The sequence below is a fragment of the Desulfitobacterium chlororespirans DSM 11544 genome (assembly GCF_900143285.1).
In the GTDB taxonomy this organism is placed as follows: domain Bacteria; phylum Bacillota; class Desulfitobacteriia; order Desulfitobacteriales; family Desulfitobacteriaceae; genus Desulfitobacterium; species Desulfitobacterium chlororespirans.
Map to the genome: position 1 here is coordinate 53300 of NZ_FRDN01000009.1, position 115343 is coordinate 168642.

Below are 115343 nucleotides of genomic sequence, written 5' to 3' on the forward strand. Positions count from 1 at the left end.
AACCTTCCAGGTCGTTATATTGAGCTACGATGGTTTGTGAAGCTACTGAAGAAGGTACACCCGGAGAGGTGGGGACGCCAAAGGTCAAAGCCCCGCTGCCCGCCTTGATCAGCAAGGAATCACCATGACCGTGATAGCACCCTTCAAATTTAATAATTTTGTTGCGGCCCGTCACTCCCCGCGCTAAACGCAAGGCGCTCATCGTAGCCTCGGTTCCGGAGCTGACCATGCGGACCATTTCCATGGACGGGAAGGCTTTAATCACTTCTTCAGCGCATTCCGTTTCAATCTCAGTGGGTGCTCCATAACTGGTTCCCCGCTCCGCAGCCGCTTTAATGGCCTCGACCACCACCGGGTGAGCATGACCAAGAATCAGTGGTCCCCAGGACAAAACGTAGTCCAGATAGGAATTGCCGTCAATATCCCATAGTCGTGCACCCTGTCCTTTGGCGATAAATATGGGCTCCCGCCCTACGGATTTAAAAGCCCTTACCGGAGAGTTGACTCCGCCGGGAAGGACGCCATTGGCCCGGGCAAAAGCTTCTTTACTTCGTTGATCCTGAAACCCCAAGATTAAACCCTCCTAATCGTCTTCTTCCCTATAGTATTGCATACTGCTCTTTTTTAACTCCTTGATACTGAAGAGCATGGCATAATCTTTGATTCCTGTCGCTTGGGCGATCCTGGCCATCACTTCGCCGCACTCTGCTTCGGAGCGGCCATGAATCATGGTAAAGAGATTATAGGGCCAATCTTTCAGCATAGGCCTTTGATAACAATGGCTCACCTCCCGGAAAGAGGCCATGACTTTGCCGATGGCTTCAGCTTCGGCCTCGTGGACCTGCCAAACACCCATGGCATTAGCGGTAAATCCGGCTTTTTGGTGACGGAGAACAGCTCCGAATCGCCGAATCACCTGGTTGTCAACCAAAGCCCGGGTCTGTCTGAGGACCTTCTCCTCCTGCCACATTAGCTTGGCGGCAATCTCGGCATAGGGAGCCAAGGACTCAGGGATATTCCCCTGCAGTTCCCGTATGAGCAATTTATCCACGTCGTTCACCGGGTAGGGATCCAGCTTTTGCGACCCCCGCGGATTGTCTGATGAACACTCACATTCTTCACTATGGCGCTGTTCTCCTGCCTGTTCTTCCGCATTAAAATCAAAATCCACACTGATTTTAAACAAACGGAGAGCGGGCAAAGAATACACCTCATCGGTCCCGATGAGTCCTTTGATCGTGGTCAGGATTTTTTCCACTTCCTTCTGGGAAGTGGCAATCAGGGTAAACCAAATATTATACTCATGGTTGCGCAAATAATTATGAGTCACTCCGGGAAGTTCCATCAGCAGATCGGCCAGGATCTGAATCTTATCTTCGGGCACTCTGGCCGCACACAAAGTGCTTTTATATCCCAAACGATGGGAATCGAAAACCCCCCCTAAGCGCCGGATAACACCCTCTTGGCGAAAGCGCTGTATCCTTTGCCAGGCTTCCTCCTCCGTGGTCCCGGTAAGACCTGCTAAGGTCTCATAAGGACGGGAGGTAACGGGGAAATCCGTCTGAACAATATTCAGCAGAGCCCGATCGAGAGCATCCATTATTTACCCCCCTTACGCCCGTGATAGAGGCACCAGGGCTCCTCTGCCATAAAGTCCCCTTCTTCATAATAAGCAGCCCGGGCCCGGCAGCCACCGCAGATGGTTTTATAACCGCAACTGCCGCAGCCCCCTTTATAATCCAAGGTACGCAATTCTTTAAAGACCGGGTGGGTCTTCCACAGCTCATCAAAGGGTGTCTCCCGGACATCACCTAAGGGGATATTGAGGTAGGCACAAGGCTGTACCTGTCCTTTGGGACTGATAATGCAGTAGGAGGTGCCGGCCAGGCAGCCCCGGCCAAAACGGGTCTTCATGCCCATCTGCTTGGCAATCCGCATAAACTGGGGAGCGCAGGTTGGTTTAAGCTCTATATCGACTTCTTGTTGTTTCTTCATGATGCGGGTCAAAGCATCTTCATATTCCTCAGCCCGCAGGGACTCTTCTTCAATGGATACAGCCCGCCCTGTGGGAACCAGGAAAAAGAAATGATGGGCTACCGCCCCTTCCGCTACGGCAAAATCCGTAATGGCTTCCAGCTCATCCCGGTTCCAATCCATGACGGTGGTATGAATCTGAAAAGGCAGGCCTACTTCCCGGCAATTGCGCATGCCCTGCACGGCCTCTTCCCAGGCTCGGGGATACTTGCGGAACTGATTATGCTTGTCAATATGCAGAGAATCCAAAGAAATGCCCATGCCCATAGCGCCTGCTTCTTTCAGGCGACGGGCCATCTCTACGGTAATCAAGGTCCCATTGGTTCCGAAAACCGGGCGCAGGCCCAGGGAGGTGGCATGAGCTACCAATTCCACGATATCCGGGCGCAGGAGAGGCTCCCCGCCGCTGAAGATCATAATTTTAAATCCGGCCTTAGCAATCTGCTCCAGAAGGGTTTTCGCTTCGGCAGTGTTCAGCTCTTCTTCGGCCTTGCAACCGGCATCTCGGTAACAATGATCGCAATACATATTGCAGGCATTGGTGGTATTCCAGGATACAATCATGATTGTTCCTCCTTTATCCAGCGTGCGGCATCCAAGGCATGATAAGTAATAATCAGATCAGCTCCCGCTCGTTTCATGCTGACCAGACTCTCCATGACCACACGTTTTTCATCAATCCAGCCCTTTTCAGCAGCCGCTTTGACCATGGCATACTCACCGCTGACATTATAGGCGGCGATAGGCAGCCCGAACTGCTCTTTGGTCCGATAGGTGATATCGCCATAGGCCAGGGCCGGCTTGACGATGATCATATCCGCCCCTTCCTGGATATCAAGGGCTGTCTCGATCATGGCCTCATTACCGTTGGGAGGGTCCATTTGATAGGTGCGGCGATCTCCGAATTGAGGGGCCGAACCGGCAGCCTCACGAAAGGGTCCATAGAAAGCAGAAGCGAATTTGGCCGCATAGGACATAATCGGAATATCCGTATAGCCGGCTTCGTCCAAAGCTTCCCGAATCGCCCCCACCCGGCCATCCATCATATCTGAAGGCGCTACCATATCCGCGCCGGCTTCAGCATGGGAAACCGCTGTCTGAGCCAGCAGCTTCAGGGTAGGATCATTAAGCACCCGTCCATCCTGAATCACTCCGCAATGTCCATGATCCGTGTATTCACAGAGGCAGACATCGGTAATCACATAAAGGTCCGGGTAGTGCTTCTTTGTCAAGCGAACAGCTTCCTGGATGATGCCATGGGGGTCATAAGCCCCGGTCCCTGTCTCATCCTTGGACTCGGGCAGCCCAAAAAGCAACACGGCAGGAATTCCCGCCTCCACCACATCCTTTAGAGCCACTATATACTCATCCAAAGAATAATTATATACTCCGGGCATGGAGGAAACGGGGATCTTTTTCTTCTCTCCAAACATAATGAACATCGGGTAAATCAAATCTTCAGTCCGGACATGATGTTCCCGGACCATTCTGCGTATAGCTTCACTGCTTCTTAATCTCCTGGGGCGTCTAATCATTGGCATTTGTTCATTCCTCCTCCATTTCCCTACACTATGCCGATCTCTTCATCGGTCAAGTAGCAGGCTGGATCGGATTCCCAGAAATCTCCGGTAACAGCTTCCGCACGGGTGCGGAAATTGCCGTTACAGTTATTTAAGTACTGACAGCGGGCGCAACGGCCTTTGAGAAGGGGTTTGCGATCCTTTAGCCCAGCCAGAATAGGGTGGGCCTGATCCGTCCATATCTCCCCAAATTTCCGCTCCCGCACATTGCCGAAGGTGATATGTTGGGTAAATTGATCCGGATGCACATAGCCCAGAGGATCCACTTCACCAAAAGCGATCCCGGAGCGGTTGCCTCCATTCATGCTGATCAATTCCTTGATTTTTTGAGCCTTCTCCGGATCGTCCTTTAAAGTACGCAGGTAAAGATAAACCCCGTCACAGTGATTATCCACAGTTAAAATCTCTTTGCGGAGTCCCCGTTCTTCAAAGTCAATGGTTCTCCGGATGATGGTTTCCATGGCCTGCCTGGACTGTTCGGGAGTAACATCCTCAGCAATCATTTGATTGCCCCGTCCGGAATAGACCAGATGATAGAAGCAGACCCGATCGATACTTTCCTCTTCAATAAAGTCAAAGATCTTATCCAGCTCCGCATAATTATGGCTATTAATCGTAAAGCGAAGCCCTACCCGCTGGCCTACGGCGACACAGTTCTGAATGCCCGCCATCGCCGCTTGGAAAGCCCCTTGCTTGCCGCGGAATTTATCATTAACCTCCCGCAAGCCATCCAAGGAGATTCCCACATAGCCCACGCCAATGTTTTTAATGCGTTGAGCCACTTCCCTGGTGATCAGGGTTCCGTTGGTGGATAGGGTGGGGCGAATCCCTTTGGCGGCAGCATATTCAGCCAGTTCAAAAAAATCCGGGCGAATCAAGGGTTCCCCCCCTGAGAAAAGCAGCACCGGCACTTTAAAATCGGCCAAATCATCAATAAAGCGTTTGGCCTCTTCTGTGGTCAATTCTCCTTGATATTTTTGGGCATCGGATTCCATATAACAGTGGGCGCATTGCAAATTGCAGGTCCGGGTCGAGTTCCATACCACCACCGGCCCTGACCCGGAAGTGGTTCCGTGCATAGACCCTTTTGACCCTTTGCTGTAGCGCAGAGAATCACCGAAGTACTCTGTATTAAAAAGCAATTTTGTTAAACTGATCATTCCTCGTTCCCCCTTGCAAGAGTCTCAAGCAGCCCCTTAATAGTATACTGCTCTGCTTCCCGGTAAATGCTCAACCCAAATTCCTGAGCAGTTTTGCTGGTAATGGGACCGATAGAATAGAGTTTAACCCCTTCCAAAAGGCTTTGCCTGCCATCAATTAATTGCAGGAAATTGCGTACTGTGGAGGAACTGGTAAAGGTAACGGCCGATACAGCTTTCTCCTCCAGTAACTTCATCAATTCCTCCTTGTTGGCATTCCCCAAAACTGTACGATAAGTGGGAACATCCCAGACATCCGCTCCTAAAGCTTTCAGTGATTCGGGCAGAATATCCCGGGCTTCTTCGGCCCGGGCCAGGAGCACACTTTGACCAGGCAGAACCCGGCTGGCCAGTCCTTCGATGATTTTTTCCGCCCGGTATTCTTCAGGAACAAAAGAAACCTTCAGGCAACGCTTCTCCAAAGCATCTCTGGTGGCCGGACCGATAGCTACCACATCCATACCGGCCAAATCACGAACGTCCCTGTCTTGCTCTCTGAGAACTTTAAAGAATTCTTCTACTCCGTTGACACTGGTAAAGATGAGCCATTCAAACCGCTTCAGATTTTTGATGGCCTGAATCAACGGATGGGGATCGCTGGGTGGTACGATTTCGATAGCCGGGAATTCCCATGGTTCACCTCCCAGATCTTCAATGCCTTGAGATAGGGCACTGGCTTGATGTCTGGCTCGTGTCACAATGATCCGCTGACCGAAGAGAGGTCTCTTTTCGAACCATTGCAGTTTCTCCCTTAGTTGAACAACCTCTCCCACGATGATAATCGAGGGGTTGGTAATGCCTTCTTCCTTTACTAATTGAGCAATATTTTGAAGTTCACCGACAAGCACCCTTTGTTCCGGCCGGGTCCCCCATTGGATAATTCCCACAGGAGTTGAAGGTGAACGGCCATTTTCGATAAGTTTAGTAGAGATCAAGGACAGATTTTCCATGCCCATCAAAAAGATTAAGGTCCCGTGAGCCGTGGCTAAATGTTCCCAAGCCAAAGCCGAGCTGTTTTTGGTAGGGTCTTCATGACCGGTTATGACAGCAAAAGAAGAGGTTAGATCACGATGAGTCACCGGAATGCCTGCATAAGCAGGTACGGAAATCGCCGAAGTAACACCGGGGACAATATCAAAGGGAATCCCTGCCTGAAGCAGATCCTCTGCTTCTTCCCCACCGCGCCCAAAAACAAAAGGGTCCCCCCCCTTTAAACGAGTCACTATCTTACCTTCCAGGCCTTTCTGGACCAGAAGAGCGTTGATCTCTTCCTGGCGCAGGGTGTGCCGGTCCGGGGATTTCCCTACATAAATAAGTTCACAATCGGGACGGGCTAAGGTCAGGAGACGGCGTGAAGCCAGGCGATCGTAGATCAGCACATCGGCCTTGGCAATGCACTCCGCACCCTTAACAGTAATGAGTTTCGGATCTCCTGGCCCGGCACCAACCAAATATACATATCCTTTGTCCAAATCAGAACACTCCTTGCTTGCTGTAGCGTATTATGAAGAATAAAAACTTTACTTTTCGAAGGGTGTACGAATCTCCTGCAGGATCGCCATGGCTCCTTGAGCAATCAGCAGATCGGCAGCTTGCCTGCCCAACTCTTCAGGATGCTCTCCCGACAGGGTGACCTTCAGGATGCGTTGACCATCCAAGGAAGCGACCATTCCCTTTAGAACAATCTGTTGCTGCTCTATCACAGCCCAGGCTCCGATGGGAATCTGACATCCCCCTTCCAAGCGGTAGAGAAGGGTCCGTTCTGCTTTGACGGCTCTTTCCGTATCCCCATGGTTCAGCAGGTTAAGCATCTCCCGGACATCAGCCCGCTGAGCAGCAATCTCCACAGCAATGGCTCCTTGGCCTACTGCTGAAAGCATAATCTCTTCAGAAATGTATTCTGTGATCCGGTCTTCCCAGCCCAAGCGTTTCACACCGGCCGCTGCCAGAACGATACCTGCCATATTGGACTCCTGCAGCTTCCGCCAACGGGTCTGGAGATTGCCGCGTAAATCCGCAAAAGACAGATCGGAGCGATAATTCTGCAACTGGGCTTTACGTCTTAAACTGCTGGTGCCGATGATTGAACCGGCCGGTAATGACCCTAAAGGCGTGCCGTCTTTACTTAGAAAAACATCCCGCGGCTCTTCTCTCTCGCAAAAAGCGGCAATTTCCAAACCTGGGGGCAAAACCGTAGGCAGATCTTTGAGGCTATGGACAGCACAATCAATCTCTCCATTGAGAAGACCAACTTCCAACTCTTTTGTAAAAAGACCCTTGTCGCCGATTTTAGCAAGGGGGACATCAAGAATCTTATCTCCCTTTGTTTTCATGGGGACCAGGACAAACTCTCTTTCCGGGTAATACTCTTCCAGTTTCCCTTTCACCCATTCGGCTTGCCAAAGGGCCAGCTGACTATCCCGTGTACCTATTTTAACGCTTCCCATGTGCTCCCCCTTAACTTTGGTTGGAATGATGACTGGCGGCATGATGAACACTCCACCCCGCATGAGGTGAAAGCTCATTACCATCCAAGTCAAATAAATTTTGGAGTATTTCCGTATAAAGATGACCTTGGCTGGTATTGGCTGCTTCCTTCAAATTGGCAATAGGAGCATGCAGAAGATGAGTTACGATGGAGTTGGCCATGGACCGGATAATCTTCTCCTGTTTCTCATCGATAGGACCCAGTTTATTCAAGGCGCTTTTCAGCATAATCTCCCGGACCTCCTCCCCACGACGCTGCAAAGCAACGATGGTGGGAACTACATACAGGGAATTATGCCACTTCACAAAGCGTCCCATCTCTTCTTCGAGAATCCTTCCAGCCTGCAGGGCTGCTTCCTCCCGAGCTTTTTGATGGGAGTCCACTACTCCTCGCAAATCATCGATGTCAAACAAGGTCACACCTTCTAATTCTCCCACATTGGGATGAATATCCCGGGGTACGGCGATATCGATCAGCAATAAAGCCCGTCGCTGGCGCTGTTCCATAACCCGCCTCATGCGCTCCGGCTTGATGACAAAATGAGCGGCAGCCGTTGCCGAAATAACGATATCTGCTTCGGCCAAGGCCGTATCCAATTCCTCATAAGGAATGGCTCTTCCTGAGAATTCCTCTGCCAAGGCTTGAGCACGCTGCATAGAGCGATTGGACACCAATACAGTATCCGCTCCGCTGGCCACCAGATGCTTGGCCGTCAGAGCGCTCATCTCACCTGCCCCTAAAATCAATATACTCTTGCCTTGCACATCGCCAAAGGTTTGCTTGGCCAGCTCTACCGCTGTGTAGGAAACCGAGGTGGGATGCTGGTCAATTTGTGTCTCGGAGCGGACCCTTTTTCCCACTGCCAAAGCATTTTGAAAAATGGCGTGAATAATTTTATTGCTCAGATCAAGCTGTGATGATTTTTCGTAGGCCTCCGCTACCTGGCCCAGGATTTGAGTTTCACCTATCACCATGGAGTCCAGTCCGGCGACGACACGGAAAAGATGGCGTACGGAATCATAAAGAGTATGGACATAAAGATATTGATCAATATCTTCTTCCCGAAGCTTCCCATGCCGGGCCAGAAATTTCTTAATCACACTGACTCCCAATTCCACTTCAGGAGTGGCGGCATAGATCTCCAAACGGTTACAGGTGCTTAACAGCACGACCCCATTTAAGGCGGATAGAGCATCCAATTCCAGTAGGGCTTTATTGATCTCCGAAGGATGAAAGCTGACTTTCTCACGAATCTCTACTGGAGCCGTCTTGTGGTTCAACCCAATAGTGATTGGAAACACTTCTGCATTACTCCCTTCGCGTCGTCCAGCCGACCGTTTTTTATAAGCTCAAGCATCTCTCCATCCGTAGCCCGATTCCAAAACTTTTCCTTCTGCTCCGCTGTCAGCCGGGCTTTAACGTCCTTGCGCCAGCTTCCCAGCAAAGTCAGGTAATCCTTGTAGGCCTCCCCATAGTGTTCTGCCAACTCGGCCCGAATCTGCCGGGCGACAATGGGACTGCTCCCTCCCGTAGAGACAGCAATGCTTAAATCTCCCCGTTCCAATATGGAAGGCACAATAAACGTACATTTCTCCGGATCATCCACCACATTGATCAGACGAAAGGATTTTTGGGCATCTCCTGCCGCGGCGCTGTTAACCTCCTCGATTTCTGTACAGGAAAATACCAGCACCTCATCCTGCAGATCATCGGCAGAATACTCCTTTTTCTTCCACAGACATCGTTCATCATCCACCAGTTCCACTAATTCAGGGTGAAGCTCGGGTGAGACGATACGAACGACAGCACCATGCTCCAGCAGGGTTTTCACCTTGCGCAAAGCGACTGTTCCTCCGCCCACGACTAAAACCGGCTTATTCTGCAACTCAACATAGATGGGGTAATAATGTGACACGTACAGCCCCCCGCTTCTTTTTTAGAACCCTTAAAATTTAAATCATTCTAATCACATCTTACAACGAAAATCCCAACTAAAAAACAAGCAATTTCTTATGGGATGATTAAGTGTTTTTATGAACAAGCTCTTCTTTAGGCATAAGAATGCAAGCCTGGAAGCAGGTAATTCACGCCAAAGAAAGTAAACAACACAGCTGCAAAACCAATGATGGCCATCCAAGCCGCCCGTTTTCCTTTCCAGCCATACATCAAACGGGCATGGAGATAGGCTGCGTAGATAATCCAAGTGATCAGGGACCAGGTCTCTTTGGGGTCCCAGGACCAGTAGGTGCCCCAGGCATAGTTAGCCCAAATAGCGCCCGTAACGATACATAGGGTCAACATAGGGAAGGCAAAGCCAATCATCTTATAAGCCAGTTCATCCAGAACATTTTCATGGGGAAAACGGCTGAGCCAGGTTTCTTTTTCATGCTTTTCATGAGAGCCGCCGGTTTTAAGCAAATACATTATTCCCAAACCGCAGGAAATAGCGAAGGCTCCATAAGCCAGCATAGCAGTGAACACATGGAAGGTCAACCACTGGCTTTTCAAGGCTGGTGGGATAGCTCCGGCCACTCTTTCTGAAGGGCCCATTTTCATGATGATAAACATCAGCAATATGAAGGTTACAGGCATGACAAAGCTGCCCAGAGCTTTAATCTTATAGCGGAACTCCGCAAAGATATAAATAATGACAATTCCCCAACAGAAGGTAAGAATAAATTCATAACCATTGGTTAATGGCGGCCGTTGCGTAATCACCCAGCGCAAAGCGATGGCCGCTGTATTGGCTATCAGTCCGATGATGGCAGCGAATGTACCCAGATGGGTAAAGACGTCCTTTTTAGCAGCCATTCCGATCCAATAGAAGACGGTGCTTCCTATGTAAGCTCCAACCATGATATAAAATAAAATGACTTCGAAATTTTCCATGGATCCGCCCAACGATATCGACTCCTTTACACAAAATTATGATATTCCTTCTACTTCAGCAACAATACGGTCGAACTCCTCTTTGGCTCCCATGCTCAGCTTTCCGATGTAAGCTCCCAAAGTCAGGGTTGCCTCTTGGGTCTCATGATTAGCCTCCAAAACGCCTGCAATCCGAACAGGCCGCCAATAGAAGGATAAAAGCAATCCCACCATTAAAAGGCCGCTTCCCAGCCAAACAATCCCTACTCCAGGATCTTCTTTAATTTGTAATCCTGTGAATGCTATCGCTTTATCAAAGGTTATGGTATAGGCATCCTGGATGTTCTTGGATTCTCCCGGTGTGAGCTGCCCCATATCCAACTGCCTGTGCTCATCAAAAACCTGATAAAGGATCACGGACTCTTGAGGGCTTGTTTTCATGGCCGCCAGCACAAAGTAAAAATTGGTTCCCGGTGCATTGAAATAACCATACCCATTCTGGAGTGCTACAGGAAAGGTCTTATCACCCATTTCTACAGTAAATTGGGCTCCCGGTGCATAGCTGGATTGGTAGAAGGTTACACCCTTATAGGTCAAGGGATGATTCACAGAAATGGACTGGCGGTGAACCTCTGTACCTGATTCAATGATACTAAGATCGGTATACCAGTTATCCCTCTCCCCGCTGGGCAGAATCCTATCTTCCACCGAATTGATCTTAACCATAAAGTTTTCTTTTACTTGGCCTTTATAAAGGTCAATCTCCTGAATGGGAACCACGCTTCCCTCACCGGCCATCATATACCCTTTAAAGCCGGAGAGGGACCCGATCAGGGCACCAAGGATTAAGATCACAAAAGAAAGATGAGTGATGAAGGATCCCCAACTGCCCATGCGCCGCTTCTGCGCTGTAAAACTCCATTGCCCCTCGCCCGCTGATTCGGTAAGGCGAAAACCCTTCTTCTTAAGTACTTCCTGAGTTCTTTGTTTTAAGACATCTTCAGTCTGCCCAGATAGTTTGGCGCTAATCTTCTGAGGTAGACTGGACTTATCCAGGGGAGCCTCGGGATTAAATGTCAACTTATAGATTCCCCCAAAACGCTGTACACTACACACAATGAGATTAATACAAAGTAGACCTAATAAGAATTGAAACAAAGGTGAAGAATAGATATGGGTAAATCCTAAAGTTCTCCAAATCTCTGCAACTGCATGTGCTCCTTCGGGATCGAGAGATTCCTGTGGTACCAGAGTTCCTATCCCTGAGACCAAAGCAACGATTCCGAGTAATACCAACCCTGTTTTCATTGAGCTGAAGATGTCCCAAATTTTTTCAATCAATCCGTCAGACCTATTGCTCATAATAACCTCCAGTATAAATTATGGAATTATTCAAAGGATTATTTTATGTATTATTTTACTATATATTCTCAGGTTAGCCTAGGATGAAAGTTTGTTTCACAGAAAAATCACGATTCATTTAGGGTTTCCATAGGATTCCGTAAGGGTTTGTTAAGGGTTGAAAAAGGATTTGTTAAGATTTCCCCCATTAAGTTACAAAAAGTACATAAAGTGCAAAAAAAGGAGGCAAAGCTCTTCAACCCTGATCAACGGCATTGCGAGCTTTGCCTCCCTATTCTATTCCTAATTTATAAATACTAAACTACATTAAAGTACCGTTCCAAATAGGCAGTGCCGCGAAGATGACCACGTAGCGCAGCACAAACCCGCCCAGAACAACCAGAGCATCACTGAGAAGGAGAACATTGGCCAATCCTTGTCCTTGCTCTAAGGCTACGGTATTACCGCTTCCAGCCGCCGCATGAAGAGCATGACCGGTATGAGCGGATTTGCCAAGTTTTCTGACTGCGAAAGCTGAGATCAGCAGAGGCACCACCAGTCCCAGTACCACAAGGAACAGCCAGAACCAAAGCGCCAGCCCGCCGGAAATGGCTTGAGCGGCAGAAGCGGCTTTCACCCCGCCACCGGCATTGGCCACGCTGAAGATAAAGGCGACGAGGATGATCTCAACGCTGACCAGATAGAAGTGAAGTTTGGAAATCTTGTACTCGTCAGAATGTACGCCCTTATCAATGATATTGCTGACCAGGACCGTGATGGAAAGACCTGTCGAAATAGCAGAAACAACGAATAATACCGGCATAACATAGGTATTCCAGAAAGGAATCGCTTCAACCACGGCAACGAGCAAACCTGTGTAAGCGCAGGTCGAGAAAGCCAGCAGTGCTCCGAGGTGCTCTAACGCACTGGGAATCTCTTTTTTCTTCCAGACAAAGAACGCAACCACTAATCCCACACAGATGAAGAGGGCAAGAATATACACGCCCCAGGTCATGACTGAGGTGAAGTTGCTTAAAAGGCCAATCAGCAGCCAGGGTTTCCTTAATCCCTGACCCAAGTCAAATACTAAAAGCACTGTACCAAAGGCCACGATAGGAGCAGCTATGAAATATCCGGCCCGTTTTAAAGCAGGTGAGTTCCCTAACCAACCTCTCCCGGCAGCATAAGAAGTGAGGTATGCTCCGGCACCTAAACCACCTAAAAAGAGATATATGACGATTAACCATTCCCAATGAAGATGCATGTTTTTTCCTCCTCCTTATTCCTTATACCTTCGGGATAATCACTAATGAAGGATTGGTGATGCTGGCCGGCGGCAGACCATTGATTTCCGGAGCTACAGCGCCGGGAGTTTTTCTCAGTTCAGTAATATCCCCATAGGTTAATGCACCGGTCGGACATGCGGATACACAGGCAGGTTTGCCCCCTTGGTCCTGAATCTCGGCACAGAAACTGCATTTCGTTACTGCTCCGGTACCGGACTTAACAAACTGTGGTGCATGGTAAGGGCAGGCATAGAGGCAATAGGCACAGCCCACGCATTTCTTCGTATTATGGGCTACGATACCGTCTTTATCCCGTTTCGTATAGGCTTTGACAGGACATACTGTCATACAGGCAGGATCGGCACAGTGGTTGCAACTCATAGAGAGATACACCTTGTTGCTTGCCGGCTCTGCTACATATACCTTACGCCATTCGGCACCGGGCTCCCATTTGTTCGTTTCTTTACATGCTTTGGCGCACAACTTACAATTAATGCATTTTGTTTGGTCATACATAAAACCTAATTGCTTGGATTCACTCGACTCTGTTCCTGCAGCTTTAACACTCGCTTCTTTCAAACTTCCCATCGGCACACCAACTGCCACGGCAGCTGCGGTTAAAGCCCCGATTTTTAAAGCTGTACGACGTGTTAATTTTACATCGAGCTTTGACACATGGAACAACCCCTTTCTCTAATTCCCTCTAGTACTTACCCATTTTTTCACACAAAAAGCTCCGGCATATCCTATTTATTTATTAGTTCATAACCTCTGCCTTTGCTTCTTGTCTTCGTAATAAAGAATACCATAGAAATTATTTATTGCAAAGTATTAGCTTTCGGTAATTTTTGCATTCTCATTATTATTTCACTAAAAATTCACAATTATATACCTATCGAAAAGACCGAAGTCCATCAACTCCAGGCTGATTTCTTTCGGTCTCAGTGTTCATTGGGGCAAGTTAGATGCAAGTGCAATAAATTTTACCTATCTTTAAATATACCCTAAAACTTGCGTTCCTTCACAAAATAAGCCAAATCCACGAGAGCTTTCCGGGTCGGCACATTGGGCAGCTCTTGAAGGTAAGAATTGGCTTTACTTATATATAAGTCCACATAATGCATGGAGTCAGCAATTGCTCCGGAGTCCTTGATCATTTTAATGGCCTCTCTGACGTCATCGTCATCCTTCTCCGGTTTGGCCAGCAATCCATGCAAGCGCTCCCTCTCCCCGGATTGATGCAGGGCAAGAATCAAAGGCAGGGTCATAATTCCTTGACGGATATCTCCTCCCACAGGCTTGCCCAGTTCGGAGGCTTCAGCAGTGACATCCAGGACATCATCAACGATTTGAAAAGCCATACCCAGGGCGTGTCCATAAGCACCCAGAGCCCAAACTTCTCTCCGCGGGGCAGAAGAAACCAGAGCACCCAGTTTGCAGCTGGCGGAAATAAGCATGGCCGTTTTACGCTTAATACGATAATAATACTGTTTCAAGTTCTGATTGACATCATTGGAAGCCTTAATCTGTTGGATTTCTCCCTGACTCATTTCCACACTGACTTCAGCAAGAATCTTTGACACTTCAGGATGATTAATCTGAGCAAGCAGCTCCAGCGCTTTAGCCAATAGGTAATCCCCGGTAGCAATCGAAACTACATTTCCCCATTTTGCCTTAACTGTGGGCCGCCCCCGCCGGGTCATTGACGCATCCACTACATCGTCATGAACCAGAGTGGCCATGTGAATCAATTCTAAAGCCATAGCCACCGGAAGGAGCCTGTCAATGGGATAGCCATAGAATTTTCCTGCTAAAAGGGTAAAAGCCGGGCGCAACCGCTTCCCACCGGCTTCCAATAGTTGAACAGCGGATTGATCCAGTATAGGAAAATCTGTTTTTATATAAGCATGAAGTTCTTTCTCAACCCTCTGCAGATCGGAGTTGATTTGGTTAAAAAGCCAAAGTTGTTTCAATCTTGGTTCACCTGCTTGCACCCTATTTTTCGTAGGACACCATGTCTTGTGGGAGTTCCGCAAGAGGATCCTCATCATAGGTTAATAATTCTTCGTCATCTTTATTGGGTGTTGCATTCTCATCGCTTGGCGTATCTGCAGCTTCCGGTGTAACCGCTGCAACAGTTGAAGGGGCTGCAGCTGCCGTCTTTTTTTCTTCCTGGCTGCTTTTCTTAGGCGCCGGGGTTTTCAATGTGTCATCTAAGGTCTTCTTGAGGACATTGCTGGGAGTATTCACAGCATCCTGAAATTCTTTCGTCATATCTCCGGCAATTTTCTTAACCTCAAAAACCACCTTTCCAATGGCACGAGCCACATCGGGAAGGTCTTCTGGGCCGAATAATACCAAGGCGATAACCATTAATATAATAAGTTCATTAAAACTCATCTCTTACCCCCCCTATCCTTCCAGTGCTTTCTCTCGTTTTCGTGCCACAATATAACCGAGCCAAATACTGGCCTCATACAACATATAGGTAGGCAGCACCATTAGTCCCTGAGTCATAATTTCAGGAGTAGGTGAAATGAGCATTGTCACCACTACAATCCCAAAGAAGGCATACTTCCTCTTTTTAGCCAGGCTATCCGGGGAGAGGACGCCAATACGAATCAAAAGCAGCAAGATAACAGGAAGTTGAAAAATCAAACCAAAGCTTAAAAGAAAACGTATAATAAAGGATAAATACGAAGCTTTTGTCACCAGAGTAGTTGAACTTACAACGGCTTGGCCAGTAAAAAGCAGGAATTTAAGCCCGATAGGGATGACAAAGAAAAAAGCAAAGGCTATACCGGCTAACATCAAGATAACGGAGCTGGGTACAATCATATAAAGGTATTTTTTTTCATTTTGCTTCAAAGCCGGGAGAACAAAACTCCAAATCTGCCAGATAATTATTGGCAAAGCAATGACTACCCCTACGACAATGGATACTTTCAGCTTAACCATGATGGGTTCCATGGGGGTAGTTGTGATTAATTCTATGCCCAGTTGAATCACTGGATTGGCAAGGAAGGCGTAAACCTGATCGCTGTATATCCATCCGACAACCGTACCTAAAATGATTCCGTATGCTGCAAATAAGAAAACTTTGCGTAATGCGCTAATATGCTCCATAAGCGGCATATTTTCGTCCACACGTTTCCGCCTGCGCATCCCCACACATCCTTCCCATAATCCTTCTACTTTTATTCAGCACGCATTTTTAAAATAATTGCGACTTCTAAGTTCTCTTCAATTTTAGCACGGAATTGCTTTGCTGACAAAGACAACCCTGTTTTGCTATCTATAATTCAACTCCAGAATTTTAACCTGTACATGACTTTCAATATAATCGATTAATTGATTTAAAGAATGATTTCTGTGCTCAGGGAGCTCCCGAAGAATAGTTCTGGCCTCAGTCAGCGCAAAGTCAACCACCCCGCCCGGCCTTCGTTCTTGAGATGCCGCCCAGGCAATCCCTAAATTCCAGCCTATGGTCTCACATTGCTCCTGCACCTTCAGCGGACAGCCGGCCAGCTCCGCCCCCAACCGTGCCGCAAGGCCGGTCAGAGATGCTCTTTCCATCTCAATAGTTCTTATATATTCGCCATCACTTACTTTTTTATCCCTCGACAACCAACGGATGATTGCTCCTTGATTCATATTTTCAATAACCTTAGCCAAAGGGGCCAGGAAATGAAGCATTTTCTCTTTACACAAACTCAGGAAAAACTTTCCATAAAGAAAATCTCCCACAAGAACCGGAAATTGTCGTTTACTTTCTTCCAGATCCGGATCATCCTTCATCAGGCGATGAACCTGATCGGCCATAAATATGTATTGAAGGATTGTGGCCAGGCCAATAGCTGAACGGGCGGCGCCGCCAAAGGTTTGGCTCACAGCAAGGACAATAAGCGGGCAGGCGTTATTCTCAAGTTCACCAAAATTCAATTCCACAAGTTCGTCAAATTCAGCAGCCTTGAGCTTGATTTCACGTCGAAGGGTTCTTTTTATTTCTTCAAGCTCCTCCTTGAAGTGTTCAGACAGTAGCAACAAGGCAATCTCTCCTTAATATTTGAGGCTAATCTAAGTAATATTCGAGGCTTTTCATCAAAATCCTGCCCCTATCAAGGTTCCAAGGATCAATAACATTATTTTTTACAAGTTCATATAAATCATCCCGCAATTACTTAGCAAATATTGACATTCCATCATTCAAAACAATAGACCTTGTAACTCTCCCGTCACAAGGTCTATTATGCCAGCCTTATCTCAGTCTGGAATAAAATAAATATCCCTCCTAAAGATTTACCGCTTCTTTTGGATCTTCTACAAGTCCACGTTTCATTTCCGTAGCTGTCATATGACCTGCTTTAAATTGCTCAGTCAAATAATTACAGGCATCCCAGGGATTGACCTGATCCCCGCATGTGAATACGTCGACAGCCGCATAACCAAGTTCCGGCCATGTATGGATGGCTAAATGGGATTCGGAAATGACCACTACACCACTCACACCTTGCGGGCTGAACTTATGAAATACCACTTCGCGTACTTCTGCGCCTGCTTCCAGGGCTGCGTTGACCATGATTGCTTCGACATCTTCGCGGTTATTAAGAATCTCGAAACTACAACCATAGATTTCAGCCAACACATGACGTCCCAGAGAATTGCTCATCTTGTCATCTTTGCCCCCTTTACAAAAGCAAAATGGAAGGAATCCGAGCCGAACCCAACGTCCGGTGACCCAAATTCCTATCGAAAACAATTGTAGCACAATGTGGCCGCTTGTCAATAAAAAAGTAAAGGTTAATCCCGTAAAACCCTTTATTCCGCTTCAATTCCGGAATAAGGCGAACTCTCTGCCGGTTTGCTCCGCATTTCTTAAGATTTCACTTTTATCTTGTCACTTCCAAAGACAGCCCAAGGATTTTGCTTTACAATAGTGAGCGAATTTAAGCGAGTGGAAACAAAACTTCGCGTAAAGCAAAATCCTGGAGAGTCATTTGACCGAGTAAACAATCTTCCCATCAATGATCGTCTGCAAAACTTTAGCGTTAATATTCAGCGGTTCCTGATCATAGACCACCAGATCAGCGTCATACCCTTCGGCGATTCTGCCAATACGGTCATCACATCCCAGAATCTCAGCCGGATTGACCGTCAGACATTTGAGAGCATCTTTTGGAGAGAGACCTTCGGCTACAGCCAGGATGGCTATGGTCCGCAATTGATCGATGGAGTTGTAGGGATGATCGGTGATCAGGGCCACCTTTAACCCTGAGTCCATTAGTTTAAGAGCCGAAGCATAATTCCTGTTGCGCAGCTCCATCTTAATGCGGGGAGTCAGCATGGGGCCCAAAGCTACCGCGGCTTTCTTTTCAAACAGGTAGTCGGCAATCAGATCCGCCTCTGTTCCGTGCTCGATCACTAATTTTTCGATCTTAAACTCTTCAGCAATGCGTACGGCGGTTATGATGTCATCGGCGCGATGAGCATGGGCCCGCAAGGGGATTTCACCCATTAAGAGGGGAATCACAGCTTCCAGCTTGACATTACGCTTTTTCACTTTATTCGCCTTTTTTAAGCTTATATAATCCTGAGCTTGCATGAATAATTCACGAATCAGAGAGGCCGTCCCCATCCGGGTCACCGGCGATTTTTTATCGGCACCATAGGTGGTGAGAGGATTTTCTCCCAGGGCTATCTTCAGACCTACTGGATTCTTAATCACCATCTGATCGATGATTCGCCCCGCAGTCTTGAAAGCCATGTTCAAACCCCCTACCGGGTTATCGCTTCCCGGCCCGGACATGACGGTTGTGATGCCATGGCGAACCGCATCCTTAAAGGCTATGTCCATGGGATTCACTCCATCGATTGCCCTGAGATTCGGGGTAATAGGATCGGATATTTCATTATTATCCACACCGATTTTTCCTGTCGCTTCCTCGATAATCCCCAGATGAGTATGGCAGTCAATCCATCCCGGCAAAATATACCCCTCCCGCACATCAAGAACCGGGATTCCTTTCTCTCCTTCGATTACCGGCCTCACCTCTTTGATTTTGCTGTTCTCAATGAGAATATCAGCCTTAAGGTAATCCTCTTGTTCATGAAGCCATACCAATCCGTTTTTAATAAGAAGACTCATCTCTTCACCTTCTCCATCAATTTAACCTTTCTTAGTATTACCGGAATAGTCAGGATTGAACACATTGAGAATATTAGCTTTGGGGCGGAAGCAACCGTCTTATGTATAATTTACCACTTTATGCAAAACACTGTACTCATTACAGAGTCAGGGAGGGATAATCTTGGGCGAGGATACCTATTATAGCTGGGCCCGCCGCAGAGGCATATCACGGCGTGACTTCTTAAAATTTTGTACGCTCACCGCGGCTATGCTGGGTCTTGATTCTTCAGCTGTCCCCAAAATAGTCAAAGCGCTCGAAACAAAACCCCGCGTTCCGGTGATCTACTTAAATTTACAGGAATGCACGTGTTGCAGCGAATCGTTTCTGCGCAGTGCTCATCCCCTGATTTCCGATCTCATCTTGAATATGATATCCCTGGATTATATGGAAGTTATCCAAGCTGCTGCGGGAATACAGGCTGAGTCTGCCCGGCTCAAGGCCATGCAGGATTATTATGGACACTATGTTTTGGTGGTTGAAGGCAGCGCCACTTTAGGAGACGGCGGAGTCTACTGTACCATTGGGGGAATGACCGCCAATGACCTTCTCAAGGAATGTGCCGACGGAGCGGCAGCAGTCATCGCTTATGGTTCCTGCGCCACCAATGCCTGTATTCAGGGGGCTTACCCCAATCCTACCGAAGCCGTTCCCATCCGCCGTATTGTCAAAAACAAACCGGTCATCGATGTACCGGGGTGCCCGCCCATCGCTGAAGTCATCACCGGAACTATCGTGCATTATCTAACCTTTGGCGAGATTCCTGAACTGACCAGCCAGGGCCGTCCCAAAGCTTTCTATTCCAAGCGGGTTCACGACGGGTGTACCCGGCGGGCTTTCTTTGATGCCGGTCAATTCGTAGAGCAGTTTGATGATGAAGGAGCTAAAAAGGGGTGGTGCCTCTACAAGATGGGGTGTAAAGGGCCTGTGGCTTACAATGCTTGTGCGGTCATGGAATGGAATGGGGGTATCAGTTTCCCTGTGAAATCAGGTCATCCTTGTATGGCCTGCTCCGAAAACAACTGGTACGATACCAGCACACCCTTTTATACTCATCTGGCGGACATCCCTAATAATGCCATCGGCAGAAATCCTGACGAACTGGGCATGGCTGCTCTAGGGGTGGCCGGGGTCGGTGTAGTGGCCCATGCTGCGGCGACCATCGCCACCAAAACCAGTGAGAAAAGACAAAAACAGGACTAGTAAAGAAAGGTTTGGAATCTATGGCTACAAGAATTGTCGTTGATCCCCTGACCCGGGTAGAAGGGCATTTAAGAATCGAAGCTGTGGTTGAAGGTACCCAAATTACTGAAGCCCTAAGCTCGGGAACTATCTTTCGAGGAATTGAAAAAATCGTCGAGAACCGGGACCCCAGAGACGTTTGGTCTTTTGTGCAGAGAATCTGCGGAGTATGTACCCATATTCATGCCCTGACCTCAATCCGTGCCGTCGAAGATGCTCTTGACTATCGAATTCCTAAGAATGCCAACATTATCCGCAATATCATGACCCTTACCCAAATGGTCCATGATCATGTGGTTCATTTCTATCATTTGCATGGTTTCGACTGGGTGGATGTTCTCAGTGCTCTTAAAGCCGATCCCAAAGCCACCAGCGAACTGGCCATGTCCCTCTCGGATTGGCCGAACTCCTCGGCCGGTTACTTTCGCGATGTCCAGAACAAAGTCAAGGGGCTTGTGGAAAGCGGGCAGTTGGGGATTTTCGCCAATGCCTATTGGGGGCATCCTGCTTACCGTCTGCCTCCTGAAGCCAATTTGCTGGCAGTGGCTCATTATATTGAGGCACTAAATTGGCAAAAAGAAATCGTCAAAATCCACACTATCTTTGGCGGTAAAAACCCTCATCCTAATTATTGTGTAGGAGGTCATCCCTCCACCATCAATATGAATGATGTCCATGTGATTAATATGGAACGGTTAAATCTCGTCAAGTCCAAAATTGATGAGGCCCAAACCTTCGTGGATAAAGTCCTCCTTCCCGATCTCTTTGCTATTGCCGGCTTCTACAAAGGGGATTTATGGGGCGGCGGCATCGGCAATTTCCTTTGCTACGGCGGTGTCCCGATGACCGATATTCGCGAGCCTGATTCCTTCCTCTTCCCCAATGGTGCCGTCTTAAACCGGGATCTGAGCAAGGTTTATGACGTGGACTTGAAAGACCCCGAACACATCAAGGAATTCATCAGTCATTCCTGGTACCAATACGACGATCCTCAAGCAGGGCTGCACCCCTGGCAGGGCAAGACTGCCCCGGCTTATGACGGGCCAAGACCTCCCTACCATAATCTCGATGAGAATAAAAAATACAGCTGGATCAAAACTCCCCATTGGCAAGGACATCCCATGGAAGTGGGCCCCCTCGCCCGCTTTGTGGTGGGTTATGCCCGGGGCAATAAGCCTATCAAGGGGTTGGTGGACGATGCTTTACAGCGCCTGGACCTTCCCGTTGCCGCTCTATTCTCTACTTTGGGCAGAACCTTGGCCAGGGCCCTGGAAGCCAAACTTTCTGTGGATCATTTAGCCGGATTTTACGCGGATTTACTCGCTAATATTAAAGCAGGTGACAGTCAGACCTTCAATCCGGAGAAATGGGAACCCAGCCGCTGGCCGGCCACTGCTCAAGGGGTTGGCTTTGCCGAAGCGCCCCGGGGTGCTCTGGCTCACTGGGTCAAAATCCGTGACGGTAAGGTGGAAAGCTATCAGGCAGTGGTTCCAACCACCTGGAACGCCGCTCCCCGGGATGAGAAAGGGGTCAAAGGCCCCTACGAAGCCTCCCTCCTGGATACCCCTATAGCCGTTCAGGATCAGCCTCTGGAACTGCTGCGAACCATCCACTCCTTTGATCCTTGTTTAGCCTGCGCGACTCATCTCATCTCTCCGGCAGGAGAAGAATTAGCCAAAGTAAAAGTTCTCTAGACAAAGGATGTGTGCCCCATGGCTGAAACCAATAACTATCAACCTGATGGAAGTCCCTCAAAACTCCGCTCTCCTATCTATGTGTGGCAATGGCCGGTCAGATTCTTCCACTGGATCAATGCCGTCGCCATCGTGATTCTGTTTATAACCGGATTGTATATTGGCAATCCCATCCTGAGCGCTCCCGGGGAAGCGGCGGTCAATTTCTTCATGGGCAATATGCGCTTTTGGCATGGTATAACTGCTTATATCTTTACAGCCAATCTTCTTTTCCGCCTGTATTGGTTTGTGGTCGGCAATGAGTTCTCCAAACTGCGGTTTTGGCGCAAAGAGTTCTGGCAGGATGCCGTAGCCACTCTAAAATACTATCTCTTCTTAACCCGTGAACATACAACCCATGTCGGGCATAATTCGATGGCTCAATTGATGTATCTTGTCTTCATCTGGGTAGCCAGCCTGGTCATGATCCTGACCGGTTTTGCCATGAGAGCCACTGCCACACCCAGCGGAGTTCTTGGCCTTTTTTCCTGGCTGATCCCAGCTATAGGCAGTGAAAGTCAAGTCAGAATGATCCACCACCTGTTTGCCTGGGGTTATGCCGCCTTTCTCCTCGGCCATCTCTACATGGTCTTTCGTCAGGATATTTTGGATGATGATGGTACTGTCTCATCCATGATCAGCGGCTATAAATATGAACTCCCTGAAACTGTCAAACCGGAGGATCATCCCCCTTCTCCCTGATATCAGTTAATGGCGGCTGCCTCAATAAGCAGTCCGCCATTTTGCTTTTCCGGTTAGGTTTACTGGGGCAGCCTTTTCCCGCCGGGTTAATAAAATTAAAGGACACCGAAGTGTCCCCTGCTTGTTTTTAGCTGATAGCTTTACCGGATATCGTAGCTGGGCCTGTGACGGCAATATCCCCTTGAGCGGGCTGAAGGTTAGAAACCAACACTTGGTAAACATGATGACCGACCGTTACATCGGTCAGAACCGTTTGGAAGGCCGCCAACATTTCCACCGGTTCATCATCACCGTCTGCGAGGGCTTCCTGATGAGCAGCCCCTACTTCGAGCCCATCCTGCAAAACGACCAATCTAAGGGTGGGTTGAAAATCTGCAATGGTATTCACAACTTGCCAGCCGACAGATGTCTGCAATTCTACAAAGTTAGTCGCTGTGGGCACGAAAAGACCAAATTCCAGGATTAATGTTGGTATTCCTGTGAGCGGCACAAAAGTTGCCTCTGCTTCGTTGGTTATGATGCTTCTGTTGTAACTTAATAACGCCATTTCCGTTTCTCCTCTCCAATACCTAATAGTAGGAATAATCTCTATTCCATTATCAGCATATTAACGAACCGGAAATTGGTGTGACTACGAAAAAACTTTTGGGGAATCTTGAAGATTGTCCTCAACCTTGCTATACTGAAATTATCAAGTCCAAAGGGGAGTAGCTGTACAGCAAAGTCGTCATTCACGGACTAAAGTCCCGGCTTTGTTGGCAACACAGTTGTTAGCGAGACCTTTGCCCATTCGGGTAAAGGTTTTTTTAATGTCCAGACTTGTGCATTTAGGTACTACCCAAAATAAGGAAGGAAGCGATGAACGAAATGGAGTTTCTTAGCCCGGAATTTTTCTCAGCTGTATTAGCCATCGTACTTATGGACCTGGTTCTTGGAGGTGATAACGCCATTGTTATCGGCATGGCGGCGCGAAACTTACCCCAACAATCCCAGAAGAAAGTGATTCTGATCGGTACCGGTGGGGCTATCCTTATCCGCTCGTTAGCGACTATCGTGGCTGTCTGGTTATTAAAGATCCCCGGTTTAATGTTTGTGGGCGGCGTTCTCTTGGTTTGGATGGCTTACAACCTCCTTACCGATAATAAAGAAGGGGAGCAGGTGGCAAGCGCTGCGAATTTCTGGGGAGCCGTCCGCACAATCATTATTGCTGACTTTATTATGGGGTTGGATAATATTTTAGCCGTAGCAGGCGCTTCTCACGGAAGTCCCTTTCTGGTTATTTTCGGACTGTGCATCAGTATCCCCATCGTGGTCTGGGGAAGCACTCTTGTTATCAAGGCCATCAACCGCTTTCCGATCATTATTCCCCTCGGGGCTGCAGTCATAACCCACACAGCCGTAACCATGTTGGTGGGTGAACCTTATGTAAAAAACTTTCTTGGTGAAAGCGCCCTCCTTGAATGGAGCCTTAGTGCCGTCTTTATAGCCATAGTCCTGTTTCTTGGTCACCGGAAAAATAAGAAAAAATCTCTGCAAACTACTCAGCACCATGCAGCCTAGTGTATACCCAAAGAAACGTGCCCTGCCCGGGCACGTTTCTTTATGACTTATTTGCCAACCTGGATTCGCAGAGGAATTAATCTTCCACATCGATATCCAGTGCCGATATGGCCATCCAGTACCCTTGCCAAATAGCAAGGACCTGCTTACCCACATTATTATACTCTAAGTTGATGGACATCAAATCATCGATCATGACAGCCATTTCTCTGTCAATGCGCTCTCTCATGCCTAACTGGCTCTCCTGCTTGGCCACATGGGCAAAACGCATATAAGTAAAATCTGCCTCCACAAATTTGTTAAAGTCCAGCCTCTTCAATACAATACTCATCCTTCCTTAGTCTAATCACATCATAACTATCTTACCACATCCCTTAGTCCACTTCATTCTCTGCACTAAATAAAATGCTGTCCTCTTCACCATAACCACGAACCTCTTTTAGACCCCCATTCGGACTATATTCATCGGTCTGCCAGGTAAAAAGAAACAAATCCCCGTAGTATTCAGTCTGAGCCAAAACCCTTCCATCCCTTAGGATAACCTCAACCTTCTTAATTCTGGGGTCATTGACGATTCCGTAAAGTTTAAAATCATAATGATCATCATCAAAAGAACCATCCTTCGTATAATCTATTGCCTTAGTAGGATCATTTTCAAAGCCGACGGGGTTATTGCCAAAGCCCCAAAGAAAAAAGAGCTCCTTTTTTACCGTATTACAGGATACCCATCGATCGTATTTCCCCAAAATGTACTTACCCTTGTCAAAGTCCTCCATATGCACAACCTTCGATGGTCCATAATGGATGCTGCGTTCAGAATGTTCATGGGCTGACAGCGGACTCAGGTAGAGGCCAGAACGCAGAATGAACATAGCGCCTAACCCAACCATTAAGAGCATGTTGCGCATGATTTTCTTAGACCTACTCAATGACATCACCGGCCCTCAGCGGGATTTCAACCCGATAACTTCTATTGAAGTGATCATAGCTGATGATTAAGATCTCCGCTGTTTTATCAAAATTCGTAAAGGTTCTTATTCCTTTGGTCACAATTTCTCCGTTACTGCTACCGGAGCCACTCCAATATTCATTTTCCAAATTGTCCGAGATCCTGCCGATTCCGCCTAAGCTCCATCCTCTCCCCCAGAACCGGGTATCGTAATATTTGTAGATAATGCTTAACTCCCCATTCTTTTTCAGAATAACACGGGTAAATTCAAGCACTGTATCATCCAAACATACTTTTTCATCAACCTTTAAATCATAGACTATGTCGGTGGGGAGAATATCCTTGGCCGGATCATAAGCCGTCAAAGAATCCATAATTGGTATCCCATAAAACAAAAGATTAATGGCAACTAATAACACAACCGCTTTATTGGTTAACCACCATAACCAGCCAATGAGCGGATTATGCTGTTTATTGAGCTCTATGCCAATTTCCTTTGGCTCCCCCATACCCTCCACCGCTAAATGTACGGCGGCTTCTTTCTCATAGCCTTGTTCAAGATATTCTTCGATTCTATCCCAAAGGTGGCTTTCCAGTTCAGAACGGATGGCCTTTTTGTCAAAGGAAAATTTAACATGGGATAGAACAGTTCTCAAAAAATCATCCAACTCAGGAAAAAGCATGGGCGTTACCACCTATGACTTTGTTTACTGAAACCGAGAATGTTTCCCAGGTCTGCTTCTCTTCCGCCAGCTGCTTTTGACCTTTACTCGTTATTTTATAGTATTTCCGCTCTTTGCCGGTTTCACCTTTCACCATATATGAGGTGACTAATCCGTTATTTTCAAGCTTATGAAGAACGGGATAGAGTGTCCCCTCTTTAAACAGAAAGGTACTGTCCGAACGGGATTCCAGCTCCTTGATTATTTCATAACCATACCGATCCTGCTCTTGAAGCAAAGTCAGCACTAAAAGATTCGTGCTGCCACCAATCAAGCCTTTATCAATTTTCATCGTGCCACTCTCCTTATAAATATACCTTGATCATCTATGTAAATTATACATAGATGATCAAGGTATAGCAAAAAGATGTAATTTAAACCCCTTTCTAACGCAATAAAATACTTACGATTTCACTATGGGTACCGACCCGCATTGGCATCCCCCAAGTCCCCGCACCCGACGTAACAATAACATGGGGGCTATCGGCATCTTTTTGGTAGTGCCCGTAATCCACAACAAACAGGGCATTTGTAAACAAGCTCCCTGGAAATATCTGACCCCTGTGTGTATGTCCGGCAAGCACCAAATCAATCTCCGAGCCATACTGTTCAATATTTGAGGGAGTATGATCCATGACGACAACAGGGATATTGGTTGCCAGCGAAGCTATCGTCTCCGTCATATCTTTCCTTTTCAGCTCCCCAAAACCCCTGATCGGCGACGGATCCAGCCGGCCAATCAAAACCAGCCGCTCATCAATTATGACGTATTCATCATTCAGGAGCTTTATATTGCTTTGCTCAAGGAAACTGAGCATTTCCTTAAACGTGTTGCCGCCGTCATGATTGCCCAGGCAGGCATAGACGCCGTACGTAGCCCTGATGCCTTTAAACAAATCAATGGCCGCGGCAGGATTGCCTATGGCATGATAGTCATCGTTAAAAATATCCCCGGCCAGACAGACAAGATCCGGCTCCAAATGATTGATACCCTGAATGATATGCTCCAGATTTCTTTCCGAATTGACGGCTCCCAAATGTAAATCGCTGATCAGAACGATCTTCATATCGGCAGCTGAGGTCGTTTCTTTCGTTTGTACAGCATAGGAAACGTATTTAATCTGATTGGCGTTATAGATCCCATAACTGACCAGGCCGGCGGTTAATAGAATCACCATCAGCCCCGCATAAAAACGGATGCTCTGAGGGATAGGGCTGGGAATGACCTTGAAGATACTTCCGAACACTATCATCAAGTCCGCTACCATAAAAAATAATAAAAGATAGATAAAGACCCCCATCCAATGCGCGCCCAGCCAACTCATAATTCTCTTTATAAAAGAAGAAAAGGGCAAAAAACCAATGATCAACGATAAAGCAAAAAATAGATAGATGCCTGTATAAATCCTGGCGTTGATATACGGGAAGAGCAGGCTGAGCCATTGAAATATCTCCCTCCCGACATAATAGTTCGCGCCTCCGTAAACAGATAATATCACTATCACACCAAAAATGACGCCTGCTATGTTCATGGCACCCCCGCCTCTCCCAGATATAAAAAATCCGCAAATCTTTGCCTGGAGCAAGTTTGCGGATTTTCCTAATTTCATTAATGGTCGGAGCGACACGATTTGAACGTGCGACCTCTACCACCCCAAGGTAGCGCTCTACCAAGCTGAGCCACGCCCCGATTGCATCCCGTATTTGAGGGACTTATATAAAATAACATATGTTTTAAAAAAATGCAAGACATAAGTTGGCAACACACGCTTTAATTTTATCAGCTAATTTTGTCCGATGACCTCTATTTTCCGAACCCCGTTAATCTCACCTAATGCCCATAAAAGATTTTCCGGAATATCCACCATCCCCATATTCTCCACAGATATGGTGACATTGGCGATCCCCTGGAGAGGGATTCCCTGATTAATAGTCAGCACATTAGCCTTAAAACGGGCAATGGTATTCAACACATTGGATAAGACCCCTGCTGTATTTTCTAGGGTCAGGGAAAAGGTAATGATCTTTTCCCTGCTGGCCTCATAGAACGGAAAAACCCCATCCTTATATTTATAGAAGGCGCTGCGGCTCAGCTGGACCCGGTCCACAGCCTCATTAATCGTGTTCACATCCCCTTTGACCAACAGTTCTTTAGCCTGGGCTGTTTTGAGGATGGCCTCGGGAAGTATATCTTTACTGACGATTAAGAAATCTTTATTCCGGTTCTGACCCGCCACTGGCTTTCGCTCCCTGCTCCTGAACTATGGGAATACATGTGTTATTAGTGAACATTATAAGCAAATGTCCATCCTATAGCAACCTTTGTTTTTTGAATAAGAGGGACAGGTACCATTATTTACTTTATGAATAATCGCACCTGTCCCTCTTATTCACTCCTATTCATGCCAAAAGGGCTCCCGAAGGAACCCTTTTGACTAGATGATGATGCAGATTAGACCGCCGTTACCGTCATTGACAATCCTTTGCAGAGTGTCCTGAAGCTTGTGCTGAGCATTTTCCGGCATCCGGTAAAGCTTCGTCTGCACCCCTTCCCGGACCAAGTCATGCAAGGACTTACCAAAGATATTGGATTCCCATACCTTCTTCGGATCAGATTCGAATTCGTCGAGAATATAGCGGACTAAATCCTCGGCTTGCTTCTCTGTTCCGATCAGAGGGGTAATCTCAGTGGTCACATCCGCCCGGAGAATATGGAGGGATGGGGCACTGGCTTTCAGCTTGATGCCATAATGCCCGCCGGATTTCACCAGCTCCGGCTCTTCCAGATACATTTCGTCAAGATGGGGGGTTACCACGCCATAACCATTGTTGCGCACTTCCTCAATGGCCGGAGCAAGTTTATCCCATTCCTTTTTGGCCTTGCTGTAATCCAGGACCAGCCTCATCAGGGTGTGTTCCCCTTCCACATTAACCCCGGTCATTTCCTCAAGGACAGTCTTGAAGAGTCCATCAATAGCCGTCATTTCAATTTCGGCGATGCCTGTTCCCAAATTCATCTGCTTAAGCAGAACATCCTGGGCATTGGGGCATTCTCCTAGTTTATCCAGGGCCATATCGATATCGCGGATACGGCGGATGCCCTCAATGGATTGGCGGACAGCCTCTTCGAAGCTGGCCCGGACAGGGTGGCTGGAATCCAGCTCTTCAACCCACTTGGGAATCTCAATATTGACTTCCGCTACCGGGAACTCATAAAGAACTTCTTCAAGAATTTGCGTGATATCTTCCGGTGTCATATCCAGGCAGTTGACCGGAATAACAGGCACATTATATTTTTCTTCGAGAGAGCTGCTTAACTCCATGGTCATTTCCGAATAAGGACGAGTGGTATTCATGACGACCACATAAGGCTTCCCTAAGTGCTTCAGCTCTTCAATGACCCGCTCTTCGGCATCCACATAGGCTTCCCTGGGAATGTCGGTGATGGAGCCATCTGTCGTAATGACAATACCGATGGTCGAATGATCTGTAATCACTTTGCGTGTGCCAATCTCAGCCGCTTCCTGGAACGGAATGGGCTCATCGCTCCAGGAGGTCCGAACCAGACGAGGCTCTTCGCCATCTTCCGACTCGTAGCCAATAGCCCCTTCCACAGCATAGCCGACACAATCCACTAAACGAACTTTCATTTGGATGCTGTCTTTAATCAGAATTTCTACCGCATCCGATGGAATAAATTTAGGCTCCGTCGTCGTGATCTGCCTACCTGAACCACTTTGGGGAAGTTCATCATTCGCCCGCTCCCGCTCAAATACATCCGTGATATTGGGCAGGACTTGGAGGTCCATGAAGCGTTTGATAAAGGTGGACTTCCCAGTGCGGACTGGCCCAACAATTCCGAGGTAGATATCGCCACCTGTACGCTCAGCAATATCTTTAAAAATGTCCACTTTTTCCACAAAAATTCCCTCCCTTTTGAGTGCTGTCCCAAAACCGGGGAAGGGCCCCCACCTTATCCCCCCACCTCCCTGACACAAGATGATGGATACCGGATAACTGGACTAGCACATTACGCAGTATAAGTATATTGACCGGCTTGGGCAATTATGTCAAAATTCTTTTTTGCCCTGATAAATTAATTTTCTCCTTGAATTCATCCGAATTCACCACCCAATCCTTTATCATTGCTATGTAAAAATCAAGCAATATATTCCATTTCAACGAAAAATAGGGTACAAAAAGCTATGAAAAAGACCCAAATTCGGAATCGATTACGAATTTCAGAACTGTAGGAGGCCATACCTGCAAAAAAAGAGCATCGCCAACCCTTTATTAAAAAGAGTCTGACGACACTCCCAACCTTCTCAAATATTCAATCGTTCAGGTTTTACATATCCTGACCGTCCAAACCGTTATCCTGATAAGAGCCCTGTTCCATGGCAATCAGAGCCACTTCTTCAATCTCGTGCTTTTTGCCTCTCATCATCAGAGCGGATACTGCCGCCCTGGGATCGGCACCCTGAAAAAGAACCTGGTAAGCCTGTTCTGTGATGGGCATGGAGATTGCATACTGACGGCTCAGCTCATAGGCAACGCGGGTGGTGCGAACGCCCTCTACCACCATACCCACCTCTTTGAGGACTTGCGCCAAAGGTTTACCCTCGCCTAAAGCAACCCCGGCCCGATGATTGCGGCTATGCCGGCTGGTGCAGGTCACAATAAGATCCCCCACTCCGGCCAAACCGGCAAAGGTCAGAGGATTCCCGCCCATGGCCGCGCCTAAGCGGGTAATCTCGGCAATCCCCCGGGTCATCAGGGCGGCCTTGGTATTATCTCCAAAGCCTAAGCCGTCGGCAAAGCCGGCACACAGAGCAATAATATTTTTAAAAGCTCCTCCCAATTCCACACCGATGGTATCCGGATTGGTGTAAACACGGAATTCAGGAGTCATCAGCATATCCTGGACGGCTTCCGCAGCCTGACTGTCCTGAGAAGCCACCACAACGGTGGTCGGCATACCCTTGCCTACTTCTTCGGCATGGCTGGGGCCGGACAGGACCACGATCGGGTGATGGGGAAGTTCTTCCGTCAATACCTGAGAAAGCCGCTTGTGACTTCCTTCCTCCAGCCCTTTGGCCGTGTTCACAACGATGGTTCCCGGTTTAAGATAGGCCCTGATCTTTTGGGCTGTCTCCCGTACGCTATGGGAGGGTACACTGAGCACAAACATTTCCGCTTCCTCAAGCACCCCTACGTCCCCTGTGGGGCGCACTGTTGGGGGCAGCACCACCCCCGGCAGATAAGGCCGGTTTTCACGTCTCTGCTCCATGAGAGCCATCTCACTGAGATTGCGCCCCACTAAGGCAACATCATGACTTGCTTTACCCATAGAAACGGCCAGGGCTGTTCCCCAACTGCCTGCACCATAGACAGCTATTTTAGCCAATGTAATCCCCCTTCCCACACTCTATCGCTTTAGGTTAAACTTATTTTCCGTTCCCTTAAGAACTCTTTGGATATTGGTCCGGTGACGAATCACCACTCCGCTGACAGCGATTACAGCAAACACTTTATAAGCCATCGGCTCATTAAAAAGAAAAACGAGAATTCCCACGGTTAAGGCAGCCAACACTGACCCCACGGAAACATAACGGGTAAAAAAGACAACCAAAACAAAGAGGATAATGGCAATAACCGTAATCTTGGGCATCAAAACGAGAATGATCCCAAAGCCCGCGGCCACCCCTTTGCCACTGGGCTTAAAGCCGAAAAAGGGATTCCAGCTGTGCCCGGCCATAGCCAATAATCCGGCTGCAATCCCCCCCCAGGGGCCAAAAAAACGATAGCCCAAATAGGCAGCCAGGGCTCCCTTTAAAGCATCCCCCAAGAGGACGAGAACCCCCAGTTTGGCCCCCAGCAAACGAAAAGCGTTGGTGGTTCCTATATTCCCGCTGCCATGCTTGCGCACGTCCATGCCTTTATAGCGGCCTGCCAAATAAGCAAAAGGAATGGCCCCCAACAGATAAGCGATAATAAATATCGCGTATTCCCACATCCTTATTCCCTCTCTTCATCCTTTTGTCTCACAATCATCCGAATCGGTGAACCCTCAAACCCAAAGCTGGCGCGCAGCTGATTTTCCAAATATCTGCGATAAGAAAAATGCATTAACTCATGATCATTGACAAAGAAGACAAAAGTCGGTGGTTTCACTCCCACCTGGGTGGCATAAAGAACCTTTAAACGCCGTCCCTTATCCGTCGGAGGGGGATTGAGATGGACCCACTCTCTCACTAAGGTATTCAGAGTAGCTGTCGCCACACGGGTCGAATTCTGCTCGGCCACAAAATCTACTAAATCCAAAAGCTTAGTGACCCGCTGCCCCGTTTTGGCTGAGATAAAGAGAGTCGGGGCATATTGCATAAAGCCCAATTCCTCCCGGATATCCTTTTCAAAGCGGTTCATGGTCTTATCATCTTTTTCAATCAGATCCCATTTATTGACCACTAAGACGATCCCTTTGCCCGCCTCATGGGCATATCCAGCAATCTTCTTATCCTGTTCCGTAACCCCTTCACCGGCATCGAGCAGCATCAGAATCACATCGGAACGATCCACGGCACGCAAAGAGCGGGAGACGCTGTATTGCTCCGTTAATTCTTCAATGCGGCCCTTTCTTCTCATACCGGCCGTATCGATAATGATATAATGCTTGCCATCATGCTCAAAGGCAGAATCGATGGCATCCCGGGTAGTACCGGGAATATTGCTGACAATCACCCGCTCTTCTCCCAGCAGGGTGTTCACTAAAGAAGATTTCCCCACATTGGGACGGCCGACAACAGCGATCCGGATGGTATCCGGGTCCACCTCTTCCTCAATGTTCTCAGGAAAATGGGCAACCACCTCATCCAGCAAATCGCCGATATTCATGCCATGAACTGCCGAAATCGGGACGGGTTCCCCTAAGCCCAGGTTATAAAACTCATAGAGCTCCGTTTTAGCGAAATTCTCCACTTTGTTAGCGGCTAAAATAACCGGCTTTCCTGATCGCCTTAAGGTTTGAGCAATCATATCATCATCGGGAGTCGGCGAAATCTGGGCATCGATCACAAAGACGATTACATCTGCCTCTTCGATAGCAATCTCCGCCTGACGGCGCATTTGTGCGCTTATGGGGGTGTTTTCATTAACAAATTCAATACCCCCCGTATCAATAATTGTAAATTTACGCCCTAACCACTCAGAATCCCGATAAAGCCGGTCCCGTGTCACACCGGGCCGGTTCTCCACGATGGCCACAAGCCCCCCTGCCAAGCGGTTAAACAGGGTTGACTTTCCTACATTAGGTCTTCCCACAATAGCTACAACTGGTTTACTCACAATCTTCACCCTCCAAATCCAATCCGGTCACTGCTTCCAGGAAAGCTCTCCCCTGGTTCTCAACCACCAGAGGTATCCCCTGCAGCTCTTCAGCCAGCCATTCCACGCTTCGATCATCCAGAAATACCTCTTCATCTGCTTTAAGCATCACCCGTGGAATTAAAAAAATCTCTCCTTTAATATTACCTATATGCCCGGCAATATCCTGAGCTGTCAACAAGCCTGCCACGGTCACCGTGGGGCCAAAGAAACTATTAATAATAGTATGACGTTCTATGGTCAAACCTTCAATAGGCTTTAACTTTTTTAGCAAATCCTCAAAAAAAGGAGCTGCCGACACCCCGGTAATTAAGTGTACCTTACGTTGCGGGATGGCAGGGGGAAGACTTTGCAGAGCATGATCGAATTCCTGGCGGAATTTGCTGGCCATGCCCACACCGTTTTCCAACTGGGCGAAATCATCATAGATCTCTATAGATGGATAGTCCCGTCCTGCCGAAGCATAGAATTCGTCGGAAAAATACACCAGACTGCGACCTGTTTTCCGGCGGTATTCCTTTTGCCATACTTCACCCTTGGCTAAAATGCCCCAGGCTTCCTCAGGAGTAAAAGGGCGTAAATCCGGCAGATTTGCCCGATGCTTTGTTAAACCTACAGGCACCACCGCGATGGATTGTACCGAGGGGTGAAGGTTTCCCAGCTCATGTACGGTCTGCTCAAGCACCCCTCCATCATTATAACCTGGTACCAAAACGATTTGGGAATGAATTTGGATCCCCGCCTCGGCAAGCCGCTTTAATTGAGAGGATAAATCACCTGCCCTGGGATTCTTCATCAGGCGGACCCGGGCTTCGGCATCCCAGGCGTGAACCGAAATATATAAGGGGCTAAGATGGAACTTAAGGATCCTCTCAAACTCATCCTCATCTAAGTTGGAGAGGGTGATAAAGCTCCCTTGGGTCAGGGAAAGGCGGTAATCATCATCTTTATCATAGAGGCTGGCTCTCATTCCTTGGGGCATCTGGGCTACAAAACAGAAGATACAATTGTTCCGGCATAACTTTAAACCGTGGGGGCTCACAGCCTGAACCTCTAAGCCCAATTCCTCGCCGTAGGACCGTTCAATCTCCAGTTCCCAAAGCTCTCCACCGGCCTTTTCCAGCAGCAAGGTAAATTCATCTTCAGCGGTTAAATACTGAAAGTCAATAATATCCTCAATCTCCTGTCCATCAATGGAAAGGATCTGATCACCACATTCTATCTCCATCTCTTCGGCGATACTGCCTGCATGGACAGCCGCAACGACTAAACCTTGTACCAAGTTAGTCATCCTTTCTATAAACACTGCCTTCTTCCGCTTGTGATTCCTGAGGAGCAGCCATCGGAATCATGGCTAAGGCTTTTCTGGTTTGGTAATGTTCCCGAACTTGTCTGAGAACAGCAATGATGGTGCAGGCCCCAATGCTGAAATGCCAAAGGAAGGCATTGGGAATCGTATAATAGCTCACCACTCCGTCAAACAAGAAGACGGTAAAGGCCATGCTTATGAGCATCCCTCCGCCAAGAGCGGCGATCATGCTCCACTGACTGCGGGTACTGAAAAAGGCCACCGCTACAAAGATGATGGCAAAGAGCCATTGTTCATAGGCAAAAATACCCGGCTCGTTGAGTACGAATAAATCCTGAGCCACTAAGCAAAAGCTTGCCAAAAGGATACCTGGGTATTTTCGCTCTTCGGTCTTCTTCCAGGCCACTAAAGTAAGGGTTATCAGGACAAAGATCCGCGGAAAGTGCCAATCCCAGGGCGGAGAGAAAGCGACACTATGCTCCACAATCCAGCCCAGAACCCAAGCCAAAGGGATCATCCTTAAGCTTTTTTCAATATGGAAATGGGGCCACTCCATCCAGGCCAAAAACCCCAGGCTAAGGAGCAGCCACTCTCCTAAAGGAAAAACCAAGCTCATCCCTCCTCTGCTTGACTTTCCCTATTATTCCCGCAAAACCTGTCCTTCAATCGGGGTCATAGATGAAGAGCGCCCATGAGGCCTGGATACCTTACTGTATCGGGAAATATTCAACAGGATGCCAATCTCTACCAAAGTAATCACCAAGGAGCTCCCTCCGTAAGAGACTAAAGGCAGGGTAATTCCGGTTACAGGCAATACTCCTGTGACGACACCAAGATTGATCCCGGTTTGAACAGCCAGGGAAAAGGTAATCCCAAAGGCCAGCAAACGTCCGAAGCGGTCCGGACATCGTCTGGCAATATAGAATCCCCTTCCATAGCAGAGGATAAACAAGCTGATCAATAATAAGGCACCCATTAATCCCAGCTCTTCGCCAATTAAGGCAAAGATCATATCCGTATAGGTCTCCGGCAGGTAGCCGAATTTCTGCATGCTTCGTCCTAGGCCCACACCGAAAATCCCCCCCGACCCGAAGGCAATTTCCGCATTGGTAATCTGATACCCCTCGTTCATGGCATATTTCCAGGGATCCAGCCAAACGATAATGCGCTGCCACTGGTAGGAAGTGTTATAAATCAGGTAGAGAAGAGGGCCACCCAAACAAGGAACCGCCAGGATAAACCACAGCGCCGACAGCTCTGTCTGCCAGAAAAGGGCGGCGGTCGTAAACACCAGAACCATGGTCGTTCCTAAATCAGGCTGTTTATAGACCAAAGCAAAAAGAGGAATCAGGATGAGGGCCGGCAAGGTAAGATCTTTGAGGTTTTTCACGGGATAACGATCAATAAAGTTGACCAAAAAAAGCACCATGGCGATTTTGGCAATTTCCGAAGGCTGGACATTGACAGGGCCGATTTGCAGCCAGCGGGAAGCTCCGTTGACTTCCTCAACACTGTCTGAGCTAAGGACCAGGGTCAGAAGAATCAAGGTAATACCCATCCCAATACCGGCAAATTTTTTAAGCAAGGGATAGGGGATCCTGGTCATGATCAGTGCCGCAAAACCACCCAGTAATGCCCACTTTCCCTGTTTCACTACATAGAAAAAGGTATTGTCGTTATCATTGTAGCCTCGCACCGAACCGGCTGTAAGCACCATGACCATCCCAAAAGCGAGGATAGCAAGCACCGATATCAATAAGTAAAAATCCACCTCATGCAAGGGTTTGGGCATTTTTCCAAGAAGAGAGCGTTTTCGTTTTTTCGGCACTGCTGATCCCCTCACTTTAACTTCCATCAGAGTATATAGGAAACTTGATTCATATGGGGTTTTAAACTCCATATGAAGCCTAGTTGACTTATCCACTGTGTGGATTATTTCTACGGACAGCAAATGACTTCCTGCAACCTTGCAAGAAGTCATACATGCCAAATGATCAAGTTTTATCTTTTAGGATTCTGATTCAGATTGAACCACATCACCGATCGTAACCTGAGGTGCTTCAGGCTGACCGGCCAAGAGTTCTGCATCTTCCGTAGCCTGTGCTTCGGCAGCAGCTTCACGGATACTTAAACTAATCCGCTTTTCTTCCGGCTTGCATTCAATGACCTTAGCCTGAACCATGTCACCGACTTTCACTACATCTTCAACTTTATTGACCCGCTTTTCGGAAAGCTGGGAAATGTGAATCAGAGCATCGATGCCATCTTCCAGTTGGACAAAAGCTCCAAAGGGGGCGATGCGCACTACTTTTCCAGTAACCAAAGAGCCTAAAGCATATTTTTCAGGAGCACTTTCCCAGGGGCTGGGTTTTAATTGTTTCAGACCAAGAGAAATTTTGCCCTGCTCTTTATCCACTTTGAGGATTTGGACTTCTACTTCATCCCCCACATTGACATATTCAGAAGGATGCTTAATCCGGGTATAGGCTATATCGGAGACATGAAGCAATCCATCCACTCCGCCGATATCCACAAAAGCACCGAACTGAGCCAGCCTTTTCACCACACCGCTGACCACATCCCCTTCCTGAAGGGTCCCCAGGAGATGCTCTTTCTTAGCTGCCTGCTCTTCTTGGAGGATTTCTTTCTGGGAAAGAACAACGCGCCGCTTAGCCGGATCAAACTCAATCACTCTGAGACGGAGGGTTTGGCCTTTAAATTGGTTCAAATCCTCCACATAACCCGGTTGAATTTGGGAGGCAGGAACAAAGCCGCGCATACCTACATCAACAATCAGCCCGCCTTTGACCACATCGGCCACTTTTCCCTGAATTTCCTCTTTGCTCTCCGCTAATTCTTTCAGCTTGTCCACGGCAGCCATTTCATCAGCCCGGCGTTTCGAGAGCACCGGATTTCCTTCTTCATTCTCCACACGGAGAACAACGGCGCTGATTTTATCGCCGATGGCTACAATATCGCTGGTTTGAAAATCGGAAGCTACGGTAAGCTCTTTCAAAGCAATAACGCCCTCCGATTTCCAACCTAAATCGACAAATACTTCGTCGTGATTGATTTTCACCACAGTTCCTGTGACCAGAGCTCCCCGGTGCAGATTTTGCATCCCTTCGGCCCAATCTTCCATATTCATCATTTCCTGAGTTTCGTTGTTTTCCATTGTTGACATCTTCCTATAAACCTCCTCAATAATCCAATCTGGTGTTGAGGCTCCCGCCGTTAATCCTACGGTGACCACCCCTGTGAACCAGTTATTTTCCAATTCGTCGGCGGTCTCAATGAGATAGGTCTGAGTTCGTTCAGAGCAAATCCCCGCCAACTTTCTGGTGTTGGCACTGTTTTTGCCTCCAACCACAATCATCACATCAACTTTGCCGGCCAATTCACGGGCCACGGTCTGCCGCTCTTCAGTGGCATTACAAATCGTATTATGTACCTTGAGCGCGTGAGTATGGGTTTTTAACTCATCCACAATCCCATGGAAATTAGCAGCCGGTTGGGTTGTTTGAGCAAGCACGGAAAGCATCTCATAAAAGGGGAGTTCCCTGGCTTCCTCAAGTGTCTCAATGGCAATGGCATTGCCGCCGGCCCAGCCTAAAATCCCCTGGACTTCCGGGTGCTGCCGATCTCCCACCACCACGACTTGACCGGACTGGGAAGATTCCGCAGCCAGCCGCTGAGCCTTTTGTACAAAGGGACAAGTAGCATCCACCACCTTGACTTGACAGCGCTGGGCCTCCTCATAGATATCCGGAGGCACTCCGTGGGAGCGAATAATCAAGGTGTCCCCGGCTTGAGTCTCTTTCACTTCCCCGACGACACGAACCCCTTGCCTTTCCATCTTTTCCACAACCTGCTGGTTATGAATTAAGGGTCCTAAAGAAGCGGTACTTGAAGATTGAACCGTTCGCTCCGCCATATCCAAAGCCCGTTTAACACCAAAGCAAAATCCGGCTTTTTCTGCCCGGATGATTTTCAAGTTTGCCCCTCCTTAACTCGCATTACGCTTAAAATTCGCTATAATTCCCAAAATTCCTTCATTAGAATTAAATTGCCCTCTCTGGGAAAAAAAATTCATTGTCCGTTTACGGACAAATAATCTAGGCCTTTAATTCTACAATGGCCTTCATAATTTGGTCGGCAGCCCACTCCCTGCGGTTCTCAACCCCTTCAGGCGCTTTGAGCTGTTCAGGAAAGATCGGTTTTCCCACAATGACTTCCAGGTGTCCCCATCCCCGCACAAAAAGATTTTGAGTTCCATTGACCCGCACAGGCACGATGGGAGCCTGGCTTTTTTCCATCAACAAAATCATCCCGGGAAATCCCTTTTGCATTTCACCGGTTTTAGAGCGGGTTCCTTCGGGAAAAAGCCCCAGAACTTTCCCCTCCTTAAGAACCTTCAACGAATTGCGAATCGCGCTGGTATCTCCTTGTCCCCGCTTGACGGGGAATGCTCCCAACCTACGAAAAATCCCCCCCAAAAGGGGGTTGGCGAATAATTCTTCCTTAGCCATAAAGGAAACATCCCGGGGAACACTGCAGGCTGCCACCACCGGATCCCAGATGCTGACATGGTTGCTGACTATGATCACCGGCCCCCCCTTGGGGAGATTCTCGACACCATGGATTTTCCAGCCCATCACTCGAAACTGGAGGCGGAACATCCTTTTAAGAAACTGATATAGGCTCATTGGTCCCAGCTCCTCACTTTATCCTTCTCCAGTTTATTATTGAATAAGCTGAGGATACGGTCAACAATCTCCTCGATCCGTAAACTGGTCGTATCCAGCAAAATCGCATCAGATGCCGGAACTAAAGGAAAGACAGCCCTCTGCTGATCATGGTGATCCCGGGCATCCATGTCCCTGTGCACCTCAGCCAGGGACAGCTCTTTTCCGGCCTGCTGAAGTTCCAGCCAACGCCGCCTGGCCCTTTCTTCTGAAGAAGCGGTCAGAAATACTTTGAGGTCGGCATCGGGCAGGACATAGGTTCCGATATCCCTGCCGTCCATGACCACCCCGCCCTGCCCGGCTTCCTGCCGCTGGAGTTCTACCAGTCGTTCTCTGACTTCAGGGTAGGCGGCAATGATAGAAACTGAACGGGATACTTCAGGGCTGCGTATGGCTTCCGTAACATCCAAACCATCACAAAACACCCTTCTTGCCGCTGAGTGTTCCAGAGCGATCTCCGTTTGCCGGGCCATGACCGCAATCTCCTCTTCCTGTTCCAACGGTATATTCAGGCGCAAAGCTTTGTAAGCTATGGCTCTGTACATTGCTCCTGTATCGACATAAAAAAATCCCAACTGCCTGGCGATTGCCTTGGCAATTGTACTTTTTCCCGCACCGGCAGGGCCGTCAATTGCTATCTGAAGATTTTTTTTCACAGTAACACCCTCAATTTTGGCCAACTTCAAAAAGACAGTTTATTATACCATAATGGCCCCTGACCAACAATCCGTTCTTCATCCTTCCCTCACACCAGCCCCTCGGAAAGAGCAACTAAAAGCAAGGCCACAATATTATTGACGGCATGTAAAGCTACGGCAGGTTTAATGGACTTATGCTTCATTACAAGATAAGCCAGGACCATTCCCAGAACAAAACGGGGCAGAAAGCCGTAAGATTGTAAATGCAGTCCGGAAAAAACCGCCGCACTTACAGCCGCTGCAGTCCACTTACCCATGTAGGTTTGCAAACTGCCGAAGATAATTCCGCGAAACATGGTCTCTTCAATAATCGGGGCCAGCATGCCGGCCAGGATAAGATTAAGACAGAAGGTTACCACCGTGGCATTGCCCATTAATTGTGTATAAACATCTGTATCCGGAGGGGTAAATCCTTTCTGCAACAAATACGCTGCATAAAAAATATTAATAATCCAGGTCAGTATATAAAAGGCGATTACGCTTCCCACATACCTGCCCTTAACATCCTTCCATCCTAAATCACTCCAGGTCCATTGGCGGACTCTCATGATGGCTAAAATAACAACCAGAAACAACCCTTGGGTCACAAAGCCATTGACATAAAGCAGAATACGCTCATATTCCCACCAACTGGCGAACCAAGCCATGACATAGCCTACACCAAGATAAAGAAAGATGATGCCCAGAAGGGCATAAAATAAGTCAACCCAAGTTAATTTTCTGGGCAGAATCTCAGGTCCATCTTCTTGCTTTATATGGGATTCCTGTTCCAGTTCATGCTCTTGATTTTCGATTCCCCTCACCTCACCATTACCATTTGCTAATTAATTTGATTTACGGCAATACTATTCTTATTGTAAAACAAAGTGTCCGGGAGGTCAAAGCATGAGTAGCATCGATTCAATTGTTGTGGATACTGCCCCTGTTACTACACTGCAGGTTTTTCATAAGCGGTTGAAAATTCCTCTTCCTGTTTATCTCGACGGGGTGGCGGAATTCACCGATCCCTGGGATGAACAGGCCTATCAGCTTTTTGTTCAGCATTACTTAGATGAGATGAAGGATCCCGGCATCCTCGGCATGGTACGGCAGGAGCATGATGACCACTATGTTTATCTTGATGCAGCCATCCGTTATCCTACGGAGTTCCCTTTGAATTCCCAATAGGCTCAACTCACATAAGCAAAGGAGCTGTTGCATACGAATTCTCGTATGCAACAGCCCCTCACTTTTAGAAGCGCACTGCTCCTCTATGAATCATGAACGGATTACATATGAACCTGCATCCATGGGAAGATATAAGCCTGAGCCCAGACCAGTCCGCTGAGCAGAACGGCCAGTGCAATACTATGCCAGATAACTGCACGGAAGATAGGTCCAACGGCTGCCATACCTTCTTGATGGTTCTCATAACAAGCAACAGTGGCGACAACGATACTTTGAGCATCGATCATTTTACCCATAACACCACCGGTGCTGTTAGCGGTAACAATGAGGACAGGGTTCAAGCCAAGCTGTTCAGCAGTAATCTTTTGCAGTCCGCCGAACATAGCGTTGGAGGATGTATCACTACCGGTCAGGAACACCCCTAACCAACCGAGCATAGCAGCAAAGAAGGGATAGGCCGATCCTGTTCTGGTGAAGGCCAAACCGAGGATAGCATCGGTTCCGGCGTAACGTGTCAAGTATCCTAATCCTAAAACGGAGCAGATAACGGTGATGGGAACAACCATCCGTTTAGCTGTCATACTGAAGGCTTGAACCCATTGAGCTGCCGAAAGTCTCAGAATAAAGATATTGGAAAGAATTGCAGCCAGCATAATTCCTGTACCGGCCATGGTTAGAATATTCCAGCTGTAGATTGCAGACATCGTTGCATCGGCGCTACCGACCGGTGGCGTATGGTGAATAAATCCATGAACATAAGGCACTGGGAATGAGGGGTTAAAGAGTCCATTCAAGAATTTCTTAACATCACCCAGTCCCCAGAGGAATACTGCAATCGCGAGGAATACCCAAGGCATCCAGGCGGTGATAAGTTCCTTCATGCTATGCTTGGGAACTTCAATCTTCTTCTTGTTCAGCTGGGTCGCAGCACCTTGATTTTCATGTGCATCATCATGGCCCATAATATTCTTGGGAGCCCATACTTTTAAGAAGAGTGCGGTTACAACCATACTGACGATACCGGAACCGATATCAACCAGCATGACGTTTCCGGCTTGGGACATCGCAAACTGAGTAATAGCGAAAGAAAGACCGGAAACTAAAGTGGCGGGCCACACTTCCCAAACATCTTTCCAGGATCCTTTATCCATGAAGACGAGGGTGGCAACAAGCCAGAAAGGAACGATAACGGAGAAGAATGGAAGCTGACGTCCGGCTTGCATACTGATCAATTCTGCAGGAATACCGGTAACTTGACCCAAGGTAAGGATTGGTGTACCAATAGCACCCCAAGCAACAGGAGCCGTATTAGCGATCAAGCAGATTACCGCAGCGGTCATAGGACGGAAGCCTAAGCCCACCATGATCGCACCGGACACAGCAACCGGAGTACCGAATCCGGAAGCACCTTCAATGAAAGCACCAAAGCTGAAAGCAATCAGCAGGGCTTGCAGACGACGGTCAGGTGATAGAGATGCTACAGAGTTTTTGAGAATTTCAAATTTACCCGTGATTAAAGTAGTATTGTAAAGAAAAATTGCGCCGAAGATAATCCATCCGATGGGGAACAGTCCACTTAATGCGCCATAACCAAAGGCTGCTAAAGTGGCGGGAACAGGCATCTTCATCATAAAGATGGCTACTAAAATAGCTACGATAGCTGCTGTAACAGCTGCATAGGGGGCAAAGATACCAAGATGCTTATTCCCTTGTTTGTCCTTGTGCGGATGTAATGCGAGTAAATAGAGTAACACAATAATCGGTAGCGCTGCTAAGAACGTCGATAGCCACACATTACCTGTGGGGTTATAATTTTGAAAATAATCCATTGTTGGTTGACGCCTCCTTTTGTTAATCCCCTCTTTGATTCTGTCCATCTTGTTGTATAAAGGGACATGCGGTAACTAATTAGGATTGGATTGGATTGGATTGGATTGGGTCGGATTAGGATAAGATTGGAAAACATTAGACTATTAAGGTCTCGGATTAGGATAAATATAAAAGTGCATATTCTTTAAGCTCTTTCTATGGCATTCCCCCCTTCAAGTTCCGAAGTATCCAACTACTTCCAATAATCAGAAAATTACCTTTGTTTAGTTTCTTTAATTCGACGGACTAAAGCGTATCCCTTCTTCGTGAAATAAATAATTTCTAAAAATTTTAATAATTAATTCTATTCTGGGAGTTATGCTTGTAATAATAATACGCATATCATCAGCCGAACTGACCACTAGACCAAAAATAATTTTAAAACACTGAGCGAAAGAATTCGACGTTATTTTGTCAAATCCTTCTCATTTGCGCAAGTTTTTTAAATTATTAATTATTTTACCTATAGTCAAAATATTCGGTTTCCTAAGTAAATAGTCTCCCCAGATGCAAAAAAGAACCGTTTAATTAGCTAAACGGTTCTTTTTGCTTTATTGGAAGTATTCCATTCATCAGTTAAACATCTTACGATTTGCTTATCTCATGGATCAACTCCAGAAAATTAGGAAAGGAAACCGCTGCTGCTTCGATGCCTTCCAGACTTATTCCTTCCTCGGCAAGCAGACCTGCCACCACCCAAGCCATCGCCAGCCGATGATCGCCGTGACTATGAGCAGCTCCCCCGCGTAAGCTTTTAGCCCCTTGAATCCGCAAGCCGTCGGGAAGCTCTTGAGCGTTCCCACCCAGAGCCTGCAGACCCTGGACGACCGTCTCTATCCGATCTGTCTCTTTGACCCGCAGCTCGGCGGCATCACGAATCGTGGTCTCACCTTGGGCAAAGCTGGCCGCCACTGCCAAAACAGGGACTTCATCGATGAGCTTAGGAATCATTTCTCCCTGAATCTCAATGCCATGGAGCTGGGCCGGCCGTACGCGCAGATTGGCCCGCGGCTCACCGCATTCTTCCCGTTCTTCTTCTACCTGAATATCCGCTCCCATTTGCCAGAGAGCGTCCAGAATCCCTGTCCGGGTGGGATTCATCCCCACATTCTTAATCAGGAGCTCTCCCTGGGGAATGAGGGTTCCCAGGACCAGGAAAAAGGCAGCAGAGGAAATATCCCCCGGCACCGATACCTCTTGTCCGGATAAGGTGGCTCCTCCCCTTACCTTGGCGGTACAGCCTTCACTTTTCAGATCCACGCCAAAGCCCCTCAGCATTCGCTCCGTATGATCCCGGGAAAGGAATGGTTCTGTGACCATCGTCTCCCCTTCTGCTCTTAACCCGGCCAGCAGAATGGCAGATTTGACCTGGGCGGAAGCCACAGGTGAACGGAATTGAATCCCCTGCAAGAGACCGCCTTGAATGGTCAAGGGGGCATATTTTCCTTCCTGCCGGCCGAGGATGCGCGCCCCCATCTCCTGCAAAGGAAGGGTTACCCGGGCCATGGGCCGGGACCTGATGGAAGAATCCCCGGTCAAAGTCGCGCTGAAGGGACAGCCTGCTAAAACGCCTAGCATGAGCCTCATCGTGGTTCCTGAATTCCCCACATCCAAAATATCCTGGGGTTCATGCCAATTCTCAAAGCCCCGGCCTCTGATCCAGACTTCCGCATCCCGCCGTTCCCATTCTACCCCCAGTGTCTTCAGGCATTCCAGCGTACTTAAACAATCCTGTCCCAGCAAAAAATTCGTAATATGGGTTTCACCCTGAGCCATCCCGCCGAACAAAGCAGCCCGATGGGATATGGACTTATCTCCAGGGACCTCTATTTCACCTTGAATTCGCCGCATAGGATTAATCCGTATTCCTTTAGGCTCATTATTTGTTTGCATCTGATTCCCTCCGGTTCAGCATTTGACTCCTGGCCCCTTGAGCCCTCTCAAACACTTTAAGCAGCTCTTCGCCATCAGCGCCTGCGATGATCTCCCGAATCTCCTTAACCTTTTCTTCCCAGATATCCAGAGAGCGGAGAATTGCCGGGGCGTTGGAAAACAATATATCCCTCCACATTTCCGGCGAACTATCCACCAGCCGCGTAATTTCTCGGAAGCTCCGACCGGCTATTTCAAGGGGTTTCCCCCTTAGATTCCCTTCTGATGCAGTTAAGGCCAGCGCCAGGGACAGCACATGAGGCAGGTGACTGATCAAGGCCACTTCATCATCGTGATCCTCAGCTTCCCGCAAGACGATTCTAGCACCAAGCCCCTGGACCAATTGGGAAAACTTTTCCACCATCTCCTGGGGACAAGATGGGGGAGGGGTAATCACATAAGGGTAACTCTGGAATAAATCCGGTTTAGCCGCTTGAAATCCCTGCTGCTCTGATCCTGTCATCGGGTGACCCCCAATAAAGTAGACCGAATTCATCTGATTGGCTGCCCGGCATATGTCTATTTTTACACTTCCTACATCCGTGATCAGGCTGCCGGCAGGCACACAACCGACGACCTGAGCAAAACTTTCAGCCAGCAGGGAAATTGGTGTGGCCAGGATAACCAGATCCACATCAAGGCTCTCCGGTATATCCTGCCAGCCCTCTTTGATCCATTCCCGGGCCTTTGCTTCTTTCAGACTTTCTTCATTGTGTTCTACAGCGCAGACAGACCAGCCCTGCCCTGCTAAGGCACCTGCCCAGGACCCGCCAATCAGGCCGAGGCCGATGACGCAAGCACGGGGCTGCCTTTGCCCTGTCCATCCTCCGGACAAAACAGTTTCCCGACCTTTTTCCATTACCGGCGAGCCCCTTTCAGCGGTCTGCCCAGTGCTTGCGACAGAACAGCCAATTCCTCCATCATGGCGGCGAAATTAGCCAGGGTTAAAGATTGCTTGCCGTCGGATACGGCCTTTTCCGGCTGAGGATGCACCTCAACAATGATACCATCCGCCCCGGCCGCTACTGCGGCTTTCGTCATGGCAGGCACCAGATTCCAACGTCCGGTTCCGTGACTGGGGTCAACAATAACCGGCAGATGGGAAAGGGACTGAAGAGCGGGAACCATACTTAAATCCAAGGTATTCCGGGTATACGTCTCAAAGGTACGAATCCCCCGCTCACAGAACATGACCTGGTAGTTGCCCCCATCCATAATGTACTCTGCGGCCATCATCCATTCTTCAAGGGTCGCCGAGGGTCCTCGTTTCAAGAGAATGGGTTTATTGGTTTTGGCCACTTCTTTAAGGAGGAAGAAGTTCTGCATATTGCGGGCCCCGATTTGCAGGATATCTGCGTAATGGGCTACAAGTTCCACATCCCGCACATCCACTACTTCGGTGATCACCAGCAATCCCGTCTCTTCCCTGGCCTCGGCGAGAAGTTTTAAGCCTTCCTCTTCCAAACCCTGAAAAGCATAAGGGGAAGTACGGGGTTTAAAGGCTCCCCCCCTTAAAAAGGTGGCCCCTGCTTCTTTAACAGCATGGGCAGTCTCGATAATCTGGGCCCGGCTTTCCACACTGCAGGGTCCTGCCATCACGTGAATTTCTTCGCCGCCGATCTCGTGATCGCCGATCTTGATAATGGTATTCCCGCTCTGGAATTCACGGCTGACAAGCTTGTAGGGTGCCAGAATCGGAACCACTTTTTCTACCCAAGGCAGGGCTTCCAGATCCAGAGCTTTCAACCGGGAGCGATCCCCTACGGCACCGATGATGATCTTCTCCACCCCTTGAGACAGGTGAATTTTGAATCCCTCCTGGCTTAAACGCTCATTGATTTCCTGAACTTCCGCCTCACCGGCTCCACGCTTTAATACAATAATCATAATGTTCCACTCCTTAACTACCATCCTACATTTTTTATACTACTCACCGGCAAGGCGAGCAAAATCTGCCCTAATACAACTCTACTCAACAAGATCTCTGCGTAAATTAACGGCATCCCTTAGATAAACCGGATGAATTTCTTCCTGGGTCAAAGCAGACTCCACATGAAGCAGCACGCGGATACACATAGGCAGCGAACCCGGAACAGGAATTTCATTCAGGCAGATCATAGGGACCCGGTCCCAGCCCAGCTGGCGGGCGAAAGTCGCAGGGAATGCTGCATCAATATCCTTGGTCAGGGTGAAGATGGCACTGATAATATCCGTTGTTGCTAAAGAATTGCGCTTGATTATCTCCTGCAAAAGTTCTTGTGTCCCTGCACGGATGTGCTCAGCACTATTTTCTTGAATCGTAATAGCACCACGTATACCACGAACCCTTGTCACATTGGTTCACCTCCCTTTTAACCCTTGATTTCTTTCGGCGCCGCCCTATGTCCCAGGCCTACCGCCACCTCATCCAAGTGCAATAAGCCTACGCCGAAGAAGACCGCTACCGATAAATGTTCATCTCTTCTGGCAATGCCTATTTTTCCACCGATATTTAATCCCATGGCCTTTGGCATAATCTGGCTCAAAGCTTCCCGGGTAGCACCGGCAACGGCTCCTTCATCACCATGGGTTTCTTGAATGACCCCTTCCCGTTTCGCGGCAACAATGGCTCTTTCCACGATTTTTTTAATAGCTGTAAGATATTCGCCCCCATAATCCACCGCCACAGTACGAATGCCGTGGCGTCCAAAACCGTCCTTCAAGTGAACTTCCTCTTCACGGCTTTCCGCCATAGCCATCCGCATCGCCGCCATAGCAATTTTCTTACTTTCAGCAACCATTTTATTCCTTCCTTTCCCCAAAGGGATTCCTTGGCTTAGATTAACCCATCCTTAATAGTACTACACTATGTGCTTTAAGCACATTAGGACATTTTGCCTAAAAAAGAAAACAAAAAAGACACCTACGGTGTCTAATTCTCTAAATCACCGTCCTACCATCCTTCCTTTATTCAATTTAGGTGTAAAAAATAGAAAACCACAACCGTCCTACACTATGCCCTACACCAGCTGTCGGATTAGATATTAAATTGTATTATATAATGCATCGGGATCATTTTCAACCTATTTATCAATAACTCTATTTGGTAATCGACCGAGGCAAGAAAAAGCAGGCCCATCTTCCCAGAGGACCTGCGTCAACCATTCCTTAAGCCTGATTGTCTTTGACTTTCTTGATTCTAAGCACTTTACCCGCGGCAAAAGCAATGACTGCCGCAACTGCACTGAACAGTGCTCCCATCTTTGCTGCTCCCTGCAGGCCCGGCTCCATAAAGGCTACACCTGAGACGAATAAGGCGACGGTAAGTCCCATAGCCGCTACCACACCTGCCACAAAGAGCTCTTTATACCCCATGCCTTTGGGGAAAGGAAAACCGATGACTGTAGCCCAAGACCCCATGAGGAATATTCCTATGGTCTTTCCGCCGATGAGGGCGGTGAAAACGAGCCAAGTGAGGGTGTTGATTTCTGAGAATTCCACCCCGGCATTGGTTAAGCCAAATAAAAGCAGGCCAAAGTCCACGAAGATTTTCCACTCATGCTCAAATGTTTTCAGGGTGGAATGATCCTGGGGATCATCTTCAAATAAGCCGAATTCCTCCCGGGGAGGATGGGGCAGAAAAGGAACAATAAACACCAGAGCCAAAGCCGGGTGAATATGCGCCAGATAAAGACCGGCCCAGCTCAGCATTCCCCCCAAGACGATATAAGGCCAGTAGCTCTGAACATTTTTGCGTCTAAGCAGATAAGCAACCAGCATCCCCGCCGCAGTGAGCAATAACCAGATCGGCGCCACCGGGTTGGCGGGATCAGGGTAGAAGCAGGCAATAATCATCAGACCGATGCCATCATCGACAATAGCCAGGAGCAGCAAGAAAGAGACCGCAGCATGCTGAGCTCCAAACACTACCCTGGCCACCAGCCAGGCTAAGGCGATATCGGTGGCTGTAGGGATACCCCAGCCTCTGGCAAACTCAGGACTCCCGATCAGGGCATTTAAACCAATAAATACAACGGCTGGGCCCAAAACTCCGCCAAGGGTGGCCATTAGAGGATTGATCGCCCTTTTAAGGGGATTTAAACTTCCTCCGGGCAGCAGGCTTTGGGTAATTTCTATCGCAGCCATGGCAAAAAAGAACACCATAAAGATATCATTAACAAAGAAATGGAGGGATATATGGCCCACAATTTCATTGTGAACAAAATGATGGTAGTTCTCCGGTGCTGAATTAGCCCACACAAGGGCGATAAGGACACCTAGGATTAAGGGTATTGAAAACTCCTGTAAAAAATTGAGCGTCTTTTTCTGGGTACTCACTGGCCTTCCTCCTCAAGTAAAATAATGGGTACATGTTAGTTTATATTTTCACGCCTTACAAAAGGCGCAATTACCAAAGTCTCGTCCAGCCTCCCCCATAGGGCAAAAAAGCACACAAAAAAAAGAGTAGTCCAAAAAGGAACTACTCTCCCCTAAGAAGTTCTAACTACTTGCAGCCTGGCGATCCTAGCCGGTCTTGTGCAACGACCTTAGACCCATAGCTTTAGCGTCCTCTGCTTTCGCAAAGTTTGCCCCAACCATTAATGATATATAATCTTTAGATACTTTAATATAGCATAGCTAAACCGCCCCAGGCAATAAAACGGGGTAAATTTCTACAAATCTCTTATTCGGCAGATATTATAATTGCGTACTGAACAAGACCACATCTCTCTATTATTTACCTATACTTCAGCGCCCGACTCTTAAGGTTTGACTATTATGCTCGATGATTAGGGTCTGATTAAGCCGCGGCTCTGTCAGGGCTGAATCTTTCTTAATCACCTGGATGCGAACAATAGCGGAGACATTGGTTCCATCCAACTGAATTACTCCTGTTTGAACAGGAATCTCCAACTCTCCCCGGGCCAACGTTCCCAGAGTTTTGCCATTTTGGATCACGCGAACCGGAGCAGCGGGGACCGCCTTGAGGGTGATCAGAGCTGTTTGGGGAGTCGTTTCCTGAATCAGGTTCGGGGTAACCGTACTTGACACCGGTGTACTGTCCAAGGAAGGGGCTTCTATGTTCTGAGCCACGGAAATATAGTAACCTACAGGATCTTTGGCCAGCCCTAAGGCCATCTGAGCTAAAACCAAGAAGACAGCAGAGAGAACCACTGCCCGAATAATAACCTTCTCGAATCTAAGCAAGCCCGCCGAAGCACTGGGCCGATAGCTTTTGACACGGGGTGCGCTTCTTACGGAACGAGGAATAAACCCACTCCGTTTTTTATACTTACCAAAAAATTGCCAGCGACGCATAAACTTCACCTCATCACCAGTTTATGCAACCTTAGCGGAACTAAGACATGATTCTTATCTTAGAATGTGCAGATTCTAGGTGTTACAGAGTACTACTCATCGACTAAAGCGTGTTCCCCTGCTCCCCGGCCGGCCCGGTACCCCATAGCAAAAGCTGCCTGCAAGTTATATCCACCCGTCACTCCGTCCACATCCACTACTTCTCCGGCCCAATAAAGACCCTTGATCTTTTTGGAAGCCATGGTCTTGGGATCGATTTCTTTGACATCCACTCCTCCAGCGGTCACGATAGCCGCAGCTAAAGGCAGAGTCTCCTTGATGGTTAAAGGAAGCTCCTGCAGCAAATGGACCAGGTGCTTTCTCTCTTCTTTACTGATACTATTGACCACTTTCTCGGGGGGAATCCGGGACCATTGGATCATTAGGGGAATTAAGCTTTTGGGAAGGAGCTCATCCAGTGAGTTCTTAAATTGCTTATTTAAATATTTCTTAAAATCTCTCTGCACTCTCTGATCCAATTGCTCGGCCGTTAAGGCCGGCTTAAGGTTAAGGGTCAAGCGGACCTTTTCCCCGCGGGCCAATGCTTCTCCTGCCCAGCGGCTTAAAGTAAGAATAATAGGTCCTGAGACGCCGAAGTGAGTAAAAAGCATCTCCCCAAATTCTGTCCGCTGCTTTTTCCCGCCATACCACAACGTAGCTTCCACATTCCTTAAGGAAAGCCCTTGCACCTGTGCCACCCAATCTTCATAAGTTCTCAACGGAACAAGAGATGGCCGCAGCGGAATAACGCTAAGCCCCAATTTGTCCGCCATCTTATAGCCGTCTCCGGTGGATCCTGTGGCTGGGTAGGAACCTCCCCCTGTGCAGATGATCACAGCTTTTCCTTCAAGGACTTTCCCATTGCCTAAGCGCACCCCCCGGACCTTTCCTTCACCCAGGAGTATCTCTTCCACCGTTTGTCCGGTGGCCAGTTCCACCCCCGCATCCATAATATACTTGAGCAAGGCCTCAACAATTTGCTCGGCATCATCCGAGACAGGAAATACTCGTCCTCCACGCTCAATCTTAGTCTCAACACCATATTGGGCGAAGAAATCGCAAAGTTTTACATTATCAAATTCTCTTAATATGCCATGGAGAAAACGCCCATTGCCTGGGTAATTCTGAATAAAATCTCCCACATTCTCTGCATTGGTTAGATTGCAGCGCCCTTTACCGGAAATGGCAATTTTACGCCCGGGGCGTTCTTTCTTTTCCAGGAGCAGCACTTCAGCCCCCTTAAGGGCTGCCTGGCCCGCAGCCATAAGTCCGGCTGCTCCTGCTCCGACCACAATAACGCGTTCTTTCTTCATCATTTATCCTTTCCTGGCCCTGATGTCCTTCTTGATAAAGTTTGGAGATTATCCCATTCTTATGCTATATTAGGTTTAAATTCGATTACGGGAGGAATCACTATGGAATTGGATCAAAAAACCACTTTATTGATACAGATATCTGCTGCCGCAGCTACCAATGCCCTGGCCAGCCTTCGTTCAGCCGTTACGGATGCCAAGGCTTTAGGAGTGCCCAGTGAAACACTGCGTCAAACCATTGAGCTGGCTCTGGAAATTCAACAGCAGCCGCTTTCTCATACCAGGCATCTAACGGATCAACTCTTAAGAGAGCCCGCTAAGAAAAAGTCCTCCGGACAAAACGGTGCCGCCCCTGCTCTGCATGTGCACGGCCCTGGCTGCGGCTGCGGTCATCATCATAATTAATCCCGATTAATCCCAGCAAGCTTTCTTATAGCTTCGCTTATTCTTATCCATCACGGATAGGCAGAGAAAACACGGCTTAGCCGTGTTTTGTTTCTTTAGGGGATGAAAGTAGGGCTGAGTCCTGAAATTAAGAATTAAAGATGCTGTCACTGGAAGAAGAGGCGCAAGCGACGCACATTGGGGGCTCAGAATTATCGAATACTTGTTTGCCACAGCGGGTGCAATGCTTAGGACTTCCCTTATGGAGAAGAATTTTGCCTGTGTAGTGACGATGGGATAGCTGCTTTGGCACAAATTCCAAGGTCTTCGGGTTGCAGATAGTGACACAACGCTGACAACGGACACATTTATAAGGCTCATAGATCAGGGTTAATTCATCCCCATTTTCCCTCTTGGTAAGAGCTGCCTGGGGACAGATAGCTGCACATACTCCGCAACTGGTGCATTTATTCCCCACTTGCAAAGCAGGTATGGGCATCTTATCCTGGGGATTTGCTTCCATCCGCTTTACTAATAATTGGCGTGTACGGGGGATTGGGTAGGCTTCATCAGCAGTCAACCCAGGCAATATGGTCTCGAGCTTCTCCCAGCCTTTCTTCCTCCACCCGCTTTTTTCCCCCAGCTCCTTTTTGGGCAGGGCAGCTCTGCTTTGGGGACCAGTTCCCGGTGTTTCCGCCTCCCCTGATTGATCAGGGCTTACTTGAATGACTAGCGGGGGATGATCGGGCCAGCCCTCATGAATGGCTTTGAAGGTTTTCACGCTTGAAGCACAGGCTTTTTTATCGGGGCACTCTGCGCATTTGCCTGTATGAATCACTACTTTCTTTTCTTTGGCGGCATGCATCAGGGCCAGCCATAAATCGCCATCGATGATTCCCAGACAAGGTATCTCAAAACCCAGAGGGGCTGCCTGAGGACAATTGAGAGTAATCTCCCCATGCTCCTCAAGATAGGTGTGCAGGAGATCCGTCGAACGATCCACAAAACCATCACTGGGGCAAACGGCCATACATGCCCCACATTCGGTACACTTTTTGGCATCAATTTCACGATATTCAGAGATAGCCTGATGAGGGCAGGCCTCTATGCATAGCCGGCAAGGCTTGGCATAGGGTTTTTTAGTATTTAAACAATTCTTATGGTGATAGACCATTTGACATGTGTTGAGCATCTGCTTCACCTCTTAGGGCCACTTAATTTATTCTTTAGGTTTAGTATAAACGTTTTAACTGAGAAAAGAAAGAACAGAGCCTTTTGCGCCCTGTCCCAATACTTTCCTGTCCTATTTCAACCTTTCAATTAAGTGTCTTTACCCCATTTTCTTCATCAAAACCTTTTAAGATCTCTTCCTCGACTCCGGTAAGATGGGCAAGCATATAGTTCCTGGCCTTTTCCACATCCTTTTCCACAATCGCTTCATAAATCTTTTTATGCTCCTGAAAAAGCAGCGCCGGAGTGTATTTGCCTTCATAAAGCTTCGAACGGCTTGCCTTAAGGCTATATTTCATAAGATCCGATATGGTATCCATAAGCCGAATCATAATCTTATTCTTCGTTGCCCGTGTAATAGCATAATGGAAGCGATGATCTGAAGAGCCATCGGAAGTGGGACTGTTTAAATCGTCTTGCAAGAGCTCCAATGCCGCAGATAATTCTCGTATATCTTCTGCTTCGGCACGTTCAGCCGCCATCCCTACAGCCTGGACCTCAAGAATTTTACGAATCTCCAGCAATTCGAGTACTGTACCCTTCTCCATAGTAAGCATCCACGCTAAAGGTGCCACAACCGACTCGGAACGCAGTCTACGAACGAAGGTCCCCTCGCCGCTGCGCACTTCAAGCAAGCCCATCAATTCCAAGGCACTGAGAGCTTCTCGAATCGAAGCGCGGCTCACCTTCAGGCGCTCCACCAGATCCCGTTCTGAAGGCAGTCGATCGCCGGGTTTGAGTTCCCCGCGAGCTACCAGTTCACGAATTTGCTCGACGATTTCTTCATAAATTTTTCGTGTCTTAATCGGTTTAAGCTCCAACTTTTACTCTCTCCTTAAGCCCAGCCCTCAATTCCCACTTAAGTTTATCATGAACAACTCCGCATTGACAGCAATATTTTCTGTCAATTAAAACAAATTTCTCAATTCTGAACCTATTATTTAAACTAAAATAAAAACTGCTGGTTTATGCTCCCTACACATTATTACTGGAGTAATAATTCAGGAGCCGTCTCTCAACTCCCGCCAAATGCTCCACCATATACTGACGGGCTTGTTCATCATTTTTCATCTGAATAGCATCCAGGATGAGAACATGTTCCTTATATAAAATTTCCGGTGTAGCATGCTCTTCATAAAGGCGCACCCGACTGGCTTTTAAGGACTGGTGCATTGTATCGGATATAGCATTCATAAGCCTGAGCAAAATCTTATTTTTGCTGGCTCTGGCTACGGCATAATGAAAGCGCAGATCCGCTTCTTCCCCTAGTTGACCGGTTTGTACATCGTCATGCATCGCTTTCAGCGCCCCTTCCAACTCACGCAGATCGTCGGAAGTCGCCCTTTTGGCAGCTAAAGTTACAGTTTGGCCCTCCAGCATTTTGCGAACTTCAAGCAGTTCCAGAATGGTGTCTTTCTCCATGCTCAACACCCATGTTAAAGGTGTCACAACCGAATCTAAATTAATTTTCTTAATATAGGTTCCCTCTCCGCTGCGAATCTCCAAAAGCCCCATCATTTCCAGAGCACTAAGGGCTTCGCGAACAGAAGCACGGCTGACATTAAGGCGCACCGCCAAATCCCGCTCAGATGGCAGGCGATCCCCCGGTTTCAGATCCCCTTTAACCACCAATACCCGTATCTGCTCGATAATTTCCTCATATATTTTCTTCGTTTTGATAGGTTTTAAATCCATGATACCCTCCACTATAGAAAGAGATGGGAAGTAGTTTAACTACTTCCCATTATTGATTCATAATATTTTTAATATAACTTATTTGAAATAAGTTGTCTACTCTATAAATGCTTCAATCTTAATGGAGGAAGGCGGCGGCATCAGCAATAACAGGGATCATGCCGGGCACCACATAAGCTTGCAGACAAATAATAACAATGACAGCTGCCAACATGGCCAGTGAGTGCTTCACTGTAAATTTGAAAAGCTCGGACTCGCGGCCGACTAATGTGGTAGCCGCTGCTGCCACGGCGATGGATTGAGGCGAGATCATTTTGCCTACGACACCACCGGAACTGTTAGCTGCCACAGTGAGTACAGGATTCATGCCCAACTGCTCTGCGGTAACTTGTTGCAGTTTACCAAAGAGGGCATTAGCCGAGGTATCAGAACCGGTAAGGAATACACCTAACCAACCCAATACTGGAGAAAGAACAGGGAAGAAAGCACCGGTGGAAGCAAAGAATAATCCTAAGGTATAGGAAAGGCCGGAGTAGTTAGCCAGGTACGCAAAGCCAAGTACTGCAGAAATATTGATAACAGGATACATCAATTGCTTCAGGGTATCACCGAAGACTTTGACCGCTGTAGACGGTTTGATTCCTAAAATGAAGGTGCTGATAATGGCAGCGATGAGAATGGCCGTACCTCCGGCAGACAGGAAATCCCATTTGAAGATGGCCTCATAGACGGCAGGTTTAGCCACGATGGGAGCTGCTTTATAGATCATGCCGTCAAGACCGGGCCAGCTGAATTTCAGGACAAGGTGCAATTTATCAAGGATGAAAGTTTTAAATGAGGGGGTTCCCCAGATGGTCACCATGACAGTAAGAATAACGAAGGGAGACCATGCTTTGGCAATTTGACCTCCGGTGTATTTCTTAACTTCGGGTTCCTTGGTACCTCTCTCATGAGGGAAACGCCATATGGTTTTAGGCTTCCAGAATTTCAGGAAGACCGTAGTGCACACCAAGGAGAACAAAGAAGAGATGATATCGGGAAGATAGGCACCCAGATAGTTGGCAGACCACCATTGAGCCACGGCGAAAGAAAAGCCAGTAACAAGAATAGCGGGCATTACTTCTTTAGCAGATTTCCAACCAGCCATCAAAACAACAAGGTAGAGAGGAATGATGACGGAGAGGAAAGGAAGCTGGCGACCTACGGCTTGGGAGATAACAAAGTCACCCATGCCGGTGACTGCACCTGCAGTGATGATGGGTGCACCGATGGCACCGAAGGCCACAGGAGCGGTATTGGCAATCAGGCAAAGTCCGGCTGCCTTGATGGGGTCAAAGCCAAGACCGATGAGCAGAGCACCGGTAATAGCTACAGGAGCTCCGAAGCCGGCGGCACCCTCCAGGAAGGCTCCAAAACAGAAAGCGACAATAAGAGCCTGCAGACGACGGTCATCGGAAATGGAAGCGATAGAACTTTTAATAATGTCAAACTGACCGGACACGACCGTCAAATTGTATAAGTAAACTGCGGTAATAACGATCCAGGCAATGGGCCAGAGTCCATAAAGCATACCATATGCCGTAGCAGAAAGGGCCAGAGTCACCGGCATTTTATAAACAAGAATAACGTCCACAATGCTTATAGCAAGGGTAATCAGTCCTGCGACATACCCTTTCATACCTTTTACGGCTAAAGCCCAAAATAAAAATACGATGGGAATTGAAACAGCAAGTGCAGTTAAGCCAAGGCTGCCGCCAAGTGCTGCGTAATCCTGTGTCCATGGCATGAGTTAAATCCACCTTTCAGAATAATTTATGTGCGTTTGTTAATTTGATTTAAATATTCTTATTTTTTATAATGTTCTGTTTAATTCCTCCTATCATAGTATGGTCAGGCCAAGTAGGCCAATTTTAATGGTCGGACCAAGAGTTTTACTTTACTCTGGCCTGACCTCCAGGGGTAATTGTATGTTAAATTCGCATCATTTGCAATAGAAAAGCAACTAAAAGAATAAATTCACTTACTATGTCGAATAGAATTTCAATTTGGAATCTTTTATAAGTTTCCAACTAAAAAGGAAGGAGATGGCTCCCCTTCCTTTCCGACGCTCTTGATTTTAATTATATATAATATTTCCCTTTACGGCCCAGCCGTGATCACCGGGATCATTCCCGGAACCACATAGGCCTGCAGAGTAATCATAATACATATGACGAGCAATAGAATCAGGGAATGCTTGAGGGTAAACCGCAGCAGCTCTGACTCCCTCCCCACCAGGGATGTGGCCGCCGCCGCCACCGCAATGGACTGGGGAGAAATCATCTTGCCCACAACCCCGCCGGAGCTGTTGGCCGCTACAGTCAGGACCGGATTGACTCCGATCTGCTCGGCGGTGACCTGCTGCAATTTACCAAACAAGGCATTGGCCGAGGTGTCCGAACCGGTGAGGAACACTGCCAGCCATCCCAATACAGGAGACAGGAAGGGGAACAGGGAACCTGTCGAAGCAAAGAGCAGACCCAAGGTATAGGACAGCCCTGAATAGTTGGCTAAGTAGGCGAACCCTAGAACAGAAGCAATGTTGATAATCGCAAAGGTTAATTGTTTAAGTGTCTTGACAAAGACCTTCCAGGCTCTTCCCGGGCTAACCCCGAGAATGAACATGGAGATGATGGCAGAGATTAAAATGGCTGTCCCGGCGGCAGAAAACCAATCCCATTTATAGGCTGCCGCATAGACGGTCGGCTTGGCGACAATGGGAGCCGCCTTATAGACCAGCCCATCCAATCCCGGCCAATGAGCTATATTGACGTAAAGCCCTGCATTGGTAGCCCAAGTCTTGAACCCGGGGGTTCCCCAAATTCCCACCAGGACAGTGAGTATGGCAAAAGGCGACCAGGCTTTGATAATCTGCCCTGCCGTAAATCTTTGCGCAACCACATTTTCCTCTTTACCTTCTTCATGAGGGAAGCGCCAGTTATTTTTAGGCTTCCATACACGCAGGAACAAGGTCAGGACAATCAAGGAGAACAAAGAAGAGATAATATCCGGCAAATAGGCACCCAGATGGTTAGAGGACCACCACTGGGCAACGGCAAAGGATATCCCTGCCACAAGAGCTGCCGGAAGAACCTCCTTTGCTCCTTTCCAACCGGACATAAGCACAACCAGATAGATAGGGATGATCACCGATAGGAAAGGCAGTTGACGTCCTATCGCCTGGGAAATGACAAAATCCCCCATGCCGGTGACTGCACCGGCTGCGATAATTGGTGCGCCAATGGCGCCAAAGGCGACGGGCGCCGTGTTGGCAATTAAGCAAAGCCCTGCTGCATAGAGTGGGTTAAAGCCTAAGCCGATCAGAATCGAGGCTGAGATAGCCACAGGTGCACCGAACCCGGCAGCTCCTTCTAAAAAAGCCCCAAAACAGAACGCCACCAATAAGGCTTGGATCCGCCGGTCATTGGAAATTGAGGAGATAGAGCCTTTAATGACATCGAATTGGCCGGCCTCAACGGTTAAATTATATAAGAACACTGCGGTAACCACGATCCAGGAAATCGGCCATAGCCCATAAAGAATTCCATAAAGGCTTGCTGAAAGAGCGATGGAGATCGGCATCTTGTAGACAAGGACAACAATGACAAGGGTAATGAGCAGGGTCGACATACCCGCAATATGTCCTTTCATACGTTTAATGGCCAGTGCCCATAAGAGGAAGAAAATAGGGATCGAAACAACTAAAGCTGTCAGTGCTATACTTCCTCCTAAAGCAGAATAGTTGTGAGTCCAAGGCATGTATGAATTCCACCTTTCTTTTTTGAGATACTTGTTGAATAGTGATGTTCAAAGGTTATTATTAGCAATTCTTGAGAAAATATCATACACAGTCCCCAAAATAAGCAAAAAAATAAACCCAGTCCTCAACTGGGTTTATTTTTACTGAAAGCGCAATTCTGCTTTTTTAACTTCCTCCTGGATAGATTGGCTTACCCGGAAGAAAAGCCGTTCCACATCCAGCCGGTGAATCTGCAGGTTCTCCGGGCTGAGAAATTCAATTTTACGGAATTCCGGTTTCACAGTGAAGGGGAGCAGATCGTCCAGGTTTTCCAGCCTTAGTGTTAAGATAATGGGGGCGTAGGCAACCTCCCGTTTGCGCCGTCCATCGGATTCAGTGACAGTATACAAATCAAGGCTCACGTCGATGTCTTCAAGGAATATTCCCTGCATGGGTACATTTCTCAGTAAGGCGACTTCCTGCTCACGGACCTGTTCAGCTATTTCTTCCTGGGTTTTCCCTCCGAATATAAAACGCCCGCTCTTCCCTTCCCCACGAAAATCCAAACGGATTCTGGCCCGGATATGTTCTGTCAGCACTTCATTTCCAATACGAATCTTCATTCTTCATCTCCCTGCCACACTTAGTTATGCTCTATGAATCAATCTTTAATGGATACTCTAACGCCTAAACCCCTGATGGTGCCCATCCGCTGATCTTGAACTATCAAGTTTACCTCTTAATTCGGCAAGGTTTCAAATTCTCCTTCTCCTCTTCATGTGAGGCGCGCCGTTTACATTAAACTAATCTGACTGACTTTCAGCAGGGGCTGAATCCCCTCTGAATGAAGTCCCGTTCAATGGATATACTAACAAAAATCATGAAGGGGGATAAAAATGAGCAGAACGATTCTTGCTGTATTTAAAGGGCCCCAACAAACCAAAGAAGCTGTAGAAGAAATCCAAGGGGAATCCTTAGCCAACAGCAATATTTCGGTTATTGTCCGGGCCGGCTATCTTCATCAAGGTGATTTCAAAGAAGAGGTTGCCAACGAGCTGGCTTTTGTACCGCCGGAAATTAATTTTGACCGCTTTAACGCTTGGTTGGTTCAAGCTCCGCCTATGGATATTCCCAATCTGGGGGAATGTGTGGTAGCCGGCCCCCTGGCCAATGACCTTCTCCACCGTCCTCATGGGCAAGGCTTAGTGGAAGCTTTGTTAAGCTATGGCCTTAGCCCTGAGCGCGCCCGTCATTATGAATATGAGGTAAGAACAGGACATTTTCTTGTCCTGATCACCACCGAGCAGGAAAAAGTCAATTCCGTCGCCAATGCCCTGCAAAAATTTGGAGGGCGGGATATTGAAAAATGGAATAAATCCCTTGACCACGCCCTGCATATGCCCCATTAGTCAGGCAAGTTTTACCGCCTGGCGCAAGTGTTGGATTTCCGTTTTGGACAGGGTGCGGAATGCCCCCGGCGCCAGAGACGGGTCCAACTCCAAGGGGCCAAAACGCATCCGCTTTAAGGCACTTAATGGGAAACCTATGGCTTTAAACATTCGTCGTACTTGTCGATTCCGTCCCTCATGAATGGTAATCTCATAGGCAGGACCAGAGCCCCGGCCCTTTGGAGAAACTTCTCTTATACGGGCTGGGGCTGTTTTGCCGTCTTCCAGAAGGACTCCTCTTTCTAAACGCTTTAAGGCTTGTTCAGGTATCTTCTCCCCCACCTCTACCCGGTAGGTCTTTTCAACACCATAGGAAGGATGCATTAAACGGTGAGCCAAATCCCCATCGTTGGTGAGAAGGAGCAGCCCTGAGGTATCATAATCCAGGCGGCCCACCGGATAAACTCTCTGAGAGATTTTTTCCATGAGTTCCATCACGGTTTTTCTTCCTTGGGGATCGGTAACACTGGTGATATACCCGGTGGGTTTATGCAATAGATAATAGGCATAGTCTTTTTGAGGAATGGGAAGGGGCCGGCCGTCCACGACGATCCGGTCCGTGGACACGACCTTAGTTCCCAAGGTCCGGATGACTTCCCCGTTGACCTGAACCCTCCCCTGGACAATGATATCTTCAGCATGCCGGCGGGAAGCGATCCCGGCCTGGGCCAGGACCTTTTGCAGGCGTTCTTCCTGCCGTGGCGTACCCCGTTCATTCTTTCTATTCAAATCCAATCGCTCCTAAAAGCTTATTATTTCCCGTTCAATTGATACACGCCGGGGCCGACCTGAGAGTAAGCACTTTCTACTTGTTCCCAAAAATCCTCCCCCCGGGAGTCGGGAAGAGCAACCAAATAATCCCCGGGTATCTTCTGCAAATCCTCCCAGGCTTGTGAGTCATCACGGATTAGGCGATAGCCATAGCGTTGGGAATAATATAAGGTCATAGGCGGAGGACCGCTTAAAACCAGCACACTATCGGCTTCTGTATGTTGACGAAGCCACTGAGCCTGGGTAAGAAGCTCCTCATTCCATTGATATTTTGACCCATAATATAAAGTTTGGTTGACCCAAAGCAATCCAATCAGCACTATTCCCACCACAAAGGCAGGAACTCCATTCCCTTCCCTATCCCCGCCCCAGACATCCAGGGTGTATCCGGCCAATAGCACGATCGGCAAGGCTATGGGAATCAGATAATAATCCAGAGGAATCCTCAGGCAGATGACCACCAGATAAACACTGCTGATCCCAGCCCATAACAGCAGCGCAAGATACCCTTCATTTTTGAGAGCTTTCTTTTGAATCATCAGGGCTAGTCCCATTAAGGCCAAGAGCAGCGGCAAGCCCAATCCGGATTTTAAGTTTTTATAAAGAATTTCCCCATAGCCTCCGGAGCCTTCCATAACCTGATGGGAGAGGATCCCGGAGACAAATTGACTGGCCTCCCCGGCCCCGAAATGAACCCAGCTATAGTATAGCATAGGAAGAACTAAAGATAAAAAGCTGTAGAGTCCTAGTTTCCCGATTTTTTTCTGCAATGGATAAAAGCCCAGCAGCAAAGCCACCGGAAAAATCATCAATTGGGGCAGCTTAGCCAAAACCGCCCCCGCCATCAGAATTGAAGCCCCCCACAACTGCATTCGGGTCGGATTGTTCCGCCAGGACACTATGGCGGCTAAAGCCCAGATGCTGAAGGCCTGAGCCACAGGCTCCGGCATAACTACCCGGCCATAGTAAGTGGTTAAAGGAAGGAAGGCATAAAAAGCTGCCGCCCATAAGCCTGCTCTCTCAGATAAAGCCAGCCTGCCAAATTGATAGGTTCCGCCGATGGTAAGCAGGGAGAAGCAGATTCCCCACAATCTCCCCCATAGATCCTGCCAGCCGAACAAGGTCCAAGTCCAGGCCAGAAGGTAGGGAAAGAATGGGAACTCCAGTTCCACAGGCTGGGGGCCTGCGCCATCATAATTAAGCATAGGAAAAAGGACATCAGGGAAATCCCCCAGATGTCCCAGCATATTCAAAGCCATACTTGCAGTATCTGCCTGCCGCCAACCCTGATCATCCAGATAGGGATTGGTGACTCCTTTGAAGCGCAGCACCGCTCCCAAAATCAAAATAAGAACTAAGATGCCATTTACTCGCCTACCCATTCCACCCAACCCCATTTTTCCTTCTTTAAGCGCAGGATTAAAGCAAAATAACCCATAATAGTGGTTAAGATTTTCATTTTGCTTTTTCCTTGTTTCTTCTCATAATGTAAGTCGAAGGGAATCTCCCGAATCTCCCGGCAATAGTTCGCTACCTTCACTAAAAGCTCCACCATTCCGGCAAAGCTGCGACTTTCAATGAGCTCTTCCCCGTAGATTATGTAAGCACTCTCCAAGGCTGAGGCCCGATAAGCCCGGTACCCGCAGGAATAGTCCCGCAGTCCCTCCACAGGAAAAAACAGGGTCATGACTTGGCCTGCTCCCCAGGAGAGAATCTGCCGCAATGGGTTCAGACCGTATTGCCTGCCGCCGGGAGCATAGCGTGAGGCCACGACCAGATCCGCCCCTTGCTGAATCAGCTCCGCCATAAGAGGAATACGCTCTGCCGGATGAGTATTATCGGCATCCATGGTCAGGATAACATCATCATGCCCTATCCATTCACCAGACTGTTCCCCTAACATTCTCCTCTGGGCAAAGACGTGCTTAAACCCTGTCATCAAGCTGCCCCCCAGCCCTTTGTTCCGGGTATGGGACAGAACCTGAACCTCCGGGTTATTTAGGGCATAATCCCGGGCAATCTGCAGGGTATGATCCGTGCTGGCGTCATTGACGACAATAATTTGCAGGGGAATCCCCTGACAGGCCTTGCTTATATCATCAAGGAGCGGTTGCAGACCTGCCTCCTCATTGTAAGCGGGCAACACAACAAAAAGCATACTAAGGCCTCCTTATCCTCCTTAGTATGCTCATGAACCGCTTTAATAAAACATCCTATGGACAATCCACAGAGAAGCGATCAACCCGATCAGATCCGCCATAAGGCCCAGCTTCAAAGCATAGCGGTATTTTTTGATTCCTACCGAACCGAAATAGACGGTCAGGACAAAAAAGGTGGTGTCCGTACTCCCTTGAAGAGTGGAGGCTAAACGGCCAATAAAGGAGTCCGGTCCATACTGATTGATCAATTGAGTCGCCACTCCCAAGGCTCCTGAACCACTTAGGGGGCGCATAACCGCCAGAGGTATAATCGCCGTGAGATCGGAATCCAAGCCAAAGATCATAAAGATGGGCTGCAATAATCCGGCCAGAATCTCTAAGGCACCTGAATCCACAAAAATACGGATGGAGACCAGCATCCCCACCAGAAAAGGCAGAATTTTGATGGCGGTTTTAAAGCCCTCTTCCGCTCCTGTGACGAAAGATTCATACACAGGTACTCCGCGCAGAAAAGCGATCAAAGGAATGAACAAAAGCAGCAAAGGAATGGCCCAACGGGAGATTTCTGCAATAAAGCTCATGATCTTGACCTCCGCCGAATCAGATAATCCACCAGAATGGCGATCGTCATGGCACACCCTGTAGCAAAAATTGTCGGACCGATAATCTCCGTAGGATGAACTGATTGGGCCTTCAGCCGCACGGCGATGATGGTGGCCGGAATCAAGGTAATACAGGAGGTATTCAAAGCCAGAAAAGTGATCATCGCCGGACTGGCTGTGTCCGGGTTAGGGTTCTCCTTTTGCAGCTCCTGCATGGCCTTCAGCCCAAAAGGTGTGGCAGCATTCCCCAGGCCCAGAACATTGGCACTCAGGTTCAAAATGATCGCCCCCAGGGCTGGACTATCTTCCCTGATGGTCGGAAAAAGCCGGCGAATCACCGGTCCAAAAAAACGGGCCAAGGCTCTTACGAAGCCAGCTTCCTCTGCCAGCTTCATGAGTCCCAGCCAAAGGCTCATGACTCCAATCAGGCCAAACGCTGTCTCCACACCCAATTCTGCTGCTTTCATCGCTGATTCTGTGACTGTGTCTATCCTCCCATTCAGGGCAGCCACGATAATGCCCGTAACCAGCATAAACAACCAGATGGCATTGACCATGTCCTCCCCTCCCTAAGTCAATATCTATGTGGTCATGATGGGATTTAGACCTTGAATCAGAGGGACAGGTCCCGTTTTTCACATGCACTTACGTGAGCCGGATTATGTGGATTTATCACAATCCACCTTTAACATTGATCTTTAAGGAAAATTATAGAATAATTAGGTTAACTTTATCTGGCCGAATAAAACACTAATCTTTAGGCAAGTTTCGCTCAGCTTTAGAACGAATAATAAGGCACATGTTAATTGTTAATGTGAATATTAATGAGTGAGGTAATGTTTCGATGAAGAAATCGCCCAAAGTAATCGTTTCTATTCTGTGCATTATACTATTTCTTGCCGTCGGTTTTATCGTAAAACAGCCGGCGCAAGTACCAGGGGTTAAAGTGGAAATGACTGAAGTTTTGCCCAATGGACAAAGTAAAGTTATCCCTCCGCTTATGAGTGCGAATGGAGAAGATCTACTTTGGATACTCGAAAAACAAACCCTTCTGGAAGGGCTAATCGCTGATAAAATAGCAGCAGACCGTGACAAGGTACGTATTCACTTAGCGGCTGAACCGAGTGGGGATGCTGCTGAAATTCTTTCCTGCGCCGTTACGCTGGCTGTAGAACAAGAGCTCAAAGAGGAGACGCTCGACGCTATTCCGGACTTAATTGTGGAAGAGGTTGCGGAGGCAGGTACACAACAGGCGATTCTTCGTAAAGAGGATATCACTATTATGAACAACAAAGGGGAAGTGCTTTATCCTGGTGCTGAACGGCTGTTGCCGTAAGACAGTCACCAAATAACCAAAGAGGGCGATGAGCAGGGGGTGCCGCAAAACGTTTACTTACAAACGTAGTGCGGCACCCCCTTGACTTGAGTTAGCAGGTCTTTAGACGCTCAGGCGCTGCTGTCCTCTATTCAGATGGATAATGGCCCCCCTGAGTGATCAATGCTCACCCACGATAATGATATCTTCCTTGGTTACCTGATCATTGGATTTATCCTTCTTCACCATATTAGATATCTTATCCATTAAATTCGGAATCTCATCAAACAGGCGATCGATCACCACATTGTGATCAATGGGCAACAGACGTATCTGGCCGTGTCCCACCACCAGGAATCCTACCGGCTGCACCGACACCCCGGCGCCGCTGCCTCCGCCAAAGGGGAAAGCGGCCGCTTGATCCTTCTTATCTCCTTCGTCCCGATCCCCTTCAGGAGGCGCAAACTCACTCCCACCTGCGGCAAATCCGCAGCACACCCGGGAAACAGGAATAATGACCGAACCGTCCGGGGACTCAACTGGATCGCCGACAATCGTATTCACATCAACCATGGCTTGAATACTTTCCATAGCACTTTTCATTAAAGCTTCAATGGGATGATTCCCCATAGCTATCCACCCCTTTAAACTTAATCATTGATAATAACAATATGGTCTTTTTTCGCCAAAACTATGCATTAAAGTTTTTGTAAGCGCTGCGGCTCTCAACCCTACTTTCTGATTCTGCGCCATATCAGCCTGGCCAATTCAGCTCCCACCAACAGGATATGGCCAATCCGTAAATTGAAGCTGCTTTGAATAGCGCAGCGAAAACCCGGCTTCTTAAACTGAGGCACCACCATAATCCGCGGTTCCTGAACATCCATGGTCACCTGGTTATACATTCTTCCCATAGAATAGCCCAGCATTGCCCAGAAACTCCCTGATACCAAAGCCGTCTTGGCAGGATTTTCATGACCATATTCGATTTTCCAGTCGTACTCTGTACAATGGATTCCCCGATAAAACTTCTTTTTAAGACGGCTAAAAGCGATCAGCAGGGAAGGAATATTGGGAAAGAGTTCATAGAAAAAACTCTTCTTGAAATAACGCATTTTCAATTGCTGAACGGCTTTCCTGGTTTCACCCGTGGGTGCCTGGGCTTCCTGCTCTGCCGCAATTTTAGGCCCTTCTTCCCATTCCAGCTTAATCGTCGGAATACTGAGCCGAAACTTCCAGAAACCGCCCAGAGCGGAAAGATTAATTTCCAGATCGTCATTTTCCTCAATGCGGGAATAGCGAAAATCCAAGGATGCTTTGATCCACAGGATCATCATTAACCAAATAAACATCGCAACCAGAAGAGCAAGAATCTGCACCATTATCCCCCCGCGTATTATCCTAAGAGTATAGGTTGCTTCGAAAAGTTACTTTTTATTCACCACCACTAAATTTCTTCAGCAATTAAGCCGGTTTTTCAAAAAAGCTCCGTTTTTCATTGATTTTAATAAACCAAGCCGAGGCTTGCGCTTGAATCAGAAAGGCCAATGAAACCATCAAGGCTGCATTTGCACCAAAAGCTGTGGCAGCCAGTCCGATGGAAATAGAGAGATTGCGCAGTACCGTAGAAAAGACCAGAGTCAAGGCATCTTTTTCTTTAAAAAGCTTACGCCCTACAAGTATTGACAACAGATAGTTGGCCCCATAAAAAAGAAGCTGTACCCCCAAAGCTATCGCAAATACATCTAAGTGTTGAAGGATGCGCCTGGCATTCATACTCATACTAATAAAGATGATGAGAAGCAGTCCCCAAGTGCTGGCGGCAGGTAAATAGGGTTTGATCTTTTTTTGGAACTGTTCCTGTGAGTACCTTTTCATGAGTAAATCATAAGTCAGCATCCCCAAAATCAGCGGAATCAATATGACTAGAGCGATGGTTTTAAGAGTCAGAAGTATATCGACCGGAACATACTTGCCCACCATCAGATAAAGATACCACGGGGCCAAAAATGAACCCAGCAATAATCCGGTAGTTGTCATCTTTATCGATGCCGGTACATTCCCTTTCGCTAACATCGTAAAAGCGATCGTCATATTGCTCGTCGGCAACAGAGCAGTAATCGCCAGTCCGGCAAAAAGCTGCGGTTCCGCCAGCAAAAAGCCCGTCCCTAAAAGATAGGCTATGAGCGGAATAATTAAAAAGTTTAAACCCATAACTGTCAGAAGCAGCTTGCCATGATTAAAATTAAATACCTCTCTGCCCCTAAAGCCGATCATTGTCGGATAGATCATGAGCATCGTGATCGGTAAAATCATCTGTTTCAACGAACCAGTATCTATCCATATTCCTGTAAGAAAACCGGCGAGCAAGATTAGGGGAATTACCAATACAATATTTTTTGATGGCCAAAAAAACCATTGTTTTAAATAGCTTAACTTGTTTTCTTTCACCCTTTATTCAGCCTCCCTCTCTTTTAACAAGACAATCGTTATATTATACCCCCTAGGGGTATAATATAACGATTGTCTTGTTAAATCAATAGGCTGTAAGTCATTTAGTTCATAATTTTATGCAGTATGACCCTGGACTGAGCAGCCGCAAAAGCGGCATAAACAAAATGAGTGAGCCCCAAAAGGTTCACCCATTCACACATTAGTCTTCAGTTAAGTCCACAGCCAGAGCTGCTTCCCGCAACCTTTCAAAATTCAGATCCGGCAGCTCCTCCAGGGATTTAAGTCCAAAATGAATCAGAAACTGTTCCGTGGTACCGTAAAGAATCGGCCGGCCCGGCCCCTCCTTGCGTCCTACATCTTTCACAAGACCTTTTTCCACCAAAGTCCCTAAGGAGCGATCGGATTGCACCCCACGGATAAAATCCACTTCACCCCGGGTGACGGGCTGCTTATAGGCAATGATGGCCAACACCTCTAAAGCCGCTCCCGATAGTCCCTGGGAGGGTTGATGATAAAGGGTTTCTATATAAGCGGACATCTCCGGTTTGGTTCCCAGCTTATAGCCTTCATTGACTTCAATAAGGGTAACCCCGCTGACGGGTGCAGCGTAGCGCTGTTTAAGGTCATACAGTATTTCAGCAATATCCTCACTGCTTAACTGAAGGATCTCTGCTAAACGCTCCTTGGTCAGAGGTTTATCGGCAACAAATAACAGCGCTTCGACTCCCGCAATTTCTCTTTCCCGAAACAGCATCATCTACTCCCCTTCAGTAAACTCCCAAGCTTTTTCTGTAGGAAATACAAAAATCTCCTCGTTTTGTGAGCTTTGTTCACAATGCACTCTTCCTGACTTCAGCAACTCCAGTAAAGCCAAAAAAGAAACAATAATCTCCATACGTTTGGTGCCCCGAATCAACTGACTGAAGCGCAGGCCGCGGGGATGCAGGATGACCCGGCGCAGTACATCATTGACCATCACTTCAATGGGGATTTCATCCGGTTCCACCGTCCTGATCTCTTCCCCCTGCTCCGCTCTTTCAATAATCCGCTGAAAAGCGTGCCATAAGGCCTCAAAATGAATCCCTTCCAAAGGATCTGCCGGAGTGAATTGACTGCGCAGCCCCTCCACATCCACCTCACGAAAGTACCGTTGCCCGGAAGATATTTGAATCTCTCCCAAAGTTTCCGCAGCCTCTTTAAAAGCCCGGTAGGCTAAAAGCCGTTCCACCAGCTCTTGGCGCGGATCCCCTTCTTCCTCGACGGTCACATCTTTAACCGGTTTGGGCAGCAAGTAGCGGGACTTGATCTGGAGAAGCTGGGCAGCTAAAACCAGAAATTCAGTGGTCACTTCCATATCCAGATCTTCCATCTGACGTACGACCTGGATAAATTGATCCGTGATCCTGGCAATGGGAATATCGTAAATATCCACTTTTTCCTGCTGGATCAGGTGCAGAAGCAGATCCATGGGACCTTGAAATGCGGGCAGCTCCACATAAGGGGCGGTATTGGCACTATGGCTTACCGATGACCCGTTGCTCATCTCAGCCCCATCACGTGACGAACTTCTTTCATGGTTTCCTGGGTAACTTGGCGGGCTTGTTCAGCCCCCTGCTCTAAAACCTGCTCAACCTTACCAGGCTCTTCCCAAGCGGCACGGCGCTCACGGAAAGGACTCAGCAGCTTATCAAGGTTCTCGGCCAGATGACGCTTACAAGCCACACAGCCGATCTTGCCTCCGCGACAGTTTTCCTCAACTTCGGCGACTTCAGGTGTATACACCTCATGGAATTTATAGACTACACAAACCTCGGGATGACCCGGGTCATCTTTACGCAAGCGGGCTGGGTCCGTCACCATCTGCTGAACCCTTTCTTTGATCTCTGCTGTGGAAGCCGTTAAGGAGATGGTATTATTATAGCTTTTACTCATTTTACGCCCATCGACACCGGGTAACAGGGGAACTTTGCCGATCAGAGCCTTCGGTTCAGGAAAAACCGGACCATAGAGGTGGTTAAAGCGTCTGGCAATTTCGCGGCACAGCTCTATATGAGGGATTTGATCTTCTCCCACCGGTACGGCATTCGCCTTATACACCAGAATATCGGCAGCCTGTAAAAGCGGATAGCCCAGGAAACCATAAGTTGCGATATCCTTGCCTCCTTCTTTGCCTAACTGCTGCATTTGATCCTTATAGGTCGGTACCCGCTCCAACCAGGATAGAGGGGTAATCATCGATAAAAGCAGATGCAATTCCGCATGTTCCTTAATGTGAGATTGGACAAAAACCGCCGACTGATCCGGGTCAATGCCCACACTCAACCAATCCAGGGCAATCTCCCGGATAAGTGCGCCAAAATCCAAGCCATCCTCATAACCCGTGGTCAGAGCATGCTGATCCACAATGCCATAGTAGCTTTGATATTCCGATTGCAGTGCGGCCCAATTTTGGATGACACTGAGATGTCCAATATGCAGGCTCCCCGTGGGGCGCATGCCGCTAAAAATTCTACCTTTCACTTATAAAACCCCTTTCAGTTCTAGGTTTTCCATTGCCTTTAGCCGATAAAAGGTGACAACAAAAACAAAGCGGTATCACGATAAAAAGCGTAAAGGCCGGATACTGCAGGCTGCAGTATTACTCCCAAAAAGTTGGTAAATAGTATTATAACCAGTATGAACATACCGTAAGTCTCCAGGGTATCAAGAACCTTGCTGTACCGCCCGGGAACAACCCCTCTTAAGATAGAAAAACCATCTAAAGGCGGAATCGGCAGAATATTAAACACCCCAAGACCCAAGTTCATAATCACCAGGGACATGAATATAGTCGATATTGTGCCGATCCAGGACGAATCCTTCAGGAAGGCCAGGGTTAAGATCCAAAGCATCATAGCGATAAAAGCAACCAACAGATTGGCCAGAGGACCGGCAACGGACACCAGCACTCTTCCCCGCTCTTTATTCCCTTTGAAATAGTGAGGTTGGGTCATGACCGGTTTAGCCCAGCCAAAGGAATAAAGTACAGCCATGAGGGTACCAAAGATATCCAGGTGGACAAAGGGATTCAGAGTTAAACGTCCCTGGCTGCGGGGAGTCGGATCTCCTAAACGATCCGCCACCCAGGCGTGAGCATATTCATGAAAGGCAAACCCCACAAGTAAGGCAGGTATGTTGGCTATGATGGTGGTTAAGTTAAACACGTAGTTTCCCCCTTCGGTCGGTTTGACAAGCCAGTCGTTAGCAACCCCAGCACAAATTCCTTCTCTTCTTCCTCTGTCTGCAGCTTGCTTTCCAGCCAAGCCAGGCGGACAGCTTTAAGAATGCGGCCAATCTCCGGTCCTTCTTTAACCCCCCATTGCCGCAACGTCATGCCATCCACGGTCTGGCGGATAGCCCTGACTGCATCCGTATAGGCTGTCAAAGCATCCCGGAATCGTTCATCCCAGAGCAGAACTTCCATAAGGATGGCCGGTATACCTTCAAGATACTGATCCAAACTCACTAAAGAAATCTTTTCCCGGGCATATGAAGAAGCTTCAGAACCTTCTTCTCCTATGCCTAAGGATAGAAGTCCATCCATAATGTCAAAGAATTTATAGGCTATCCCCTTGAGCTCCCTGGCTAAACGAAGTTTTTCCTCAATGCTCGCAAACTGGGACCTGTCCATCCTGCGCAGACAGATCAGCCATTTTCTTTCCGGAGAAATGGCTTGATTCAGCCCCGGATGAGTAAAATCCCAGGGCAGTTCGGCACTAAACCACTTGCGGAGCACGCCCATAAGAAGCAGGGATTCTCCCATAACTCCAAACTTCAATTCAGAAAGCATATGCATGAATTCTTCGGTGAACCGTTCGCTACTTAGTTTCTGTAAGACACCTGCATCCAAAGCCGTATAAAGTCCCTCCCGTGTTTCCTTAGCCAGGCGAAAACCGTAACGGCCGGCAAAACGCAGAGCCCTGAGAATGCGGGTAGGATCCTCGATAAAGCTGAGATTATGAAGAAAACGGATTTCTCCTTGTTTCAGATCTCTTAAGCCCCCATAATAATCCACCAGCTCGCCATAGCGGACGGAGTTAATGGCTATGGCCATGGCATTGATGGTAAAATCACGCCGGAACATATCATCCCGCAAACGAGATTCCTCCACCTGGGGCAGTGCACCGGGGGAAGAATAATCTTCACGGCGTGAGCTGGCTACATCCAGGTGGGAGCCGTCGGCGAAATCCAAACGGGCGGTGCCAAATTGATCATGGAATACCACTTGAGCGTCCTGAAGCTGATCAGCAAGAGCCCGGGCAAAGGCATGTCCGTCTCCTTCAATGACAAAATCCAAGTCCTGAGTAGGCACCTTAAGCAGGATATCCCGTACAAATCCCCCAACGACAAATACGGAATACTCTAATTGATCGGCTACCTGCTGAGCTGCTGCCAACAAAGAGCGGATCTGCTCCGGCAACTCCTCAAACAAGCGCAGGATATCTTCCCGCATCGCTAAGCTGCGATGGCGGGTCAGTGACATTTCCGTAGGAACGGCGCTGCCGTGAATAATGCGCAGAATATCGGAACGGGAAACGATCCCTGCCAGTTTTCCTTCTTCCAGAACGGGAACCCTGCCGATATCATGCTGAACCATGGTCCTTTGCACGTCTTCCCAGCTGGCATCGGCATCCACAACCACCACATCCTTGGTCATAAATCCTTTGACCGGAGCATGAGCCAGCCCATGCTTGATGGCTTTATCCACATCCCGGCGGGAAATGATGCCTACCAGTTTTTCTTCCTGGGCTACCGGCACCCCTGTATGACCATATTTAAGCAGAATCTGCTCTACCTCACTGAGCTTCATCTCCGGAGATACGGTTTTAACCGGATAGCTCATAATATCTCTGACCCGATTAACACGGTGAGCCTGCTGTGCCAATTCCCCCCTGAGTTGCTTGAGAATCTCAGCCACGGAAGCATGTTTCACAGTAGCTGAAGCAGCACGGGTATGCCCCGCTCCCCCAAAGGCCTGGGTAATGCGGTTGACTTCAATCCCCCGTCCCCGGGAGCGTCCCACCAGATAGACGCGGTTCTCCATCTGAACCACCAGAAATAAAGTCTCCGCCCCTTCCATCTCTCCCACTCGATGAGCTAAAAGGGCAAGACCGCCCACATAGTCTTCGCTTTCTGCCCAGGAAATATAGACAGGCTGACCTCGGAAATCCTCAGTCTTCCCATTATCCAGGAGCTGCTGCAGAAGTTCTTTTTGCTCTTCAATTAAAGGTTTACGGAGATATTCCGCCACAACTCCCAAATTCGCTCCTTGTTCAAGGAGATAGGCGACGGCTTTAACATCCCGCACTGTAGTACTTTCAAAAAGCAGACTGCCTGTATCATCATAGATGCCCAGAGCAAGAAGTGTCGCCTCAAAAGGGCTGAGCTGGACGGCCATTTTTCTAAGCTCCTCAATGAGCAACGTGGTACAGGAACCGATGCTTTCAATATGCATCTCCTCAGTAAGAGAGCCATAATAAGGATGATGATCATAAATAACAAGGGGTATCTGATCAAATACCCCTTCCTTAATCCCCGCTGCCCGCTGCAAATTATGGGTATCCACCAAGACAATCTTTTCCACTTTGGCCCAATCCACATCCTTGGGGCGGGAAAAAGGCAGCCTGTCCTTGGCCAAGGCAATAAAGTCCTGAACATAAGGGTTGGATTTCCCATCCACGACCATCAGGCTATCCGGAAAAATCTTTTGGGCAGCGACCATGGATGCCAAAGCATCAAAATCCATTTGGCGATGGGTTAATATGACAATCATAGTTTACTTCCTTATCATTCGTTCTCACTACAAAAGATTAACCATAATTATATCATTTATCTGGCAACTCCAGCAAGAAAAGGAACACCCATAAGCAAAGCACCTCGCGTACGAAGTGCTTTGCAGATTTCCCGTGTATTAAATACTGTCATTAATAGCTTCCATCGCTTGATCGATCTCAGCTTGAGTCAGACCCTCTTTAAGCAGCCGGTAGTTAATGGCATTCATCCAAAAAGCGGTTTTGGCACTGATCTTCTTAAAGGCTTTGGCATTCTTCTTTTCCCGCTTTTCCCGGGATTCTGCATTAGCCTGAACGATTGAGCAGGCATAACGGCCTTTGATGCGGGTATCTTGATCCATTTCCTCAAAGGTGGTATTTAAACATTCAATCAGGCTCTTATAGTATTGAGAGAACTCATCAAAGGGAATCTCATCATCCATATGTAAATACTCTTTCAACTTCTCGAACAACTTATCCATCCAATAACCTCCATTTTGTATCCTATATCTATCTAGGAATGCCTCAAATATTATACCTTTGTTTACAGGAAATGACAAGGTACTTCTTCTTATTCAAAGGCTTATTCAAGGACTACTTAGTCAAGGACTTCGAAGGTTATCTCCCCATCCCGGGTCTGTGACCCCTTCCCTTTAGAGGGATCTTGCTTAAGCTGTTCCGTAAGTTCGGCTTTGGCAGGTTTTTCCTTTGTTGTTTGGGGTTGTGTTTCTGATTCTTTGACTTCGGTGGTCAGAACTTCAACGGTTATCGACCCTTTATCCCCATCCTGAACCTTCTCCTTCACATCGTCTGGTTCGCTCTCAGGCTTGGTTTCTTTGCTTGCCGGAGGTTGGGCAGGCACATGAACCTTTTGGATCGTTTCAAAAATTGGGGAGGTTTTACCCTGGAAAAGCCGGTTCAGAATGACCTTGGTCTCCTTCGGGTTGACCTTCCAATAGCTGATTCCCTCTTCATCCGAAAATTGACCCGGAAGAGTTTGATTGATCACTTCATAGGTATCTTTATTTTTAAAGGCCATGGCTAAGGCCCAGATTTGCCCCAGATTGAGATTGGTATCTATGGCCTGATAGACCTTAGGGATGATGATGGGAAGCTTGGGAATATTCCGGGGTGTCGTGGCTTCAGCTACAATGGCTTTCATCACTTCCTGCTGCCGGGAAGTTCGGGTAATATCCGCCAGTTCATCATTACGAAAACGGGCATATTGCAAGGCCTGGGTGCCATTGAGACGTTGGATACCTTTTTTAAGATTGATAAAACGGTCCTGGGCCTCTCCCGTATCGTAGTACATATCTTTTTCCACATCAATAGTAATTCCGCCCAGGCCATCCACAATATTTTTAAATCCTTGGAAATTGGTTAAGACATAGCCGTCAATGGGGGTCCCCAGCAGCTCCTGCAGATACTGTTGGGTTGAGATTGCTCCCTTTTGCAAACGCGCTATGGCATTGACCTTTTCTTTTTTTTGATTAAGAATAACCTGAGTATCCCGGGGAACAGAAAGCAACACCATTTTTTTGCTCTTTTGATCCAAGCTGGCCACCATCAGAGTATCCGTATTGCTGAGCGCTTCTCCGGGACGGTTATCCATACCAATAAGCAGCACTGTAACCCGGTCCTTCAGGGCAAGTTCACTGGAGATTTCATTGCTTAGAGTATTCTCAGGCAATGCTTCGTCCGCTGTGTTTTTTAAATTTCCTGCTTCACCGGGGCCGGAGGAGTCTTGATTCTGAGCTATATTCTCCTCCTGGGAAGTGGTTTGGATCATGTTCCTGCTGCGTGCTTCCTGGCCAAAAAGATCCTGTCTCCCCGAAAACAAAAACACAGCAAACACAATGACAATCCCCAGGCCAAAGCCCAGAACAGCATTAAATCCATAAGTATGAATGAAGTGAATCAGTCGATTCCTGAGATTCTTTTTGTCCATCTTTCCTCACTCCATATCCATAAAAATTCCCTCCCATAGCATCAAACAATTTGCAAGGCATTATACACCCTGGAGAAAATTTTTTTTGCTTTAAAAAAATCTCGGGTCGCCTAGCTTTACAGCAGGAAGCGAATTTAAGCGAGCGGAAACAAAACTTCGCGAAAAGCACGCAGCGGAGAAAGGTTGGAAACAGGACGTTTCCAGCCGGCTATGAGAACAAGTGCGAAAACAGTGCTTTTAAGGAGCTGATTTAGTCACGAAACCCGGGCGAGGGTTTCGCCCAAGCCGCCAAGCTATAGAGAATGACTTAGCGGCGCAGGTGGACCTTTCGGAGCGGAGAGCCTTTCGCATTAGTTTTGTCCGTGCAGCTTATTGAGTGACCGGCAGTAAAGCAAAATCCTGGAGCGTCAACCTTCGGCCGAGTAGCAAACAGCAAAAATTTGGAATATAATACCATGTCAAAACCTTGTCATTTTCATCTCTTTTAATTATGTTCATTCAGAATAAGGCTTAAACATGTGTGACGTGAAAAAGGCTTGGGCATGGTTTTCTTATCCCAGCACAAGCCACTCTCTCTAATTCGGCTGACCCCACTTAAATCGGTTTGAATGGAGGTAGCCTATGAACTCCTCTCTGTTCGGTTCACGGGGATCTTATGACTACTCAGGAAATTATTATCCCAGTTCCCCTTATCCCTATGGGCATCCAGGGGCGTATTCCACCTATCCAAATCCCTATCCACAATACACCTATCCTCAGTGCATCTATCCTTATGGCAATGCCCATCTATCTTATGGGCGGCCTTCTCTTCCTTCTTATTCTTATTCTTATTCCTATCCCATGCCCGCTCCGGCCCAACCTCCTGTACAGCCCCCTGCCCCCGCTTACCCCAACACCCTAACCTATGGCTGGGGTGAGCCAAGAATTATCATTCCTGACCGGGGCCTGGCGACCATTCTGATCGCTATCTTAATTCTGGTTGCTCTGGATCTCCTATTTGTGAGACCCAGACGCTAAGTTCTGTTGGTCCCTTACCTCAGCTATTTCTATAGGCTCCACATCCGCAACAGACCATTTCCCACACCGATCTCCCCAACGGGTCAGCACCTTATCCTCTTGCCTGATCTCCACCACCTCGCAGTGATTGCTGCAGCCTTTGCAATCAAAGCTCCGCGCTTGAAACTGGCTTTCAGCCATCTTCAAACCCCGGAAGTTCGTAGCCGGACTCTTTTTGTTCAGGAAGCGTTCTTGAGCCAGGAAAGCAGCGCCCAAGGCTCCCATGACTGAAAAATGCTCAGGAACAATGACCTCTTGGCTCAGTTCTTCTTCAAAGGCTTGGCGAATCCCCGGATTGGCCGCCACCCCACCCTGGAAAAATACCGGCCCCAGGATCTCTTTGTTTTTCCCTACATTATTGAGATAGTTGCGCACCATGGCCTGGCATAGCCCGGCGATAATATCCGGGAGAGGATGACCTAATTGCTGTTTATGAATCATATCCGACTCCGCAAAAACGGAACACCGCCCGGCGATGCGTACAGGATGTTGAGCTTTTAAGGCCAACACCCCAAATTCTTCGATGGGAATCCCTAAACGTGACGCCTGCTGATCCAAAAACGACCCGGTTCCTGCTGCACAGACCGTATTCATAGCAAAGTCCACCACAACCCCATTGCGCAGGATGATGATTTTAGAATCCTGTCCGCCGATTTCTAAAATGGTTTGGACTTTGGCATTCATCCGGGAAGCAGCTACAGCATGGGCCGTGATTTCATTTTTCACCACATCGGCCCCTAACAGAGTAGCCGCTAACTGACGGGCGCTGCCCGTGGTTCCCACTCCCTTGATCTCCGCAGCCGAGCCAATACAGGCACGCAGCTCCCGCATTCCCTCCTGAATCGTCTGCATAGGGCGGCCTTGGGTCCGCAAATACATGGTCTGGGCTATGGTTCCATCTTCATCGAGGAGCACGATATTGGTACTGACCGAACCTACATCGACTCCCAGAAAATATTTACTTACCGGCAAGATCCAACACTCCCTCGCTGTTCACTCTTCTCTTCAGACGGGACCGCTCCAACAAATCCACAAACGCTTCAATCCGGGTTTGCACTCCGGCTTTTCCTGTATGTTCGTCCACGGTCAAGGTCATAATGGGTATGCCATAATCCCCTTGAACCTTGGGCAGAATGCTGGAGGCTACAATCTCCGGCATACAGCCCAGGGGCAAGAGCTGAACAACTCCATCATAGCCCTCCTGGGCGAACTGGATGGCGGCGCCGATAGTTTCCTGGGCATGGCCCCCGACAAAACGACCTAAATAAGGTTTGGCCAAAGGATAATAGGATTTCAGGGGACGGTAGCCTTGGGCCAAGCCGCGGAAAACATGCTGGCCCACCCACCCCGACAGATAGATGGAACGCTCCACTACCGCTCCCAGATTGCCCAATTCCTTCTCCACATCCATGGAAATAAAGGGCTCCAATATGGTATATATTTCACCGACTACCCCGATTTTCAGCAGCTCTTCTCCCTCGTAACCGGTACTGCTCCCCAGCTTTTGCTCCATCTCTTCCTTAAGCCATTGCAGAACATCCTTCATCCCTTGATCCGTCATAGCCTGAACCAGCCGTCCTTTAGCTTCTTCATAAAGGTGATCAGCCAGCTTGGCATCTTTAACAAGGGGACGAAAACCATGGAACCTATCTTCGATCTGATCCAGGACCACACTTTTTCGGTAAGCGAAAAGCATGGCTTTAAGAATGCGGTTCCAGGTGTTCCTTTTACCGGCCAGCTTGCGGATCCGCTCAGCCAGCCCCAACAGACTGCCATCAGGAGGCTCCAAAGTGATGACATCAAAGGGATATCCTGCTTCCTGTAAAATCTCCCTTTCCATTTCGCCATAATAGCCAAAACGGCAAGGGCCGATTCCCCCTGTGATCAGGGCCGTATCCGCTCCTTGGGCCGCAGCCTGGACAAAATTCCCCAGATTCAGTTTAAGAGGAAGGCAGAAGGATTCGGGAGCCAGCTGGGTCCCTATGTTTAGGGTCTCTTTGCTGTTGGGCGGTGGCACCACATAGTCCACAGCCAAGCTCTCAAGTAAGGCTTGAATCACGATCCAAGCGTTCCCCATATGAGGAAAGGTGACTTTCATAATCCCTCCTCCTTTCCAGCATGTCGAGAAAGGCTTCGATCCGGGTGACCACCCCTGCCTCGCCACTATGTTCATCTAAAGTAAGCACTAAATAGGGTTTTTGGTTCTGGCGGGCACGGCGGGCAAGTAGATCGTTAGTCATGGAATCCGTTCCGCAGCCGAAACAGGATAAATAAATCAAACCCTCGATTTCCGGATCCTCCACATAGACAGAACCCGCCCCGAAGATCTTTTTGGCATGGCTCCAAAAGATTTTTTTCTGGAGTTTGCTATGCTGCTCTTCAACAGGAGATGGGCCTACGTTCTCCACTACCACGACCTGGGCCTTTTCACGAAGCCGCTGCAACAAGTTCATAGTGGCATAGGATTCATAAGTCAGATAACTATGCCCCACCAGGGCAATCTTGGGCCCCTTCTCCTGGCACCCGGATCGGGCGACCTGGTCCAGCAGCCACCCGTCTTCAAATTCCTCAGGCTTTTGGTGGCGTCCCACTTGCTTAAATCCCAAATCCTTTAACTTCATAGGTTCTGCTAAGGCCTCAAAGCATTGCATACTTTCGGTAAAGGACCAGCCGCTATGACGCATTCTTTGGTAGGCTTTCTGCCAACGCTGCGCTTCAGCAAAGGCTTCCCTGATCCGGCCTTTGGCATGCCCGATCGTCCCTCCGAAGGCCATCAGCTGTTTCAAAACCTCTCTCTTCCCTTCCCGCCAGTTGATATCTACGGTGTAGAGCTGTACGCCTGCCGGAAGAGCATCGAGAACACTCTCCGGAAGCCCGAGAATTTTAGGACAGAGATAGGTATCTTTTTCCATGCTCACCAAACGGGGAAGAAAAATTCCATCCACATCACTTAAAACGGTGAGATGCCCCACCAGAATCTTCACCGGCAAACAGGTTTCATCAGGAGCCTTTTTAAGGCCACTCTCCATAATCTCCCGATTGGTTAGCGGCGAAGTAACCAGCTCGATTCCTAATTTATAAAAAAAACCTGCCCAGAAAGGGTAGTATTCATAGTACATCAAAGCCCGTGGAAACCCTAATCGCATAGTATCCTCCTTAGTTATTTTTCATCATGCCCTTGGGGCTGACGTATGGTATCTTTCGGCTTGAGAATACTGGGCCGCTTATTCTTTATGGGGAGAGGAGACCGCACCAGAACGGTACCCAAGGCTTTTATATCCAAAGGCAATAATGGCCATAAATAAGGAACACCGAAGGATTTCGTCCTCCACAGCAGGAAGAACAAGATCAGGACCCCGATGGCCAAACCGATGAAATTATTGAGGGCTACCATGAGCAAAAGGAACAGCCGTGCCAGGCGGTTGGCCTGGGCGAGCTCATAACTGGGTGTAGCAAAGGTACCTACTGTGACAATGGCAATGTAAACAATAATTTCTTGGGCAAAAAGCCCAACCTTGATGGCCACATCACCGATCATAAAGGTAGCAATTAAACCCAGAGCTACAGTCAAAGGTCCCGGCGTGTGAATGGCAGCCATGCGGACTAAATCCACCCCAAATTCCGCAAGAAACACCTGGGGAATCAACCCGATCTTCCCTACTTCTTGAACGCCCAAAAATTGCAGCCATTCGGGAAGGAGGTGAGGATTTAAGGCACAGGCCAGCCACAGAGGCAAGAGGAAAAGAGCGGCAAAAATCCCCATAAAGCGAACCCAGCGCAAATAGGCGCCGACGATGGGTTCCTGACGATACTCTTCCGCGTGCTGAGTATGGGACCAAAAGGTAGCCGGAGCAATCATCACCGAAGGAGAAGTATCTACCAAGACCACCACATGGCCTTCCAGCAAGTGAACGGCTGCCACATCCGGCCGTTCCGTATAGCGCACCCGGGGATAGGGATTCCAAATCTTGCTGCCGAGAATAAATTCCTCCACACTTTTTTCCGCCATAGGAATACCGTCGATCTTGATCTTCTGAATCTCTTCAGATATCTCCTTGACTAAATCATCGTTGGTTATATCTTCAATATAGGCTACACAGACATCGGTTTTGGACCGTCTCCCTACCTGCATTAATTTCATCCTGAGTTTAGGATCCCGCAAACGGCGGCGTATGAGGGCCGTATTAAAGGCTAAGGTCTCCGTAAAGCCATCCCTGGCTCCCCGGGTAACCCGCTCAATATCCGGCTCACTGGGAGAGCGGGCCGGAAAACTGCGGGCATCGACAATGATTGCTTTTTCCTGGCCTTCGACAAATAGAGCCATGGGGCCGGACAAAATGAAATAGAGGATTTTATCCATGGTGTCCACTTCAGATACCTGCAGGCCGACGATACGGCCTTTCACCAGAGTCTGCAGGGCATTCACCACGAGATCCGCCCGCTCAAGCTCCACAAGAGCGTCGAGGATGATACTGACAACCTGGGTATCCACCATACCATTCACAGAGTAAATGGCTATTTTCTTTCCACCAATGGTCATTTCCCGCAGGACGATATCAAAATTATCGGGAACCCCCAGTTCCCGATTAAGATAGTCCAGATTCTTTTGGTAATGTTTACTGACCTTAACATTGCTTTCACTTGAATTATCCAAACTACCGCCTCCAGACACACTTCCCGTTCATCCTTTAATCGCGCTCAACGCTCAAGCTTCATTCACCGGCTTAGCCCTTGGGGTTAAAGGTTATGGAAACCAAATAGCCAAAAAAGACTGCCGCTGCAATCCCTACGGCTCCCGCCTCTACCCCGCCTGAAAAAGCTCCGATCAGGCCTTTTTCTCCCACAGCCTCTATGGCTCCTTTAGCCAGGGAATAACCGAATCCTGACAGAGGGACCGAGGCTCCGGCTCCGGCAAATTTCACTAAGGGTCCATAGACACCAAGTGCACCCAAAACAGCTCCTCCGGTGACAAAGGTTACCAACACATGAGCCGGAGTGAACGTGGGTTTCGTTAAATCCATAAGCAGCTGACCAACTACGCAAATCAGGCCGCCTACCACAAACGCTGGAATAATCTGCTCAAACATTGCTTTTCCTCCTTTATCAAGCCTCGATGACTACAGCATGCCCTATTCCCGGAATGGACTCTCCCTGCAGGCTGGAAGTAGGGCTGTGTAAGGCCCCGCTCCCGACGAGAAGGATTCTTTTATACTGACCGGATTTGATCTTTTCCATCAGATGTCCGGCGAAGACCACTGCCGAGCAGCCGCAGCCACTGGCTCCGGCATGAGCGTCCTGACTTTTGTCATAAATCAATACGCCACAGTCCGAGAAATTCCGAAAATGGAGCCCCGACTTTTTCAGTACTTCTTGAGTAAGATTTAATCCTACATTGCCTAAATCACCGGAGATAATCAGATCATAGTCCTCCGGTGTCCGATTCATATCCTGAAAATGATTGATAACCGTATCAGCTACAGCCGGAGCCATGGCGGCTCCCATATTATTGGCATCTGTTTCCCCAAAATCCACAATCCTGCCGATGGTGGCAGCAGTAATCCGCGGTCCCTCTCCGCTCTGACCAAGGACGAGACTGCCTGCCCCGGTCACCGTCCATTGAGCACTCATAGCCCGTTGGCCACCCTGCTCCGTAGGCAAACGATACTGGCGTTCGGCTGTATCATGATGGCTGGATACTCCCACCAGCACCTTGCGGGCAAATCCCCCGTCAATGAGCATGGTTCCCACCGACATGCTCAAGGCCATGGTGGAACAGGCCCCGTAGAGGCCGATGAAAGGGATGCCCATAGTGCGGGCAGCAAAATTCGCAGAAATGATCTGATTCAGCAAATCCCCGGCCAAAAGGTAATCGATCTCATCTTTCTTGATTTGGGATTGCTTTACAGCCCCTTCCATGGCTTCCTCCAACATTTTGGTTTCCGCAACTTCCCAGGATGTATTGCCATTGATATTATCTTTCCACACCTTATTGAAGGTCTTGCCCAAGGGACCTTGACCCTCCATAGGGCCAACTACGGAATAAGAGGAGAGAATTACGGACGGATTCGAGAAAACCACCGTTTGATTGCCTATACGTTTTAGGTTCATTTCTTTTTCATCCCCCGTTTCATTTACTTTTCATACTAAGGATGCTTGATCAGCGCAGGAAATAGGTGATGAGCCCTATAGCAATCGAAGCCGCAATCCCGTAAACCAATACCGGCCCCGCTACGGTAAATAATTTGGCACCGACACCCATCACATAACCTTCCCGTTTAAACTCCAAGGCCGGGGATACTATGGAGTTGGCAAATCCCGTGACCGGGACGATGGATCCGGCCCCGGCAAATTTGCCGATTTCATCATAGATACCCAACCCGGTGAGAAGCGCCCCCAAGAGGATCAGGAAGGCTGTCGCCGCCGTTGAGGCGTCATCTTTGGGCAACCCCATTTGGACTAAAAAATTAATGACAATTTGTCCGAAAGCGCAAATGATTCCACCTACCAGGAAAGCCCGGATGATATTCTTCATAATCGTAGGCTTTGGAGTCATGGATTGTGTGAGTTCTTTGTACTCCTCAGGAGTCACATTAAGAGTTGGTGGTCGCAGTTTTTGGTCAGCCAAGGAAATCACTCCTTTCGTTATGCCTGTTAATCCTTGTCAATAGTGCTAACACATAGTATGAATCTGGAATTCCCTTTTTATGCGGTTCCCCGAATCAACTACCATATTCTTCTTGCACTATCAGAAAGTATAAGCTTGCGCACTATACTTTCCAAGCATAAGGGTAACCAGCGACTTCGCCTCTTTTATGAGTATGGGTTTAAAGCAACAAGTGGGTCGACAGTGTCGACCTGGCGAAGCCGGGTTTTCTTGATTATAAATATTTTTACACTTTAGCAGGAAAATTATGGATGTCGTCGAATTGAACTTTGAGAAGACTCAATAGGGGGGAACACCATTGCTTATTGACAAAAAACTGGAGCGTCAGACCTTGCTCTTGACTTTAAAGGGAGAACTTGACATGAATACCTCTGAAAGTCTACGCCAGACCATAGATAGTGAGATTGAACGTCGTGGAGTGCGAACCGTCGTACTTAATCTGGAGGATATCAGCTTTATCGACAGTTCGGGGCTGGGCGTTATTCTTGGGCGTTACAAGAAGCTTCTCCCCATGGGGGGGAAAGTCATCATCACCCGGGTACCTCCCCATATCTATAAGATCATGGAATTATCCGGTCTCCCACGTATCATTCAATTCGAAGATATGCTGAACCAGGAAGATGGAAGGAAGGGAAAAACTGTATGAAAAGAAACCTTTTAGATCTTAAGTTCTCCAGTCTGGGCGAGAATGTGGGGATCGCCCGGATGCTGATTGCCTCCGTCGGGGCCCAACTGGACCTTTCACTCAACGATATTGAGGAACTTAAGGTCGTCGTCAGTGAAGCGGTTTCCAATGCAATTATTCATGGTTATGCCAATCATCCGGACAGGCTGGTTCAATTAATCATTGAACAAAATCCCGAAGCCTTAAAAATCATTGTCAAGGATGAGGGATGTGGAATACCCGACGTAGAACAAGCCATGCAGCCGGCCTTCAGCACGGATCCTGAGCGCATGGGGCTGGGATTTGTCTTCATGCAATCCTTCATGGATGATCTCCAGGTGGAGTCAGCAGTCAATCAAGGTACCACTGTCACAATGATTAAAGAACTTGACAATATCCAGCCCTCCACGCATTAGGGGGGGATAGAATTATGATTCAAAGACTAACGGAAATGAACCTTCCCCGCTTCCCTCTTCTATCAGACGAAGAGATGATGGATTTGCTCCATCGTGCCCAAAACGGTGATGTTGAAGCCAGAGAGCGGTTGATTAACTGCAATCTTAAGCTGATCTTCAATCTTGTCCAACGCTTTTCCCACCGCGGGTATGAGCTGGAGGATCTCTTTCAAATCGGCACCATCGGCCTGATCAAGGCTATCGACAAATTTGACTTTACTTATGGTGTAAAATTCTCCACCTATGCAGTCCCGATGATTATCGGGGAGATCCGCCGTTTCCTGCGGGACGATCATCCTGTTAAGGTCCCCCGCTCCTACAAAGAGCTGGTGTACAAAGTTAATAAGGCCCGGGAAAGCCTGTCGGCAACCTTGGGCCGGGACCCTACCATCGGCGAAATCGCAGAAAATATCGGAGTCGATCGAGAAGATATTGTATCCGCCTTAGAAGCGGTCCAAAGTCCCACTTCCATTCATGATACCCTCTATCAAGATGACTCCGATCCCATCTATATTTTGGATCAACTTCCTATGGAGAAGGATTTGGAGGCCGGTTGGTTTGAAAAGATTGCTCTGAAAGAGGTTCTGGACAAACTCCCTGAACGGGAAAAACGAGTTTTGATGATGCGTTTTTATGAAGATAAGACCCAAAGCGAGATCGCGGCCCTCCTTAGCCTCTCCCAAGTTCAAATCTCAAGGATCGAGCGGGCTGCTCTGCACCGTATTCGTCAATATCTCCATGAACCGGAACCTCAGGATGATTAGAATCCAAATACCCCTTCGAAAGTACGGAGAATTTGCTTGCCAATCCCTGCTTTCTCAATATCCTTTTCAGCCACCAGATTAACGGAGGCCATCATTTCATTATCGCGATAGAGAAGGATTTCCCCCACCTTTTGACCCGCTTTCACAGGCGCTTCCACATCTGGGTTGAGCTTCGTCTCGGCCCAGATGTTTTTGTCGTTTCCTTTCGACACAGTGACTCCCAGGGCTTTTTCCGTAACAGCTACCAGATCGTCCTCCATGCCCTTGCGGACCTTAATCACTCCTTGTTTCTGACCGACGGGAGCATATTCTTTATAGGCATAGTTGGCAAAGCCATAATTGTACAGCTTCATGGATTCCGTAAAATGTCCCCTGACCTGGGGAACTCCCATGACCACTGCAATCAGGCGCAGCCCATCCCGCTCGGCGGTGGAGGCAAGACAATAATTCGCTTCACTGGTCCAACCGGTTTTAAAGCCATCGGCTCCCTCATACCACCACAGCAGTTTATTGGTATTCCAAAGTTTGAATTTGCCCCCGCGCAAATCATACTCCTTCATACTTGTCAATTTGCGGACCAGAGGATACTTTAAAGCTTCACGACCCATCAGGGCCAGATCATAGGCACTGGTATAGTGTCCTTGTGCCGGTAAACCATAGGCATTCACAAAATGGGTATGATTGGCACCGATCTCCTTGGCCTTCTTATTCATCTCTTCCACAAAGGCCTCATGAGTGCCGCTGATATGTTCTCCTACAGCATAACAAGCATCATTAGCCGAGCCCACCGCGATCGAAATCAGCATTTCTTCCAGAGAAAAGGTTTCCCCCGGCTCCAGATAGATTTGCGAACCGCCTAAACTGCTGGCGCCTTCACTGGCGGTCACTTTATCGGTGAGACTTACTCGTCCCGATTCCACCGCCTCCGCGGCCACTAGCAGAGTCATCAGCTTGGTCACACTGGCCGGCGGCAGTTCTTTATGGATCTCTTTTTCAAAAAGTATTTGACCGGACTTAGCATCCATAAGAATCGCACTCGCTGCCTCGGTCTCCAATACGGCACCATAGGCCTGATGGGGAACGGCCAGATTGCCAATGAATAACGCCAAAGCAAAAATCCAAGATAATGTTTTACGCATTCGTTTTTAGCCCCCTTACGAAACATATTTATTCTATTATCCCCAGAAAAATAAATTATATCGAAAGGCAACTTAAACATATCAACTCTCGTTAAAGGAGTTTGAGCATTGCTGATTTAACATAACTAAAAAGAAAAGAAGTAGCTACAACTTAGTGCTGTTACCAAGTCGTGGCTACTTCTTTTCTTTTTTAGTTGTTCTCCCTGTTCGCGCCGCTAACGCCTCTTGGGAGCCTTTGGTGATTTCAATCCATGCCAATAACAGGGATGAAGATAAGCAAAAGGCTTCGGATAAATTTTGTGCTTCAGGAGGCATCCCCGAATTACCTGAATTCCGGCGACATCTGCTTGTTCCTGAAATTCTTCTGTCCAATTGCGCTCTTGAAACCAAACGAATTGAGCCCCACATTCCTGAGCCTGACTGATAATATTCGGAATCGATTCCGATTTTAAGCAGGGGACCACCACATCCACTTTATCCTGCAAAGCTGCCAGCCCTGCATAGACTTTAAAGCCTTCCAAACGCTGTAAATCCTCAGCCACAGGATGAACCACACAGCCAAATTGCTTTAAGAGCCTCCAGACTTTATAAGCATGCTTATGTTTCAGAAAGCGATCGGCATTACCTACCACAGCATAACGATGAGCTGTTGTCGTTTCCCCGGCCAGGGAAAACACTTTTTTTTCACGCATCCGTAGTCACCCCTAACTTCAGGTACTAAAGATTACGTGAAAACTGCTCATCTTATGACTCCCAGATTAGCTTACCACTTCATGAATAGTTGCTGTCACGTTAGGTACGCTCTCCTGAAATGCATAGGCTTTTAAGATATCCGTTTCTACATGATCAAGATTGGTGTGAAGAATGCAGAGAGGTTCATTAAGGTCAACATAATCCCCCACCTTCTTCAAAAGCGTAACCCCGGCCGCATAATCAATGGCATCATCCTTCTTCTTTCTTCCTGCCCCCAACAGCATAGCCGCAAGCCCGATCTGTTCAGCGTCGATAGCCCTTATATAGCCTGCCTGGTTGGAGAAAATTTCGATATGATACTCTGCTTGAGGTAATTGGAACAGATCATGAACTACTTGGGGATTTCCTCCTTGGCTGGAGATAAGCTCTTCTAGCTTTTCTATAGCCTTACCCGAACTAATAACTTGCTGAAGTTCCTCATAAGTTGACCGAAAATCATGATAGCCGCCACTGGCAATGGCCATATAGGAGGCGATTGTCAAAGCAATCCCGGTTTCATCTTCAGCTCCCTTGCCCCTTAACACATCAATAACTTCTCTTATCTCATTGGCATTGCCCACTTCATGACCAAGAGGCTGATTCATATCGGTGATGATGGCGATGGTCCTTCTCTTTAATGACTTGCCTATCTGTACCATGCACTCGGCAAGTTTTTTGGCTTCGGCCAGGGATTTCATGAAAGCCCCTGAACCTACTTTAACATCAAGAACTATGGCATCCGCCCCGGAGGCAATCTTTTTGCTCATGATGGAACTGGCTATGAGAGGAATACTATCCACGGTTCCCGTCACATCTCTTAAGGCATAAGTCAGTTTGTCGGCAGGGGTTAAATTGGCTGTTTGGCCCACTACCGCCATGCCGTGGTTATTCACATTGGCGATAAATTCCTCTGCACTTAAAGCGGTCCTGAATCCTGGGATCGCTTCAAGTTTATCAATGGTCCCCCCGGTATGGCCTAATCCTCTGCCACTCATTTTCGCCACAGGGATTCCTAAAGAAGCAACCAGGGGAATGACAATTAGGCTGATCTTATCCCCCACTCCCCCTGTTGAATGCTTATCGACCTTTATCCCTGCGATACCGGATAAATCAATGGTCTCTCCTGAGTTCACATAGGCCATGGTTAAGTCGGCGATTTCCTCATCATTCATCCCTTGGAAGTAAATAGCCATGTAAAGAGCGGATATTTGATAGTCGGGAACCTCCCCCTTTACATAACCTTGTACGAAAAACTCTATTTCTTCTTTTGTTAATGCCTCGCCTTTTTTCTTTTTGTTGATTATATCAACGACCCGCATTGCACCCACCCCCGTATGTTCCTAGGCAGCTTGCCAAAGCTCCCTATAATCTCAAGACCTTAGGCCAGCCCCTTAACCAAAGCCTGCACAAACCGCACAAACTGCTTCTCAATGCGCTCGGCCGTCTCCATGACCTCGGCATGGCTGAGGCGCTGGGAAAGAATTCCGGCCGCCATGTTGGTAACACAGGAGATGCCGAGGACCCGCATTCCGCCATGATTAGCTATGATGACTTCAGGGACGGTACTCATACCCACCAGATCAGCCCCTATAGTGCGCAGGAAGCGAATTTCTGCCGGGCTTTCATAGCTGGGACCGCTCATCGCCGCATAGATCCCTTCCTGAGGATGGATCCCCACTTCCCGGGCTATGGTGAGCGCTTTTTGCCGCCACTCCAGATCATACCCTTCACTTAGATCGGGAAAACGAGGACCCAGGTTACTGAGATTGGCTCCACGGAGGGGATTATCTCCCATCATATTAATATGATCCTTGATCAAAATCAGATCCCCCGGACGGTAAGCAGGGTTAATCCCACCAGCAGCATTGGTCACGATCAGCCCGGATACTCCCAAAACCTGCATGACCCGAACAGGAAACGTTACGCTTTGCATGGAATACCCTTCATAAAAGTGAAAGCGTCCTTGCATAGCCACCACGGTCTTACCCAGAACTTTTCCGAACACCAATTGACCTTTATGTCCCTCAACGGTGGAAACAGGGAAATTGGGGATCTCCTGATAAGGAATGACAACCTTATCTTCAATCAAGTCCACAAAGCCACCCAGTCCCGAGCCAAGAATAACACCCATTTGGGGCTCTATATTTACTTTTTCAATAATAAACCGCCGGGTTTCGCTGAGTTTGTCCATAAATTCTTGCTCACGCATCATAGTGATCGTCTCCTTTAGCCTTTATTTTGAATAGGTGCATTACAGTAGCCGCTCATATCGGCTGCAACAGCAACAGAGAATGAAAAACGTCGTTCAGGTCGTGTCGCCTTATCGTCCGGGTCGCGTAGCTTTACGCACAACGTTCACTCCATAGCTCCAGGGCTGGTTCACTCGCTTTCTTAACAGCATCTGCGGCGGATACGTATGCTTTGTAGCTTGCCGCCTTGAGCGAAACTGTCCACTGGACACTTTCGACACCAAACCCCGCTGCTTTCTGCATGTTAACCGTGGCTCCGCTACGTTAAGAAAGCCTCGTTCACCCGACCGCCCCTCCGCTAAATCCGTTCGCTTTTGTACGTAAAGCTACGTCTTGCGGGTCTCTTTCAGTTTTTTATCGAGCTCTGAGGCTTGAGTTTTTGTAAGTGGGCGCCTCTTGTGAGCGGTTTATGAGGTCACCTTTAGATCTGCTCTTTTCTTCAGTGCCTTTCTTAGGTTCGCCGACCATGCCGCTCAAGCGGCGTCGGTAAAGACGGAAAAAGCAGCCCAAGGATTTTGCCTTACAAAAGGGAGCGAATTTAAGCGAGCGGAAACAAACTTCACGAAGTGCTTTCCGCGTTAGTTTTGTCCGCGCAGCTTATGGAGCAACCGATGTAAAGCAAAATCCTGGAGACCCAGCTTGCGGACCTTCTTCAAACCAATTCCCCCCAAAAACTCTGCCCATTGGCTAACTCTTCCGTCCCCAAATACTCAGCAATAGTAGCCCCCAAATCGGCAAAAGAAGATCTGATTCCCAGATCCCTTCCGGGCACAACCTTTTTCCCATAGACCAGTAAAGGGACATACTCCCGGGAATGGTCCGTGCTTTCCGTGGTGGGATCACAACCATGGTCGGCGGTGATGAAGAGGATATCCTCCTCCTCAAGTGAAGCGAGGATTTCCGGCAATCTCCCGTCAAACTCCTCAAGGGCCTGAGCATAGTTCTCCACATCATTGCGATGACCGTAAAGCATATCAAAATCCACCAGATTGGTCATGATCAAGCCCGGCTTCTTCTCCTTGATAAAGGCCAGGGTCTTCTCCACGCCATCCCTGTTCCCCTTGCTGGCAAGATGATCTGTGACCCCATGGCCTGCGTAAATGTCTTTGATTTTTCCTACAGCCATGACCTGAAGTCCTTTTTCCTGCACCCTATCCAGGAGGATTTTGTGGGGCGGTTCAATGGCATAATCATGGCGATTGGTAGTCCGGTAGAAGTTTCCTTCCTCGCCTGAAAAGGGGCGGGCGATGACTCGGCCTACTCTTAAATCCCCCTCCAGCATTTCCCGGGCTGTCCCGCAGATTCGATATAATTCCTCTAAAGGGATCACCTCTTCATGGGCCGCGATCTGAAACACTGAATCTGCTGATGTGTAGACGATGGGTTTCCCCGTCAGCACATGCTCCTGTCCCAGGCGCTGAATGATTTCTGTGCCGGAAGCCACTTCATTGCCTATGACCTGGCGGCCGATGCGCTCCGCAAAAGCTTGGAGAAAATCCTCCGGAAAACCCTTGGAAAAGGTAGGAAAGGCCCTTTCCAGGACCACACCGGCTATTTCCCAATGTCCCGTAGTGGTATCCTTGCCGGGGGACTTTTCCGCCATTTTTCCATAACAGCCTTGAGGGCTTGCCTCAGGGTCCACCCCTTGGATAGGTGCAATATTGCCCAGACCTAATCTCTGAAGATGAGGCAAATGAAGACCTCCGCGGGCCTTGGCAATATTGCCTAAGGTATTGCTGCCCACATCTCCGTATTCATGGGCATCGGGCATTTCACCGATCCCCACACTATCTAAAACAATCAAGATGGCTCGTTTCAAAAAGCGCTTCCTCCTTTAATTTCGTTAAACTTATCAACTCGTTAAACTTATCAATCCATTAAAACTTATCAATCCTATTAAATTTTATCACATCTTAATCAGCCCGGGGATGGGCTTTGCGGAATACTTCCAACAGCCTTTGCCGGGAAAGATGGGTATAAATCTGGGTCGTGGCAATATCGGCATGCCCCAGCATTTCCTGGACGGAGCGTAAATCCGCTCCATGATCCAAGAGATGAGTAGCAAAACTGTGTCTGAATTTATGGGGATAAATATTTTCCTGAACGCCATGGTTTTGTGCCCACTTTTTGAGGATATCCCAAACCCCTTGCCGGGTCAGAGCCGTACCTCGGGAATTAAGGAAGAGGACTTCCGTTTTATGTTTTCCCCTCAGGTGTTCCCGATCATGCTCCAGATAATCCTGCAAAACCTCAAGGGCATATTCTCCGATGGGGACAATCCGTTCTTTGTTCCCCTTGCCCCGGCAGCGCAGGGTCCTCGTCTCAAAGATGATATCTGAAACCTTTAAGCCCACCAGTTCGGAGACACGCAAGCCACAACCATAGAGTACCTCAATCATGGCCATATTACGCATCAATAGTCCTTTATCTTTCCCCTCAGGGTCAGCGTTCCCAGCTCTTTTACCGCTCTTGTCATGTTTGGGCCATTCTTTGTCCCGATCTCCTCCCTCACCCATAAGCTTGCCGATCGACCCTTCAGACAGAACATGGGGCAGATGCTGTTCAAGCTTCGGAGTGCTCAGGTATTCGGTGGGATCATCTTCCCGCATCTCCTCTCCTAAGAGAAAAGCAAAGAAACCCCGCAGGGTTGCGAGGTACCGTGCCAATGTGCGGGCAGACCTCCCCTGGTTCTTCTCCTGAAGAAGAAATAAGAAAAGGTCGTTGCCCTCACAAGCTATAATGTTTTTCCCACGTTGTTGAAGAAAGGCTGTGAATTTCCGTAAATCACGCTCATAGCTGTTTCGGGTATTGGGGGAAAGTCCTCGTTCCACATTAAGGTAGATCAAATATTTCTTAAGCCAAGCTTCGGTTTGAACCTCCACAGCAATCCCTCCCTCGCTTAGAAAGTTCTACAAGAGGGAAAGGTTTTCCTGCGGGTTTAAACCGGCGGATCCCTATCTTTTTATATCAGGAAAAAGCTGTATGACAAATTCGCTCCACACCGTGCCTTCCTCTTCAACCCGCATCGGGTTGCCGCTGGGCTTCTCATCTTTGTCCCCTTGGGATGTAAGCAAGAGGCTGCAGACCGTGACCAGCTTGGGCAGCATGACGGCCAGCAGCATCATTAAAATAACGATCCGGGCGATAGTGAAAAGAAACTCCGGCCAGCTTTTACCTCTCTGCATAACTTCGACCCCCAATCCCTAAAATTTATGCAGAGGGGGATTGTCTTGATGCCATTAAGGCCGCTCCCAAAGCGGCAGTGATCGAGGGTTCACTATACACCAGCAGAGGATGGCTCAATTGTCGGCGGAGCGCAGCCAGCACCCCCTGATTGCGGGCTACCCCGCCGGTAAACACAATATCCGGCACTAAGCCGATCCGCTGTGCTAAAGATGCTACACGGCTGGCCACGGATTCACAGACCCCGGCCAGTATATCCTCTTTCGGCTTTCCTGCCGACACATGCGTAATCACTTCCGATTCTGCAAAGACCGTACAAAAGGAGGATATGGCCGTGGGATTCCGAGACGTTGCCGCAAGACTTCCTATGTCATTCAGACTAATTTCCAGAGCCGAGGCCATGACTTCGAGAAAGCGGCCTGTTCCCGCCGCGCATTTGTCATTCATGGCAAAATCCACGACTTTTCCGTTAGGCAACATTTGAATCACCTTGCTGTCCTGTCCCCCGATATCAATAATAGTGCGGGCGGTGGGAAAAAGGTGGTGAATTCCTCTGGCCTGACAGGTGATTTCCGATACTTCCCGGTCGGCGGGAAAAGTAATCCTCCCGTATCCGGTAGCAACCGTCCCGCCCACATCCTCCCGGCCAAGCCCTGACTCCGCCAGCAGCTTAGCCACCATCTGAACCGCCACTTCCCGTCCGCTATACCCGGCCCGGGCTGTATCATAAGCGACCATCTTAGTTTCCTGATCGATAAGAACGACTTTCACCGTCAGGGAGCCGATATCCACCCCAATATATACCTTGGCCATACCTTCCCTCTTTCCTTTGCCACCTCAATCGAAGGTCTCCAAAAAGGCCTGAACACGATTGCGGATGGGTTCTTCTGCATAAGCCCGGGGATCAGCCATATCGGCTTCGATCATCAATCCCGGAACACCCGTCTCCATCATGACTCTTCTGCGGATAACCTCCTGGACCAGAGAATAGGGCTTACAGGAGCGATTGGAGTGCATTACGAATCCATCGGCCTGATAGTCCCGAATGAGCTGCACCAGTTGTTTGGTGCGGAATTCCGGGGAACGGTTCAGGAAAACTTCCGTATAGGTAGCGGCCAGACTTTCCAAGGGGGTACCCGGTGCCTGCTCCATGGCCCAGCCGCCGCTATAGGTATCGGTGACAAAGCATGCTCCCCGCTCCGTGAACATCTTATTAAAACTGAATACTTTAGGCCAAATCGCAATGTTATCCCAAACCAAACGAATCCGTTCATTTTCCACTGCTCCCTGGGCCAGGGCCTCCCGTTCCCTGACCTCATCACGAAAGAGCCGGTAATAATCCCGCCCCGCCTTGGTTCCCCTCATCACCACGATAGGAGCCATGTGGATAAAGAGATCGGGAGCATTCAGAGGTGAAGGACGGGATTGACAAGCCTGACGGGCTTCTTTCCATAGACCGGTGGTTTCCCGGCTGAACTCCATCTGCTTCTCCAGTTCGCTTTCGTCCAAGGTCCTGCCGGTAATTTTCTCCAGCTCTGCAACCATGGCCTTAAGCTGCTCCAGGACATAATTCCTGGCCTGCGACCTCATCTCTCCCGTCAGGTAAGGAGTATCCAGCACCAGCAGGGGAACTTTAAAGTGCCGGGCCAGCACTTCATACCACTTTAAGACTGTACCGCAGATATTATTGCAAGCCACCAGCAGATCGGGCTTGGGCATCCCTCCTAAAGGGGCCAGATCCGGCCGCAAAACCCCACCGATATTGGAGCGGGCATAGGAGCATAGATCCTGGGAATAGCCTGCCGCTTCCGCCACCTGGCATAATTGGGCCGTAGCTTTATTGGTGCTGTAAATAGCAGCGTATTGCTCCGGGTAGGCCGGATGAATCTTAAAAGCGCGCAAAATTTCCACAGGAGCGCCGCTGGTTACCCAGGCAATCCTGCGGCCCATCGGCTTACCCCAATAGCGGTGATACCCGGTTAAAATATAGTAACGCTTCATGGTTTTCTTCAGAGTATCGGTACTGCGCAGGGGACGATAATTCCGTTGCTGCGTCTTCTGGGTCATGCTTGTGCCCTCCCCTCCGAATCTGAAGACCGGTTCTCCAGAATGCTCTCCAAGAATGCCTGCAGCCGGGTCCTCTCCTGCCCCCCTACATCCGCTCCCTCCAGTTCCAGAACCAAGGTACGAACCCCCCGGTTCTGGAGGGTTTCCGCCAAGGGAACCGCATCCCAGGCATGGGGTTCGCAATACTTGCGGATGACCAGCACCGCACCTTCCACCTGCCGCCGGGAGGCTAAATTCCCCAAATACTCCAGGCGGGCATTGAGGCTTTGATTCTTACAGGGACAGGGAGGCATATCCTCATAACGCTTCACCAGATCATACCAGGGGTCAGACGATTCCTCCATCGGGGGTCCGGAGTAGTGGCGGTAACCCGTACAGGTGTCATCCACCACGACCCGCCCCCCCAGTTCCTCGATCATAGCATACAAATGATCATTCTCCAGAACAGCCCCCGTAACCATCAAGCGCGCTCTTGAACCGGATTCCTCCGCCCTGGCATAGAGTTCAGGGAGCACCTCATCCAGGACTTCCGCATAGATTGCCCTGGGCATGAGCTGCCCGGCCCGCAGCAGGGCCGCCGTCAGGGGGGAAGGCAATTTTCCCCGCAGCTCCTCCACTTCGTTAACCTTTTCCCTGATGCGCCGGCATAAGCGGATAGCTTCCCTCAAGCTCTCCTCTGTGGGTTCATGGCCGGTCAGCCTTTGCAATTGCTCCCAGGCCCTTTTGGCCTCCTCCTGATAATACTGATTAGCTCCGGCTGCTTTAAGCATGACAGGAGGAACCATATTGATGATATTTTGTTTGCCGGCAAACTCCCAAATACCGCTTAAACACTGCATGGTATCACAGGTATGGACAAAGCCGACCCCCAGCAGATCTTCCCAGCGGCCCTGTAACTCCATATCCAATATCCCCCGGGCTAAAGAGCAGGAAAAAGGAGGCAGTTCCGCAGGGGTCCGCTGGGCGGAATCCGGCAAAAGGCGCAGGGGCTCAAGACCAAAGGCCATAATCAGTTCTTCCGGAAAATAGGAACATAGTATTCCCAAAAAACGGTGATTGGGATAGCGGGTTTTGCGTTTTGAGCCCTTAAGGGCGGACTCCTCCAACAGTAAGCTTAGTGAATCTCTTTTCTCCTCAGGCACACTCCATTCCATCATCGGGGCATCCTCCTAACTTTGCATCTATTGTGTTGATGCCACTTCCTTGGAAGCCTGTTTTGCTTCCCCTTCTGCAGGAGGAATGTCCCGTAAGGCCCGGCGCAGGATCTTACCAATAGCCGTCTTGGGTAAATCGGTACGGAATTCCACCGTTTTAGGAACTTTATAAGGGACCAGGTGTTTGCGGCAAAAGGCGATGATATCCTGTTCTGTAGCGGCAGCTCCATCTTTAAGACTGACAAACGCCACCACCTTTTCCCCGCTGTAACCGTCCTTAACCCCGATCACACAGGCTTCCTTAACCGCCGGATGTTCATACAGTACATCCTCCACTTCCCGGGGATAGACATTGAAGCCACCGGTGATAATCATATCCTTTTTACGGTCCACAAGATAAAAATACCCGTCTTCATCCATGGTCGCGATATCTCCGGTGTATAGCCAGCCATCCCTTAAAGCGTAGGCCGTCTCTTCCGGCCGGTTATAGTAGCCGAGCATTAAGTCCGGACACTGAATCACCAGTTCCCCCGATTCACCAGGGGCCAGATCCTCTTCACCCTTGTCAATATCCCTGATTTTGAAATTCACATCCGGGAAAGGGAAACCGATGCTGCCGGTTCTGTTTTCACCACGTAAGGGGTTACAGCAGAGGGCATTGACTCCTTCAGTAAGGCCGTACCCTTCCATCAGCCGGGCTCCGGTAAGCTCTTCAAAGCTTCTCTTCACCTCGGGGGCCAGAGCAGCCGCTCCCACGAAACACCCCACTAAGGAGGAAAGACTATAGCGTTTTAATTGAGGGTAATTGATCATGCCTATATACATCGTCGGAACTCCGGCAAAATACGTGGGCTTATGCTTGTGAATAGCCTTCAAGACATCCTTCGCTTCAAACCGGGGGATCAGAATCGTGGAAGCTCCGGAGAATAAGGGGGCATTCATGCATACGGACATGCCAAACCCATGAAAGGCCGGGAGAACGGTAACCAAACGATCCTTGCTGCCCATTTGAACCCAGGCTATCGCTTGATAAGCATTGGCGAGCAAGCCATAATGGGAAAGCATCACTCCCTTGGGGCGTCCGGTAGTGCCGCCGGTATAGATAAGGACCGCTATATCCTTACGAACATCTACTTTTTGGGACGGATAATCTCTCAGCACGGAACCGTTGCCCTCATTCAGCAGATCCTTAAACCTCCTGGCAACTTTGAGGCGTTCCTTACCTCCCGGGGGCAGCTTCCGTGTGAATGGATAAAGAAATTTAAGAGGAAAAGGCATATACTCATTGAGGGCCGTGTAGAAGGTATGCTTCAGCAATTGAGCCTCCCCGGCCTGATGACAAATGTCTCTCACATTTTCCAGCCGCTCTGCCAGAAGATCCAGGCAAATGGCTGCTTTGACCTGAGCATCCCGAAAGATATGCAATAATTCTGATTCGGTACTGAGAGGATTGACAGGAACGACCACCCCACCAATGGCAAGGATAGCATAATAAGCAATCACGTATTGGGGACAATTAGCCAGCAAAAGGGCCACCCGATCCCCGGGATCAATACCCAGCTTTTGCAGGGAATCTGCCAAGCGTTCAACTTTATTGCCCAAATCACTGTAACTCATTTTTTTATTAAAATAGATCAGGGCAACCTCTCCGGAATTTTTTTGCGCACTTTTGCGGAATAACGCATCCACCGTCTCTTCAGGATAGCTTAGGTCATGGGGAACCTGTTGGTCGTATTGAGCTCTCCAGGGAAATTCATGCCTTTTATTTTCCTGACTCATGAGTATACCTCCCGCTTCCATTAACATGGTTCTTTTCTTCTAACCCTTAATCCCGGACACCCTGATTTCTATAATGAGCTCACCGCTTTTATCTTTCTCCAGCCATGAGCCAAACCTTTTGCGGCCTCATCGACCTTATGGGCGACTACTCATATACTTTTTCCTCCGTCAAATGAGCATTCACCGCATCTTCTTCCAGGGAGCGATGGCATTGTAAATTCCCCCGCCGTTCTTTGTAATACTCATGTTGGATAATGAGATTCATCACTTCATTGGTGCCGGTCCAAATCATGATGAGACGGATATCCCGCAGCAATCGCTCGATGGGGAAGATATTGGTATAACCAATGCCTCCCATGATCTGCATCGCATCGTTCACCACGGCCCAGGCCGAATCCGTTGCGAACTTTTTCGCCTCGGAGACCAAACGACGTGCCACATGGCCCGGCACTCGGTCATCCACGGCCCGGGCGGTGGCATAGACCAAAGCGCGGGCTGCATCCAGGCGGGTGATTGAATCAGCCACTTTGAAGTTGACCCCTTGAAAATCTTTAATTTTTCTGCCAAAGGCTTTGCGCCTGGTGCTGTAGTCAGAAGCTACTTCCAGAGCCGCCCGGGCCATCCCCAAGGCTCCCGCGGCACTGGTTAATCGTTCCGGGATCATCATCTGATAAAAAATATCTGCCGCACCGTTTTCCACGCCGAGAAGGTTTTCGGCGGGAACTTTTACATCCTTAAAAACCACACGGCCTGCCCCGCCCCCGCGGGTTCCCATTAAGCCGTAGATATGTTCCACTTCCACTCCGGGACCACGGTCTACGATAAAAGCGCTGATACTCTGATGGGCAGGTCCTTCCGGAGCGGTCTTGGCATAAACCATAAAATAGTCGGCCCCTTCTGCTCCCACCACAAAACGCTTTTGCCCATTGAGAACATAGACATCCCCCTCACGCCGAGCCAGGGTCGTTGCCCCAAAAAAATCCGATCCTCCTCTCGGTTCAGTCAACGCCTCGGCAGTGTACAGCTTTCCTTCTAAAGTAGGCTTTAAATAGCGGTTCTTAAGCACCTCTGAGCCAAAATGATCAATAGCTTCGCCGACGATGGAAGGCAGGGAGTAAAGGCAGGCCAGGCTCGTGCCCAAAACCCCAATCTCTTCGAGAATCGAAACTTCATCCACCCACTGCAAACCTCTTCCGCTGTACTTCTCAGCAAAGCGCAACCCCAGAAGTTTGGCTTGACCCAGCTCCATTAAATACTCTTTCGGATAGATTACCTTTTCTTCATCCATAGCCAAGATCAGCTGTTTAGGTACCTTTTCTTTGACAAACCGCGCCGCCTCTTCTTGCAGACGTTTTTGCTCCGTGGTCAAGAGAAAATCAAACATATCCCCTCTCCTTTCCAAAAATGAATAGTCATTCATTTTCAACTATTAAGAATATTCTGACACCTATAGATAGGTACGTCAATACCCTTCTTAAATTTAGAATAGAGATATGCTCCCAGAGAGAGTAACTTGTCGACATTTTTGTTGGGGATGCTGTAATGAAGTTCTCTTTTCTGCGTTATACACTATGAAGGCCATCGCGATGAAACACCACAAAGGAGGTGGAAAATTTGGATGCAGAGCAATTAACAAGCATTTATGAGAGCTATCATAAGCGGGTATACAACTACATCAGCTTCCGTATCAACAACCATTATCATACCGAAGAGTTGGTCAGTGTCGTATTTGAAAAGATCATAACGTATTATGACACATACCGGCACGGTTCTTCGCCATTGGAAGCATGGATAATTACCATAGCCAGAAATGTTGTGATGGATTATTTCCGCAACATCAAGCGCGGGCATGATAGTTTCACTCCACTGGATGCTGCTATGAAGTTTATCTTCCCAGGGCAACAGCCGGATGAAATTTGTGTCTTGCAGGAAGAAAACAAGCAATTGCTGAAGGCATTGAACTCATTGTCTCCAAAAGAGCGCAATATTGTTGCCATGAAGTACGCAGGAGGCCTGAAGAACCGCGAAATCGCCCAAATAATGGACATAACGGAATCCAATACAGGTGTTGTGATACACAGAGCTTTACGAAAAATGCGCAAATATCTGCAAGAGGAGGAACTTAGCCATGGATTTAGAGAAAATGTTATTGACGGATTTTAGCCACGAAGCCCAACGTAAAAGAGAAACCCTGAATGACCTATTGGCAACCTTAGAGAAAGGTAAGCATACTGAGCAACAGCTCGAAAGGAGCCGTATCATTATGAACAAAAGAAAAGTGATAAGCGTATTTGCTGCAAGTTTGACACTGTTATTAAGCCTGACCACCTTTGCCTATGGCGAAGATATTTTTCGGGTGATCAGAGAGATAACTGTTGGCAGTCATGCCAAATTTATAGTAACTGAGGAGCAGCAATCTACTCCTCGCCCCATACCGGCAGAGCTGCAGGGCAAACTATTTGATGAAAACGGCAACGAACACGTGGAAGTAGCTATTGTAACCGAAGCCGACGCACAACAGAACGATGAAAAAACGTTTATAAGCACATCATCCAAGGAAAGAGCCCGACAGTACACTATGTTTGATTTTAAGATTCCTGGCTATCTTCCAGAGGGATATGATCAAGTAACCTATAAAATGTTGAAAAATGAAGAAGGGCAGCCGTACCCCAATTCCAAATACCTATTTGCCGAATTCAAAAATGCGGTCGGCGACGTGATTCATTGTCAGATGCGCTACATGGACGAGGAAACTACCTTTGAGCTGTCAGGAGTTGGGAAGGATATGGAAAGCATGACAATCAACGGCCACGAAGCTGCTGCCTCCGAAACCAGCATATATATTGAAATTGACAGCATCATGTACATGTTTACAAACAAAACCATAGAGGGTGACGAGTTTGTCAAAATCGCGTCCTCTCTGCGATAAAAATCTATTGTATAGAAAAAGTGGTTCAACTTCTGGGTAGAGCTGAGATAGGCTATATCGAAAGTTCTGAAAACCAAATCATCATTTACAGAATAGGTTATCACACCCCAAGTTTTGAGCCATAAAATGAAAAAAGGCTGTTGCACAACGAACTTTACAGTTCATTTTACAACGGCCTTTTATACACCTAAGACACACTCTTAGCTCTGTTCTTTCATGCGTCTGTGATACTCTTCTTTCATTTTCTCAAAGGAGTCCTGACTAATGACATGCTCCACACGGCAAGCGTCTTGAGCGGCGGTCTCTTCATCCACGCCTAAATAAACCAGATACCGGGTGAGGATATCATGGCGTTCGTAGATGCGGGAAGCGATCTTCTCACCCTCATCAGTCAGGGTGATGACGCCGGAAGAATCCACTTCGATATAGTCATTCTTCTTAAGAATTCCTACCGCACGGCTTATGCTCGGCTTAGTATAACCAAGCTCATGGGCAATATCAATGGAGCGAATATCGCCTTTTTTCTTCTGAAGTATATAAATAGTCTCAAGATACATCTCGCCGGATTCCTGAATACTCATGGCAATAGCTCCTTTTTATCATTATTTCATACAAACTTTTTGCATTATAGGGCTCTCTCTAAAAGCATAGTATAATTAAGCAGAAAAATCAATCGTTCGCCATCAAACTTTTGCTAAAGAGCCCGGCAGGGCCTTTGGTATAAGCATAAATCCAGTTCCTTTTGGCATTATGAAAAAAAGCCGCTGACTGATACACAGCAGCGGCTTTCGTCATAATGCTATTTAGACATTGGTTTTGACTATTCTACCTTATTTGTCTCGCAACCTTCGCTCCCACAGCCGCAGCTGCTTGAGCATCCTGAGCATCCGCCGCTCTTTCTCGTTTTATACACATTGCGGCCCGCCAGAGCAATGACAGCAAGGAGAACGGCACCGATAATTAAATTCACTCCATTGGAGCTGATCCACTCAAGCATAGCATTCACCTTCTTATCCTAAAAATCAAACTCACCTAATAGGTTTCACCCTTTGACAGGAATCCCGCTGACTCTCGGGGTAGGCCGGCCGGGTCTAAAGAGCAGATACAATAACCCTGCGAAGACAAGGGCTGCGACGGCTGTACCTACAGTAAATCCTGCACCAGCGAACAAAGAACCAAATTGGAATACCAGGAAAGCAATGGCATAAGCGAAAACCATTTGATAACCGATGGCAAACCAGGTCCATTTCATATCATTCATTTCCCCTTTGATGGCTCCGATAGCTGCGAAGCAAGGAGCGCACAAAAGGTTAAAGACTAGGAAGGAGTAAGCGGAAAGGGCGGTGAAATGAACGGCAATGGCGCTCAGGCCGCCAAAAGCCCCTTCTTCAACCAATTCCAGAGCATCCCCTGATACTCCGTAAAGAACCCCGAACACGCCGACCACTTCTTCCTTAGCCACCAGACCCATTAAGGTAGCTACCGTACTTTGCCAGGTGCCGAAGCCAAGGGGAGCAAAAATCGGTGCGACAACGCCGCCAATAACAGCCAGAATACTGGCATCCATGTCTTCAACCATCTGGAAGGATCCTTCAACCATACCGAAGGAGGACAGGAACCAAATAAAGATACTGGCTAACAAGATGATGGTTCCAGCTTTTTTAATAAAGGAGTAGCCCCGTTCCCAGGTGCTGCGCAGGACACTTCCCGCAGTGGGCGTATGGTAAGCCGGCAGTTCCATGACAAAGGGAGAAGGGTCTCCGGCAAAACGGCTGGTCTTTTTGAGAATAATACCAGAAATGACGATAGCAGCGACTCCGATAAAATAGGCACTGGGAGCAACCCACCATACACCGCCGAATACCGCACCGGCGATCAACGCTACGATAGGCATCTTGGCACCGCAAGGCATAAAGGTGGTGGTCATAACGGTCATTCTCCGGTCACGATCGCTTTCAATGGTCCGGGTGGCCATAACTCCAGGCACACCGCAACCGGTACCAACCAGCATGGGGATAAAGGATTTCCCGGAAAGACCAAAGCGACGAAAGATCCGGTCCATGATAAAGGCGATCCTCGCCATATAACCGCATTCTTCAAGAATAGCCAGCAAGAAGAAGAGAACGAGCATTTGGGGAACAAAGCCCAGTACCGCCCCTACCCCGCCGACGATCCCATCGACGATAAGTCCGGCCAACCAACCGGCTGCACCGATTTCCTCAAACCAGCCGGCTAAAGGCTCGCTGATCCATTCTCCAAAAAGGGTATCATTGGTGAATCCGGTGAGTATATCACCGACTGTAGTAATAGAGATATAATAGACCAAAGTCATGATGACGGCAAAAATAGGCAAAGCCAGCCAGCGATTGGTTACCACCTTGTCGATCTTATCCGAGGTGGTGATTTTAGAGGAACTCTTCTTAACATAGCTTCCCTTTATAATAGAAGTAATAAAATTATACCGGGCATTGGTGATAATGGATTCGCTATCATCATCCAGAGCATCTTCTACCGCAAGAATGATCTCTTCCACATTCACAGCGGTCATTTGTTCCAGGATTTTCTCATCCCGTTCGAAGAGTTTTATGGCATACCAACGTTTTTGCTCCTCAGCAATACCACCCGGCAGCTTGCCGCTAATTGCCTTGAGAGCTTCTTCGATTTCCGATTGAAAGGCAAGTTTGGCAGAACGGCTTTTCCCATTTTGTGCTGTCTTTACTGCTTGAGCAGCTAATTCAGAGATTCCCATTCTTTTAAGAGCGGAAATCTCCATGATTTCACACCCTAAAGACTTGGAGAGCTTCTCGATATTGATCTTATCGCCATTTTTGTTGACGATGTCCATCATATTAATGGCAATGATGACAGGAATCCCAATCTCAGTGAGTTGGGTTGTAAGATATAAGTTCCGCTCCAAATTCGAGCCGTCAATAATATTAATAATAGCGTCCGGCTTTTCACCGATTAAATAATTCCGGGAGACGACCTCTTCCAGGGTGTAGGGTGAGAGGGAATAAATTCCCGGCAGGTCAACGATGGTTACATCCTTATGTCCCTTGAGCTTGCCTTCTTTTTTCTCTACGGTCACTCCTGGCCAGTTTCCTACAGTTTGGTTAGAACCCGTAAGGGCATTAAACAGGGTGGTTTTTCCACTGTTAGGGTTCCCTGCCAGTGCAATTTTCAATGGCATCTTTTTTCCTCCTTCTAAAAAGTTAGCATCAACTAACTATGGGCCAAAAAAATAGAATCTTACTACTCAACTTCGATATTGGCGGCATCCTCTTTGCGAATGGAAAGCTCATACCCACGAACATTCAGCTCAATGGGATCTCCCAAAGGTGCTACTTTACGCACAAATACCTCCGTGCCTTTCGTCAGACCCATGTCCATAATGCGGCGTTTAAGAGCCCCTTGACTATGGAGCTTTACTACCGTTACTGTTTGACCTACCTTCACATCCTTCAGGGTAGACATTCCAGTTCCTCCTTCATTGTCCTTCATCAATCTTCATTGCCAGAGCTAAAAAGAACTTCTTTCTGCTCTTTATACTTTAACCGTAAGAATCCGTGTTGCCAGGGATTTATTCACTGCAACCCGAGTATCCTTAACAGCAACAATGACATTACCGGCAAGCTCAGTGACCACGGAGATCACTGCTCCTTCTATAAAGCCTAAGTTCTCCAAAAAGCGTTTGGTGTTGTCTCTTCCTTTGATAGAAACGACTTTGACTTCCTCACCGGGAGCTACCATGGCTAAGGGCATTGAACCTGCAGCAGGTGCCAAAGCGGATCCATTCATGTTTCCAATTGGGAGACCAATAGTTTGTGTTGTCATTATGATCACTCCTTAATCCACAGAATACAGTAAGGCAACGCTAACTAGGTATAGTTTACCACCGCTAACTTCATTAATCAATATATTTTCTATTTATTTCCCGACAAATTTAATAAGAATTGCACAACAAAAAATAATGCCGGAGAAGGCAGCCGAACCTGTATCCCGGCTTCTGCCTTCTCGGCATTTATTCGCGGTAAATCATTATTTATTATGGGCAACTTTATCACAGGTTAAAGAAACGCACGCCCAAAATAGAGAAATACCCTTGGGAAACCCCGATGAAGACGGCTCCCAGAGAGACCAGAATAGTGGCTACGGAATAATACATAAACTCCCGCCGCAAAGACTCTCCAACTTGTTTACCTTTTAAGAGCATCATGGAGAAGATGGTAGCCAAACCCGCCCCCAGAAGGAGAAAGGGGATCCCCGCCAAGGCCGGAATCAAGATGGAAATCAAGACAAGCCCTAATCCCCACAGGCCTTTCATGCCAATAATGAAGCTCAAGGTGAAGCCAAACACAAAGCCTCTCGTAAATACGATGAGAAAAATCAAAGGGGTCCCGATGACGGTCAAACCAAGCAACCAGATACCAGCCATAATGATAAATTGCTCCCTGGCCAGCTGAATAAGGAAGTTGGTGTCAAGAGTGGTAGGCTGGCTGGCCAGCAGCTTGTCCAGAAAACCGCTGAGTTCCTGAGTTTCTCCAGTGTTTAACGCTCCCACACCCACTGCTCCGAAGATGACACCTGCCAGATAGACACTGACCAGAGCCAGATAAATCACCCAATATTGTCGGATATGCTCGCTAAGTTTACGCATACCTCCAGCCTCCTGTCTATAGCCACGCCGTGGCTCCCGGCACACTGGAATCATGTGCCGACATCCTCTATAGACATCCTATTCGGAAAGCTAGGAAAGTATGTCCACTACCTTGCCAAATACTCCTCCCCCACCCGCCTGAAAGAGAAGCTTTCCCTGGCGGGAAAGCTCTATCCAGCGGGCAGCCTTTTCCCCCGCTACCTTCACCAGCTCTTCTCTGGGGACCTGATGAAGCACATTCATCTCCGTCCCAAAATGCTGGAGTAAATTCCGCACCATTTTCGGTCCGATTCCCGGCAAATCCTTAAGGGGCAACTGATAAATATACCGCGGATCCGGTTCAGACGTAATTTCGGCATCGGCAATACTGACCAAGCGATCCAATACACCCATGACCACCTGCCGGCCCCCGCAAGCAGGACATTCCAGCAAGGGCGGCTCCCCTTCAACGACCTTTTCGCAAACCAAGCAATAGGTACGGTGGTATTTGCCAAACACAGGGGGCAGCCCATAGTTGACCAAAACTTCTCCCTTAATCTTATAGACCAGTTCCTGCAGTCCCAGAAAGGATCCCTCGGCCAAACTCAGCAGATTATACTCCCGGGCGATCTTAGGCAGAGAGTGGGCATCTGAATTGCTGAAAAGCACGGCCTGACCCAATTCGCGGATGGAACGTGCCATTTGCCGGTCCGCGCTCAGACCAATCTCCAGGGCAAGAGGCATTCCTGGCAAAACATCAAGAAGGCTTTCACAGCAATTGCCATAAATCCCTTTGTGGGGTGTAAAGGCGTGGGCGGGCAGCCAGATACCCTCCCCAGCCGCTACAGCTTCCAGCCATTGTTCCACACCCAGATGAGCTTTTTGCGAGCTGAGCTGCCAGTTCTTCACATAGGGCCGCAATTTACGGATATAGTTTTCCAGATGGTTCAAGGTCGGGAAATAAGCAAGAAAATGTGCCGCCCCCGTCCCCAGCGAGAGTTCAATTTCCGTACCTGGGATAATGATCAATCCTTGGGCCGTATATCCTCCCCCCTCAAGGGGTTGGAGTACCCCTTCCTGAAGCAAGGTGCGGAAATCCTCCCGCACTCCCTGGGATTGGGCATCGATGATCCCGATCATGGAAAGACCTTTGATATCACGGGCTACCTGGATGACGCCGGGCAGATTCATGGTCTTGGCCGCTGTAATCTTGACTGCTTTGCCATCTAAGCTTTGGCCGATGTGAATATGAAGATCCGCGTAATAATTGGTCACTGCTCTTTACCCAATACCAGCAAAATTCCCAGTATGGTCTTAGCATCACGGAGTTCTCCGGCCAGGACCATTTCTTTTGCCTTCGTCCAGGCAACACTCTCGACATTTAAAAATTCATCCTCGTCAGCCTGCAAGGGATCCCAGACTAAATCCGTCGCCTTATAAAGATGAATGACTTCATCTGTAAAGCCGGGAGTGGTATAGATACTGATCAGATGTTCCAATGTCCCCCCATAGCCGGTCTCTTCCCTTAACTCACGCTCCGCACAAGCTAGAGGCGCTTCCCCCGGGTCCAGTTTCCCTGCCGGGATCTCCAGGGTTATTCGCTCGATAGGATAACGATACTGTCGCACTAAGAGCAGTTCCTCCCCTTTAAAGGGTAAGATTCCTACAGCACCCGGATGTCTAACCACTTCCCGGGTAGTTTCCGCCCCATTGGGCAAACGAACCGTATCCCGGTCCATTCTCAACATACGCCCGGCAAAAATGATTTCTTTTTCTATGCATTTCTCTTCCAGCCCCGCGTCCTCAATCACGCCGGCCTTTTGTTGAATAAAGTGATCACTCATAAACTATTTCATCTCCCAAAGTATCGATCTTATTTAGTCTGTCCGTTCCCTATTCATTATAGCATACTGTCTTAGGTCCTTGAAATGAAGCCAAAATTCGTAGGATAGTCTCTGCCTCGAACCCTTTATAAACGAAAAAAGCGGGCAGCCGCAGCTACCCGCTCAGGTTTTCCTATCTAGTTACGAATCTCCAATCCTCCCTGCATCTTCAGAGTGTTTAAGTCATTAGCTTTCAAATAGCTGTTGGATAAAGTGTAAATCGTATCTCCAATAGTGAGGCTGCGGGAAATATCCCGGTTGTAATCATAGCGCCCAGCCTTTTGAAGATTCACCACTGCTCCCGGAGGATGGTGGGTTATCATCCCTTTCAGGGTGAAGCCCTTCTCAGCAGAAAGATTATAGACAAAGGCTCCTTGGAAAACCGGCTGCCCATAGGCCAGGCGCGGGTCTTTTTGAGCCAGGTAATCATCTTTGCTTACGGTGGCCGGGTCGATATCGCAGACCGTCACCGGGAAGGCCAGGATGCCTTTCTCTTGATCGAAAAGAAGGGCCTTATGGTTAGAGAACAATTCCGACTCTGTTCCCCTGTCCCCGATTTCAATCTTAAATTTCTCCTGGGGGTTGTTCACATCACTGACATCAAAGAGAGCCACCTTCATACCAAGATAATAGGCATTTTTCACCGTTCCTTCTCCGGACCAGTGAGGTTCTTCCACTTCTATGGCTTCTTTGCCAAAGCCGATAATATGATTCTCATCATAAGGATGGAGGTAATTGCTGTAGCCCGGGATCTTAAGTTCACCGAGAATAACGGGACGATTCGGATCTTTTAAGTCCAGAACGAACAAGGGATCCACTGTTTTAAAGGTGACCATATAGCCTCTATCACCCATAAAACGAACCGAGTAGATTTTCTCTCCGGGAGCGATGTTTTCTATTTTCCCTGCTTGCTTCATGTTCTGATCCAAAATATAAAGATTATTGGTCAGCTCCGCTTCTCCTGTCCGGATCGGCAATTTCTGAAGGGTGGTTGCAATCCGGAAATAGCCGTTATGCTCATCCATGCTGAACTGATTGAGGATATTGCCGGGTACGCTGCCCATCCCTAAATACTTTGTATCTCCAGCCTGCAAATTGAATTTATAAACGCTGGTGTTCACTTCTGCCGGCATGACCGCAATCATTCTGGATATGGCAGAGGTATTGCTGCCTGCCGTATCAGCCGGCTCCGGAAGGGGCTGGACTTGCTCGTATTTATATTCGGGTACGGCCCATAGAGATTTTCTAAGGAACTGTAGATATTCTGACCGGCTCCCAGATAAGTTTTTACTTCCGTCTTTTTGGTACTCAGATTGCCGAGATCAATTCCGGCAATCAGCAGGTAATTCGGTTGAGGAGACCCCGGAAAATAGCATATTTCTTCATAACCGATCCGCTGAATCTCCCCGCCTTCAAGACTGTCCCGATAGCCGGGGGTCATCAGCGCCTCCGGTTGCTCCTGCAGCCGGTAAAGGGAAATGTATTTATTATTGACCAGATAGAGAATATCGCCGATTTTTCTTGAGGAAAGATAGCTTCCGTCAAGCTCTATTTCCCTGACCTGTTTGAGATTGCTGCGATCAGCCAGATCATAGATCAGAACCTTGACACTGTTTTCAAAAGGAGGAGCCGGTGCCGGATAAACTTGTCGCCAGTCATAGCTTTGGTTGAGAATAACGGTCAGATGCCGGTCGTCCACATACATCTCCAGCGGATGGACTTCCCCGTCAAACTGCAGTGTAGCAACGACTTCCATCTCCTCCACCGGATAGGCTTTGGCGATGATCAGCTGATTATCGGTGATCTTATAGATGTATTCCCCGTCTGTTTTAACCGTATCGGCCTCATCTACACCCTGGACCTGAACATTGGTTTCGGAATAATCCGGCTTACCATTTTGAACGACGGAGCCGGCCCTCGCGGCACCATCACCGTTTAAAAGCCCCCCCATTGCAGAAGAATCGGCTGGAGCTCGTAAAACACTCTCAGCAGCAGCCATATCGCCACCGCTGTACATCATGATATTCTGAGTATGGGATTGGGCTTCCGCCATCAGTTTCTTGAAGTTTTCAAAAGAACCCACAGTCGGCAGCGGTTCCACCGGCACCTCCTGCCCTACCTCTTGCGGCCCTTCCGCCCCTATTTTTTTATCGCCGCTTGCTGCTATCGTCTTCGTCTGGTAAGCATTCCAACCCAAAAGGGTGATTAAACAAGCCATCACCAGAACCAAACCCATCTTTTGCCTCTTCACCTGTTATCCCTCCTTATCCATATCCTTTATCCGTCTGCCTCATTTTTCCTTTATTCTATAGACGTAAAGAGCGGGGAAAAACTGTTTCCTGCGGTTGCCCTATTCTCTTGTTTCATGAATTTTTTCTTTAAGTTTCTGAAGTCCGATATACTCAATTACCGCATGACGTCCGATATTATTTAAGGAGAGTACTTCGGTTAAAAGGCGTCCGGTTGTATAAGCTCCCACAATAGATTGATTCAATGCGTCAATCCCTTGCTGGCATTCCGTTCTGCCTAAAAGATAATCTGTTGAAACATCGTAAAAATCAGCCAATTTAATAATTGCCCGGGTCTGAAGATCACATTCTCCCTGCTCACATCTGGAATAATGCTGTTGGGTTGTGCCAATAACTTCCGCAATATCCCGTTGCCTCAAATCTTTATCTTCGCGAAGCCCGCGGATTATTTCATAGGATTTTTTCATACTTTGCCCCTTCTACATTTTATTTGTGTATAAAATAATATCAGACACATTATTGATGTATTGACTTAAATCCACGATTGATGTACAATATCCCAGAATACATTTATTATGTGTAAATAAGGGGCTTTTTATTCATGGTTACCGGTCTTGTGAATCTAAGTTTATATTTATATAGAATGTATCGAAAAGACCAGCATAGTTTGCGGATTACATCAACCGATTCTCAAAATGACGCGCATAGGCGCGTCATTTCCTTATACTCCGGAGAGAAAGGTGAATAACAAATGGTTTTTAATACTTTAGCAGAAGCCTTAACCATCATTCAGGCACTGGAATCGGCAAATACATCGATTTGCATTACCGACACTGACCATAAGATCATTTATGAGAGCTCGAAGAGCGGGTATAAGCTGAATCTCTCCCCTGATCATCTTAATAAGCTTGAAACTGGCTTCTACCATTCTGCAAATGCTGCCTTTAGAGTTCTGTTAAATGATAACTCCCTTACTACCATAACTACACTACCTGTCCTCATTGCCGGCAGACCTTATTCATTGGAATTCAAACAACTTATCCGGCAAAATACGTATTTTAGCCTGGAATCTTACCACTTCGAAAATTTATCCATCCATCAAATCAAGGAAATGGCGATCACAGACTCCCTTACCAAACTTTATAATCGACGATATATCGACGAACGGCTGCCTATTGATATACAAAGTTCTTTTGAGCTGGCTCGGCCCTTAAGTATTCTCTTTATAGATATCGATTATTTCAAAAAGATCAATGACCAAAATGGACACGCAGCAGGGGACCAGGTGCTTCAAAAACTGGCTCTGCTCCTGCAAAAGCAGCTTCGCAGAGGAAGCGGCTGGGTTGCCCGGTACGGCGGCGACGAACTCCTCATCTGTCTGCCGGGCAGTGGCAAAAAAGTCGCCAGAAGCATTGCCAACCGACTCAGAGAAGCGATTGAACATTGTCCTTTTTATTTTAAAGGAAAAGCCATAAATATTACCTGCAGTATAGGCGTCCAAACAATCTTCAAAGATTCCGGCGTTGTCAACATAGCGGAATTGATAGCTATGGCAGACCATAATCTATATCAAGCCAAGAACGAAGGACGTAATAAAGTGCACTAATTTTAAATATAAGTTATAAAAACACTAGGAATCAGATCCGACTTTTCGGCTTAGAGTTGTAATCTCCTAGCTTATTGGCTATTATAATATTCGGTTCAATCCATTACATTTTGAAGGGTGAGGGATAATGTCTACAGATTTAGCCGAACTAACGAACCAACCATTGAGGCCTTGGATATTGGGTATTGCCTGGTTGTGCTTCACCATCTTTACGATCCCGGTAAAGCGATCAAAGAAATGACCAGAACCCTTAAGCCTGGAGGTCAGCTGATTATCGGCGATTTTGGTTCTCACAATTACAATCTGAATCCAGTAAAATGTTCCTCTTCAAAAGTTAATTTGAACCATGTGTTACTATATAAACGTTTTCAATTCAAAAACCCTTTCGCTTTTTTCACATGGGAAAAAAATCTTTCACCTAATTTTATTTCAAAATAGTATTTCCATATTGTGGCATTTTCTATAAAAGTTCATAAGCTATAGTATCTTCACACAAAGGAGGAACTCAAAATGGCATTAGGCACTGGTTGCGCAGGCGGTTCTAATTTCGGTGCAGGTATTGCGATTATTGTGGTTATCATTCTGTTGTTAATTGCCTTAGGAATCGTATTCTAAAGAAAATCTAAAATATTAGGAGGTAAAACTATGTTCGGAATGGGTAATATGGGAATGGGCGGAGCATGTTGTCCTCAACCTGTTATGCCAGTCAGCGGCGGCATGGGTGCAGGGGTCGGCGTAGGCATTATCGCTATCGCTATCTTGATTCTTATTGCTTTGGGCGTGATTTTCTAAAAACTGGCAGATGGAGCATGGCAGAACTACTTTTAGGAGTAGCCGTCCATGCTCCTTTTTCTCCAATTTTCCATACTTACCCCAAATTCGGAATCGCTTACGAATTTACGACTAATCCGGGCTGTTTTCAAGGCAACCAGGGGCAGTATAAGTATTTCAACAGGATTGGACGGCAAAAAGAAGCAGCCCAAGGTTCAAATGCCCTTGGACTGCACTTCTGTACAGGACTCATAGCCTACACTTTTGTTCCCTATTCCGGCTTTAAACGGCGCTGATAATAGATGAAGACCGGAAGAGGAATGACGATCCAACCAAAGCTCTTAATCAGGCTGTTTAAGGCCCGTTCCCTGGATCTGTTTTTCTCATCATTCACTAGGGTCTGGTAATCTGCTTTGAGCTGTTCTTCGCTTTTTTCCACAGCAGGGGGCGTAGTTTCCGTTGTCCCTTTATCATAGCTCTGGCTCCTTTTATACTCTTCGAAAGACATATAGTAACTCTGGGGAGCCAATAAATCCGCCACAGCCATAAAGGCCGCCACACTGCCCCCGATCGTCATCATCAGGGTAGCAAACAATATCAAATAGGTGTATACAGTCTTAATCATTCCTTTTCCCCTTTCTTTCTGCTCGGATGGTTCTTCATTCCGATGTTGTGAGCGCACTGCTAAGGCAATTCCTGCAATAACCAAGACAACTACTATTAAGGCTATACCTAAAACCATCATTAACGAAAATCCCACCACTATTTCCCCCTCCTTTTTTCCATAGTATCACGACTTCTGTTTATTAGTATAGACGATCAAGAGGAAATCTTTCTTCTTCTCCATCTAAAAATATCTATAAAATCCATTGGAGTTATCTGCCGAAGAAGCTTCACTTTATAAGTAACCCTTCACCTTTGTTCCCCTAATGTCTTTCAGACATTAATTTAAATTTTAAATTTATCGATATATTGTTTCAGATCTGTCACTGTAGCCAAATTATTTTCTGAATTGCTTTTAATCTCCTTCATATGGTCCAAGATCATTTCGGTTTGCTGGAAAATCCCCTCAACGCTTTCGGCACTTGCTGAAATACTGCCGGAAACCTCGCCTGTTCTTGTGGATACTTCATTGGTTGACGCGCTGATTTCCTCGGAAGTAGAACTTAATTCCAGCATGATGGCATTGATATGTTTGGCATCACTGGCATACTTCGCCCCTACACTTACCATGTTGTCATAATTAGCAAGCACATCTTTTTCAATAAACACCAGAACCTGCCGGATATTGTCCACCAGTTTATCCACGGAAACAATGACCTGACGAGAGATCCCTTCAATTTTTTGCACGGTCAACGCCGTACTTTCCGCCAGTTTTCTTATCTCATCGGCAACAACCGCAAATCCTCGACCGGCTTCTCCGGCTCTGGCGCTTTCAATGGCAGCGTTTAAGGCCAACAAGTCCGTTTGATCGGCAATGGCGTTTATCTCACTTAAAAGGTGAATCATTTCCTCTACTTTTTTCACTTCGGATATGGCCTGCTCCACACCGGAACGGGTTGTATCGTATATTGCCTTAGTTTTTTTAATAGAATGGTTCGAATCATCCTGTAGTTTTTGCGCCCTATCACTTACTTCATGGGAAGAAACCGCCCCTTCTTCTGCTCTTTGGGAGATGGAGGTCAATGCTGCATCAATCTCCGCAATAGCCCGGGTGATTTCGCCGGTAGAGGCCGCCACCGCTTCCATCAATTCATTGATTCTGGCAGTCTTTTCCGCCGAATCCTGGACAGTATCTTCTACCCGCCCTGCTAAAGAATTGAAATCATTGGCTTGTTGCGTCAGATCTTGTACACCGTTTTGTGCGCCGCTGATAAAATTTCTTAACTGAGCGGACAGTTCATTGAGGGTTTTCGCCAGCAAGCCTATTTCGTCCTCAGAAGTATGGTTGATTTCCTGTATGTAAATCTGCCCGTTGGCATCTTTTTCGAAGGCCTTGACCAGGGCGTTGAGGGGATCGGAAATTCTCCGGCTGATTTGTAAACTAATGACTGCCAGAATAATCAATGCAGCGGCAGTAATCAGAACAGATACCATGACGATTTGCCTGAGATGGTTCCCTAATTCCTGATTTTTCTCCTGTATCAAAGCATCAATCGTGTCGACATAATTCCCCGTGCTGATTACCCAGTTCCAGGGCTGAAATTCCTTGGAATAGGCTCGTTTCGGGCTGAGTTCGTTTGTCCCCACATCATTGGGTTTTTCCCACATATAGTCTGAATACCCGCCGTTTTCATTTTCCTGGGCCGCCTTGAGCAGCTGTTGGATCAACTTGACTCCGTTAGGATCGGTCAGTTCCCGGCGATCCGTTCCTTCCTGATCCGGAAGCATGGGATGGGCAACGAGAATACCATGAACATCATCAATCCAAAAATATCCTTCGCTCCCATAGCGCAATTCCTTGACTGCCTTTTTAGCCGTTTCCTGGGCTTCTGCTTCTGTCATCAGACCCTCTTGGCATTGTTTATAATAAAAATCCACAAGATGGACTGCGGTCTCCACTTCACTTTTGATCACATTATCGTAATCATCATACAGCATTTTTTTAATGGATTGTCCCTCCAGCTGATTCCAGCCTATCAGACTGACAATGTTATAAGCGCCAAACAGGCCGATTAAGAGACCTGAAGAAATTAAAAAAGATAATAGTATTTTGTATTTAATTCTTTTCACACTGTTTTGCCTCCCTTTTCACAAATACTGTTGCTAGTGTTCGTTAAATAATGTTGCGTTTTGGCTTAATTTCAGAAAAAATAAGTAACTATCGCCAATTGATCTATCTCATTATAACTCTTTAATAATTTTTATAAAATAGCGTTCTAATTAAATAAATGTAATATTTTTTTATAACTTTTATTTAATAAAGATTCTCCTTACACACAACTAAGGCAATGGCTGGAGTTGCACTTACACTGCAAAAGGGGACCGGGACAGGGAAAAACGGTGGCTTCAATCTGAAACCACCGTCAAACTATGCAGCTTTAATACGTCAATATTTCGCATCCTGTATCCGTAACAAGAACCGTCTTTTCCCATTGGGCAGAGGGCTTGCCATCGGTTGTATAAACCGTCCAGCCATCGTTTTGGTCGAGAACTATTCCTGCCTTGCCCATATTGATCATCGGTTCTACAGTGAAAATCAGCCCAGGTACAAGCAACATTCCTGTACCCCGTTTAGATACATAGCCCACCCAGGGATCTTCATGGAACTTTTCCCCAATCCCATGTCCGCCTATCTCTTTCACAACAGTATAGCCATTCTTTTTGGCATGGTCATTCACCGCTTGCCCCACATCACCAAGAAATCGCCATGGTTTAACCTCTTGCACTCCCAGCTCAGTGCATTCTTTTGCCACCGTGACAAGTTTTCTTTTTTCAGCAGAGACTTCACCAATACAAAACATGCGTGATGAATCTGAATAAAAGCCCTTGTAGAGAGTGGAAACGTCAATGTTGACTATATCCCCGTTTCCCAGCTTTCCCCCCCCTGATGGGACACCATGACATACTATGTCATTGACAGAGATACAACTGCTTTTTTGATATCCCTTGTAGTTCAGGGTTGCAGGTATTCCGCCCAGTTCCTTTGTCTTGTTATAGATGAGCCGATCAAGGTCTTCGGTAGTTACACCTTCGACGACAAAATCCCCTATATAGTCCAGCAAGGCTATATTGATTTTACTGCTCTCGCGGATGCCCTCAATCTGTTTTTGGGTTTTCAGTAAACTGCGGTCCGGTGTTTCAAAGCCTTTTGCGGCATAGCTCTTTATTTTTTCTTCTATGTTGGCATGACACTTTTTGTACTTTTGTCCGCTGCCACACCAACACTCTTCATTCCTGCCTAATTTGTCTGACATGAAGTACCCCCCCACCTTGAGAAACTGGAATTAAACAGCCGTTTATCCCTCTGAAACCGGTATATTCGGCAAAGATTTGCGGAATTGACTTGGAGAACATTTGAATGCAGCCACAAAGGCCCTTGTCAATGATTCGGATGAGGAATAACCATACCGAAAGGCAATTTCCGTTATTTTATCATTGGTATTGGCCAAATCGCCAGCGGCGGC

General features: G+C 47.9%; 119 protein-coding genes, 1 tRNA gene and 1 riboswitch (2 of these 121 running past the window's edge). Of the genes, 18 read left to right on the plus strand and 102 right to left on the minus strand.

Going from position 1 to position 115343, the window contains the following annotated elements:
• The 19 genes from hemL to BUA14_RS14750 form a co-directional block, all read right to left on the minus strand.
• On the minus strand, window positions 1-571 hold the start of the coding sequence (gene hemL / locus BUA14_RS14660; RefSeq protein WP_072773289.1) for a glutamate-1-semialdehyde 2,1-aminomutase. The gene continues 722 nt to the left of window position 1, outside the view; only the first 571 of its 1293 coding nucleotides appear in the window; its start codon is at window positions 569-571; its stop codon lies beyond the left edge, outside the window.
• A gap of 12 nt (window positions 572-583) precedes the next feature.
• Window positions 584-1600: a siroheme decarboxylase subunit beta gene (gene ahbB / locus BUA14_RS14665; protein ID WP_072773290.1), complete on the minus strand. Its 1017-nt coding sequence runs from the start codon at window positions 1598-1600 to the stop codon at window positions 584-586.
• A complete protein-coding gene (gene nirJ2, locus BUA14_RS14670; RefSeq protein ID WP_072773291.1) occupies window positions 1600-2598 on the minus strand; it encodes a putative heme d1 biosynthesis radical SAM protein NirJ2 in 999 nt (332 codons plus the stop codon). Before nirJ2 ends, ahbB begins: the two co-directional genes overlap by 1 nt.
• A complete protein-coding gene (gene hemB, locus BUA14_RS14675; RefSeq protein WP_072773292.1) occupies window positions 2595-3575 on the minus strand; it encodes a porphobilinogen synthase in 981 nt (326 codons plus the stop codon). Before hemB ends, nirJ2 begins: the two co-directional genes overlap by 4 nt.
• Before the next feature lie 23 nt (window positions 3576-3598).
• Window positions 3599-4774 carry a putative heme d1 biosynthesis radical SAM protein NirJ1 gene (gene nirJ1, locus BUA14_RS14680; RefSeq protein ID WP_072773293.1) on the minus strand — a complete coding sequence of 392 codons (1176 nt, stop codon included), beginning with the start codon at window positions 4772-4774 and terminating at the stop codon, window positions 3599-3601.
• A complete protein-coding gene (gene cobA / locus BUA14_RS14685; RefSeq protein WP_072773294.1) occupies window positions 4771-6285 on the minus strand; it encodes a uroporphyrinogen-III C-methyltransferase in 1515 nt (504 codons plus the stop codon). Before cobA ends, nirJ1 begins: the two co-directional genes overlap by 4 nt.
• Before the next feature lie 48 nt (window positions 6286-6333).
• Window positions 6334-7260, minus strand: coding sequence for a hydroxymethylbilane synthase (hemC, locus tag BUA14_RS14690; RefSeq protein WP_072773295.1), 927 nt, complete (start codon window positions 7258-7260; stop codon window positions 6334-6336).
• Between the two features lie 10 nt (window positions 7261-7270).
• Window positions 7271-8602, minus strand: coding sequence for a glutamyl-tRNA reductase (gene hemA / locus BUA14_RS14695; protein WP_072773296.1), 1332 nt, complete (start codon window positions 8600-8602; stop codon window positions 7271-7273).
• Window positions 8578-9216 (minus strand): precorrin-2 dehydrogenase/sirohydrochlorin ferrochelatase family protein, encoded by a 639-nt coding sequence (locus tag BUA14_RS14700; RefSeq protein WP_072773297.1) that lies wholly within the window; start codon window positions 9214-9216, stop codon window positions 8578-8580. The genes hemA and BUA14_RS14700 overlap by 25 nt, the downstream gene beginning before the upstream one ends.
• A 134-nt stretch (window positions 9217-9350) precedes the next feature.
• On the minus strand, window positions 9351-10202 hold the full coding sequence (gene ccsB / locus BUA14_RS14705) for a c-type cytochrome biogenesis protein CcsB (protein WP_178371702.1): 852 nt from the start codon (window positions 10200-10202) through the stop codon (window positions 9351-9353).
• Between the two features lie 24 nt (window positions 10203-10226).
• Window positions 10227-11531, minus strand: a complete 1305-nt coding sequence (gene resB, locus BUA14_RS14710; protein ID WP_072773298.1) for a cytochrome c biogenesis protein ResB — start codon at window positions 11529-11531, stop codon at window positions 10227-10229.
• A 301-nt stretch (window positions 11532-11832) separates the two neighbouring features.
• Entirely contained in the window at window positions 11833-12774 is a 942-nt protein-coding gene (gene nrfD / locus BUA14_RS14715) for an NrfD/PsrC family molybdoenzyme membrane anchor subunit (RefSeq protein ID WP_072773299.1), read from the minus strand.
• 22 nt (window positions 12775-12796) lie between these two features.
• Window positions 12797-13471: a 4Fe-4S dicluster domain-containing protein gene (locus tag BUA14_RS14720; RefSeq protein ID WP_072773300.1), complete on the minus strand. Its 675-nt coding sequence runs from the start codon at window positions 13469-13471 to the stop codon at window positions 12797-12799.
• 329 nt (window positions 13472-13800) lie between these two features.
• Window positions 13801-14769, minus strand: coding sequence for a polyprenyl synthetase family protein (locus tag BUA14_RS14725; protein ID WP_072773301.1), 969 nt, complete (start codon window positions 14767-14769; stop codon window positions 13801-13803).
• Window positions 14770-14791: 22 nt separating this feature from the next.
• On the minus strand, window positions 14792-15196 hold the full coding sequence (locus BUA14_RS14730; RefSeq protein WP_072773302.1) for a Sec-independent protein translocase subunit TatA/TatB: 405 nt from the start codon (window positions 15194-15196) through the stop codon (window positions 14792-14794).
• A 12-nt stretch (window positions 15197-15208) separates the two neighbouring features.
• Entirely contained in the window at window positions 15209-15961 is a 753-nt protein-coding gene (gene tatC / locus BUA14_RS14735; RefSeq protein ID WP_072773303.1) for a twin-arginine translocase subunit TatC, read from the minus strand.
• Window positions 15962-16087: 126 nt separating this feature from the next.
• A complete protein-coding gene (locus BUA14_RS14740; protein WP_072773304.1) occupies window positions 16088-16843 on the minus strand; it encodes a polyprenyl synthetase family protein in 756 nt (251 codons plus the stop codon).
• A gap of 244 nt (window positions 16844-17087) precedes the next feature.
• Window positions 17088-17465: an adenosylmethionine decarboxylase gene (gene speD, locus BUA14_RS14745; RefSeq protein WP_072773305.1), complete on the minus strand. Its 378-nt coding sequence runs from the start codon at window positions 17463-17465 to the stop codon at window positions 17088-17090.
• Window positions 17466-17789: 324 nt separating this feature from the next.
• Window positions 17790-18941: an amidohydrolase gene (locus BUA14_RS14750; RefSeq protein ID WP_072773306.1), complete on the minus strand. Its 1152-nt coding sequence runs from the start codon at window positions 18939-18941 to the stop codon at window positions 17790-17792.
• A gap of 163 nt (window positions 18942-19104) precedes the next feature.
• On the opposite strand from BUA14_RS14750, the gene BUA14_RS14755 reads away from it, so the two are divergent.
• The 3 genes from BUA14_RS14755 to cybH are packed head-to-tail and all read left to right on the plus strand — an operon-like array spanning window position 19105 to window position 22658.
• Window positions 19105-20184: a hydrogenase small subunit gene (locus tag BUA14_RS14755; RefSeq protein ID WP_072773307.1), complete on the plus strand. Its 1080-nt coding sequence runs from the start codon at window positions 19105-19107 to the stop codon at window positions 20182-20184.
• 20 nt (window positions 20185-20204) lie between these two features.
• The gene (locus BUA14_RS14760; RefSeq protein ID WP_072773308.1) at window positions 20205-21917 is read left to right on the plus strand and encodes a nickel-dependent hydrogenase large subunit; all 1713 of its coding nucleotides are present in this window, start codon (window positions 20205-20207) and stop codon (window positions 21915-21917) included.
• A gap of 18 nt (window positions 21918-21935) precedes the next feature.
• Window positions 21936-22658: a Ni/Fe-hydrogenase, b-type cytochrome subunit gene (cybH, locus tag BUA14_RS14765; RefSeq protein WP_072773309.1), complete on the plus strand. Its 723-nt coding sequence runs from the start codon at window positions 21936-21938 to the stop codon at window positions 22656-22658.
• Window positions 22659-22785: 127 nt separating this feature from the next.
• On the opposite strand, the gene BUA14_RS14770 is transcribed toward cybH, so the two are convergent.
• Window positions 22786-23205, minus strand: a complete 420-nt coding sequence (locus BUA14_RS14770) for a hypothetical protein (protein WP_072773310.1) — start codon at window positions 23203-23205, stop codon at window positions 22786-22788.
• A gap of 320 nt (window positions 23206-23525) precedes the next feature.
• Here BUA14_RS14770 and BUA14_RS14775 point away from each other — a divergent pair, with 320 nt between their 5' ends.
• On the plus strand, window positions 23526-24218 hold the full coding sequence (locus tag BUA14_RS14775; protein WP_072773523.1) for a TerC family protein: 693 nt from the start codon (window positions 23526-23528) through the stop codon (window positions 24216-24218).
• A 76-nt stretch (window positions 24219-24294) separates the two neighbouring features.
• Here BUA14_RS14775 and BUA14_RS14780 read toward each other — a convergent pair whose 3' ends face one another.
• The 18 genes from BUA14_RS14780 to BUA14_RS14865 all read right to left on the minus strand — a co-directional run bounded on the left by BUA14_RS14780 (window position 24295) and on the right by BUA14_RS14865 (window position 40827).
• Window positions 24295-24549, minus strand: coding sequence for a hypothetical protein (locus tag BUA14_RS14780; protein WP_242954663.1), 255 nt, complete (start codon window positions 24547-24549; stop codon window positions 24295-24297).
• Between the two features lie 43 nt (window positions 24550-24592).
• The gene (locus BUA14_RS14785) at window positions 24593-25153 is read right to left on the minus strand and encodes a hypothetical protein (protein ID WP_178371703.1); all 561 of its coding nucleotides are present in this window, start codon (window positions 25151-25153) and stop codon (window positions 24593-24595) included.
• Complete coding sequence (locus BUA14_RS14790) at window positions 25140-25850, minus strand: permease prefix domain 1-containing protein (protein ID WP_072773313.1); 711 nt, start codon at window positions 25848-25850, stop codon at window positions 25140-25142. Before BUA14_RS14790 ends, BUA14_RS14785 begins: the two co-directional genes overlap by 14 nt.
• The gene (locus BUA14_RS14795; RefSeq protein ID WP_072773314.1) at window positions 25837-26181 is read right to left on the minus strand and encodes a PadR family transcriptional regulator; all 345 of its coding nucleotides are present in this window, start codon (window positions 26179-26181) and stop codon (window positions 25837-25839) included. The genes BUA14_RS14790 and BUA14_RS14795 overlap by 14 nt, the downstream gene beginning before the upstream one ends.
• 94 nt (window positions 26182-26275) lie before the next feature.
• On the minus strand, window positions 26276-27421 hold the full coding sequence (locus BUA14_RS14800; RefSeq protein ID WP_072773524.1) for a metallophosphoesterase: 1146 nt from the start codon (window positions 27419-27421) through the stop codon (window positions 26276-26278).
• Between the two features lie 81 nt (window positions 27422-27502).
• Window positions 27503-27579: transfer RNA gene (locus BUA14_RS14805), tRNA-Pro, on the minus strand.
• 94 nt (window positions 27580-27673) lie between these two features.
• Window positions 27674-28126 carry an ACT domain-containing protein gene (locus BUA14_RS14810; RefSeq protein WP_072773315.1) on the minus strand — a complete coding sequence of 151 codons (453 nt, stop codon included), beginning with the start codon at window positions 28124-28126 and terminating at the stop codon, window positions 27674-27676.
• Between the two features lie 198 nt (window positions 28127-28324).
• Window positions 28325-29809, minus strand: coding sequence for a stage IV sporulation protein A (spoIVA, locus tag BUA14_RS14815; RefSeq protein ID WP_072773316.1), 1485 nt, complete (start codon window positions 29807-29809; stop codon window positions 28325-28327).
• Between the two features lie 428 nt (window positions 29810-30237).
• Window positions 30238-31296, minus strand: coding sequence for an NAD(P)H-dependent glycerol-3-phosphate dehydrogenase (locus BUA14_RS14820; protein WP_072773317.1), 1059 nt, complete (start codon window positions 31294-31296; stop codon window positions 30238-30240).
• Between the two features lie 21 nt (window positions 31297-31317).
• Entirely contained in the window at window positions 31318-31905 is a 588-nt protein-coding gene (gene plsY / locus BUA14_RS14825) for a glycerol-3-phosphate 1-O-acyltransferase PlsY (protein ID WP_072773318.1), read from the minus strand.
• A 2-nt stretch (window positions 31906-31907) separates the two neighbouring features.
• Window positions 31908-33233, minus strand: a complete 1326-nt coding sequence (gene der / locus BUA14_RS14830) for a ribosome biogenesis GTPase Der (RefSeq protein WP_072773319.1) — start codon at window positions 33231-33233, stop codon at window positions 31908-31910.
• On the minus strand, window positions 33226-34563 hold the full coding sequence (locus BUA14_RS14835; RefSeq protein ID WP_072773320.1) for a DUF512 domain-containing protein: 1338 nt from the start codon (window positions 34561-34563) through the stop codon (window positions 33226-33228). The genes der and BUA14_RS14835 overlap by 8 nt, the downstream gene beginning before the upstream one ends.
• Window positions 34556-35197 carry a hypothetical protein gene (locus BUA14_RS14840; protein ID WP_072773321.1) on the minus strand — a complete coding sequence of 214 codons (642 nt, stop codon included), beginning with the start codon at window positions 35195-35197 and terminating at the stop codon, window positions 34556-34558. The genes BUA14_RS14835 and BUA14_RS14840 overlap by 8 nt, the downstream gene beginning before the upstream one ends.
• Before the next feature lie 24 nt (window positions 35198-35221).
• The gene (gene ftsW, locus BUA14_RS14845) at window positions 35222-36409 is read right to left on the minus strand and encodes a putative lipid II flippase FtsW (protein ID WP_072773322.1); all 1188 of its coding nucleotides are present in this window, start codon (window positions 36407-36409) and stop codon (window positions 35222-35224) included.
• Window positions 36410-36589: 180 nt separating this feature from the next.
• Entirely contained in the window at window positions 36590-38575 is a 1986-nt protein-coding gene (locus BUA14_RS14850; RefSeq protein ID WP_072773323.1) for a bifunctional 4-hydroxy-3-methylbut-2-enyl diphosphate reductase/30S ribosomal protein S1, read from the minus strand.
• Between the two features lie 121 nt (window positions 38576-38696).
• Window positions 38697-39287 carry a lysophospholipid acyltransferase family protein gene (locus tag BUA14_RS14855; RefSeq protein WP_072773324.1) on the minus strand — a complete coding sequence of 197 codons (591 nt, stop codon included), beginning with the start codon at window positions 39285-39287 and terminating at the stop codon, window positions 38697-38699.
• Complete coding sequence (gene cmk / locus BUA14_RS14860; protein ID WP_072773325.1) at window positions 39284-39982, minus strand: (d)CMP kinase; 699 nt, start codon at window positions 39980-39982, stop codon at window positions 39284-39286. The genes BUA14_RS14855 and cmk overlap by 4 nt, the downstream gene beginning before the upstream one ends.
• An 89-nt stretch (window positions 39983-40071) precedes the next feature.
• Window positions 40072-40827, minus strand: coding sequence for a CPBP family intramembrane glutamic endopeptidase (locus tag BUA14_RS14865; RefSeq protein ID WP_072773326.1), 756 nt, complete (start codon window positions 40825-40827; stop codon window positions 40072-40074).
• Window positions 40828-40909: 82 nt separating this feature from the next.
• Here BUA14_RS14865 and BUA14_RS14870 point away from each other — a divergent pair, with 82 nt between their 5' ends.
• Window positions 40910-41191, plus strand: coding sequence for a hypothetical protein (locus BUA14_RS14870; protein WP_072773327.1), 282 nt, complete (start codon window positions 40910-40912; stop codon window positions 41189-41191).
• A 101-nt stretch (window positions 41192-41292) separates the two neighbouring features.
• On the opposite strand, the gene BUA14_RS14875 is transcribed toward BUA14_RS14870, so the two are convergent.
• From BUA14_RS14875 to BUA14_RS14915, 9 genes are all read right to left on the minus strand, one after another.
• Window positions 41293-43020, minus strand: coding sequence for an L-lactate permease (locus BUA14_RS14875; RefSeq protein ID WP_072773328.1), 1728 nt, complete (start codon window positions 43018-43020; stop codon window positions 41293-41295).
• A gap of 625 nt (window positions 43021-43645) precedes the next feature.
• Window positions 43646-44953 (minus strand): 3-phosphoshikimate 1-carboxyvinyltransferase, encoded by a 1308-nt coding sequence (aroA, locus tag BUA14_RS14880; protein WP_072773329.1) that lies wholly within the window; start codon window positions 44951-44953, stop codon window positions 43646-43648.
• A complete protein-coding gene (locus tag BUA14_RS14885) occupies window positions 44940-45851 on the minus strand; it encodes a prephenate dehydrogenase (RefSeq protein WP_072773330.1) in 912 nt (303 codons plus the stop codon). The genes aroA and BUA14_RS14885 overlap by 14 nt, the downstream gene beginning before the upstream one ends.
• Window positions 45851-46879, minus strand: coding sequence for a 3-deoxy-7-phosphoheptulonate synthase (gene aroF / locus BUA14_RS14890; RefSeq protein WP_072773331.1), 1029 nt, complete (start codon window positions 46877-46879; stop codon window positions 45851-45853). The genes BUA14_RS14885 and aroF overlap by 1 nt, the downstream gene beginning before the upstream one ends.
• Before the next feature lie 81 nt (window positions 46880-46960).
• Window positions 46961-47326: a chorismate mutase gene (gene aroH / locus BUA14_RS14895; RefSeq protein WP_072773332.1), complete on the minus strand. Its 366-nt coding sequence runs from the start codon at window positions 47324-47326 to the stop codon at window positions 46961-46963.
• Between the two features lie 17 nt (window positions 47327-47343).
• Complete coding sequence (locus tag BUA14_RS14900; protein WP_072773333.1) at window positions 47344-47772, minus strand: HutP family protein; 429 nt, start codon at window positions 47770-47772, stop codon at window positions 47344-47346.
• Window positions 47773-48139: 367 nt separating this feature from the next.
• On the minus strand, window positions 48140-49309 hold the full coding sequence (locus BUA14_RS14905; RefSeq protein ID WP_072773334.1) for a Na+/H+ antiporter NhaA: 1170 nt from the start codon (window positions 49307-49309) through the stop codon (window positions 48140-48142).
• A gap of 168 nt (window positions 49310-49477) precedes the next feature.
• A riboswitch (cyclic di-GMP riboswitch) is annotated at window positions 49478-49572 on the minus strand.
• Window positions 49573-49720: 148 nt separating this feature from the next.
• Entirely contained in the window at window positions 49721-50290 is a 570-nt protein-coding gene (locus tag BUA14_RS14910) for a hypothetical protein (protein ID WP_072773335.1), read from the minus strand.
• A 92-nt stretch (window positions 50291-50382) separates the two neighbouring features.
• On the minus strand, window positions 50383-51642 hold the full coding sequence (locus tag BUA14_RS14915; protein WP_072773525.1) for a BaiN/RdsA family NAD(P)/FAD-dependent oxidoreductase: 1260 nt from the start codon (window positions 51640-51642) through the stop codon (window positions 50383-50385).
• Between the two features lie 102 nt (window positions 51643-51744).
• Between BUA14_RS14915 and BUA14_RS14920 the strand changes: the two genes are divergently transcribed.
• Window positions 51745-52047 carry a hypothetical protein gene (locus tag BUA14_RS14920; protein WP_072773336.1) on the plus strand — a complete coding sequence of 101 codons (303 nt, stop codon included), beginning with the start codon at window positions 51745-51747 and terminating at the stop codon, window positions 52045-52047.
• A 127-nt stretch (window positions 52048-52174) separates the two neighbouring features.
• On the opposite strand, the gene BUA14_RS14925 is transcribed toward BUA14_RS14920, so the two are convergent.
• The 6 genes from BUA14_RS14925 to BUA14_RS14950 all read right to left on the minus strand — a co-directional run bounded on the left by BUA14_RS14925 (window position 52175) and on the right by BUA14_RS14950 (window position 59352).
• Complete coding sequence (locus BUA14_RS14925) at window positions 52175-53218, minus strand: 4Fe-4S dicluster domain-containing protein (protein ID WP_072773337.1); 1044 nt, start codon at window positions 53216-53218, stop codon at window positions 52175-52177.
• Between the two features lie 124 nt (window positions 53219-53342).
• Window positions 53343-54077 (minus strand): FadR/GntR family transcriptional regulator, encoded by a 735-nt coding sequence (locus tag BUA14_RS14930; protein ID WP_072773338.1) that lies wholly within the window; start codon window positions 54075-54077, stop codon window positions 53343-53345.
• Window positions 54078-54231: 154 nt separating this feature from the next.
• Window positions 54232-54951: a FadR/GntR family transcriptional regulator gene (locus BUA14_RS14935; protein WP_072773339.1), complete on the minus strand. Its 720-nt coding sequence runs from the start codon at window positions 54949-54951 to the stop codon at window positions 54232-54234.
• Window positions 54952-55069: 118 nt separating this feature from the next.
• The gene (locus BUA14_RS14940) at window positions 55070-56737 is read right to left on the minus strand and encodes an L-lactate permease (protein WP_072773340.1); all 1668 of its coding nucleotides are present in this window, start codon (window positions 56735-56737) and stop codon (window positions 55070-55072) included.
• Window positions 56738-57090: 353 nt separating this feature from the next.
• A complete protein-coding gene (locus BUA14_RS14945; protein WP_072773341.1) occupies window positions 57091-58749 on the minus strand; it encodes an L-lactate permease in 1659 nt (552 codons plus the stop codon).
• Window positions 58750-58890: 141 nt separating this feature from the next.
• Window positions 58891-59352, minus strand: a complete 462-nt coding sequence (locus tag BUA14_RS14950; protein ID WP_072773342.1) for a hypothetical protein — start codon at window positions 59350-59352, stop codon at window positions 58891-58893.
• A 273-nt stretch (window positions 59353-59625) separates the two neighbouring features.
• Here BUA14_RS14950 and BUA14_RS14955 point away from each other — a divergent pair, with 273 nt between their 5' ends.
• Window positions 59626-60138: a hypothetical protein gene (locus BUA14_RS14955; protein WP_072773343.1), complete on the plus strand. Its 513-nt coding sequence runs from the start codon at window positions 59626-59628 to the stop codon at window positions 60136-60138.
• On the opposite strand, the gene BUA14_RS14960 is transcribed toward BUA14_RS14955, so the two are convergent.
• The 5 genes from BUA14_RS14960 to BUA14_RS14980 are packed head-to-tail and all read right to left on the minus strand — an operon-like array spanning window position 60139 to window position 64266.
• On the minus strand, window positions 60139-60912 hold the full coding sequence (locus BUA14_RS14960) for a pseudouridine synthase (RefSeq protein WP_084078662.1): 774 nt from the start codon (window positions 60910-60912) through the stop codon (window positions 60139-60141).
• A 17-nt stretch (window positions 60913-60929) separates the two neighbouring features.
• Window positions 60930-62345: an ArnT family glycosyltransferase gene (locus BUA14_RS14965; protein WP_072773345.1), complete on the minus strand. Its 1416-nt coding sequence runs from the start codon at window positions 62343-62345 to the stop codon at window positions 60930-60932.
• A complete protein-coding gene (locus BUA14_RS14970) occupies window positions 62315-63106 on the minus strand; it encodes a glycosyltransferase family 2 protein (RefSeq protein ID WP_072773346.1) in 792 nt (263 codons plus the stop codon). The genes BUA14_RS14965 and BUA14_RS14970 overlap by 31 nt, the downstream gene beginning before the upstream one ends.
• A gap of 42 nt (window positions 63107-63148) precedes the next feature.
• Window positions 63149-63688: a spore maturation protein gene (locus tag BUA14_RS14975; RefSeq protein ID WP_072773347.1), complete on the minus strand. Its 540-nt coding sequence runs from the start codon at window positions 63686-63688 to the stop codon at window positions 63149-63151.
• A complete protein-coding gene (locus BUA14_RS14980) occupies window positions 63685-64266 on the minus strand; it encodes a nucleoside recognition domain-containing protein (protein ID WP_072773348.1) in 582 nt (193 codons plus the stop codon). Before BUA14_RS14980 ends, BUA14_RS14975 begins: the two co-directional genes overlap by 4 nt.
• A 287-nt stretch (window positions 64267-64553) precedes the next feature.
• On the opposite strand from BUA14_RS14980, the gene BUA14_RS14985 reads away from it, so the two are divergent.
• Entirely contained in the window at window positions 64554-65045 is a 492-nt protein-coding gene (locus BUA14_RS14985) for a hypothetical protein (protein ID WP_072773349.1), read from the plus strand.
• Window positions 65046-65204: 159 nt separating this feature from the next.
• Here the strand turns inward: BUA14_RS14985 and ytfJ are convergent, their stop codons facing one another.
• The 10 genes from ytfJ to BUA14_RS15035 all read right to left on the minus strand — a co-directional run bounded on the left by ytfJ (window position 65205) and on the right by BUA14_RS15035 (window position 75236).
• Entirely contained in the window at window positions 65205-65654 is a 450-nt protein-coding gene (gene ytfJ / locus BUA14_RS14990) for a GerW family sporulation protein (protein WP_072773350.1), read from the minus strand.
• 101 nt (window positions 65655-65755) lie between these two features.
• Complete coding sequence (locus BUA14_RS14995) at window positions 65756-66406, minus strand: DUF2953 domain-containing protein (protein ID WP_072773351.1); 651 nt, start codon at window positions 66404-66406, stop codon at window positions 65756-65758.
• An 82-nt stretch (window positions 66407-66488) separates the two neighbouring features.
• Window positions 66489-67475 (minus strand): arsenic resistance protein, encoded by a 987-nt coding sequence (locus tag BUA14_RS15000; protein ID WP_072773352.1) that lies wholly within the window; start codon window positions 67473-67475, stop codon window positions 66489-66491.
• 202 nt (window positions 67476-67677) lie between these two features.
• Window positions 67678-68232 carry an SMC-Scp complex subunit ScpB gene (scpB, locus tag BUA14_RS15005; RefSeq protein ID WP_072773526.1) on the minus strand — a complete coding sequence of 185 codons (555 nt, stop codon included), beginning with the start codon at window positions 68230-68232 and terminating at the stop codon, window positions 67678-67680.
• Between the two features lie 3 nt (window positions 68233-68235).
• On the minus strand, window positions 68236-69021 hold the full coding sequence (locus tag BUA14_RS15010; protein WP_072773353.1) for a segregation and condensation protein A: 786 nt from the start codon (window positions 69019-69021) through the stop codon (window positions 68236-68238).
• A complete protein-coding gene (trpS, locus tag BUA14_RS15015; protein WP_072773354.1) occupies window positions 69018-69998 on the minus strand; it encodes a tryptophan--tRNA ligase in 981 nt (326 codons plus the stop codon). Before trpS ends, BUA14_RS15010 begins: the two co-directional genes overlap by 4 nt.
• A 38-nt stretch (window positions 69999-70036) precedes the next feature.
• A complete protein-coding gene (locus tag BUA14_RS15020) occupies window positions 70037-70681 on the minus strand; it encodes a site-2 protease family protein (protein ID WP_072773355.1) in 645 nt (214 codons plus the stop codon).
• Window positions 70669-73290 carry a CBS domain-containing protein gene (locus BUA14_RS15025; RefSeq protein ID WP_072773356.1) on the minus strand — a complete coding sequence of 874 codons (2622 nt, stop codon included), beginning with the start codon at window positions 73288-73290 and terminating at the stop codon, window positions 70669-70671. Before BUA14_RS15025 ends, BUA14_RS15020 begins: the two co-directional genes overlap by 13 nt.
• Window positions 73291-73428: 138 nt before the next feature.
• Complete coding sequence (locus BUA14_RS15030; RefSeq protein WP_005811059.1) at window positions 73429-73770, minus strand: hypothetical protein; 342 nt, start codon at window positions 73768-73770, stop codon at window positions 73429-73431.
• Between the two features lie 116 nt (window positions 73771-73886).
• Window positions 73887-75236: an LCP family protein gene (locus BUA14_RS15035; protein ID WP_072773357.1), complete on the minus strand. Its 1350-nt coding sequence runs from the start codon at window positions 75234-75236 to the stop codon at window positions 73887-73889.
• A 621-nt stretch (window positions 75237-75857) separates the two neighbouring features.
• Between BUA14_RS15035 and BUA14_RS15040 the strand changes: the two genes are divergently transcribed.
• Window positions 75858-76253: a hypothetical protein gene (locus BUA14_RS15040; protein ID WP_072773358.1), complete on the plus strand. Its 396-nt coding sequence runs from the start codon at window positions 75858-75860 to the stop codon at window positions 76251-76253.
• Here BUA14_RS15040 and BUA14_RS15045 read toward each other — a convergent pair.
• The 7 genes from BUA14_RS15045 to spoVAC all read right to left on the minus strand — a co-directional run bounded on the left by BUA14_RS15045 (window position 76230) and on the right by spoVAC (window position 82917).
• Entirely contained in the window at window positions 76230-77264 is a 1035-nt protein-coding gene (locus BUA14_RS15045; RefSeq protein WP_072773359.1) for an acyl-CoA dehydratase activase, read from the minus strand. The two genes, BUA14_RS15040 and BUA14_RS15045, sit on opposite strands and share 24 nt — an antisense overlap.
• Window positions 77251-78390 (minus strand): CoA protein activase, encoded by a 1140-nt coding sequence (locus BUA14_RS15050; RefSeq protein ID WP_072773360.1) that lies wholly within the window; start codon window positions 78388-78390, stop codon window positions 77251-77253. The genes BUA14_RS15045 and BUA14_RS15050 overlap by 14 nt, the downstream gene beginning before the upstream one ends.
• Entirely contained in the window at window positions 78332-79438 is a 1107-nt protein-coding gene (locus BUA14_RS15055; RefSeq protein ID WP_072773361.1) for an acyl-CoA dehydratase activase-related protein, read from the minus strand. The genes BUA14_RS15050 and BUA14_RS15055 overlap by 59 nt, the downstream gene beginning before the upstream one ends.
• A gap of 14 nt (window positions 79439-79452) precedes the next feature.
• Window positions 79453-80946 carry a spore germination protein gene (locus tag BUA14_RS15060; RefSeq protein ID WP_072773362.1) on the minus strand — a complete coding sequence of 498 codons (1494 nt, stop codon included), beginning with the start codon at window positions 80944-80946 and terminating at the stop codon, window positions 79453-79455.
• Window positions 80947-81016: 70 nt separating this feature from the next.
• A complete protein-coding gene (gene spoVAE / locus BUA14_RS15065; protein ID WP_072773363.1) occupies window positions 81017-81379 on the minus strand; it encodes a stage V sporulation protein AE in 363 nt (120 codons plus the stop codon).
• A gap of 16 nt (window positions 81380-81395) precedes the next feature.
• Window positions 81396-82400: a stage V sporulation protein AD gene (gene spoVAD, locus BUA14_RS15070; RefSeq protein ID WP_072773364.1), complete on the minus strand. Its 1005-nt coding sequence runs from the start codon at window positions 82398-82400 to the stop codon at window positions 81396-81398.
• A gap of 49 nt (window positions 82401-82449) precedes the next feature.
• Entirely contained in the window at window positions 82450-82917 is a 468-nt protein-coding gene (spoVAC, locus tag BUA14_RS15075; RefSeq protein WP_072773365.1) for a stage V sporulation protein AC, read from the minus strand.
• A gap of 337 nt (window positions 82918-83254) precedes the next feature.
• Between spoVAC and spoIIAA the strand changes: the two genes are divergently transcribed.
• Genes spoIIAA through sigF form a run of 3 tightly spaced genes read left to right on the plus strand, consistent with a single transcriptional unit; the run spans window position 83255 to window position 84839 of the window.
• A complete protein-coding gene (spoIIAA, locus tag BUA14_RS15080; protein WP_072773366.1) occupies window positions 83255-83602 on the plus strand; it encodes an anti-sigma F factor antagonist in 348 nt (115 codons plus the stop codon).
• Complete coding sequence (gene spoIIAB / locus BUA14_RS15085; RefSeq protein ID WP_072773367.1) at window positions 83599-84036, plus strand: anti-sigma F factor; 438 nt, start codon at window positions 83599-83601, stop codon at window positions 84034-84036. The genes spoIIAA and spoIIAB overlap by 4 nt, the downstream gene beginning before the upstream one ends.
• A 14-nt stretch (window positions 84037-84050) precedes the next feature.
• A complete protein-coding gene (gene sigF / locus BUA14_RS15090; protein WP_072773368.1) occupies window positions 84051-84839 on the plus strand; it encodes an RNA polymerase sporulation sigma factor SigF in 789 nt (262 codons plus the stop codon).
• Here sigF and BUA14_RS15095 read toward each other — a convergent pair.
• From BUA14_RS15095 to BUA14_RS15155, 12 genes are all read right to left on the minus strand, one after another.
• The gene (locus BUA14_RS15095) at window positions 84836-85978 is read right to left on the minus strand and encodes a D-alanyl-D-alanine carboxypeptidase family protein (protein WP_072773369.1); all 1143 of its coding nucleotides are present in this window, start codon (window positions 85976-85978) and stop codon (window positions 84836-84838) included. The genes sigF and BUA14_RS15095 overlap by 4 nt on opposite strands.
• Before the next feature lie 215 nt (window positions 85979-86193).
• Window positions 86194-86670, minus strand: coding sequence for a CoA-binding protein (locus BUA14_RS15100; protein ID WP_072773370.1), 477 nt, complete (start codon window positions 86668-86670; stop codon window positions 86194-86196).
• Between the two features lie 66 nt (window positions 86671-86736).
• The gene (locus tag BUA14_RS15105; protein ID WP_072773371.1) at window positions 86737-88029 is read right to left on the minus strand and encodes a pyrimidine-nucleoside phosphorylase; all 1293 of its coding nucleotides are present in this window, start codon (window positions 88027-88029) and stop codon (window positions 86737-86739) included.
• 59 nt (window positions 88030-88088) lie between these two features.
• Entirely contained in the window at window positions 88089-88922 is an 834-nt protein-coding gene (locus BUA14_RS15110) for a purine-nucleoside phosphorylase (protein ID WP_072773372.1), read from the minus strand.
• 689 nt (window positions 88923-89611) lie between these two features.
• Window positions 89612-90778, minus strand: a complete 1167-nt coding sequence (locus tag BUA14_RS15120; RefSeq protein WP_072773373.1) for a phosphopentomutase — start codon at window positions 90776-90778, stop codon at window positions 89612-89614.
• 94 nt (window positions 90779-90872) lie between these two features.
• Window positions 90873-91841 carry a site-specific tyrosine recombinase XerD gene (gene xerD / locus BUA14_RS15125; protein ID WP_072773374.1) on the minus strand — a complete coding sequence of 323 codons (969 nt, stop codon included), beginning with the start codon at window positions 91839-91841 and terminating at the stop codon, window positions 90873-90875.
• A 72-nt stretch (window positions 91842-91913) separates the two neighbouring features.
• Window positions 91914-92144, minus strand: coding sequence for a hypothetical protein (locus tag BUA14_RS15130; protein WP_018211250.1), 231 nt, complete (start codon window positions 92142-92144; stop codon window positions 91914-91916).
• A gap of 25 nt (window positions 92145-92169) precedes the next feature.
• Window positions 92170-92955: an acyl-CoA dehydratase activase gene (locus BUA14_RS15135; protein WP_072773375.1), complete on the minus strand. Its 786-nt coding sequence runs from the start codon at window positions 92953-92955 to the stop codon at window positions 92170-92172.
• Window positions 92956-92979: 24 nt separating this feature from the next.
• Complete coding sequence (locus BUA14_RS15140; RefSeq protein ID WP_072773376.1) at window positions 92980-94209, minus strand: 2-hydroxyacyl-CoA dehydratase subunit D; 1230 nt, start codon at window positions 94207-94209, stop codon at window positions 92980-92982.
• Window positions 94206-95366 (minus strand): 2-hydroxyacyl-CoA dehydratase subunit D, encoded by a 1161-nt coding sequence (locus BUA14_RS15145; RefSeq protein ID WP_072773377.1) that lies wholly within the window; start codon window positions 95364-95366, stop codon window positions 94206-94208. The genes BUA14_RS15140 and BUA14_RS15145 overlap by 4 nt, the downstream gene beginning before the upstream one ends.
• A 24-nt stretch (window positions 95367-95390) precedes the next feature.
• Window positions 95391-97142, minus strand: a complete 1752-nt coding sequence (locus BUA14_RS15150; RefSeq protein ID WP_072773378.1) for a long-chain-fatty-acid--CoA ligase — start codon at window positions 97140-97142, stop codon at window positions 95391-95393.
• 145 nt (window positions 97143-97287) lie between these two features.
• Window positions 97288-98526, minus strand: coding sequence for an acyl-CoA dehydrogenase family protein (locus BUA14_RS15155; protein WP_072773379.1), 1239 nt, complete (start codon window positions 98524-98526; stop codon window positions 97288-97290).
• A 221-nt stretch (window positions 98527-98747) separates the two neighbouring features.
• Here BUA14_RS15155 and BUA14_RS15160 point away from each other — a divergent pair, with 221 nt between their 5' ends.
• Window positions 98748-99305: a sigma-70 family RNA polymerase sigma factor gene (locus BUA14_RS15160; RefSeq protein WP_072773380.1), complete on the plus strand. Its 558-nt coding sequence runs from the start codon at window positions 98748-98750 to the stop codon at window positions 99303-99305.
• Complete coding sequence (locus BUA14_RS15165; protein ID WP_072773381.1) at window positions 99271-100071, plus strand: DUF4367 domain-containing protein; 801 nt, start codon at window positions 99271-99273, stop codon at window positions 100069-100071. The genes BUA14_RS15160 and BUA14_RS15165 overlap by 35 nt, the downstream gene beginning before the upstream one ends.
• Window positions 100072-100271: 200 nt before the next feature.
• Here BUA14_RS15165 and BUA14_RS15170 read toward each other — a convergent pair whose 3' ends face one another.
• The 11 genes from BUA14_RS15170 to BUA14_RS15215 all read right to left on the minus strand — a co-directional run bounded on the left by BUA14_RS15170 (window position 100272) and on the right by BUA14_RS15215 (window position 109306).
• Window positions 100272-100652, minus strand: coding sequence for a metal-dependent transcriptional regulator (locus BUA14_RS15170; RefSeq protein ID WP_005811011.1), 381 nt, complete (start codon window positions 100650-100652; stop codon window positions 100272-100274).
• A gap of 239 nt (window positions 100653-100891) precedes the next feature.
• On the minus strand, window positions 100892-101068 hold the full coding sequence (locus BUA14_RS15175; RefSeq protein WP_072773382.1) for a FeoB-associated Cys-rich membrane protein: 177 nt from the start codon (window positions 101066-101068) through the stop codon (window positions 100892-100894).
• Window positions 101069-101113: 45 nt separating this feature from the next.
• Complete coding sequence (gene feoB, locus BUA14_RS15180; protein ID WP_072773383.1) at window positions 101114-103261, minus strand: ferrous iron transport protein B; 2148 nt, start codon at window positions 103259-103261, stop codon at window positions 101114-101116.
• Between the two features lie 62 nt (window positions 103262-103323).
• Window positions 103324-103545 (minus strand): FeoA family protein, encoded by a 222-nt coding sequence (locus tag BUA14_RS15185; RefSeq protein ID WP_072773384.1) that lies wholly within the window; start codon window positions 103543-103545, stop codon window positions 103324-103326.
• A 69-nt stretch (window positions 103546-103614) separates the two neighbouring features.
• On the minus strand, window positions 103615-103905 hold the full coding sequence (locus BUA14_RS15190) for a FeoA family protein (protein ID WP_072773385.1): 291 nt from the start codon (window positions 103903-103905) through the stop codon (window positions 103615-103617).
• Between the two features lie 226 nt (window positions 103906-104131).
• Entirely contained in the window at window positions 104132-104728 is a 597-nt protein-coding gene (gene spoIIM / locus BUA14_RS15195; protein WP_072773386.1) for a stage II sporulation protein M, read from the minus strand.
• A 90-nt stretch (window positions 104729-104818) separates the two neighbouring features.
• The gene (locus BUA14_RS15200) at window positions 104819-105982 is read right to left on the minus strand and encodes an endonuclease Q family protein (RefSeq protein ID WP_072773387.1); all 1164 of its coding nucleotides are present in this window, start codon (window positions 105980-105982) and stop codon (window positions 104819-104821) included.
• On the minus strand, window positions 105979-106551 hold the full coding sequence (locus BUA14_RS15205; RefSeq protein ID WP_072773388.1) for an NUDIX domain-containing protein: 573 nt from the start codon (window positions 106549-106551) through the stop codon (window positions 105979-105981). Before BUA14_RS15205 ends, BUA14_RS15200 begins: the two co-directional genes overlap by 4 nt.
• A gap of 176 nt (window positions 106552-106727) precedes the next feature.
• Window positions 106728-107723: a beta-propeller domain-containing protein gene (locus tag BUA14_RS28755; RefSeq protein WP_282433371.1), complete on the minus strand. Its 996-nt coding sequence runs from the start codon at window positions 107721-107723 to the stop codon at window positions 106728-106730.
• Window positions 107724-107731: 8 nt separating this feature from the next.
• Entirely contained in the window at window positions 107732-108841 is a 1110-nt protein-coding gene (locus BUA14_RS28760) for a beta-propeller domain-containing protein (RefSeq protein ID WP_282433372.1), read from the minus strand.
• Between the two features lie 99 nt (window positions 108842-108940).
• Entirely contained in the window at window positions 108941-109306 is a 366-nt protein-coding gene (locus tag BUA14_RS15215; protein WP_072773389.1) for a helix-turn-helix domain-containing protein, read from the minus strand.
• A gap of 284 nt (window positions 109307-109590) precedes the next feature.
• On the opposite strand from BUA14_RS15215, the gene BUA14_RS15220 reads away from it, so the two are divergent.
• From BUA14_RS15220 to BUA14_RS15230, 4 genes are all read left to right on the plus strand, one after another.
• A complete protein-coding gene (locus BUA14_RS15220) occupies window positions 109591-110445 on the plus strand; it encodes a GGDEF domain-containing protein (RefSeq protein WP_072773390.1) in 855 nt (284 codons plus the stop codon).
• A 117-nt stretch (window positions 110446-110562) separates the two neighbouring features.
• Window positions 110563-110883 (plus strand): class I SAM-dependent methyltransferase, encoded by a 321-nt coding sequence (locus tag BUA14_RS28540; protein WP_282433373.1) that lies wholly within the window; start codon window positions 110563-110565, stop codon window positions 110881-110883.
• Window positions 110884-111090: 207 nt separating this feature from the next.
• Window positions 111091-111237 (plus strand): hypothetical protein, encoded by a 147-nt coding sequence (locus BUA14_RS27975; RefSeq protein WP_015944616.1) that lies wholly within the window; start codon window positions 111091-111093, stop codon window positions 111235-111237.
• 17 nt (window positions 111238-111254) lie between these two features.
• A complete protein-coding gene (locus BUA14_RS15230) occupies window positions 111255-111512 on the plus strand; it encodes a hypothetical protein (protein ID WP_143153471.1) in 258 nt (85 codons plus the stop codon).
• Here the strand turns inward: BUA14_RS15230 and BUA14_RS15235 are convergent.
• The 4 genes from BUA14_RS15235 to BUA14_RS15250 form a co-directional block, all read right to left on the minus strand.
• The gene (locus BUA14_RS15235; RefSeq protein ID WP_072773392.1) at window positions 111488-111979 is read right to left on the minus strand and encodes a hypothetical protein; all 492 of its coding nucleotides are present in this window, start codon (window positions 111977-111979) and stop codon (window positions 111488-111490) included. The genes BUA14_RS15230 and BUA14_RS15235 overlap by 25 nt on opposite strands.
• Window positions 111980-112164: 185 nt before the next feature.
• A complete protein-coding gene (locus tag BUA14_RS15240; RefSeq protein WP_072773393.1) occupies window positions 112165-113949 on the minus strand; it encodes a methyl-accepting chemotaxis protein in 1785 nt (594 codons plus the stop codon).
• A 308-nt stretch (window positions 113950-114257) separates the two neighbouring features.
• Window positions 114258-115133, minus strand: a complete 876-nt coding sequence (locus tag BUA14_RS15245; protein WP_072773394.1) for a methionyl aminopeptidase — start codon at window positions 115131-115133, stop codon at window positions 114258-114260.
• Window positions 115134-115175: 42 nt separating this feature from the next.
• Window positions 115176-115343, minus strand: partial view of a helix-turn-helix domain-containing protein gene (locus BUA14_RS15250; RefSeq protein ID WP_072773395.1) — the 3' portion only. It continues 177 nt past the right edge of the window; only the last 168 of its 345 coding nucleotides appear in the window; the start codon falls outside the window, past its right edge; it ends in the stop codon at window positions 115176-115178.

Coding starts and splice junctions, on each gene's coding strand:
- ahbB (WP_072773290.1), bottom strand. CDS start 1,600: ATGGATGCTCTCGATCGGGCTCTGCTGAATATTGTTCAGACGGATTTC.
- nirJ2 (WP_072773291.1), bottom strand. CDS start 2,598: ATGATTGTATCCTGGAATACCACCAATGCCTGCAATATGTATTGCGAT.
- hemB (WP_072773292.1), bottom strand. CDS start 3,575: ATGCCAATGATTAGACGCCCCAGGAGATTAAGAAGCAGTGAAGCTATA.
- nirJ1 (WP_072773293.1), bottom strand. CDS start 4,774: ATGATCAGTTTAACAAAATTGCTTTTTAATACAGAGTACTTCGGTGAT.
- hemC (WP_072773295.1), bottom strand. CDS start 7,260: ATGGGAAGCGTTAAAATAGGTACACGGGATAGTCAGCTGGCCCTTTGG.
- resB (WP_072773298.1), bottom strand. CDS start 11,531: ATGAGCAATAGGTCTGACGGATTGATTGAAAAAATTTGGGACATCTTC.
- nrfD (WP_072773299.1), bottom strand. CDS start 12,774: ATGCATCTTCATTGGGAATGGTTAATCGTCATATATCTCTTTTTAGGT.
- BUA14_RS14730 (WP_072773302.1), bottom strand. CDS start 15,196: ATGAGTTTTAATGAACTTATTATATTAATGGTTATCGCCTTGGTATTA.
- tatC (WP_072773303.1), bottom strand. CDS start 15,961: ATGCGCAGGCGGAAACGTGTGGACGAAAATATGCCGCTTATGGAGCAT.
- speD (WP_072773305.1), bottom strand. CDS start 17,465: ATGAGCAATTCTCTGGGACGTCATGTGTTGGCTGAAATCTATGGTTGT.
- BUA14_RS14750 (WP_072773306.1), bottom strand. CDS start 18,941: ATGAGTCTTCTTATTAAAAACGGATTGGTATGGCTTCATGAACAAGAG.
- BUA14_RS14760 (WP_072773308.1), top strand. CDS start 20,205: ATGGCTACAAGAATTGTCGTTGATCCCCTGACCCGGGTAGAAGGGCAT.
- cybH (WP_072773309.1), top strand. CDS start 21,936: ATGGCTGAAACCAATAACTATCAACCTGATGGAAGTCCCTCAAAACTC.
- BUA14_RS14770 (WP_072773310.1), bottom strand. CDS start 23,205: ATGGCGTTATTAAGTTACAACAGAAGCATCATAACCAACGAAGCAGAG.
- BUA14_RS14775 (WP_072773523.1), top strand. CDS start 23,526: ATGGAGTTTCTTAGCCCGGAATTTTTCTCAGCTGTATTAGCCATCGTA.
- BUA14_RS14780 (WP_242954663.1), bottom strand. CDS start 24,549: ATGAGTATTGTATTGAAGAGGCTGGACTTTAACAAATTTGTGGAGGCA.
- BUA14_RS14785 (WP_178371703.1), bottom strand. CDS start 25,153: ATGTCATTGAGTAGGTCTAAGAAAATCATGCGCAACATGCTCTTAATG.
- BUA14_RS14790 (WP_072773313.1), bottom strand. CDS start 25,850: ATGCTTTTTCCTGAGTTGGATGATTTTTTGAGAACTGTTCTATCCCAT.
- BUA14_RS14795 (WP_072773314.1), bottom strand. CDS start 26,181: ATGAAAATTGATAAAGGCTTGATTGGTGGCAGCACGAATCTTTTAGTG.
- BUA14_RS14800 (WP_072773524.1), bottom strand. CDS start 27,421: ATGAACATAGCAGGCGTCATTTTTGGTGTGATAGTGATATTATCTGTT.
- plsY (WP_072773318.1), bottom strand. CDS start 31,905: ATGTGGGAATACGCGATATTTATTATCGCTTATCTGTTGGGGGCCATT.
- BUA14_RS14835 (WP_072773320.1), bottom strand. CDS start 34,563: ATGACTAACTTGGTACAAGGTTTAGTCGTTGCGGCTGTCCATGCAGGC.
- BUA14_RS14840 (WP_072773321.1), bottom strand. CDS start 35,197: ATGAGCTTGGTTTTTCCTTTAGGAGAGTGGCTGCTCCTTAGCCTGGGG.
- BUA14_RS14855 (WP_072773324.1), bottom strand. CDS start 39,287: ATGAGCCTATATCAGTTTCTTAAAAGGATGTTCCGCCTCCAGTTTCGA.
- BUA14_RS14870 (WP_072773327.1), top strand. CDS start 40,910: ATGAGTAGCATCGATTCAATTGTTGTGGATACTGCCCCTGTTACTACA.
- BUA14_RS14875 (WP_072773328.1), bottom strand. CDS start 43,020: ATGGATTATTTTCAAAATTATAACCCCACAGGTAATGTGTGGCTATCG.
- aroA (WP_072773329.1), bottom strand. CDS start 44,953: ATGCAAACAAATAATGAGCCTAAAGGAATACGGATTAATCCTATGCGG.
- BUA14_RS14885 (WP_072773330.1), bottom strand. CDS start 45,851: ATGGAAAAAGGTCGGGAAACTGTTTTGTCCGGAGGATGGACAGGGCAA.
- aroF (WP_072773331.1), bottom strand. CDS start 46,879: ATGATTATTGTATTAAAGCGTGGAGCCGGTGAGGCGGAAGTTCAGGAA.
- BUA14_RS14900 (WP_072773333.1), bottom strand. CDS start 47,772: ATGGTTGCTGAAAGTAAGAAAATTGCTATGGCGGCGATGCGGATGGCT.
- BUA14_RS14910 (WP_072773335.1), bottom strand. CDS start 50,290: ATGCGTCGCTGGCAATTTTTTGGTAAGTATAAAAAACGGAGTGGGTTT.
- BUA14_RS14915 (WP_072773525.1), bottom strand. CDS start 51,642: ATGAAGAAAGAACGCGTTATTGTGGTCGGAGCAGGAGCAGCCGGACTT.
- BUA14_RS14920 (WP_072773336.1), top strand. CDS start 51,745: ATGGAATTGGATCAAAAAACCACTTTATTGATACAGATATCTGCTGCC.
- BUA14_RS14925 (WP_072773337.1), bottom strand. CDS start 53,218: ATGCTCAACACATGTCAAATGGTCTATCACCATAAGAATTGTTTAAAT.
- BUA14_RS14935 (WP_072773339.1), bottom strand. CDS start 54,951: ATGGATTTAAAACCTATCAAAACGAAGAAAATATATGAGGAAATTATC.
- BUA14_RS14940 (WP_072773340.1), bottom strand. CDS start 56,737: ATGCCATGGACACAGGATTACGCAGCACTTGGCGGCAGCCTTGGCTTA.
- BUA14_RS14945 (WP_072773341.1), bottom strand. CDS start 58,749: ATGCCTTGGACTCACAACTATTCTGCTTTAGGAGGAAGTATAGCACTG.
- BUA14_RS14950 (WP_072773342.1), bottom strand. CDS start 59,352: ATGAAGATTCGTATTGGAAATGAAGTGCTGACAGAACATATCCGGGCC.
- BUA14_RS14955 (WP_072773343.1), top strand. CDS start 59,626: ATGAGCAGAACGATTCTTGCTGTATTTAAAGGGCCCCAACAAACCAAA.
- BUA14_RS14965 (WP_072773345.1), bottom strand. CDS start 62,345: ATGGGGTTGGGTGGAATGGGTAGGCGAGTAAATGGCATCTTAGTTCTT.
- BUA14_RS14970 (WP_072773346.1), bottom strand. CDS start 63,106: ATGCTTTTTGTTGTGTTGCCCGCTTACAATGAGGAGGCAGGTCTGCAA.
- BUA14_RS14975 (WP_072773347.1), bottom strand. CDS start 63,688: ATGAGCTTTATTGCAGAAATCTCCCGTTGGGCCATTCCTTTGCTGCTT.
- BUA14_RS14980 (WP_072773348.1), bottom strand. CDS start 64,266: ATGGTCAATGCCATCTGGTTGTTTATGCTGGTTACGGGCATTATCGTG.
- BUA14_RS14985 (WP_072773349.1), top strand. CDS start 64,554: ATGAAGAAATCGCCCAAAGTAATCGTTTCTATTCTGTGCATTATACTA.
- ytfJ (WP_072773350.1), bottom strand. CDS start 65,654: ATGGGGAATCATCCCATTGAAGCTTTAATGAAAAGTGCTATGGAAAGT.
- BUA14_RS14995 (WP_072773351.1), bottom strand. CDS start 66,406: ATGGTGCAGATTCTTGCTCTTCTGGTTGCGATGTTTATTTGGTTAATG.
- scpB (WP_072773526.1), bottom strand. CDS start 68,232: ATGCTGTTTCGGGAAAGAGAAATTGCGGGAGTCGAAGCGCTGTTATTT.
- BUA14_RS15010 (WP_072773353.1), bottom strand. CDS start 69,021: ATGAGCAACGGGTCATCGGTAAGCCATAGTGCCAATACCGCCCCTTAT.
- BUA14_RS15025 (WP_072773356.1), bottom strand. CDS start 73,290: ATGATTGTCATATTAACCCATCGCCAAATGGATTTTGATGCTTTGGCA.
- BUA14_RS15030 (WP_005811059.1), bottom strand. CDS start 73,770: ATGGATAAGTTGTTCGAGAAGTTGAAAGAGTATTTACATATGGATGAT.
- BUA14_RS15035 (WP_072773357.1), bottom strand. CDS start 75,236: ATGGACAAAAAGAATCTCAGGAATCGACTGATTCACTTCATTCATACT.
- BUA14_RS15040 (WP_072773358.1), top strand. CDS start 75,858: ATGAACTCCTCTCTGTTCGGTTCACGGGGATCTTATGACTACTCAGGA.
- BUA14_RS15050 (WP_072773360.1), bottom strand. CDS start 78,390: ATGAAAGTCACCTTTCCTCATATGGGGAACGCTTGGATCGTGATTCAA.
- BUA14_RS15055 (WP_072773361.1), bottom strand. CDS start 79,438: ATGCGATTAGGGTTTCCACGGGCTTTGATGTACTATGAATACTACCCT.
- spoVAE (WP_072773363.1), bottom strand. CDS start 81,379: ATGTTTGAGCAGATTATTCCAGCGTTTGTGGTAGGCGGCCTGATTTGC.
- spoVAD (WP_072773364.1), bottom strand. CDS start 82,400: ATGAACCTAAAACGTATAGGCAATCAAACGGTGGTTTTCTCGAATCCG.
- spoIIAB (WP_072773367.1), top strand. CDS start 83,599: ATGAAAAGAAACCTTTTAGATCTTAAGTTCTCCAGTCTGGGCGAGAAT.
- sigF (WP_072773368.1), top strand. CDS start 84,051: ATGATTCAAAGACTAACGGAAATGAACCTTCCCCGCTTCCCTCTTCTA.
- BUA14_RS15095 (WP_072773369.1), bottom strand. CDS start 85,978: ATGCGTAAAACATTATCTTGGATTTTTGCTTTGGCGTTATTCATTGGC.
- BUA14_RS15100 (WP_072773370.1), bottom strand. CDS start 86,670: ATGCGTGAAAAAAAAGTGTTTTCCCTGGCCGGGGAAACGACAACAGCT.
- BUA14_RS15105 (WP_072773371.1), bottom strand. CDS start 88,029: ATGCGGGTCGTTGATATAATCAACAAAAAGAAAAAAGGCGAGGCATTA.
- BUA14_RS15110 (WP_072773372.1), bottom strand. CDS start 88,922: ATGATGCGTGAGCAAGAATTTATGGACAAACTCAGCGAAACCCGGCGG.
- BUA14_RS15130 (WP_018211250.1), bottom strand. CDS start 92,144: ATGCAGAGAGGTAAAAGCTGGCCGGAGTTTCTTTTCACTATCGCCCGG.
- BUA14_RS15135 (WP_072773375.1), bottom strand. CDS start 92,955: ATGGCCAAGGTATATATTGGGGTGGATATCGGCTCCCTGACGGTGAAA.
- BUA14_RS15140 (WP_072773376.1), bottom strand. CDS start 94,209: ATGACCCAGAAGACGCAGCAACGGAATTATCGTCCCCTGCGCAGTACC.
- BUA14_RS15145 (WP_072773377.1), bottom strand. CDS start 95,366: ATGATGGAATGGAGTGTGCCTGAGGAGAAAAGAGATTCACTAAGCTTA.
- BUA14_RS15150 (WP_072773378.1), bottom strand. CDS start 97,142: ATGAGTCAGGAAAATAAAAGGCATGAATTTCCCTGGAGAGCTCAATAC.
- BUA14_RS15155 (WP_072773379.1), bottom strand. CDS start 98,526: ATGTTTGATTTTCTCTTGACCACGGAGCAAAAACGTCTGCAAGAAGAG.
- BUA14_RS15165 (WP_072773381.1), top strand. CDS start 99,271: ATGGATTTAGAGAAAATGTTATTGACGGATTTTAGCCACGAAGCCCAA.
- BUA14_RS15170 (WP_005811011.1), bottom strand. CDS start 100,652: ATGAGTATTCAGGAATCCGGCGAGATGTATCTTGAGACTATTTATATA.
- BUA14_RS15175 (WP_072773382.1), bottom strand. CDS start 101,068: ATGCTTGAGTGGATCAGCTCCAATGGAGTGAATTTAATTATCGGTGCC.
- feoB (WP_072773383.1), bottom strand. CDS start 103,261: ATGCCATTGAAAATTGCACTGGCAGGGAACCCTAACAGTGGAAAAACC.
- BUA14_RS15185 (WP_072773384.1), bottom strand. CDS start 103,545: ATGTCTACCCTGAAGGATGTGAAGGTAGGTCAAACAGTAACGGTAGTA.
- BUA14_RS15190 (WP_072773385.1), bottom strand. CDS start 103,905: ATGACAACACAAACTATTGGTCTCCCAATTGGAAACATGAATGGATCC.
- spoIIM (WP_072773386.1), bottom strand. CDS start 104,728: ATGCGTAAACTTAGCGAGCATATCCGACAATATTGGGTGATTTATCTG.
- BUA14_RS15205 (WP_072773388.1), bottom strand. CDS start 106,551: ATGAGTGATCACTTTATTCAACAAAAGGCCGGCGTGATTGAGGACGCG.
- BUA14_RS28755 (WP_282433371.1), bottom strand. CDS start 107,723: ATGCCGGCAGAAGTGAACACCAGCGTTTATAAATTCAATTTGCAGGCT.
- BUA14_RS15215 (WP_072773389.1), bottom strand. CDS start 109,306: ATGAAAAAATCCTATGAAATAATCCGCGGGCTTCGCGAAGATAAAGAT.
- BUA14_RS15220 (WP_072773390.1), top strand. CDS start 109,591: ATGGTTTTTAATACTTTAGCAGAAGCCTTAACCATCATTCAGGCACTG.
- BUA14_RS27975 (WP_015944616.1), top strand. CDS start 111,091: ATGTTCGGAATGGGTAATATGGGAATGGGCGGAGCATGTTGTCCTCAA.
- BUA14_RS15230 (WP_143153471.1), top strand. CDS start 111,255: ATGGCAGAACTACTTTTAGGAGTAGCCGTCCATGCTCCTTTTTCTCCA.
- BUA14_RS15245 (WP_072773394.1), bottom strand. CDS start 115,133: ATGTCAGACAAATTAGGCAGGAATGAAGAGTGTTGGTGTGGCAGCGGA.